This window comes from Niastella soli (assembly GCF_017742245.1).
Lineage (GTDB): Bacteria > Bacteroidota > Bacteroidia > Chitinophagales > Chitinophagaceae > Niastella > Niastella soli.
This window is the reverse complement of the sequence record NZ_JAGHKO010000001.1, coordinates 463,061-578,403: the sequence shown is the minus strand read 5'-3', so window position 1 is coordinate 578,403 and position 115,343 is coordinate 463,061. Positions and strand designations below refer to the sequence as shown.

The following is a 115,343-nucleotide window of genomic DNA, read 5'->3' as shown; positions in this document are numbered from 1 at the left end:
TTGTTACCGGGATTGAATAGACAAATCGGTTACAGAATAAATTATGTGAGACTGAACTAGTGAGCTTGTGTAGAAGAGGCTTGTTTGGTGTCCTTCTCGTTGATGCCGTCTTCGATCTCTTTCTTCACGTTGTTCTTGGCATCGTTAAACTCCCGGATACCACGGCCAATACCGCGCATGAACTCAGGGATTTTACGTCCACCGAACAGCACCAACACTGCCAGTACAATCAACAACCACTCGCTACCACCAGGCATTGAGATGAGCAACAGGTTTACAATACTCAGTAACATGATAAACTTTTTAATAGTTAGAAAACAAAATTACGCCCTTTTGCAAAGTAAAACGCATAAATGTGGTGCAAATTACGTGAAGCTATTTGGAAAAAAGGGCTTTTTGCCACCGCTTAACAAAGTCACATACAGTTAAGTAATAAAAAAGCGGAATCTATTGATCCCGCCTTAAGTAGTTTTATGTACCAGTGGTTATTTAGCCACTACAGCTGTGTTCATGCGTTTCTCTTTAATACGAGCGCTCTTACCACTGCGTTCACGCAGATAGAAAAGCTTAGCACGGCGAACACGACCTGTTTTATTCAACTCAATAGAATCAATATTGGGTGAATAAATAGGGAAGGTTCTTTCAACACCTACACTATCGGAGATTTTACGTACAGTAAATGTAGCAGTACCACCTTGTCCTTGGCGTTTGATAACATCGCCACGAAAGCTCTGGATACGCTCTTTACCACCTTCGATAATTTTATAGTTCACAGTTATATTGTCACCCGCTTTAAACTTCGGGAACTCTTTTTTACCTGTCAACTGCTCATGTACAAATTGAACTGCTGCATTCATGACATTAAAATTTGGGGAGGCAAAGTTAACTAAAAAAACGAATTTATCATTTTAAATTTCCTAAAACCCCCGATTTTCCTATATTTTTTCTTATTTGGCTACGTTTACTGCTCTCTTTTCCCTGATCACGGTTACTTTGATCTGACCAGGATAGGTCATTTCGGTCTGGATCTTCTGGGCGATGTCGAAACTCAGCTTGTCAGAGTCGTTATCGGTCACTTTTTCGGCTTCTACAATAACCCGTAACTCACGACCGGCCTGAATAGCGTAGGCTTTTTCAACCCCCTGGTAGCTCAGCGCCAGATTTTCTAATTCTTTAATACGTTGCAGATATTGTTGCATGATCTCTCTGCGTGCACCTGGGCGGGCGCCGCTGATGGCGTCACAAGCCTGTACAATGGGGGAGATCACATATTGCATTTCCATTTCATCGTGGTGAGCGCCGATGGCGTTCACTACAGCAGGGTTCTCTCCATATTTTTCGGCCAGCTTGGCTCCCAGCAGGGCGTGGCTCAGTTCAGACTCCTCATCAGGCACCTTACCAATATCGTGTAACAGACCGGCACGTTTGGCCAGTTTAGGGTTCAGCCCCAGTTCAGCAGCCATAATACCGCACAGGTTGGCAACTTCGCGGCTGTGCATCAGCAGGTTTTGACCATATGAAGAACGGAAACGCATTTTACCAACTATACGAACCAGCTCTTTGTGTAAACCGTGGATGCCCAATTCGATTACCGTGCGTTCGCCAATTTCAATAACCTGTTCTTCGATCTGGCGGCGGGTCTTTTCTACCACTTCTTCAATACGGGCCGGGTGAATACGGCCATCGGCAACCAGCCTTTGTAAGCTCAGACGGGCAATTTCACGGCGAAGGGGATCGAAAGAAGAAAGGATGATGGCTTCCGGAGTATCGTCAACAATGAGGTCAACACCGGTAGCGGCTTCAATAGCCCTGATATTACGGCCTTCACGACCAATGATCTGGCCTTTTATTTCATCGCTTTCGAGGTTGAATACAGTGATGGAGTTTTCAATAGCCTGCTCAGCGGCGGTACGCTGAATGGTTTGAATAATGATCTTGCGGGCTTCTTTATTGGCTTTTTGACGGGCGTCGTCAACAATTTCCTGCTGCAGGGCCAGGGCTTGCGTGTGGGCTTCCTGTTTTAAACTCTCAACTAATTGTTTTTTAGCTTCTTCTGCGGTTAATCCAGCGATCTTTTCAAGGCGGCGGATGTGTTCTTCCTGGTGTTTTTCCAGCTCGGTGCGTTTCAGGTTCACTACTTCGATCTGCCGGTTCAGGTTTTCTTTTATGGCTTCGTTTTCCTTGATCTGTTTATCGAGCTGGTCGCTTTTGGCATTGATGCTTTGTTCTTTCTGGCGGGCCCTGTTTTCGCTTTCACCCAGTTTACGATTGCGCTCATTTACTTCTTTATCGTATTCGCCCCTTAATGCCAGGAACTTCTCTTTAGCTTCGAGTTGTTTTTGTTGTTTAATGGTTTCAGCATTCGTTTGTGCGTCGGCAACAATTTTGCGGGCCTGACTTTCGGCCTCATCGATTTTTAGTTTAGTGTTTTTGGCAAAAATTATTTTACCCAGCCCAATTCCCGCGGCCAGGGCCAAAATACCTATTATAGCGGTTAACATACCTTGATCAATTGTGTTTTACATGTTTAAAGAATTCGTCATTATCTCTCCCTCTCTACCATTGGCAAGTATACCATAGTGAGGCGTGAATGTGCGAAAATACAAAAAAAGGTGCAGCAGTGCTGCAAGCATTTTGAAGTCAGTTATTTGTAGATGGGGGTTATTTGAATTGTGTATCGAGGACGGATGAATGGCGGTTGATTGCGGGCCTTCTTCAGTCAACCAGCATTCTGTCCAGTAGCTTTTCTATAGCACCAAGTTGTTCTGCTGTTTGATTGTCTACCAGCGGTTGGCTATCCCCGGCTTTTTGCTGGGTTGCGTACCAGAGTACCACCATGGCTACATAATCCTGCATATCCTTGCCGGCGAAGGTGGTCTTAAACTCCAGAATTTTGTCGTTGATGAGCTTAAGTGTTTTGCGAACCACTTCTTCATCGCTGGGGGCGATGCGAATGCGGTAGGTCCGGTCGCCTATTAAAACATTTATGGGAATTAATTCTTCCATGGGCTTGCAATTTTGAAAAGCTTGTTTTACATTTATCCACACACAATTCACAGGAATACCTCTGGCTACAATTGGATCGTTTTGGATGGTTAAATGCAATTTTCGTATTCTATGATTACTCACCAAAACCAAACGATTAACATGTTCGCTAAACTAAGGTCGAACACCTTCATCGACGCGCTTACGCTGGAGTTAATGGCGCCTATTCAATCCAGCCTTAAAGCTATTTTACGCGATGAACGGGGTTATGAATGTAGCCGTCTCGAAACCAACATACCTCAAGGCGATAAAACTGTTACCTGGAAAGGGTTAAACGATCTGCCTTATGGCGTTTATACCCTTGAGCTTTCCCAGGGAGATGATGAAATGAAAATGCGACTGGTAAAAAGGATTTGAACGAGCTTACTCGCTTAATAATGCAATACACCGGTCAATTTCCCGGATGTATCGGTTAATTCTTTTTTCTACTTCTTTCTTCTCACCGTCATTCAACTGGCCGGTAACGGTTTGTAGTGCCGTCATTTTCATCTCCAGCTCGTCAATACGTATTAACCGGGCTTTTTCCTTATCGCGCAACGTAACCACTTCCCTGCTTAATTGATCATGTTCTTTTTGCAGCAGATGATAGCTTTGTACCACCTGCTGCAATTTTGCAGTGATCCGTTTCAGTTGTTCCTGTAATCCCTCCATTGAACAAATTTTTGCCTGGTTATGGTCATACAGGCATTGATCATTTTCTGATCTCTGCCTGCAGATTCGTCTCCAGGGCATTCATAATTTTATTCATCATACCGTCAATATCCTTATCGGTGGGGGTTTTTTCCTCATCGAGGAAAGTAAAGCTGACTGCGAGGGATTTTTTATCGGCCCCGAGCTTTTCACTTTCAAAAATATCGAACAGTTGTATCGACTGTAATTTGTCGAGTTTCACCTTTTTTACGGTGTTTTCAACGTCTGCAAAGGGGAGGGATTTGGGCACTACCATAGCCAGGTCGCGGCGTACGGGCAACTGGCGTGGTAATTCTTTTGCTTTTATAGAGTTGGCGGAAATATACTTCAACATCAGCTCAAAATCCAGATCGGCATACATCACAGGCTGCTTTATATCAAAACGCTTTAGTTCCTGTGGGGTAACCTGGCCAAGCGTTGCAATAACATCTTTGTTTACGGTAACCTGTAAGGAGTTCACCAGGTTGTTTTCAGCTGTTACTGAAGCAAAGGCTGCTTTAGAGATGCCTGTTAGTTGCAATATTCTTGCCACAACGCCTTTCAGATAAAAGATATCTGAAGCGGTTCCTTTTCCCTTCCAGGCATCTTCCTGTACCTGACCGGTTATGTACAAACATACATGTTCGTGTTCGCTGTACTTGCCGGGACCTTGTGTACTGTAGGTTTTACCGAATTCAAAGAAGCGCAGGTCGTTATTTTTCCGGTTTAGGTTATGCGCAATTGCTTCCAGGCCGGTTTGCAGCATGGAAGGGCGCATAATGTTATGGTCGGCGCTCAGGTTGTTCAACAGTTTTACCGCAGTGCTCAGCTCTGTTTCATCAAAATAAGTGGCATTGGTAATGGAGTTGGTGAATATTTCATTAAAGCCCAATCCCACCAGATAGTCGCTCATTTTTTCGCGATAAACATGTTTGCCGCGGTTGGGTTCTACCGAAGGTGAAATGGTAATGGCTTTTGGGATCTCTACATTATCGAGGCCATCAATACGCATGATCTCTTCAACAATATCAGCTGGCAGGTGAATATCTGGTTTGCTGAATGGGGCAGTGGCCACCACATCATCAGCACTTTCTTTTACTATCTCAAAACCCAGGCTCACCAGGATCTTTTTCACCGCATCGGCCGGATAACTTTTACCGCTCAACTTGCGCAGGAAAGAATATTTCAGTTGAACCTGCGGCTGCTGTACGGGGTTGGGGTATACGTCTACAACGTCAGATGCAATTTCACCACCGCCCAGTTCTTTAATAAGCAGGGCCGCCCGTTTCAATACATTTACAGTATTGCTGATGTCTACATTCTTTTCGAACCGGGTAGCTGCATCGGTACGCAAACCATGGCGGAAAGAAGTTTTTCGAATATCAATCGGGTTGAACCAGGCGCTTTCTAAAAAGAGGTTTTTGGTAGAAGCGGTTACGCCGCTGTGCTGGCCGCCGAATACGCCGGCAATACACATGCCTTCACTGTTGCCATTGCAGATCATAAGGTCTTCGGCACTAAGCTTCCTTTCCTTTTCATCGAGGGTAACAAAGGGTGTTCCTTCGGGCAGGTTTTTCACCAGCACCTTTTTACCGGTGATCTTGTCGGCATCAAACGCGTGCAGGGGCTGACCCGTTTCGTGCAACACATAATTGGTAATGTCGACAATATTATTAATAGGCCGTTGGCCAATGGCGCGCAGTTTATCCTGTAACCACTGTGGACTTTCCTTTACCGTAACACCGGAAATGCTTACGCCACTATAGCGTTGGCAGGCATTGGTATTTTCGATGGTAACGGCAATGGGGAGGGAAGTATTCTCCACCTTGAAATTATCGGTGGCCAGTGCTTTTACTGTAAGATTTTGATTATCGTGATATGATAAATAAGCGCATACATCGCGGGCCACACCCCGGTGGCTCATGGCGTCCATACGGTTGGGGGTAAGCCCAATTTCATAGATCCAGTCTGTATATGGCTTAAAATATTCGGCGGCAGGAATGCCCACTTTTACATCGGCGGGTAAAACCATTATACCGGCATGGTCGTCGCTCAATCCTATTTCATCTTCGGCACAGATCATTCCATAGCTTTCCACCCCGCGGATCTTGGCTATTTTCATAGTAAGAGGATCGCCTTTTTTGGGGTAGATGGTTGTACCCACGGTAGCCACCACCACTTTTTGACCAGCTGCAACGTTGGGAGCGCCGCAAACAATTTGCAGGGGTTCGCCCGAACCGATATTTACCTTGGTAACCGTTAATTTGTCGGCATTAGGATGTTTTTCAGCAGCCAGTACTTCACCGATCACCAGTCCCTGTAACCCACCTTTCAGGCTTTCATAACGCTCCAGGCTCTCCACTTCCAGTCCTACTGAGGTCAATAATTTACTAAGCCGCTCGGGATCAATGGTTACTGGTAAGTAATCGTGCAACCAGTTATAGGAAATAGTCATGAATCTGTCTATGATTTTAATTGTTCAACGATGGGAGCAAAGATAGGTTAAGGGGGGCAGGTTACAAGTTTCCCGTTCCAGGTTCCCGGTCCTGAGGGGCCTGCACTGAACGAAGTCGAAATGTCGAAGGACTTGCCACACGACCGGGCGGAGTCGAGGGCGGCATTTCGATTTGGGGGTTCTCTGTGCTCTGTTCACCGACTTCCGGCTGCCCAATGCTACCTTTCATCTTTGGGTCTTCCTCGGTACTTCTTTGGGTTATCTTAGGGTCATCTTAGGCTTTAAACCCTAAGATAACCCCAGGATGACCCTAAGATGACCCCAGGATGACCCCAGGATAATGGTCTTTTTTAGAGTTGGGAGAAAAAAATTAGTTTGAGTTTTTAAAAAAAGTGGAACGCAACAGGCTGCGTTAACCTGAGAAGGTTAAAATATAAAGGGGCAAAAGGAGACTTGTTACTCTGTTGAGTATCAGATTTTTGCAATCGTAAATAGTGGGCAATAGTGTCAGGAAGTCAGGCTCCCGGCAATAGGGGCCGCAAAGGGGAAATGTTCAATTTCTACTAAAAAGCAGGCTAGTTCTTACAAACAATAAAGCAGAAGGGGGGAATTTCGGCGGCGCTTAAAATGCGGTGAATTCGACCAGGGCGTTGCTCTATACGGCCATTTTGCAGCTTCATAACCTCCACAGCATGTGAAAAGCTAATAGCATGGGCTGTAAGCAGGTCATAACATAGTCGTTCATAGTACAGCAGGTGCTGAGCTTCTTTGGTATTTTCTTCAGGCATCATTACTTCATAATGCCGCAACTGGTATACGCGCATGGTCGGTGTTGAAATTAAAGAATCTAATTTACGGTTCTCCGGGTAAAATTTATAATATAGGGCCTATCTTTTTTGTTTTGACGACATCTGAATGCCATTTCTTGTAGTAATTATACGCGAATTTTATGCCATTGGTTGAAAAAAAGTGCTGGAAAGTGGGCGGGTGGCCCGTTGAGCAGTTGATCAAAGGCTGAAATATCCGGTAATAGGCGGTTATAGCTTTGGCAACTCAAGAGAATGCTGTATGGATAAGCATTTTCACTAGGGATGTTTCGGAAAACCCTACTCCGACTGCATCTTATTTTCCCGCGCTCATCTCCAAATATTCAGGCTATAATTCTTACACACAGGGTATGTGCATTACAGATGAACAAAGGTGGCAAACTTTTGTAAATTGTGTATATATATACTTGATGCTGTGGATAAGTGCCCTATTTTTGTGGGTTCACCTGTGGATTGTTGTTATTAAATATAGGACAGCAATTTTTTTTTCCGGGTATTAGAGGGGTATATATTCGCCGTCCTGACCTTGTGGGGGTAACATTGCGTTAACAGTGTAGTAATATTCGCATAACAAACCTTATCCATCAACACTAACCCAGAGCGTCATTGGTTGGCAGTATTAGACCGAAGTGGTATCACGCACCAAGACTCACTTCAGACCTTGAGAGATCCTGATTGTATTTTTTTTCTAACCAATGGTTAAATTTTTGTAGACCGTTACCGATGGATTTAACAAATCTTAACAACAAAGACCGAAAACAACGCCGCCGCAGTTCTGTAGATCTGAGCACTATGGTGTATGGTAAGGTTCCACCCCAGGCAAAAGACCTGGAGGAAGCTGTACTGGGCGCCATTATGCTTGAAAAGAACGCATTTGACGTAGCCGTGGAAATATTGAAACCTGAGTGTTTTTATGTAGATGCGCATCAGCGTATATACCGTGCCATGCAAAGCCTGCAGCAAAAAAGCCAGCCCATCGATATTTTAACGGTGGTGGAAGAATTGCGCAGTAAAACAGAGCTGGAGATGGTAGGCGGGCCTTATTACGTAACCCGTTTAACAAATGCAGTTGTTTCTTCTGCCAATATAGAAGCGCATTCAAAGATCATTTTACAGAAATTCATTCAACGCGAGCTGATCCGTATCAGTGGTGAAATTATTGGTGACGCGTATGAAGACAGCGCCGATGTGTTCGACCTGCTCGATGAAGCCGAGGCGAAGCTGTTCGAGATCACCAATAACCACATGAAGAAGAACTACGACAGTATCGATACCGTACTGGTGCAAACCGTACAGCGTATCGAAGACTTGCGTCACAAAACCGAAGAAATCAGCGGGGTGCCAAGTGGTTTCCCTTCACTCGATAAAGTGACCTATGGATGGCAGGGTTCGGATCTAATCATCCTCGCTGCCCGTCCGGCCGTGGGTAAAACGGCGTTCGCTCTTAACCTGGCACGTAATGCTGCGTTAAATAGTATCCGTCCAACCCCTGTTGTATTCTTCAGCCTTGAGATGAGCTCGCCACAGCTGGTAACCCGTATTCTGAGCGCCGAAAGTGAAGTGTGGCTCGAAAAGATCTCGCGTGGTAAGATGGAGGATTATGAAATGAAACAGCTGTATGCCAAGGGTATTCAAAAACTGGCGCAGGCCCCCATTTTTATCGACGATACTGCCGCACTGAACGTATTTGAGCTGCGTGCGAAATGCCGTCGCTTGAAAACCAAACACAACATTGGCCTTATCGTCATCGACTACTTACAGCTGATGAGTGGCGCTGGCAACGGTAAGAACACCAACCGTGAGCAGGAGATCAGTACCATTTCACGTAACTTAAAAATGCTGGCGAAAGAGTTGCATGTTCCCATTATTGCCCTGTCGCAGTTAAGCCGTGCGGTTGAAACGCGTAAGGATGGTAACAAGATGCCACAATTGAGTGACCTTCGTGAATCGGGTGCCATTGAGCAGGATGCCGACATGGTAATGTTCATTTACCGTCCCGAATACTACGATATTACTTCCAATGAAATGGGAGAAAGCAATAAAGGGGAAACCCACGTGCGTATAGCCAAGCACCGTAACGGTTCGCTTGAAACTATTAAACTAAGAGCCCAACTGCATATTCAGAAATTTGTTGAGTTCGAGGGGGATGATTTCAGTGGATTAGGCATGGGGGGTGGCGGAAGCTGGAAACCTGTACCAGATAATGGTGGGGGTGGTGCAGCCAGTGGTGGCGGCGATGATGGCGCCAAACTGTATATACAGGCCGGTAGTAAAATGAATGATATGCCTTACGGCGAAGACGACGACGCCCCGTTTTAATCACAATATTAAAAGCCCCGATCTCGGCTCAGCCGAGATCGGGGCTTTCTTTTTGCATTACTTTGCAGCAAAGAACCGATAATGAACCTGCCGCTTTTTTATATCCCGGATATTGTTGCCGGGCAGCAAGAAATAGAACTGGATGAAGATACTTCGAAACACATGGTGAATGTGCTGCGGATGAAGAGGGATGAACAACTGCATTTGACCGATGGCAAAGGATTTCTTTTGCTGACCTCCATAACTGACGATCATAAAAAGCGCTGTAGGGTAGCGGTACTGAACGAACAGTTCATTCCGCAAACAGGCCGTAAAACGAGCATTGCCATTTCCCTGCTTAAAAATGCCAGCCGTTTGGAATGGTTCCTTGAAAAAGCCACTGAATTAGGCATTACTGAAATTATTCCCCTCATTTGTGACAGAACAGAAAAGCAACATTTCCGGTTCGACCGTATGCAAAACATACTGGTGAGCGCTATGCTGCAATCTCAACAGGCATGGCTGCCCGTATTGCACCAGCCAGTAGGGTTTGGGCAATTGTTGAAACAGGAAGATATAATAAGCACCACGCAGAAGTTTATTGCGCATTGTATGCCCGGTGATAAACAAAGCCTGGCCGCTATGGTGAACAGTTCGCTGCCTTCCCAGCTTGTTTTGATTGGTCCTGAAGGCGATTTCAGTCCGGAAGAGGTGGCCTTTGCTACCGAACATTATTTTATTCCTGTTACGCTGGGCAATACCCGGCTGCGCACCGAAACTGCGGGCATGGTGGCGGCGGTGTTGTTGAAGACAGAAGGCAATGGGGAATAGGGAATAGGCAATGGGCAATAGGCAATGGGGGAAACCGTGAAACGTGAAACGTGAAACGGCAAACGGCAAACGGCAAACGGCAAACCCATGACGCGGCAATTCAAATACAGCTACGCGCTGCGCGCTTCGCTCTATAGAACTCAATGCTCCGCTCGCTTTGCTCGCTGCGCGCTGTAGGGTTCACTCCGCATGGCTTCGCCAGGCTCCATTCACTTCGCATTACGCGCTTCACACTATCAAGGGAATAAAAACATTTATTAAAAAATAAGGCCCCGACGATACTGTCGGGGCCTCTTACGAATTTTAGTATACTTAATTAAAGGATCTTTCTGCCGTTTGCCTTCTGCCGTCTGCCATCTTCCTATTGCCCACTACCTTTTAGATAGTATTCTGCTCCTCTTTCTTAACAATAGGTTCGTTCAATTCAACCTTTTGTTTTTTGGCTCTTTTAAGCATCCACATATTCAGCATTTCAACACCAAACGAGAAGGCCATAGCAAAGTAGATATAACCTTTATCGATGTGGCTTTTGTGAATGGGTTCCAAACCTTCAAAGAACAGGCTGAAACCAACCATTAATAAAAAGGCCAGGGCAAGCATCTTTAATGTAGGATGCTTGTGAATAAAATCGGCGATCTTATCAGAGAAAAAGAACATGATGATCATGGCAATGATCACAGCGGTAATCATAATAGGCACAATACGCGCCAAACCAACAGCCGTAATGATACTGTCGAATGAGAACACCATATCGATCACAACGATCTGGGTTATGATAGCACCAAATGATGATTTGTTGTTCTTGCTCTCATACATGCCTTCATCACCTTCGAGCTTATGGTGTATTTCTTTTACAGTTTTATATAAAAGGAACAAGCCACCAACCAGCATAATTATATTACGCAGATTAAATGCATAATGGTGATCACGGAAAGAAAAGCCGAATAATTCAGCATTACCATTCTTTACAAGCCAGCCAATTGCCATTAATAAACCAATACGAACGGCAATACCGGCAAACATCCAGATGCGGCGGGCCTCCAGTTGTTGCTTTTTGTCTAAGCGGCCCATTAAAATGGATACGAAGATCACGTTGTCGATGCCTAACACGATCTCCAATACAGTCAGGGTTAATAAACTGATAAGGGCATCTACAGTAAAAAATTGTTCCATGGTGGTCGGTTCTATAAATGAAGCGCAAAAATAAGGCGGCTAAACCAATACGCAATACGCGCTGGTTATACCTTCTTTTTGCGCAAGTACATCATTAGTAGAAAGTGGGGTTATAATGTTTCAGATGATGTTAAAATAATAATATTCGAAGTTGGAGCATGGGTTACGGATAAAAGCAGTTACACGTTTTCCCGCCTTAGCGGGTTACAAGTTTCTGGGCAATCAATGCCAGTTATTTGTAATACGGTTGACTTTGTTATCCTATTTACCTGGCTGTAAGGCCATTGCAGATGTTTTTTACAATGCCCGGTCCTTCATATACAAAGCCTGTCCAAACCTGGACAAGGGAGGCGCCGGCCGCCAGCTTTTCTTTGGCGTCTGCTGCCGTAAAAATGCCACCTGAAGCAATAACCGGTAACTGTCCGCGGGTCTTTTCGTGAATGTAGCTGACAATTTCTGTAGCCCGTTTGCGGACAGGCGCACCGCTTAAGCCACCTGCACCGATGGTTTCCAGCTCCTGACCGGTTGTTTGCAATAGCTCCCGGCTGATGGTGGTATTGGTAGCTACCAGGCCATCCAGTTTTATTTCCATGGCCAGGTCAATAACATCATCTATCTGTTGTGGGGTAAGGTCGGGGGCTATCTTTAATAATATAGGTTTGGGTCTGCGGTTTATTTCTTCTCCGCTTTCCTGCTGGTTGATGGTTTGTAAATGTGATAAGATCTTACGGAGTGAATCTTTCTCCTGCAACTCGCGCAGTCCGGGGGTATTGGGCGAGCTTACATTTACTACAAAGTAGTCAACGCAATCGAACAGGGCGCGGAAGCAGATCTCGTAATCCTTCCAGGCGTCTTCGTTAGGAGTTACTTTATTTTTACCGATGTTTCCGCCTATTATGAGCTCCTCAGAGCCGGGATGGATGGGCAATTTCTTACTGCCGATTGCCGATTGCTTTTCCCGCCATTCCTTTAGCCGTTGGGCTACTACCTGCACGCCATCGTTATTAAAACCCATACGATTGATGAGGGCCTTGTCTTTGGGCAGGCGGAAAAGCCGCGGTTTGTCGTTCCCGGCCTGTGGTTTGGGTGTAACGGTACCAATTTCAACAAAACCAAAACCCAGAGCTTCCAGTTCGGTAAGGTACAGGGCGTTTTTATCAAAACCCGCAGCCAGTCCCACCGGATTTTTAAACCGGAGACCAAATAATTCTTTTGACAGCGCCCCACTGGCAGGGGAGAACTGATTGGAAATGGATTTACGGATGGGTCCTACGGAACAGCCCATTTTCATCATGTTCATGGAAAAATGGTGAACTGTTTCAGTGGGAAAGCAAAATAACAGACGACGAAGTAAGTTGTACATAATTCGGTGCGAAGATAACTCAGTTTGCCGGTTGCTGGGTTGACTATGACCTGATTTTGTTAAGGAATTGTATCAATATAGATGTTTCAGGGACCATAAGAGCAGAATATTGTATATGTGAATAGTTTGTAATTAGTTGCCTGTTACTGCGCCTTGCGCCACCGCTGAAACTATAGCTGCACCCGATCTAGAAGATTCCGTAAAGCAGGGTTGGTTTTCAGTTCGCCCTGCCAGCAGGCCACCGGTAAATAGTAACCTGTAGTCATTTTGTTTTACTGTTGCCAATCCTTAACTTTGGTATAGAAAGTTGCATAAACAACCAGTTGGTGAGAATGGTAAACTTAAGGTTGACCAGGTAAATGCAGGTTGATAAAATTGACCAGGGTAATTGGGCACCCGCTGAGGCGGGGCGCCAGGTAGAAAGTAGCCAGTTGACCAGAAAGCAAGTTGATAGAGATTACAGGGAGGCTTTAGGTATTTAGTTCTTAAGTTATTCGGTTATTGGGTTCTTTGTTACGGTTACCCGTTGCGTTGTCAAAATGCGATCGCTATGGTTTTTGCATGATGGCATTGAGCCACGAGCCGTAGGCGAGAAAATGAATGGTGAGTAGGCTCGCGAAAACAGAGAGAGCTGAAAAATCGGAAACCTACTCACAACAGACAACTCACAACTGACATTTGAAAGCATAAAGACACTAAAATAAATCAAACTATAAACTTTATATATGGAAGCGTATATAGTAGCTGGTTACCGCACAGCAGTAGGTAAAGCCAAACGAGGTGGATTCCGGTTTTACCGGCCCGATGATCTGGCCGTTGATGTGATAAAAGGTCTGATGGCTTCTGTTCCGCAACTGGACCCTAAACGGGTTGATGATGTAATAGTAGGAAATGCAGTACCTGAAGCCGAACAGGGTTTACAGGTAGGGAGGATCATTGCCGCCCGGTCGTTGGGTTTTGAAGTACCCGGGATGACTGTGAACCGGTATTGCGCATCGGGTTTGGAAACTATTGCAATTGCCACAGCCAAGATCCGTATGGGGATGGCTGAATGTATTGTTGCCGGTGGTACCGAAAGCATGAGTCTGGTGCCCACTGCAGGTTGGAAAACCGTACCAGCCTATAGCATTGCTAAAGATGAACCCGATTATTACCTAAGCATGGGTTTAACTGCTGAAGCAGTGGCCAAAGAATATAATGTAAGCCGCGATGACCAGGACCAGTTCTCTTTTCAATCTCATATGAAAGCGATCAATGCGATTGATAATGGTTATTTCAAAAACGGAATTCTACCCATTACAGTAGAGGAAGTTTACCTGGATGAAAAGAAGAAAAAGCAAACCCGTAGTTATGTAGTTGATACAGATGAAGGGCCTCGTAAAGATACCAGCATTGATGTGTTGAATAAACTGAAACCGGCATTTGCGGCCGGCGGATCGGTAACAGCAGGTAACTCCTCACAAACAAGTGATGGCGCCGCCTTTGTTATTGTTATGAGTGAAAGAATGGTAAATGAATTGGGATTGAAACCTATTGCCCGCCTGGTTGCCTGTGCATCGGCCGGCGTACATCCCCGCATTATGGGTATAGGTCCCGTTGAAGCAGTGCCTAAAGTATTAAAACAAGCTAATATGAGTTTGGGTCAGATTGACCTGGTGGAGCTAAACGAGGCTTTTGCATCACAGGCGCTGGCCGTTATAAGAAAATTAGAAATTAATCCTGACATCGTTAACATAAACGGTGGTGCTATAGCGTTAGGGCATCCGCTGGGATGCACTGGCTGTAAATTAACGATACAGATAACACATGACATGAAGCGATTGAACAAGAAGTATGGAATTGTAACGGCATGTGTTGGAGGCGGGCAGGGAATAGCAGGGATTATAGAAAATATTAATTAGTAAAAATCGTTATTGTATACAGAGCTGCTTCTCATTAGAGAGCAGCTTTTTTTATGCACGTACATGTACGAGGTTACTATGAAAATGTACGTCACTTATCCCCAATTCATCAAGTGGCAAAATTTTTGATCAATCACAGCTCTATAAATGGGTTGTCTTCATATTGTCATAAGGCCGACTATCATGAAGCAATCCCCCAAAATCAACCTTATGGATAGAAGAGAATTCTTCACGCTGAAGAGAAAAGCGAAAGCTCCTTCTGCGCAAACCTTTGGCTTACGTCAAATTTATTCCGGATTAGCGCCACAATTAGGCAACCTTAGCGCTCAGCAGGCCGCTCATTTATTGAAGCGGACCATGTTCGGAGCAACAAAAGCAGACATCGATCACTTTACTGGTATGTCAATTGCAACGGCAGTTAGTACATTGTTGAACGTACCTGCCGGATTGCCCGCACCCCCTGTAAAAAATTACGACAATACCGACATTGAAGCTGGTGATCCTGACCTTACCGTAGCACAAGGTGCTACCTGGGTGAATACCGTTTCAAAGGGTGTTGTTCCCAACTTTCAACGCGGCAAATCGATCAAATGCTGGTGGCTGGGTCAAATGATCAATCAGGAAACCAACATTCGCGAAAAGATGACCATGTTCTGGCACAATCACTGGACATCAGAAATAAACGTGATTGAAAGACCTTCCTTCGCCTATGAATACAGTCAGTTGTTGCGCCAGGACGCGCTTGGTAATTTCAAGAAAATGGTGAAGGATGTAACGCTGAATAAATGCATGTTACGTTACCTGAACGGTTACCTGAATTCCAAGAACGCGCCAGATGAGAACTATGCGCGTGAATTGCAGGAGCTGTTCACCCTTGGTAAAGAAAACAATCCGAACTATACAGAAGAAGATGTAAAGGCGGCTGCCCGGGTATTGACCGGCTGGAAGCTTGACATGGATACCGAGCTCATGTCCTTTAAGCCTGAGGACCATGATAAAAACAGTAAGACTTTTTCTTCTTTCTATAATGGTACCGTAATTGCCGGCCGCAGTGATGCCACTGGCGCCGATGCTGAAGTGGATGACCTCATCAATATGATCTTCGCTAAAACAACTGAGGTCTCTGAGTTTATTGTAAAAAAATTGTACAGATGGTTTGTTTATTACACAATTGAAGCTGATACTTACACCAACGTTATTAAGCCACTGGCTCAGACATTTGTCCGCAGTGGTTGGGAGATAAAACCAGTCCTGGAACAATTGTTAAGCAGCGAGCATTTCTTTGATCCGCTTAGCCAGGGTTGTTTGATCAAAAGCCCGCTTGACCTGATCGTAGGTATGGTGCGGGAGTTTAAAGTAGTATTCCCCGATGCTTCCGATTACGTTAATCAGTACGGCATGTGGGATTTCCTGCAAGACCAATCGGCCAAAATGCAACAGGATATCTGTGACCCGCCAAACGTAGCCGGCTGGCCCGCTTATTACCAGATCCCGATGTTTCATGAAACATGGATCAACCACGATACCATGCCCAGACGGAGTAAGTTGAGTGATCAATTGATATTGACCGGGTATATGCGTAATACCCTGAATCTGGTTATTGACCCGGTGGCGTTTACCAGGCAGTTTCCCAATGCAGGTGATCCTAATCTGCTCATCAGCGATGTGATGGATGTGTTGTACCGGGTACCTGTTTCCGATGCAAGAAAGGCTACCATCAAATCACAAATTCTGCTTACGGGCCAAACTACTGATAGTTACTGGACCGATGCCTGGAACAATCCTGCAGAATTAGGTTCGGTAACTACCCGCCTGCAAACGTTATACAAATACTTAATGACCCTGGCCGAGTATCAATTAGCTTAACATTCAAACCGATCTTATGAAGCGTAGATCCTTTTTAAAAAATGCCCTGCCTGCCTCTGTAACAATACCTTCTTTATTAGATGGCTTTTCTGTAAAAGCCTTCACGGGAGCATCCCCATTGGTACAGGCCTTAATGGGTACCACCACCGAAACCGATAAAGTTTTGGTGATGATACAGCTCTTTGGTGGTAACGATGGGTTGAACATGGTAGTTCCCATTGAGAATTATTCAAGCTATTATAACGCCCGTAAAAATATTGCGATCGCCCAGAACAAGGTACTGCCGCTGAATGGTACCGCTAAAACAGGTTTTCACCCCAGCATGACTGGTATGCAAACCCTGTTTAATGAGGGCAAGCTGGCCGTTGTACAGGCGGTTGGTTATCCGAAGCCCGACTTCTCCCACTTCCGTGCAACGGATATCTGGATGAGTGCTTCGGATTCAGACAAGGTAGTATACACTGGTTGGATTGGCCGTTACCTGAATCTGGAGTTTCCTAATTTCCCCAACGGATATCCAACAGCGCAAATGCTTGATCCCCTGGCAATACAGATCGGCTCTGTGGCTTCCCTGGCTATGCAGGGACCAACCTTCCCGATGGCTATGAACATCACCGACCCCACGGCCTTTTATCATTTTCTAGAAAATGAGGGTGTGGATGAGCCCGTTCAGGCTACCCCCTGGGGTAAGGAGCTGGAGTATATCCGCATGATCATGGGGCAAACCGAAGTATATTCAAATGTGATCAGGGCGGCAGCTGGCAGAGTAAATGCACAAGGTTCTTACCCCAGTAACAATTCCCTGGCGCAACAGTTACGCATTGTTGCCCGGTTGGTAAAAGGCGGTTTGAAGACCAGGGTATACATGGTTAGTACCGGTGGTTTCGATACCCACTCCAGCCAGGTAGAAGCTGCCGATACCAGTGTTGGCGGACATGCCAAACTGATCGCTGGTGTTTCAGATGCCATCAAATGTTTTATGGATGACCTGAAAGGGTTAGGGGTTGATGACCGGGTTATTGGTTTTACCTTCTCAGAGTTCGGTCGCCGCATAAAATCAAATTCAAGTTTAGGTACCGACCACGGCGCTGCCGCACCGGTATTTGTGTTTGGAAAGCATGTACGGCCTGGTATTATTGGTACCAACCCAGCTATATCGCCAATAGCCGAACAAAACGATAACGTTCCTTATCAATACGACTTCCGGAGTATCTACGCTTCCATTCTTAAGCAATGGTTCTGTGTAAACGATACAGACCTGCAAACCATTATGCTGAAGAATTTCCAGAACATTCCTTTATGTATAAATGAAGCGTGCGGTCTTACGGGGATCGATGATTTAAGGAATGATGGAGAACAGCTGATCATTAACTATCCCAATCCATTTGTTGAAACGACTAAAATAACGTTTACTACAAAGGGCGGACATACGCTGGTGCAGGTGATGGATACAATGGGCAGGGTTGTAAAAACGCTTACCGATAAAGAATATACATCCGGTACCTATACTGTAACATTCGATGGGTATGGGATGCCTAATGGGGTGTATTATGCCCGTTTCCAAAACGGCGTAACCCAGCAGGTACGACCCATGCTGAAGACACGATGACGTAGAAAATTTAATCCGTATAATAATGAAAGCTTCCCCTCTTCTGTGGGGAAGCTTTTTATGTTAATGAGCTATACAGAAGCTAAAGCCTGCTAAAATTTGCTAAAGGGTGGTGGCTGTAAAGGAATTGCTGTATGAAAATGTTCAGGGGCCTGATCGCCGGGGCGGCGGGCATTCCCCTTTACGCGATCAGGAAAATTCAATAATGGAAAGGCCTCGTTTTTTGTTACCCTGCTGTAAATAGTTTTAATTTGCTATGGATCGGTATATTAACCTTAATTCCTAATAACTTGCCGATCCCTTAAAATTGCTTATGTTGAAGGTATTTATAACAGATGATCATGAATTATACCTTGAAGGCCTGGTGTTGTTGCTGAACAAGCAATCCGGCATTGAGGTTATAGGTTCAGCATTTACCGGTGAAAGTTTGTTGAACCAGTTGCCAAACATGGAAATCGACATTTTATTGCTGGATGTTCATTTACCTGATATTGGTGAAGAAGAACTACTTAAAAAGATCCGCGAAATACAACCCGGGTTAAAGATCCTTTACCTCACCATCATGCGCGGCACCCGCTATATTCATAAGCTGCTCAAATACGATATTCAGGGATATCTTTTAAAAAATACCAACATTGCCGAATTGACCAATGCCCTGGAAACAGTAGCGGGCGGTAATAAATTCTTCAGTAAGGAGATCAATATCCTGGATACCAACCAGGACTTCCGGAATACGGTTACCATTGAAGATAAAAAGGTAGATGAAATATTATCGAAACGGGAAATAGAGGTACTTACCCTTATTTGCAAGGAGTACAGCAATTCAGATATAGCCAAAAAACTTTTTCTGAGTGTAAGTACGGTAGAAACACACCGCAAGAACCTGATTGCAAAACTGGGCGTAAATAATACTGTAGGCCTGGTAAAGTTTGCCTTAAAGAACAAGTTGATAGAGTAATAGTTTCCTGTCTTTTTCACACTTAATAAAGTAGCCAGTCTGCCAATCTTTATATTATTACAGTTATTACTTGAGTTAATAAGTAAAAACCCTTAATTTGGTAGTATAATTCGTCGATACTGGTGAAATACTTCTTTTTACTAGGGGCCTTAATTGTAAGCGTTTGTTCATTTGCTCAGGTTGATACAACACAATTAAAAAGTTTGTATGACCGCTGTCTCGATTTCTCCGAAGACAAGATAGACTCCATTCATTACTACGCCGAATACATTTCAAAAGAAGCCAATCAGCTTAATTTCAATAAGGGCAATGTGCTGTCATTACGGCTCAAGGGTATTTATGAAGACCTAAGCAATAACTACGAAAAAGCCATTGAATATTACCTGCAAAGCTTACAGGCTGCCCGGTTGATAAAAGCGCCGGAATATGAAATGGCTGCCCTAAGTGATCTGGCCATCGCCTATTTTGCCATTCGGGAACCTGGGAAAGCAAAAGAATTTTATTTGCAATGTGCCCGCATGTCGGAGGCAGACGGAAAAATACCTTCTCTTATTAATACATATAATAACCTCGCGGTTATTTATACCCAACTAAAGCAGTACGACAGTTCACGTTTATTATTGAATAAGGCGGTACAACTAGGTAAAAACCTGGATCGGCAGGGAAAGGTCAGTTTATCGAGCACATACAATAACCTGGGTAATTTATATTTCAAAGAGAAGAAATATGATGAAGCCCTTCCTTACTTCTGGCATAACCTGATGAGGCATAGTAACGATGGGGATTATAGTGGGTTATGGGTTGCCCGGTTGAACCTGGCAGACATATATATAGAAAAGCACCATTTTGACTCTGCTACCAAATATGCTCAAAGCGCCCTTGAACTGGCGCAACGGCTTGAATCAAAAAGCAAGGAGGCTGATTCCTATTCCATACTTGCCAAATTATACGAGTACCAGAATAAATACAACAAGGCCTATCAGTATATAAAAAAGTGGTATTCACTCGATACGGCTATTCTGCATAGTGATACCTATAAGTCCATTGCTGCGTTGCAGGAGCGCTTTCATGCCAGTGAACGGGAAGCAGAAAACAAATTGTTACAGGAAAAAATAGAAAAAGAAACTGTTCGAACAAGGGAGCTTTCCCTGGTAGCGGGTGCGCTGGCCATTATAGGGATACTGATAGCTATTGGGTTTGTAATGAAAAGAAATGCCCACCGGCGGTTACAGGAAACCAATAATCTTATTGTTCAGCAAAATGAAAAGTTATCGGAGTTGAACTATGAGAAGAACTCGCTCATCAGCATTGTGTCGCACGACCTGAACACTCCTTTTGCTACCATACAAATATGGGGGCAGGTATTACAGAATGATGCCGATCGCTTAACGGCCGAACAGCAAAAAGCCATGGCCCGCATAGTTCAGGCTGGGTTGTATGGCGAACGCCTCATCAGGCAGATACTCGATGTTGAACGGGAAGATATTGGTAACCATAAGATGAAGCTTGAAAAATTTGACCTGCGGGCTTTTGCTGAAGAAATGGTTGATAACTTTAAACCGATGGCTGACAAGAAGCACATCAGGTTACATGCCGAGGCTACAGGTAAAAAAGTATTTATTTTAAGTGACCGCTACCTTGTTGGCCGTATTTGTGAGAACCTGTTATCGAACGCCATCAAGTATACAACCCAGGGCAAGAAGGTTTGGATGAGCATTCATGATGATCAGGACCACATCAGTATAAAAGTGCGTGACGAAGGTGTGGGTATCGAGAAGGAAGAACTGCCCTATCTGTTCTCGAAATACAGCAAGATCTCATCGCGGCCAACTGATGGGGAAACATCCAATGGATTGGGGCTTTCAATTGTAAAAAGAATTGTGGAGGAGATCAATGGGCGTATTAGTTGTGAAAGTGAAATAGGGGTAGGGTCTGTATTTACTGTGATGTTGAAGAAGTAACTTTTCTTTCCCAGCTATTGTCTGAATAAAATAATTGCCGTAAATTAACGTTTTATAACATTACTTACTAACCCTTGATCATATAATAAGCCCCGATCTCGGCTGAGCCGAGACGGGGCTTTTTGATTTTATTACTTGAAGCTCTTCTTACTTCTTTGGTTTGTTCGTCATATAGAAGGTCAGCGTGCCACCTTTCATAATGTCTTCATGACTAATAACGGCTTGATCCAGTTGTTTTCCATTCAATACAACCTTTTGTACATACACATTTTTATCGCTTTGGTTAATGGCCTCCACAGTAAACGTGTTGTTATTTTCGAGTTGTAAAACCGCTTTGTTGATAGCAGGACTGCCTAGCTGATACAGGGCGGCGCCAGGAGCTACTGGATAAAAGCCCAGCGTAGAGAAAAGATACCAGGCACTCATTTGGCCACAGTCATCATTACCACCCAGGCCATCAGGTGCTGGTTTATATTGATTCTTCAGGATCATTCTTACACGTTCCTGTGTTTTCCAGGGCTGACCTGCAAAATTGTACAAATAGGCAACATGGTGAGCCGGTTCGTTGCCATGTACATAAGTACCAATAATGCCATCGCGGGTAATATCTTCCGTCTCTGCAAAATATTTATCGGGCAGGTACATGGTGAACAGGGTATCGAGGCGGGCACTGAATTGCTTTTTACCACCCATCAGGGTTATCAAACCTTCGGGGTCCTGAGGAACGAAAAAGCTGTAGTTCCAGGTATTGCCTTCAATAAAACCCTGGCCGTGTGTGCTCAATGCATCAAAACCATTTTTAAAGCTGCCATCTTCTTTGCGGGCACGCATAAAACCTACCGATGCATCGAACAGATTCTTGTAATTGCCGGCGCGTTTGCTGAATGCTTCATAAATATCTGTGCGTCCCAGTTTGTTGGCTGCCTGGGCTATGCACCAGTCGTCATAAGCATATTCAAGGGTTGTGGAAGCAGAGGTGCCCAGCTTTTCATCAGGAATGAAACCTTTCTCCACATAGCTGCCAATGCCTTCATAATTGTTATGGGTGGCTGTTGTTACGCAGGCTTCCAGTGCATGTGCTGCATTGAAAGAGGTATTACCTTTTAAGATGGCGTCGGCAATAACCGATACGCTGTGGTAACCGCTCATGCACCAGTTATCGTTGCTGTAATGACTCCAGATGGGCAGCATCTTCAAGACACTTTGGTCGTAATGAGCCAGCATACTGTTCACCATATCACCATTGCGTGTCGGTTGTATAATGTTGAAAAAGGGGTGCAGCGCCCTGTAGGTATCCCACAATGAAAAGGTGGTATAGTTGGTAAAATTGGCAGCGGTATGCACATTCTGATCGAGCCCTTTGTATTTGCGATCAACATCCATATATACGGTAGGGCCCAGAAATGCGTGGTACATAGCTGTATAAAAATTCTGTTTCTCGCTCTCGGCCGCTTCCACCGTAATTTTTGCCAGTTCTGTATTCCAGGCGGCTTGTGCCGCGGCTTTTGTTTGTTCAAAATCCCAGGTAGGGGCTTCTGTTCTCAGGTTTAATATTGCGCCTTCGGTGCTTACTGAAGAAAGCGCCATCTTTACTTTAATTTTCTCACCTTCTTCTGTATTAAAGTTGAAGAACATCCGCAGTTGTCTGCCCGCCAGATCGGGAAAGTTTTTGGATTGATTGAATTTTCCCCAGAACCCGCGATACACCTGTTTTTTGCTGAAGTCCTTACATCCATATTCTTTAAATGGTTTTGAAAAGGTCATGGCAAAATAAACGGTTCGGGTACGGGCCCAGCCAGCCGTTTGGCGGTAACCGGTAACCAACGTGTCGTTTTCTACCCGTACATAAGTCCAGGCATTTTTATCCTCGTAATTGTAAATGCCATGCATCAGGTCGAGGATGATGTGTGCGTCGTTTGTTTTGGGGAATGTGTATTGATGGAACCCGGTCCTGGTAGTTGCGGTGAGTTCCGCAGTGATATTGTCGTCGTCAAGCTTTACTTTATAATAGCCAGCCTCTGCTTTTTCGTTAGCATGAGAAAAAGCTGAGCGAAAACCGGTCTTTGTATCGGTGGCCACGCCGGGGTTCAACTGCAGCGCGCCAACGGTAGGCATTACCAGGAAATCACCCAGGTCGCTGTGGCCAGTGCCGCTGAAATGTGTATGGCTAAAGCCTACAATGGTTTTATCGTCATATTGGTAACCAGCGCAATATTTGTATACGTCGGGATTGTATTTCCCGTTCATTTCATAGGGAATGGTATCGGTATCGGGGCTTAGCTGCACCATGCCAAATGGAACGGTAGCGCCGGGAAAGGTATGTCCCATGCGTTGCGTACCAATAAGCGGGTTTACATACTGCACCACATTTTTTTGTTGAGCGAATAAGGATAAGGGCAACATCCATAACAACGGGAAGCGTTTCTTCATGTGCGTAAATTTCTTTATGTAATAAGTTGAGCGCTTACAAATCTAGGGGCTAATGTTCTGCTAAAACGCACCTAGTGTGTAGTTTCCCCCGCTTTTACATATAATTCCTGGAGTTGACCAGTTGATCAGTTGACGAGGGGGAAGAGGGCTGATAGGGTTGATATAGTTGAAAGGGGTGATAAAGGAATTGAAATAGGTGGTAGGATGTTGAAAGGGTTGATATGGAAGAAGAGTTGATCAGTTGATCAGTTGACGAGGGGGAAGGTTAATATGGATAATATTGATTGAACACCCCCCTGAGGCGGGGCGCCATATGATAGGAAGTTGCGGGACGCCAGGTATTGAGGGACGTTGATCGCGTTAATACGGTTGATAGGGCCGATATGGGCGCCGAGCCGTAGGCGAGTATGCAGTTTTCTTTCTGAATTCAGCCGACTGCCGCGTTGCAGTTTTCACGTTTCACGTTTGCCGGAAGCGAGTTTGGCTATTAGTCGGACATTGCCCATTGCCCATTGCCCATTGCCCATTGCCCATTGCCTATTGCCTACTGCCCTCCTCATCATAGTAAGACCCCGTTTCATAATCGAATGTCTTTGCTTTGGTGCTTTTGTAATTAGGATCGTAGCGAACAAAAAAGTAGAGATAGATAACGCGACTCAGGCGCATTAACCAGGGTTGTAAAAATATAAGTAAAAAGATATTGATACCTAACCACCAAAAGAACCGGTTGTCTTTTGTTGACATACCTATGAGTACCCACCAGGCAACAAATGTGCTGACAGACAGCGCCACCGATAAAGCATAACTTACGTAGGCGGTACCGTACCAAAAGCCTACTTCCATTTCATATTGCTGGCCACATTCGGGGCAATGCGTAGGCATGTCGAACACTTTTTTCAAATTCCAGGGATTGTTGTTCCTGAACATAGGTCCCCGGCGGCAACGGGGGCATTTCATGGTTAACATGCTCCATAGGTAGTTGGGTTTGGACGTAGGCATTATGTGGTCTCAATTGATGAACCGCGAATTTACAAAATTAGTGGCACCTGCTTTAGTTATTAAAAGTAATTGGGTTATTAAGCTCTTAGTTCGGGAGCACTTTTCGCAGTACTTCCCTCAGGAACTTAATAACCCAATACCTAATTGAACTCAGAACCTATGTGCGCTTTAAGAAGCTGTAGCAACCAGTTTTTTCCGTTCTCCGATCTGCTGTCTCCACATGGCATAATATAAACCCTTTTCCTCGAGCAGGCTTTCATGACTGCCTGTTTCCACTATATCGCCTTTTTCGAGCACATAAATGCGGTCGGCATGCATAATGGTCGACAACCGGTGGGCGATCATGATCGTGATCTGATTGCGTTTGGAAGAAACATCTTTTATGGTGTTGGTGATCTCTTCTTCTGTCAGCGAATCGAGCGCTGAAGTGGCTTCATCAAAGATCAACAACCGTGGTTTGCGTAAAAGGGCGCGGGCAATTGACAGTCGTTGCTTTTCACCACCGGATAGTTTCAGCCCGCCTTCGCCGATCATGGTATCGAGGCCTTTTTCGGCACGGGACAGCAAATTCATACAGGAGGCTTTTTTCAGCACATCCATCAGGTCATCGTCGGAAGCCGAGGTATTTACAAACAACAGGTTTTCTTTAATAGTGCCTGCGAACAATTGGGTGTCCTGGGTTACAAAACCGATCTGTTTACGCAGGTCTTCATAATCGATGTCGTTTTCGTCGATGCCATTGTACAGGATCTTTCCCTGCTGCGGGCGGTATAAACCAACCAGCAACTTCATGAGGGTAGTTTTACCTGAACCGGAAGGCCCAACAAACGCAATTGTTTCCCCGGCTTTGGCCGAGAAGCTGATGTCATCGATGGCGCGTGATTGCGCCGTAAGGTGTTTAAAGCCCACCGTATTGAAGTCAAGCGTTTGAACATCGCCGAGGTGTTTGGGATGTTCAGGTTGACGCTCGGGTACTTTTTGCATCAGGTTATGGAAGTTGTTCAAAGAAGCTTCTGCTTCGCGATAGCTGATAATGATGTTGCTGATCTCCTGCAAAGGACCAAATACAAAGAATGAGAAAATCTGCATGGTAACCAATTGCCCAAAATCCATTTTGTCGTGGAAGATCAGCCACATTAAAATAAACAGGATCACCTGACGCAATGTGTTCACAAAAGTCCCCTGTACAAAGCTGATGCTGCGCACGCGTTTTACTTTGGTAAGCTCCAGGCCGAGGATTTTGTAGGTGTTTTTATTCAACCGGGTCACTTCCTGGTTGGTAAGTCCCAAACTTTTAACCAATTCTATGTTACGAAGCGATTCCGTGGTAGAGCCAGCCAGGGCAGTTGTTTGTGACACGATGGTCTTCTGGATGGTTTTTATTTTTTTACTAAGCAGGTTGGTAATGGTGGCCAATAGAAAGATCCCTGCAACATAAGCAACGGCGATGTACCAACTGATCCAGATAGAAGCATACACCATAACAAAGGTTACGCTTACCAATACACCAAACATAATGTTGATGAAATAATTCATGAACTTTTCTGTATCTGCCCGCACCTTGGTAAGCACGCTCAGCGTTTCTCCGCTGCGTTGGTCTTCAAATTCCTGATAGGGGAGGCGCATGGCGTGTTTTAAACCATCGGTAAATACTTTGGCGCCAAACTTTTGAATGATCACGTTCAGGAAATAATCCTGGAAGTTTTTGGCTATCCTGCTCACCATGGCCACACCAATGGAAGCTGATAACAACCAGATCACACCGTAATAGGGCGTAGTGGCAGTGAACCATTCCGAACCAGGTCTTTGACCTTTTGGGGTGTTAAGGTAGGTACCGGCAAGCCGAACCAATTTCCCTAATATAATGGGATCGAATAAGGAAAAAGCGGTGTTTATGGCTGCCAGAAAAAGCGTTAAAACTACCAGCCATCTGTATGGTTTTAAATACGTTAATAAAATCTTCATAATTGCAATTAACAGTTAATCATCGGGAATGTTTGTCCAGAGCAGGGGAATTAATATACAATTTATATAAATCTGCTTTAATGCGCCTGCTATCAGCGAAGAGTGCAGGTAAAACCGGGATTAGTACAATTGAGTTACCAGCATACTGTTTGTGAAACAGCTGTATGAGTTTTTTAACTTATTGTTTTTCATATGATTTACCACCAAAGTAAAAAAACAACGGTAAAAAAAGGAAAACGATCAGTCCGTATTGTGTTTCAAAGACTGATTCACTAAAAGAATAAGCGATCACCAACAGTACGATAGGCCACAAGAGCCGGCTTTTTTCCCGAACAGCCATAGTTACCAGGGAGAAACAAATGACGAAAAAGAGGAGTAGTCCAATAAAGCCAGTTTGTAAAAATGACTCCAGCCACTGGTTATGGGTATTGTAACCCTGGTACCCATGATCGGGGGTACCAGGCCTGCCTGCATACATGTTTGTCTGCAAATATTTCTGGTTCAATAAGGGCTGCGCACCGGCAGGAGTTACGCCCATGATCCAGGCGTTGTGCTCCTGCATAATTTCTTTTACAAACCGCCATTGCAGCAAGCGGAATTGTACGCCGTTGAAATAAAATCCCTTATCGAAGGTTGATTGCTCCATAACGATCATGTTATTGCGCATGATGTCGTTAAAGCGATAGCTGATAGGGTTCTTTGTAAACAAGATAAGACTACTGGTAGTAATGCCCACCAATGCCACTATAGCAATGGTGTAACGGGTATTGAAATTTCTTTTCAGCGAAATAAAAGTATAATATGCCAGGCTGACCAACGTAAAACTGATCACCAGTTTTGACGATAACAAAAACAGTCCCCCAATAAGAAATACCATTAGTATGAAATGGGCTCCCTTGTTCACTATATACCGTTCAACTGTAGTTTCCTGAAGGAGAAAGATAAGCCCTGCAAAAACGAGTATGGAAAACTGAATGGCATGGTGCCCCAGATTGCTTAACAACTGGTGGTAAAAGAAAACGTATACGGGGGCGTGATGGAACTGGTATTTGATAAAACTTATTCCCAAACACCAGGTAAGCAAAATGACCAGAATAAAAACATAGGCCTTCATCAAAGAATGGAACCTTGTTTTATTGATAAACTGACAACAAAAAAAGCATACCGGTATAAACAGCAGGGCGCTTTTTACCTGTATATGGTTTAGGCTATCGGAAATATTATCAGTATAGGCCAGTGGAATTATCTGCAACAAAAAAAAGCCGCTGCAACCTAACACAAACGGATTGCGCAGGGCTTTATTGAACCAGGAGCCCGTGTTGGTTTTATTGTAAAGAAACGAAGTAATTAAGATCAATCCGATGGCTATACTGCTATAAGCCCTGAACGCTGCCACCACGGTTACCAGGAAACCCAGGTAGAACAGGTAGAGCAGGTTATTGATCAGGTTGTTTTTGGGCATCAGCTTAGTTCGCCATTTTTCTTCTGTAATGTAAATAAAAACTTACAAGCATACCCAGGAACAAGCCACCGCAAAGTCCCAAAGTCAATTGTTTTAACAATACCGGAAAGGTTGGATGGACAGGTGTATAAAAATTTTGTAACACATTTACTGCCGATAAAAAAGAAAGTTCTTCTTCATAGTTCAATTTTTTTTCCTGCAGATCAGCTATTTGTGCGCTGATGTTAGACACATTCAACATAACACGACTGCCCGTATTGCCAGGTTGTTGAATACTGGTTTCAACCATCTGTTGCAGATTATTCAGGCGGGTAATTTCATATTGAACAGTTTGTGTCATGGAACCCAGGATCTTTTTCCGGCTTACCAGTTTATCTTTAATGTATTCACTGTTTTCAAGGGCATAGATCATCCCTTTTTGTAAGGGGCGTAAAATGGCGGTGTCGCGTACCACTACACTGACCTTGAAGGCGGTAAAATTCTTGGGATCATACGATTTTTGTAATTCTTCGACAGTAATTGATTCTACTTTTTTTAACAGGGGTATAGCTACGTTAAATTGTTTGGCCAATACGGGCCGTTCCTTTTTTTGTAACAGCGTGCACCAGTTGTTGATGACTGCTATTTGTTCGGGTTCAGACAATATTTTTGGTTGCAGCACCAGGGAAGAGGTGTACAGGTTGGGGGTTTTTAAATAGCGGGCAAACCCGGCCAGCAAACCCAATAAAGCAACTATAAGTAATAATTTTCCGTACTGCCTGAGAAAAGAAATGGCCTGGAGAAGGAGTGCCGAGATGTCTAGATCGTCTGCAGGGGCTGGTATCAATTTAACCTGTTTCATGAAACATCAGTACGGAAAATTATATATAAGGGTTGCGTTAATTGTTATAATTTGACATTTAGTATATTCTGAATTAATTATTATGGAGGAAAGCCACAGCAGACGCAGCCGTATATTTTCGAATTTTTTAGCCCTGGGCATTTTGCAGGGAACCAATTTTTTGCTGCCGGTACTGGTAATGCCGTTCGTTATTAAACGGATTGGGGCCGATGGCTATGGGATTGTTGCGGTGGCCCAGGTAGTACTGCTGATCTTTTGTACTGTTTCTGATTATGGGTTCAATTTAACCGCCACCCGTGCGCTGGCGTTGCACCGGGATGATATTACAAGGAACGCCCGGCTTTTTTTTACCGTGCTGGCTGCCAAAATGGTGATCTGTCTGGGGTTGTTCGCCGTGTTGTTGTTACTCATTTCACTTGTTCCTTTCTTTAAATCACATTTCCAGTTATACCTGTTTGGTTTCACCTGGGTGCTGGGGCAATCGTTGCTGGTGAGTTGGTTTTTTCAGGGGGTTGAGAAAATGAAATACATTACTATTTACACCCTGCTGGCGCGGTTGTTATTTGTGGCGCTGGTGTTTGCATTCATAAGGCAGCGTTCAGATTACCGGTTCTTTATTTTGTTTATGGGTGCAGGCAGTGTAGTGGCTGGCATTTCGAGCATCTTTCAGGCGCTCTGGTTATATAAACTGCCGATGGTTCGACCCATGTGGCGTGATATTGTTAATGAACTGAAAGAAGGATGGCCTGTAATGCTTTCCAATATCTCAATAAATACTTTTTTGAGCATAAACGTTTTCATATTACGGCTGTTCACCAACGATCTGATAACTGGTTATTACAGCGTAGCGGAAAAAGTATTTCTGGCTACCCGTCAGGTGCCGGTCATGTTTTCTCAGGTTATTTATCCGCCTCTTTGCCAGCTGTTGCAAAAAGGAAAAGAGGCTACCCGTCCGTTTTTCAGATCGGTGTATGTTCCTTTTTTATTATTAATGTTGTTGGCTTGTGTGTTGTTGTTCAGCTTTTCAGCTTTTATTATTTCATTCTTTCTAGGAAGCAATAGCGGAAATGCAGTATTGCTGTTGCGATTGTTTTGCCTGGGGCCCATAATCGTTTGTCTGCATATTCCGGCCAGCCAATTATTAATGGCCGCTAACCATAAAAAGAGTTATCTGCGGGTGTTAACCTGGGGGACCCTGTTGAACGTGATCTGTAATTTTTTGCTGGTTCAGGTATGGGGACCGGTGGGTACGGCCATCAGCGTATTACTGACGGAACTGTTTATAACAGTGGGTTTTAACAGGGAACTTTTTATCAATAAACTATCAGGCTATGTTAGTGCCAGAGTCAATAAATCTATACTCCAACGGCATGCGAATTAATAAATTCTTTCCGGTTATATTTATTTACTTTTTTATTAATTCACTGGGCTTGCCATTTGGATTAACCTATACCGCGTTGTTAAGCCCGCTTTTGTATCTCTGGATGCTGATGACCCGTAAGCAGGAAGTGTTGTGGCCCTTTTTAGTAGTACTAATTCCAATAGTTTTGATCCATCTTGCGCTGGGGGTAGATGAGAACAGTTATTTTATTTCCCTGTTGAACATAGTGCTGGTGTATATTTTTTGCCAGGCTGCTTATACTTTCTTTATTAAATGTGAGCATCCCGGCAGGCTCTTTCAACCACTGCTTATCATCAATTTTATTTGTAGCCTGGTTGCAATACCGCTATTTTTTACGCCGCTTGCGCCGGTTTTCTGGATGAAGCAATTTCTGACAACCGGAATAGAAGATTTCTGGCGATTAAGTCTGCTCACTTATGAGCCTTCCTATTATGCGCTGTTGTTCACGCCTTTGTTTTTCTTTTTTCTGTTACAATTACTTTTTTACAGGAATACCATCAACAGCTGGTTGTTGATAGTAATGTTGTTGCTGCCGTTGATCTTATCTTTTTCTTTAGGGGTTCTCAGCGCTATTGTAATGGCTATTCTTATTACAATTATACTGCACTATAAAAAGATCGTTCGTAATAAGCGGTTCCTGAACCTGGTGGGGGTAACGGGGGTAATTGCCATAATGGGGTTAGTGGCCGGGTTTATTTTCTTTCCTGAGAATATTCTTTTTGTGCGTCTCGCCAATGTAATTACTGGTAAAGACCCTTCGGGTAAGGGAAGGACCTTTGAAGCCTTTTGGCTGGCTGATCAATTGCTGGCACAGAAAAGTTACTGGTGGGGAATTGGGCCGGGTCAAATAAAAATACTTGGGTTTGAGCTGATCCGGGATTTTTATGGCTATGGGCTCGAAACTACGCGGGTGGCCATTCCCAATGCAGCTGCTGAAACACTGGCCATTTTTGGCTGGGTAGGTTTTTCCCTTCGCATATTAACAGAATGCATACTGTTTGTATATACCAAAGTTTGGCGAAACTATTTCTGCCTGCTGTTATTCGTGTTTGTGTTTATTTATCAGTTCACGGGTAGTTTTATTACCAATATTGCAGAATATGTTATCTGGATAATGGCGTTCGTGCCGGTGTTTAAGGAGTATGATGTTGTAAAAGGCAATGGGCAATAGGCAATGGATAATGGGCTTAGTATTGCGAACCCTCTACTTTTATAGGTGCATCTCTTTTAAGTTCTCTACTTACTTTCTCCCTGACACATCTTTGTAAAAAGGTTTCGTACTTGCTGATCACGTTATTCCAGTTAAACTGCTCCTTTATTTTTTTAAGGTTGTTATTGATCAAAGCCGATTCGTGGCCATTACGATGGGTGTTTTCTATCACTTCTTTTACTTCGTTAAAGGAAGAGAAATAATAGGCATCCTGTTGTAATATGGCCCGGTTAAACAGGTTGTCATGCGCTGCTATCAACGACCGGCTGGCCATGGCTTCCAGCAGGGAGGGGTTGGTACCTCCCACGCTATGGCCATGAAAATACAGGGTAGAAAATGTTTTAAGTGAGTGGATCTTTTGTGGATCGTTGTATATGCCTCCTGTAAATACGATCCTGTTATCGTGTTTGAATTTCTTTACCAGGTACCGTCCCAGTTTATTTTCAACAGAACCTATTACCAAAAATTTATAGCGGCTGTTGCTGGCGTAAAAGCCATCCAGTATCATTTCAATATTGTTCTCCGCCGCCATGCGGGCCATCAAAATAAAGTACTCATATTTTTTAACACCAAATTCCTGTAACAGGGTTTCTTCTTCATTGTAATGTATTTCGGCGCCATAAGGAATGTGCTCACTTGAAATGGCATATTTATTCTTTAAATACGATTGTATAACAACCGAATCGGCTATATGGTAATGACTAAACCGGACGGCCAGTTTTTCGGCCAATCTTAAAAATTGCTGTACTGGTTTTGAATATTTGGTGCGTTTCCATTCAAGCCCGTCCATATTGAAGATGAGTGTGCTTTGTTGTGGATAGAACCAACCCCAGGCAGAGCTGCTGGTAAAACCCAACATCAGGATCACATCGAAGTTTCGGCGTCTTGCATCCAGGATGCAGTTGAGGTCGTAAATGAATTGCCCGAAACTACCCAGATGAAATTCGGGGTCATAGCAACGAATAAGCTGAACGTTTTTCCAGGTGTTTCCGGTATAGGGGTGATTGTGTGAGTTGTAAACAAACACTTCATGCCCTTTTTGCACCAGGCCTGTTGACAGGTATTCTGCAAATTGCTCAAACCCCCCGTAATTATTGGGAATGCCTCTGGTCCCTAATATGCCTATCCGTAATGTCATTATTGTAATACTTGTTTGTAGGCGACAGCTGTTTTACTGGCTGCCTGCTGCCAGGTATATTGTTCAAATATTTTTTTTTGGAGCACATCGGTGCCAGAGGAACTGGCTACCTGTTCTACCGCTGCCAGCATGCTTTGTGGCGATGCCGGGTCGCAATAAGCAGCTTCGTTCCCAAAATATTCCCGGGTATAACCCTTGTCGGTGATCACTACGCGGCAGCCCATTGCGGCTGCTTCAAGGGTAGAAAGGCCGCAGGTTTCGAACCAACTGGGAAGAACGTGTATGGCGGCTTTCTGATACCAGTTTCTCAGGTCTTCCTGAGGCAAATGGTTTATAAAAGAAATATTGGAGGCGGCCTGTTTACGGCATTCCTCGTAATAATTGACCTGGTTAGGGGCCGGATTTCCAATTACCACAAGCCGGTACCTTGTATTGTTCAATGCTTTGATCAGGTTCAACTGGTTCTTGAGCCCTTCAATTCTAGCCACACACAATACCAGATCGGGATCTTTAGGTATTTGGCTACTCCCGGAAAATATGGCCGGGTCAATGCCATTGGGGATAAGGGAATAATCAGGCAGGGGAGTGGCAAATTCTGCCAGCTGGTCGTACTCCATTTTTGAGTTGGGTAAAATACGGGCAGCCTGTTGCAGAATTTTTTTTATGCTTTGTTTGTGCCCATGCCATAAATACGACCTGGTTGCCAGTACATCATTGCCCTGCATCCATCGGGCTATTGTTTTTATATATTCTATACTGTTTCGGGGTAAAAAGCGGAACATTTTGCCCGCCAGGCCTTTGCGGTATAAACGATCGTACTCGTGGTAATTCACCAGGTTGGGCGATACTACAAAAGGCTTTTTAGACTGATTAATGTGGCATACGATATCGGCTGGCCGCACAATATTGAAAAAATGCAGCAGGTCGTATTGTTGATATTGAACTGGTTGATTGGTTAATTTAATGTCCACATCAATACCCAGGCTTTTTAATTGCCGGGCAGTATTGATGATCTGAAAGGTATCTCCGCCTTTTACCGTGTATAATGTTGACCTGGTGATAACTGCGATTTTCATGACACCCTTTCCTTATTATTCGTACCAAATTGACGTTGAGTTGCCTGTGAATATTATTATTTTACCGGCAACCACGGGCAACATAGGCAAAATGAATTCGTTAAATGGAGGACTAGAATTCTGTAAGTAACCGGGTAACTGTATTTTTGCCCGTAAAGGAGATATACCCCATATGCGTTCCCTCTTTTTGTTGGATGATCAGGCTGGCTTACTGACTATAAAGGATAAATTATTATATGTGTTAGTGGTAATTTTCCTTGTCACCTTTTATCCGTCCCATATGCCCTCTGTAAATGTGGTGGCGTTGGTCCTTCTTTCGTTATACAGCTTTTTTATATATGGTTCATTTCGTGAAAAATTAAGTTTGTTGCGCCAGCGCAAAGAGGTGTGGGCCATGGCTGCTTTTTATTTGCTGCATATTGTAAGTTCCCTTTGTTCTAAAGATGTGGCCGAAGGTTTTTCCTGGACGGTGATCCGCATGCCTTTATTCGTGTTCCCTGTTGCTTTTGGCTTTGTGTATATAAGGCAGGTGCTTAAAGAAAGGATCCTGTTTGCTTACGCAGTTATAACTACCATCACGATCTTATTTTGTTTTATCTGGGCCATTGTAGCAGGTATTGCTACTAATGATATTACCATGTTGTATAACGACAATCTCACCTATTCGATCGATAAGCAATCGATATATGTGGCGTTGCTGGTAAATGTGGCCATTTTTAGTTTTGGGTACCTGCTTTACATTAAATCAGCCTTGGTCGCAAAAAAAGGATTGGTGTTTACCAGCCTGTGCATGCTGGTGGTATCGATATTTTTTATGGCCAGCCGTATTTCTATTATTACCTTATTTGGCAGCATTGTTTGTGTGGCGGTTTGGTGGATTGTTCAGAAAAGAAAACTGAAGCTGTTGGGTTTGGTGGGAGCTGGCATTGTAGCTGCGATGGCATTGTTGGTTATCGTTTTCCCAAAAACCTGGAGCCGCTTTCGCGAATTGACCAATACCAAATATGTATATTCCAGTAAGGGAGAGGAGCGTCATATGAACATGAATATTACCCCTGATCAGTGGAATGGCGCCAATTTGCGGCTGGCAGTTTGGAGTTGTGGCTGGGAACTGGTAAAGCAACACCCGGTTTTTGGTGTGCAGGTAGGTGATAAAGTTGAACAAATGGTGGGTGTGTATAAAGCTAAGCATTTTGAAATAGCTTATAAAAGTCGCCGCAACATACACAACAACTACCTCGATGTACTGGTGTCTTTCGGATTTTTTGGGTTACTATTATTCCTTTGGGGTTTTTTATTTGAACCCTTGCGCCAGTGTATTCGAACAAGGGACTATTTCGGCGTATTCGTGATTGCGGCCTTTATGCTGGCATTTATTCCTGAAACCTATTTCGACCGCAGCATGGGCAACATGATGTTTGCCTTCTTTGTCGCCCTTATTGTTAGCTACAGGAAACCTGTAGCTAACGTTGTTTAAGATGTTATTTCTTTATTTTGGAGAGAATATATAATGCTCTTTTTCTTAACGCCGGTTTCTTCTTGATATAATTAATTGCCTTTTTAATAAGCCTGTTATTGTTAAAGGGAATATGCTCGTCTGTACCAAAAGTTGGATTATCAATTTTATACCCTGGTCCATTGGCATTGAGCAGGCCGGTTAAATCGACGGCGTGGAGCGCATAGAACGCTGCATGTTTTTCGGCTATATAACGGTATGAGAATAACAGTTTTTCACGGGTAAAATTGCGGACCATCGATGTTTGCCGGATCCGGTAATTCCATAGTTTTTCTGGTATAACCACTCCTCTCCACCCGTTCTTTACCAAATTTATTACGCTTTCCCAGTCTTCGACCCCATATTCCAATGCAGCATCATTCCAGCCATTTTTCGTGAAGGCAATCTTTTTATAAATGAGCGCGCTGCTGTTGATCATATTATGATACAACAGGTAAGGTGGCTCGGGTATAAAAGCGGGCCAGCTACCGGTTGATCTTTCAAAGTATTGTGCCCAGCAGCCTACGAAGAATACGTTTTGTTTGCTTTGTAAAATGTTTATGGCTTTACTGAAATAGGTGGGCTGTACCGTGTCATCAGGGTCTAAAAAGGCCAGAAACTCACCACTGGCATGTTGCACACCTTTATTTCTTGCTGCAGATAGCCCTTTATTAGTTTGTTCAACCAGGGTAAATTGGTATTTATTCTGCAGTGTTTTCAATACTTCAATACTTCCCTGGTCATTAGAGCCATCATTGACAACAATTACCTCAATGTTTTTATAGTCTGAGCTATATATAGATTCTAAAGTTTCATTTACATAGGCGCCCATATTATAAAAAGGAACCACTATAGAGAGCAGATCTTTTTTGCCGGTTTCTGTAATTTGGTATTGGGGCGTATTGCTTTGGGTAACAAATGGGAATGGCCGGTTAGCATGGTGTAAGGCTGCTGCACTTTCAATTACTTTCAGTTTTTGTGCATATACGTTTTGGTAATTATGTCTTTCTTCAACCGATTTAATCGCGTTTATCCTGATCTCGCGGATCTGCTCAATGGGCAGATCATTAATAACATGGACCTGTTTTTCCAGGCTGTTTTCTTCGTTGTGGTCGAATAAAAATCCATTCTGTTTATTTACCAGAATTTCGGTTTGGCCGCCTTGTTTCGATGCCAGTACAATATTCCCATTGATCAACGATTCAATAACGGTATATGGATAATTATCCCCGATGCTTGGAATTAATATTACGGCACCGTTCCGGGTTTTTTCTTTCCATTGTGCAGGCGACAGGCTGCCTAGTTGTATAAGTTTACCTGCCTTAATTTCATTACCATATTTTTTATTTACCCATTCCTGCATATCCATGCGTTCGGGATGGTAATAATGGTTTCCGCCTCCGATCAGGAACAATGGTTTCTTCCAACCGGCAAGCCATAACTCTCTGAAGCCTTTTAATAAGGGCACAATTCCTTTCTGGGGTGTAAGCTTTCCAAAAAAGAACCAGTTATCGCGCGGGTTTGTTGTATTATCCAGTTGCGTTTTCTGCGATTGCTCAAATGGCAGGGGAACTACTGTTACTTCCGGTAAGTCAGGAATAAATGGCTTTATTGCATGAACTATAAATGCACTTGGTGCATTTAATTTATCGGCAGCCATAATACACCAGCGTTCCATTTGTCCAATCCAGAAATAGGGTAGCTGCATGGCCGGTACCCTGTTATACTCATAATATAAGAAGGAGGGTGCGTGTAAAGTAAGCACCACTTTAAGTTGATTGAAAAGCGGATAGTTCAGGTGCTTAAACTGCAGAATGTAATAGGCAATGCCTGCATATTCCTGCGATTCAAGTATATCGGGTAAACCCTCCGTCTCCATAAATTCCCTGATTACATTGGCAAATTCAAAAGCCAGGGATGTTTCAGGACCCAGGAATGCTTCCACTTTGGTTTTATACCGCGAAAATTCAACTATTCTGATCCCATTGGTAGTAGTGATCTTATTGGTATCTGAATACTGGCTGGGCACAAATACAGTGACATCCCAATCCTGCTGTTGTAACATTTTTGCAGTATGATAGCAATAGGTGCCAATGCCACCACCATACATGGGGGGATATTCGGTAGTAATTAACCAATACTTTTTTTTCCTCTGGTCCATAAGTACTGTAACGGTCTTTTACGGGTAAATACTTTATAAAATCGCTTTATTATTTTAATGACCCGCCGTTGTTTCCAATCGGGGCCGGAAGGTAGTGATTGTTCCTGCTTCCAGCTACTAATGTTTTGATAATAGTTTTCAATAGATTCTGCTTGCGATAATGTGGTGGTTAGAGGCGCACGCGGGGTAAGAAGCTTTTCAAAAGATAATTGCAGGCTGTTGTGTGTAAGGGAGATGTCAAAGTGTTCCGCTACCCGTTTTCTGGCTGCTTCAGCCATTCTCTTTCTTAATGCAGCGTCATTGGCCAGGGATTCAACGTTGGCGGCAAAAGTTTCAATAAACTGGATATTATTGCCTGTAAACGGTAATATGATCCCGGTACCGGGTTCAATCAATTCCTGCTGGCCGCCTACAGCGGTTGCTACTACGGGTGTGCTTACGGCCATGGCTTCATACAAAACAGTAGCAATGCCTTCCCAGGCTGATGGCAATACTAAAATATCGGCCATTTGTATGGCTTCAATGTTGGCAGTATAAGACAATGAACCCAAAAATCTGAAATGGTGTTGTAGCCTTTTTTGATATATTTTTTCTTCCAGCAGGTCCTTTTCAGGGCCGTCGCCGGCAATAGCCAGTATAAATTGAACGCCCTTTTTGGCGAGGGTCGCGGCAATATCCGGCAACAACAAGGCATTTTTTTGCTCAGTAAGTCTGCCCGAAAAAAGCAATACCAACTGATCAGCTGATTGAAGCTTGAAAAAGGCCTTCTTTCTGGCGGGCCTAACAGTTTCTTCAACAGGGCGGATATTTTTGGTATCTACGTTAATATAAATGGTCTCCAGTTTATCAGTCGGTACGCCGCGGGAAGTCATAAACCGATGGATCTGGTTACTGGCCACTACATGTTTATCGATAGCGGCAGTATAGTCAACTGCAATTTTAGGATAACCGCCTGCCTTCCAGTTTTCCTCTACCAGGTGCATGATGTCGATAATGGCCAATTGGGCATGGGATGCCTTTAGCCAGGGTAAAATGTAGTAAGCTGGCAGAGAATGAGAAATAACCAGTAAGTTGATCTGCCAGGTTTTTATTACATAATTCCAAAGTATAGGATAGGCAGTGCCGTCGGCCAGTGCTGCAAAATGATAGATTTGGCGGGAATATTTTTTAAATTCAGCTTCATGGCTGTGTGTGCCCGCATTGGTGGTAATCAGTATAAAGTCGAACACAGAGGCCAGTGTGGCCATGTAATTCAACGTAAAGCGTTCTACGCCGCCCAGTTCGAGCCAGGGCAGTACAATAAGCACCGTTTTTTTGTTATGCTCCGGAGCTATGCTATTCATGAGCACATCCATCGCAGGTACTTCGGTATATATGCGCTTTTGGGGATTCGGGAATTGTTTTTTTAAGGAGGCGTATTTAGTTTGAAGATCGCTTTTGATCTTTTTCTGCATACGGCCATTATCCCAATTTTCCCATTTATTATGTTGGTTATCGTGTATGCGGTAATGAAATAAATATTCGGGTATGGTGTAACCCCAATATCCGGAATTGGCAGCCTGTAACCAGAATTCCCAATCTTCCAGACCGTTCCTTCGGGCTTCATTAAATTGAAGGTGGGTAAATAATTTTTTACGAAAAAGACCTGCAAAAGCCACCCAGTTCTGCTGTAAAAAAGCTTCTTTTTTATCAAGGCCTGCCTGCCAGTTATAATTTTTAGCGCCAAAACCGGTTGACCATGAATTTACAAAGGTAAATTCGGGGTTAAGTTGAAGCGTTAACCAGGCTTTTTCAAGGTAATCGGGCTCAATAAGATCGTCTGAATCCAGAAAAAAGATAAAATCAAAAAAAGCTTCCTGTACCCCTTTGTTCCTGGCGGCGGGTAAGCCCATATTATTGGGCAGGGAAGCTATTCTGATCTTTTTATTTAAGCTGCTTACTTTTTCCAGTATTTCAAGAGAGGTCGTATTAACACTTCCATCGTTAACAATAACCCATTCCCAATTGCTGTATGTTTGATTGATAACAGCATTATAAGTTTCCCAAAAGACTTCGGATTGATTAAAGAACGGTGTTACAATGCTTATACCTTTTGCTGGGTCCATGAAAATGAAAATATTTATACGTGCAATCGATATGGCTGGTTAGGCATTGTCCTGTACGTACAGCTCAATTGCTTTTTGTGTTTCGCCAAAATACACGAGGCTGCCATTTTTCATAAATGCGGCTCTGTTGCAATACTTCTGTATGGTTTCCATGGTATGGCTCACCAGGATAACCGTTTTTCCAGCTATCCAGCTCGACTCAAATACCCTGATGGCCTTTTCCTGGAATTTCATATCGCCTACGGCAAATATTTCATCCAGGAACATAATATCGGCGCCGGCGTTCACGGCAATTGAAAAGCCCAGTCGTGCCACCATACCCGATGAAAAGTATTTGATCTTAGTGTCTACAAAATCCTGCAGCTCTGCAAACTCTACTATCTTATCAAATATATTGTCAATGTCCTTGATCTTCATGCCCAGCACAGATGCGGAAACATAGATGTTTTCACGAGCTGTAAGCTGGTGGCTCATACCTACGCCCAGGTTCATCAATAAGGTACTGCCGTAGATATTAATGTTACCTGTATCACAGGGGTATACGCCTGCAAGCAACCTAACCAGTGTTGATTTACCACAACCATTCCTTCCTAAAAGGCCTATACATTCACCTTTATATATGTCGAAGTCCATCTGTTTAAGCGCTTCAACCTTTTTCCTGCGGGGAGGATTAAACAGGTTGAATAAACGATGCTTCACCGTATTGTGGCTATCTTCAGAGATATGAAAGGTTTTACTTATGCTTCTGGCCTGTATAGCGAGTTCTTGTTTCACGTGTTTTATAGTTTTTCAGCGGCTTTAGACCCTAATTTGTTTAACAATAATAAACCAATCACCAACAATATAATAGCGTAGGTGAAGTCGAATAGGAAAAGTTTAAAGTCAGGGTTAGTGCTTTCCATAGTAGTACGCCTGGCATTAATAATTATTCCAGCTATAGGGTTAATATAATCAAAGGTTGGCAATGCTTCTTTGAATGTGGAAAGCCTGTAAATTACAGGTGACAGGAAAAAGAGGAAAGAGGTAAAAACCTGCCATACCTGAGTAATATCTTTTGCTATTATATATATGTTAGAAAGAATTAATGATACTGCCAATGATAGGATAAAAAGATTAATAAAAAGGGGAATTATCCAAAGCGTATAGAAGGAGGTATGCATGGCATCTTTTTCAAGAATATTGAGGAAGAGCAGAAACATTATAAAATTGAAAAAGAGGCCTATAGTATTACTTAACAGCGTTGAAACATATATTTCAAGCTTGTTCATATTGCTGTATTCATACAGATATTTCTTTGTGTTCAGGATCTGTACTGTACCAGTAGTAGACTCAAGAAAAAAGTTCCATAATATCAAACCAATAAATAAGAAGGATGCAAAAGCTGGAATAGCCTGTTTCATGATGACTTGAAAAACCACATAATATATAGCTATATCCATTAGAGGTTTGATAAGGGCCCAAAGAAGACCCAGCTTGTTTTCATAATACCTCAATTTAAATTCAATTTTCGCCAGCAGCCACAAACGTTCATTTTTATTGGATCGTTTTACCCAGTCCACAAAGACACTTTTGACCATATTTTATATTTATCTGATTTTTATTGGATTATACATTTTGGCAAACATCATTGCAATTAAAAGAATTTATATAGAATTGATAAAATCAGCTGGATATGATGACGCCAGTTTTTCTGGGTTTAATAATAAGTAACTGATTATCAATTGGTAGTGAATATAATGATTGCAATAGTAAACAATAAATTGCAGCGGCAAAAGTATTATAAATCCGCAATGCTTTTACTATTTAGCCCAATGAATAAATTATTTTGGAACCTGCAACATTTTTTAGAAAAAAAAGATCATTACTGGCCTCGGCGGGAATTTAATCTTGTAGAGGTTGAAGGGGAGGCGTGGATTTTAGAAATATAAGGTATTGTAAATGATATGTTTATAAGTAAATATCAGGCTTGATCATAGAAAACATAAAGCCCAGTTGCAAAGCCATATTGTAGGTCTTTGCAACTGGGCGATTTGTAAAAAAGTTCACATTCAGGCCAGAAAGGCAATGGGCATACCGCTGCGGTGTGTTCCGCGGTTACTTTGAGTTCTTAAAAAATGATTTTAAAGATCGATGACCCTGTAATAACTTAATTAAATGGCCGAATCTTTGGTACCATAAGGGAAGAACATCGTACTCTTTGGCATACCATTGTTTAAGAACATGATATTCCTGTTTCCACCAACCCAATTCGTTGACCTCATCGGGCGAAACGATAGACATCTGTGGATTTAAGTTAGACGATTTTTGGTTTTTACTAATTACAATTTCGTTCCATAAAGAATCGGTGATTGACTGTTGTTGCAAGAACAGGCTTAATGAAAATACATAATGCTCTTCTTTGACAGGGAGTCTTGTTTTTGCTCTGTTTTTGTAAGCAGTTTGTAAATGTGCATGCATTTGATCATGCATCTGTTTAATATCGTACTGCGCTACTATTTTTTTTCTGGCTGCTTTTGCAAGCTGCTCCCTTTTAGGAACGTTGGTTATCAGGTCAATTAATATGTCGGCATATTGTTCTGCTTCGGTGGTGGGGTTGGATTTGGGGATAAGGTATCCGCAATTGTCATCGATCAGCTCCTTTTGTCCGCCCACATTGGCGCTTATATATACTAATTCTTTGGCCATTGACTCGTATAAGGTTATAGGAATGCCTTCGTTTTCAGTTGGTAAAAAGAAAATATCGGCGGCATCCATATAATTTAAGTGCTCCTTATGCGATACGTATCCCTTGCATAATATTTTTTTATCCAGCTTGTTAGCTGAAAGGTATGTCTTAAGTGAAGATAAAAGCGGTCCATCACCTAAAAGCACACAAACAAAATTCTGGGTTTTGGAAAGTACTTTCTGAATGGCTTCTGCTAAAACGAAAGGCTGTTTAGGGGCCACCATCCTTGCAGAAAATAGAATAACGGTTGCATCGTCTTTAATACCTAATGAGTTCCTTATTTGACTTCTCTTTTCGTGATCTTTCTTCACAAGAGATACGTCAATGTTGGTATGGCAAACTTCAATGGGGCTTCCCTTCTTTCTTCCTTCCTCCAGTTGAAACAAATAGTTTTTTAAATGACTGGTTGTTACAATTGTTTTGTCAATCAGATCGGCATATACCGTGTTCATTCTTGCATACCCGCCGTTCAGCCAGTTAGGATCTTCACAGTGGAAGCAATCCACGATCGGAATTTGTGAGAAGTGACTTTTTAAATAGGGTATTAAATGATAACCATAGAGAGAATTTGAAGTAAGTATCAGCTGTGTGTTCCTGGAGGTGATCAGATAAGACACAGTTTTATAATAATCGTATTGATCAGAATAATTAGGCAGAAAAAAGATATCCTGAGTAATTTTCTGGAATTCCTTTAACCAGGGATGTGAACTTTTTAACGAGCATGCAATGGTAATATTCCAGCCTTTTTCTTTCAGGCCTTTAATAAGGTCGAGATTAAATTTATCGGCGCCGCCAATTTCCAACCAGGGAATAATGAACAGTAACCTGTTGGCATTGTCTTCCTGCGCATTTTCAGCTATCTGGTATTGCGAAAGCTGTGGTATTTGGTATTGATAACTTGCGAATGTCTTGTTGGGAAAACCATTCGCATTGAGCGCTGATTGATATTTTTTTCTAATGGTCAGTCCAAAATTCTCAAGGTTGCTCGAAGAGCTTAAAACAGACCATCTTCCTGCAGGGTCACTTCTTCGATAGAAGAAAAGGAATTCGGGAATAGTATAGCCCCATAATTTTTTATAAGCAGCATTAAGCCAGAAATCCCAATCTTCACCTCCTTGCCTTAACGATTCGTCGAAGGTTATTTTCTCAAACGTACTACGCTTTGTTAAAAAACAGATGGTATTTCTGTTTTCATACAAAAACAGTTCTCTTTCATGAAATCCGCCACGCCATTCATAATCATGGCTGCCAAAGCCGATTACATAAGAATTTACAAAGTCAAAGGAAGGGTTATTCTCTAAAGTTATATAGTATTTTTCTATAGCGGTAACATCCAACAGGTCATCTCCATCTATAAACAGCACATATTCTCCCGAACTGGCGCGTACACCGGTATTTCGGGCAGCAGACGATCCTTTGTTGACGTCATGCCTCTCTACTTTTATTTGAGAGTATTTATGTATTACAGCATTAATGACTTCCAGTGATGTTTCCTTTGTACTTCCATCATCAACCAAAATAACTTCAATATTTTTATAAGTTTGGTTTTGAATACAGCTTAGTGTTTCAAATAAAAATTCAGTGGGATTGTACACCGGAATAACGACTGTGATGAGTTTTTGTGACAAAAGGACTTCTTTAAGGTTTGGCACTGGCATTGCTATGGTTTGAGTATGAGAAATTGTTTTTAAGAGAACTGGTATTTGATTTAATTACTTTTTAAATAAATTTTTTGAAGAGGGTTTTAATCTTCATTTTTTTATCCTGTTTGAAAGCAGCAATTTTTTGTTTTATCACTCTCAAGGCCTTTCGCACCAGCTTTTGATCCCTATTAATTGAAATTTCGTTCCATAATGTATCGCTAATTGACTGTTGGTGTAAATACAGGCTTAACGAGAATACATAATGCTCTTCTTTAATAGAAAACTTTGTTTTTGCTCTGTTTTTGTAAGCAGCTTGTAAATGTGCATGCATTTGATCATGCATCTGTTTTAAATCGTACTGCGCTACTATTTTTTTTCTGGCTGCTTTTGCAAGCTGCTCCCTTTTAGGAACGTTGGTTATCAGGTCAATTAATATGTCGGCATATTGTTCTGCTTCGGTGGTGGGGTTGGATTTGGGGATAAGGTATCCGCAATTGTCATCGATCAGCTCCTTTTGTCCGCCCACATTGGCGCTTATATATACTAATTCTTTGGCCATCGACTCGTATAAGGTTATAGGAATGCCTTCGTTCTCAGTTGGTAAAAAGAAAATATCGGCGGCATCCATATAACTTAAGTGCTCCTCATGCGATACGTATCCCTTGCATAATATTTTTTTATCCAGCTTGTTAGCTGAAAGGTATGTTTTAAGTGAAGGTAAAAGTGGTCCATCACCTAAAAGCACACAAACAAAATTCTGGGTTTTGGAAAGTACTTTCTGAATGGCTTCTGCTAAAACGAAAGGCTGTTTAGGGGCCACCATTCTTGCAGAAAATAGAATAACGGTTGCATCGTCTTTAACACCTAATAAGTTTCTTATTTGGCTTCTCTTTTCATGATCTTTCTTTACGAGAGACGCATCAATGTTCGTATAACAAACTTCAATGGGGCTGCCATTCTTTCTATTTTCATTCAGTTGAAGTACATAGTTTTTTAAATGCCCGGTTGTTACAATTGTTTTGTCAATCAGATCGGCAAACACCGTGTTTATTCTTGCATACCCTCCGTTCAACCAGTTAGGATCTTCACAGTGGAAGCAGTCTACTATTGGAATTTGAGAGAAGTGACTTTTTAAATAGGGTATTAAATAATACCCATACAGAGAATTTGAGGTAAGTATCAGCTGTATGTTCCTGGCAGCAATCAGGTAAGACACACATTTATAATAATCGTGTTGATCTGAGTAATTAGGCAGAAAAAAGATATCATTAGTGATCTTTTGGAATTCCTTTAACCAGGAATGTGAACCTTTTACTGTGCATGCAATGGTAATATTCCAGCCTTTTTCTTTCAGGCCTTTTAACAGGTCGAGATTAAATTTATCGGCGCCGCCAATTTCCAACCAGGGAATAATGAACAGTAATCTGTTGGCATTGTCTTCCTGCGCGTTTTCAGCTATCTGGTATTGCGAAAGCTGTGGTATTTGGTATTGATAACCTGCGAACGTCTTGTTGGGAAAACCATTCGCATTGATCGCTGATTGATATTTTTTTCTAATGGTCAGTCCAAAATTCTCAAGGTTGCCCGAAGAGCTTAAAACAGACCATCTTCCTGCAGGGTCACTTCTTCTATAGAGGAAAAGAAATTCAGGAATAGTATATCCCCATAATTTTTTAGAAGCTGCGTTGAGCCAGAAATCCCAATCTTCGCCTCCTTGCCTTAATGATTCGTCGAACGTTATTTTCTCAAACGTACTACGCTTTGTCATAAAACAGCTGGTATTTCTGTTTACATACAAAAACATTTCTCTTTCATGAAATCCGCCACGCCACTCATAATCCTGGCTGCCAAACCCGATTACATAAGAGTTTACAAAATCAAAGGAAGGATTATTCTCTAAGGTTATGTAGTATTTTTCTACAGCTGTTACATCCAGCAGGTCATCACCATCTAAAAACAATACATATTCTCCCGTGCTGGCGCGCACACCAGTATTTCGGGCAGCAGGCAATCCTTTATTGATGTCATGCTTCTGTATCTTTAATTGGGGGTATTTTTGTTTTACAGCATTGATGATTTCGAGGGATGTTTCCTTTGTACTTCCATCATCAACTAAAATAACTTCAATGTTTTTATAAGTTTGGTTTTGAATACAGTTTAGTGTTTCAAATAAAAACTCATTTGGGTTAAATACCGGAACAATGATAGTGACAGGCTGTAAAAGAGTTTGAAGGTTTGGCGATGACATTGCTTCTGAATAAAAAAATGACAATTTTTTGAGCGTAGACTTGTTTTATAACTTTTTTTTCTTGAATATGTTTGTGAAAAGGTTAATGAAACTAATATTTTGTATATCCTTATGAATGGCTTTGAATTCTTGTGATTGACTTTCTGCTTTCTTATCTATTTCAATTGAAACATGTTGGATCTTATCTTCTACATGTTGGACCTTATCTTCTACATGATGGATCTTATCTTCTAATAGTTCAATACGCTTTATAAGTAAATCATTTTGAATTGTAATTGTTTCACTTAATTTTTCCAGGGTATTATTCCATTTTAACAAATCGCTAACTTTCTCCTGGATATTATTTATAATATCAACAATTTCAGTGTAAGTTCTTTGATATTCAATTATTATTTGATCTTTCTCCTGGTGAAGTTTTAGGTTATTAAACTCGTTTTCAAAATGTTGTTTCCAGTAATAGATCTCATTGGCAGTAGATTCCTGCTGCTGTATAGTTTTTTGAAGGGTAGAGATGTATTTTTCCTGCTCGCTTGTTTTATACCTTAAAAAATCAAAGGCCTCGATCAGCGTTTTTTTATTGACCCAGGTTCTGGCCCAAACATGTACTGCTATGGTTTCGGGAAAGATGTATTTTTCAAATTCATTTATTTTGTATGCTTCGGAGTAATGGATTGGGTAAAAGTATTCAATTGGATATAGCTTAATATCGCCTAACAGTTGTTCTTTATAATCAGACAGATTTTTTAAGCGGATAAGTAATTCTGTAGTAAGTCTTGGCGAAGATAAATTTGCTTCTTCACTGCCGTCGAATTTAACAAGTAATTCATTGTGACAACTAGTGATGAAGTCGTGATCTTTCTTTGCACCAAAAATTGCATTATTTACCCAAAACGTATTATCCTGCGCATTGAACTCTTCAAATCCATAAAAGCAATCATTGTCCAGCAATGAAGTCAGGTCTTTTACCAGTTTAATATCTGTGTCTAAATATATTCCTCCATGTTCTTTAATGGCATAAAGACGAACATAATTACTCATGTTGGCCCATTTTCTTAACCCCTCTGCTTTTTTAAGGTACGGGATCTGCAGGGGTGCGTTGTCTTTATTCCAAAAAATAAATTGCCAGTCTGGATGCCTTTTTTTCCAATCTTCAATGTAATCCATTTGCTCAACAGGAATTGAATCCTCTCCAAACCAGCAGTAATGAATAATTTTTGGAATCACAGGTATATAAATAAGGTTGTTTAAAAATATCTTTTTATTTTTTCTTTGATAGTACCCAAAAGACTTCTTCTTTCATATGTTCTTTTATACCAGTCAATGTCATTCTGCAGTTTGGTAATATCACCAAGTAATTTATTGATCAATTGATTGTTTCCTGCATTGGTTTGACTACAACTTTGCAGTTTTTCCTTCAGGTCTGTAATCAAATCCTGGTTGCCTTCCAAGTTTTTTTTCAGATTATCTATCTCTTCTTGCTGACGGTTTATCAGTTCCTGTTTAAATTTAAACTCAGTTTCTATGAATTGTTTTATCCATAGTAACGAATTGTTATTATCAGCCGTAACCCTGTCTTCCATAATCTAAAAATTTATACGTTTCATTTCTAATTGCTTATATGCTTTGCAACCAGGTTTGAAAACTGTTTTTTAAAGGTTTCTGAATAAGCTGAGAAATTCGTGATCCGTCGAAAATTGTATCTCCACTTTCCAGGCTGGCATCCATTTTAGGCCAGTCTTTAAACTCCACAGTCACACTATATTTCGCAGCTATTTGTTCAGCCACTTCTTTTAATGAAAAAGTTTCGCCACTTATATTCAGTGTATTGTTAACGGAACCTTCTTTGCTCAGGGCATGATATATTTGCAGGCATATATCTTCTACATGGGTAAACGTCCGTTTGGGCTCTCCCTCACCGAAAAGGGTAATTGGCTCACCGGCTTTTGCTTTTGTTAAAAAAAAGCCGATAGTGCCATAAGAATAACTGTCTGCAAATAAATTGCCGTAGGGAACACAGATACGAAAAATTGAAAATGGTACATCAAAGTAGTTGCTGAATTGTTGCACTACCTGTTCTCCGAACCATTTATTTAAAGCATATATAGTTTTAAATTCTTTTTCCGCGTCTTCAGACAATAAAGTATTTGCCACCCCTTTATATACAAGCCGGGAGGAAGGAAATACTATTCTCGGTTTTTGACTTGCTGTTCTTACCTTATTTAGTAAATGCAATAGCCCTTTTTCATTGACATCAATATAATTTTCATAGGTATTGTAGGCCGCAGCAGTCCCTGTTATACCAGAAAAATAAAATACATAATCAACTTGTGTATCAAAACGGTCAAAATCTGATTTTAACTGAATATCCAGGGAGGTGTAACCTGAAATATTTAAATCACATGTTGGTTTTTTCCCATAGCCATAAACTTCCCATCCTTGTTGCTGAAGAAACAAAGAAAGGTGTTTGCCAATATATCCGTTACATCCTATAACTGCTGCCTTCATAGATTAACTTTTATAGATGTATTGCGCACACAATCCAGTAATTTACTTTGATTAAGAACATCTTCCAAGTGTTCACTATGCTTGTTGGAAAGCAGGCTTGAATAGAACTCGTCAAGTATATTAACAAAGTGATTGTCGGCAGGCATTTCTAAATTTTCAGTTCCAGTCGCTTTGTCCACTGTTATTCTGGGCATCTCATTTGTTTTTGGGGTAAAAGCCTTATTGGCAATTAACCGTCCGGTACTGCCCCAAAACTCATAGTTGCATTGATAAAAGTTGTCGAAACCAAATGATAGTTGGGCTACAACACCACTTTGATTGCGCAACGTCATATTTCCATAAATATCAGAATCACTTTTTGGATCGATGTATAAAACAGCAGATAATACCTGCAGGTCGCGGCCAAGGAACCATTGGGCTGCTCTTAACGTATAAGCCCCTGCATCCAAAAGCGCTCCGCCACCAACAGCTTTATCATACCTGAAATTAGATTTATCAAGTGGTGGAAAACCAAACTGGCTGCGAAATAGGCGGATTTCTCCTATATGTTTATTCTGTAACATTTCCCATACAGCCTTATGCTGGCTATGGTACCGGAACATAAAATTTTCCATTAATAACAGCCCTTTGGACCTGGCTAAATCAACAAGTTCCCGGGCCGAGTTATAATCCAAGGCTAATGACTTTTCTGCCAGCACATGTTTGCCTGCCAGCAATGCCTTTGCAATCCATTCTTTATGCAGCCCTGTTGGCAAGGGCATGTATACGGCTTCAATATCTTCTCTTTGCAATAGTGAATCATAGCCAGTAAGCGGAGTGGTATTGAATTGCGCGGCCAGAACCTGTGCTTTATCGGCAGTACGACTTGCAATTGCTTTCAATTCAAACTTATCGGATAAATTGATAATAGCTGGGATTACTGATCTTTGCGCGATATTGGCACAACCCATTACACCAATTCCAATCTTTTTCATAAACTTATTTAAAATGTTACCGAGGCTAATAAGCTTCTGGCTTGAATATTCAGATAGTTATTGAACTTAATAAAAGTGTATAATTGGTTTAGGGTCATCCAACAATAATTTTCAGGTACTTCCTGAGAAAACCTTTCATCCATTTCAACTATTAAATTTAAATTTTGTTCCCTGTAAAAACGGCCACCTTCTTCTGATTGAAATGCTTTATAAATTATGTTTTCTTTCGGGGCATTCAACACTTCATTAATAAAGGGCACTTCATAGTCGTTCAGGCCCTTTCGATAATTACCCGTAAGGCACTGGACAGTAGGCGCCAGTTCAAGAATATCAAAATTTCCAGCTTCTATTTTAGCCTGAACTAAAAAGTGAAGCACACCATTTATTTTTCTTACTATAAAGCCAATAATACCTTCCTGGGCCGATTTAACGATGGGTTGCGACCAGTTTACTACCTCGCGGTTACTTATATGAACATCAACAGCTATCACAGAAAAATACTTGTGGTCTTCGTGATATAGTTCATTCTCATTTTTTTCCCACTTCTGTACATCTTTCAGGGGTATTCTTGAAACTTCCAGATCGTAGGTGCTTTTCAGGGAGGTTATCCAAGAAATGATCTCTTCAAATGAATGTAGTGCTGCGCTGGTGTCCAGTGCAGTAATTAACATTTGCCTCTTATGGCTTTCTTCATTTGTTGAGCGATGGACCAGTTTATCCACCAGGTTAATTCCATTCACCGCATACGACCCAAAGCTGATACCCGATAATACGGTCCTTGTATCCATATTTATCAGGTTATCGATCTGTAATAGACTTTTTATTTGCCCAAGCGTAAGCCAGCAAAAGTTGTCGTACATAGGAATGTCGCCGGTTACTTCTATAATGATATTTCTGTTTCTCTTCTTTAAGAACCGGGCTCCCTGTTCAGATTGGAGTTGATCTAATAAGACCTTACCTTTTTTTGAGGCGAAATATTCCAGGTAAAGTGGGGCATTGCCTTCATGAACTCTGGAATAATTACTTTTTGTAGCCTGTAAAGTTGGCGATAACTGTACGTAATTAATATTTCCAGGTTCTATTTTGGCTTGCATAAGAAAATGCAGAATGCCATTTATCTTTTTCGCAATAATACCTAAATAGCCTACTTCTGGTTGATTTATAATAGGTTGAGTCCAGCTAGGTACATTGCCCCAGTTGGTATTTATTTTGATCCCTTCTATAGAAAAGAATTTGCCGGATGCATGCACCAGATTGCCTGTTTCAGGATGAAAACTCCATTTATTTAATTTATTAAATGGAATGGCATTGATGTCAATTTTTAAGGCATTTCTCTGTTCTTCTACCCACTTAACAACATTTTCAGTGCGAATGAACTGTCCCTCTACTTCCAACGCTGACTGTAAAAAAGAAATTTCAGCTTCTTGATTTAAAGACTGAAGTTGAAAATGACCCAGCATATTTTTGTAAATTATTATTATATAGTTGGTTATTTGAGGGCTTTTCTCCTGGAAAGGAAGAGTAAGTTGGCTTTTTTTGGTAAAAACTTATTAATTAAATGACTAATCTCATATGTAAATGGACAAAATTTCCATTTATACAAGTAATGATCTATAAAGTGTTAATGCTCGTTTACTTTATATATTTAATTATTTAATTAAGAAGAGCGGGAACCAGATAATTATCATCTTCCTTAGACCGGCCTTCATATAACTGCCTGTACCGGGTAAAGGTATGATTTACATTAAATGATTCTTTACCATGAAGGGCAGAAAATTCTCCCATAATATTGAGCATGCTGGTATTATTAAAGTATTGCAACAGTTTAACTATTGCTTCAGAATGATGTTTAAACAGGTCGCCGTTTAAACATGACTTTACCAGATCTCTATTGCCTACGCTATCTGTGAGCAGAACAGGTTTCCTTAATGCCAGGGCTTCCAGAACGGCATATGGTAAACCTTCGAAGTTGGCGGTAGATAAATATACATTAGCTGAGGAAATCAAGCGGGCTACTTCCTCGCCAGGCATCCAACCGGTTATTGTTATATTAGAAGATGTAAGAAGCGCTCTTTCGGGTCCGTCGCCTATCCAAATGAATTCAAACTGTTTAAATTCCTGAAAATACTGTGCAATGCTATTGAACAGGACTGGATTTTTTTGATTTATAATACGTCCACTGGTTACAATGCAGAATTTTTTACTTGAAGGCCTCATTTCCAGACCATTGAAGCGATCGAATGTAATGCCATTGTTTATGGTAATGGCTTGAATACCAGCCTTTTCATATTCTTCTTGTTCGGAAGGGGAACAGCAAACTACCTGACCACCAAAGCCATTGCCCAGGCGTTCAAGTTGTTTATAAAGAAAGTTTGTCATTTTATTGGTGCCTACAAGGAACGGGGCACCATTGGGTGTATAAATTACATTATTGATTCCCAATACCTTACATACCATTCTTCCAATAAAACCACTTTTAGAGGAGTGTAAATGAACGGCATCGATCTGATGTTGCTTTTTCAGTCGCTTTAAAACCTTATATAATTCAAAAAAAGCCGCAAAATCTTTGGTCAATCGTATGCTCCGTTGAGCAGAACGCCACCGTACAAAACGGGCATTCGTTCTGGCAAACTGTTTCCTTATGTCAGTAAATCTTGTCACATTGGCTCTTTCGCCATGTACGATAATATGCTCATCATTAGGCATATTTTCAACCAAGGATTTAACAAACATTACAATCCCACCCGCAAAAGCCTCCGCCACATGTACAATTTTCATAATAAATGGATTTAATGGTAATAGCAACTCATTTGTTATCAGGCTCTTATAAAATAACTCCTCTATTTATCATATGGCATTTGATTCGTGATTACTAAACTCCATACAACAACCTTTTCATGGCAAACACCAGGTTGTACGGAATAATTAAGAGTAACCTTAATTTTAAAACCCCCAAATAACGTAAAACCCTATTTCTTCCGTATTCCTTTACCACTTTAATTCGGCTATTCAACTGTTTTTTTCTGGAACTCAGCGAAATACCTTTATGATTTATTTCTGTGGTCACAAGGTATTCCGGAATAATGGCCACTTCGCCGTTTTGCATTAACTGATAAAAGAACCCATAATCCTCTGCATCAGGAAAAGTATCAGGGTATTGCGGGATATCTTTCATTGCATCACTCCGCCACATTACAGTAGGATGGATGAAAATATTCCGAAAATGCATACCCCTTTTTATCTTTTTATGCCGCGTTGGGGTAATATAGCGGAAAGCTATATCGGTGGAATGGTCCTTAAATATGCACCAACTGCCAACCAGGTTTATTGGTGGATGTTCCTTCAAAAAAGTTACCTGGTGGTAAAATCTTTCTGGTGAACAGGTATCCCCACAATCGAGCCGGGCAACAAAAAGGGCGTCGTTTTGCTGCCTGATCCATTGAAGCCCCGTGTTCAATGCAATTGTAATCCCTTTATTACAAGGTAATTGTATAATTTCAATAGAAATATCCCGTGAAATGTGTTTGTACAGGTCATCCAGCGTCACAGGCTGTACACTACCGTCATCAACAATTACCACTGCATATTTATCTGTGTCATATTGTACACTTTGTAATGAGTGAAGCAGCCCCGGTAGGTTATTGTAAAAGGGTATTAACAGGTAAAAATCAATTTTTTGGAGATAAGATTTCTTCATCTAATAAAGGGTTATACGAAATCAAACCTTCACTGACAGTGGTTTTTAATTAATTCTGCAAATGTAATCGCATTTTTAAACATTTGGCTGCTAAAAGAGTGTAAAAATGCCTAAAATCGTTGCTTTAAAGAAAGTGTAAAACACAATAAAAGACTGTTTTAACCAATAAGTGCGCAGATTTGGCAATAAGTGTGCAGATTTTGGGATTATTCGTGAAATGGATTGATATGAAATAAAATAGGAAAATTATTTTAAACCTTTTTTGGTGCAACCTTTCTTAAGTTTGCATTGTCAAGAGTTGGATTTTATAGATTTTTAATATTTTGTTTTAACATTTAATATTTAGGAGTTTAAGTGATTCTGGCGTTTTTGATGTTAAAAAAGTAGTTAAAGCGTTAATTAAGTACTAATACGGCATTAAATTCGTTAACAGAATCCTTGAAGAACCCAAATACCTGTGCTATGATCGAGCAACCCGAAAATTTAGTTTATAAGCGCGTTAAGTTTTTTACTGAACAGTCGCCATCACTCAGGCTGTATTTGGAACGCAAGCATGGATATTTCGTTGCCAAACGTGTGTTTGACATAGTGACATCCATGATGATCATAATCTTGGTTCTATCATGGTTATTGCCTATCCTAATGGTACTGATAAAACTCGATTCAAGAGGTCCGGTGCTTTTTAAACAAAAGCGCGTGGGTTTTCTGGGACGTGTATTTTGGTGCTATAAGTTGCGTACCATGTACACTAATAGGGAGGCTGATATTCGTCAGGCCAGTGAGGATGATCCCCGGATCACCCGGATCGGTAGATTTTTGCGTGTTACTGGTTTAGATGAATTTCCGCAGTTTTTCAACGTATTACTGGGTCAGATGAGTATTGTGGGCCCTCGTCCACACATGAATGCTGACTGCAACAAATTCGCCAATGCTGTTAGTGGTTATAAATTCAGAAACCTGGTAAAACCTGGTATTACCGGTTTGGCCCAGATAAAAGGCTATCGCGGTCCTACCAAGGATTTTGAAAGCATTTTTCATCGTTACCAATTTGATGCATTTTATGTTCGCAATGCAAACTTCTGGTTAGATGTGCGTATTGTACGTAAAACTATTGCTCAGATCCTCGGTGAAGTTTTTGCACGGATCTTTAAAAATAAAAGCGAGAACAGTGTGTCTACCGAAGAGTGGAATGCACCGTCGCTGAAAACGATCCAGAACTAGTTCAACGAACCTAACGTTTGCTTGCCAATTTTTTTCATTTGCCGTAGCTTGTTTCTTGCCGTTTACCCTCCCCAACTTTCTCTATCGAGATTCCTGTAGGTTATAGCTTCCGCCACATGCTCTGTTAAAATGGTTTCACTGGCCGCCAGGTCGGCAATTGTACGGCTTACTTTTAAAATACGATCATAAGCCCGCGCCGATAAATTCAGTTTGTTCATGGCTGTTTTTAACAGGGTTAGTGCCGCCGTGTCTAGCATGCATACTTCAATTAAAAGCTTACTGTTTATTTGGGCATTGCAATATATTCCGTTGTTATTTTTAAATCGCTCCGTTTGAATGGCCCGGGCGTCCATCACCCTGGCCCGTATGGTAGATGAGGTTTCCGCAATTCGATGCCCGGTAAGATCGTTGAACGGTACAGGTGTTACTTCCACATGCAGATCTATTCGATCGAGCAGGGGCCCCGAGATCCTATTCAGGTATTTATGAACGAGGCCTGGCGCGCAGGTACATTCTTTTTCGGGATGGTTATAAAAGCCGCAGGGGCAGGGGTTCATAGCCGATATCAACATAAAACTGGCGGGAAAGTCGATGGCTACTCTTGCTCGGCTGATACTTACCCGCCGTTCTTCCATGGGCTGCCGCATCACTTCCAGTACACTGCGTTTGAATTCGGGTAACTCATCGAGGAACAGCACGCCATTATGCGCCAGCGAAATTTCGCCGGGTTGCGGTATACTGCCGCCGCCCACCAGGGCTACATTGCTGACAGTATGATGGGGCGAACGAAATGGTCTTTTGGCGATCAGTGTTGCATGGGCAGGTAATTTGCCGGCTACTGAATGTATTTTGGTTGTTTCCAGTGCTTCTTTTAAAGACAGCGGAGGTAGAATGGTGGAAAGGCGTTTAGCCAGCATGGTTTTACCGGCGCCGGGTGGACCTATAAGTATGGCATTGTGGCCACCGGCGGCTGCAATTTCGAGTGCCCGCTTAATGTTTTCCTGTCCTTTTACTTCGCTGAAATCAAATTCAAAGTCTTCCTGGGCATCTAAGAATTCTTCCCTGGTATTAATTTCAACGGGTTGTATACTCAACTCATCATTCATGAATTGGATCAACTCCGTCAGGTGCCCGATGCCATATACCGGTAAGGAATTCACCATACCTGCTTCCCGGCAATTTTGCCTGGGGACTATCAATCCTTTAAAGCCTTCCTTTCGGGCTGTTATGGCAATGGGCAAGGCGCCTTTTATGGGGTGAACCGTGCCATCGAGATTGAGTTCGCCCATGATCACATAATCTTTTAACCTGCCCGGATCGTTGAGTTGATTATTAGCGGCGAGTATGCCTATGGCTATCGCCAGATCGAAGGAGGAACCACTTTTCTTTATATCGGCTGGCGCCAGGTTAATGACCAGTTTGGTGCGTGGCATTTGGTAGCCAATGGTCTTGATAGCGCTTTCTACCCGTTGTAGGCTTTCTTTTACTGCATTATCGGGCAGCCCTACTATATAGTAATGAATGTTGCCCGGCATTACATTTACTTCTACTGTAATGGTAATAGCTTCCACGCCATATACGGCGCTTCCATACGTTTTGACAAGCATGAATAAAGTTTATGGTTATCCCGCGCATACACGGTATGGAAAGATAAGAAAAAATCTTTATTTGTTTGATCTAATGTATATGGGTGGCTATTTAACTTCTTTTATACTGCCTTCAAACAACAGATTTACGTTGGGGTCGGCAATAATGGTGGCTGGTTTTGTTTTTACGGGAATAGCGAGACTGGTTTCACGGGAGTTGATAGCTACCTGTTTTGTTTCATTTCCAATTTGCAGTTCTAGCGGAAATTGATACGGATCATTCTGTTGTTGTATAACAGTAATGTTTACCTCATTTTTTGCACCATTGTACTTCCAGGTTATATCAAGTTTGGGATGACCGGCCCTGAATAACCATTGTTGAAAGAATGGTTGCAGGCTTTTACCCGATACCTCCTCCATTACTTTACACAGATCGCCGGTTACAGCATTTTTACCACTATATCGGCTATAGTAGGTTTGAATGCCTTTCCAGAAAAGTGTATCACCCAACTGGCGGCGTAACATATGTAATACCCAGCCGCCTTTTTGATATGAGTTGGCATTTAGCAATTCCATATAATTGGTAACAGAGGAGTCTACCACGGGGCGCATTTTCTTTTTGGTGAATTCAATTACCTTTTCCCGGTCTTTTGTCAGCATTTTTTTTGCAGTGTCGCTGCCATATTTATGTTCGAAGAACAGAACGGTCATGTAAGTGGCAAAACCTTCACTTAACCACAAGTGGCTCCAGTCGGCTTCTGTAGCCATATCGCCAAACCATTGGTGAGCTATTTCATGGGTAAGTAAAGATTCACTTTTCCGGGTACCGGTAATGGATGCATCGTCGGAATAAAAAATGGCGCTGGCGTTTTCCATACCGCCAAAGATGGTAGTAGATTCTACATTGGCCAGCTTTTTAAAGGCATAGGGACCTACATTTTTTATAAAGTAGGGCAGGATCTCTACGGCCAGGGCATAGTCATAAAAGCCTTTGTCTTTTTCTTCAGGATATACCCAGCTCGACACCGGGATATTGTTCACAGTTCCTGATTGCTGTATGGCAAATTCGGCTACGCCAATCACCATAATTTTGGTAGATAGGGGTGTGGTTTCGGTATAGTGGGTACGCCGTAGCTGGTTATAGGTGGTGTCTTCAGTTTTTACTCCATTTGCGATCACCTGGTAATGGGCCGGGGCGGTTACAATAAAATCAAGGGAGGCTTTATCGGATGGATGGTCAACGCAAGGAAACCAGTTGCGAGCACGGTTTGGCCAGTTATCGGCAAAGAAGACCCGGTGACCGTATTTGTTTTTGGTGATCACCAAACCATCGGCTGGAATGCCTTCATAAATGATCTCAATTTTTCTGCGTTCCCCCGTTTTTACCGGAATGGCAAAATGTAAGGTAAGCTGGTTATTGGTATGCGTGAAAGCGACTTGTTTTCCATTTTCTGTAACCTGTAAAACCGTTTGGCCTTTGTGGTTGCTTTGGGAAATGAGGTCCAGGGTGATTGCCTGTGTATCTTTTATGAACAATAGCTCTATGGCCGCATTTCCTTTTATCAGGTCGCTGGTATCGCTTAGTGCAATGGAAAAGGTGTAGTGTTGTATGTCTATAACGGCGCCTGGACGCTGGGCATTAGCTGCCAGGGCAAGCCAGGTGCTGGCTATGAGGAGCAATACTTTATTCATGCAGTGCAGTTTACTGCAATGAAATTATAGTAAATGCCTTATATGCAGCATAAAATTATTTTGCTTTTATTCTAATGGTCGTATGGCTTCTTACAACTTCTCCAGCATATCTACCACCTTTTCCCTTTTTAGAATAAGATAACCCAATCTGTCATTACTGATGCCTTCCCGTAATTGATAACTGAACTCCAGTTGATCATCTTTCACCGATGTTTCAAAAAAGCGGAAAGAGATGTTGGGGTGTTTCTTCAGCTCATCTCCTATTTCATACAGGTGTGTGGATAATATGAAGAGGGAGCTTTTAATTTTTATCAATCCCTCTATTACTACCGATGAGCATTTCATGGCATCTTGTACATTGGTGCCTTTGAACAATTCATCTATCAGTACCAGCCATTTGCGACCATCATTGATCTTTGTGATGGTGTTTTTTATGCGTTGTACTTCATTGAAGAAATAGCTTTCTCCTTTTATGATGTTGTCAACTACGTTGATGTTGCTCAACAACCCATGAAACAGGGTCAATCGCATAGACTGTGCCGGTACACCCATACCCAGGTGAGCCAGAAATACGGTACTGCCCACCGCTTTAATAAAGGTGCTTTTACCCGCCATATTAGCCCCGGTGAGGAACAGGAAATTATTATCAGGACTTAACCGAACATCATACGGAGTGGGGGTAGGCAACAGAATATGGTACAGTTGCGATGCTTCAACATGGGGGATCTCGCTGTCAAAGAACTCAGGGAAGACCAGGTTCATTTTTTGGGTAGCTACTGCCATGGAATACCAGGCGTCAATGCGGCTGTAAATAGCAATAAGTTCATGCGCCTGGGATTTGAAGTGATCCCTTACATAGCGCCCGAAATGCATGGTCTGCTGTATCGTGAATGGTTTGCCACGTTCATGGTCCCGCAGTTCCATCAACTCTTCCCTTCTTAATAGATCGGCTGTACGTCGCAGAAAGGAACGGATCATTAATGGCGCCTCATCTTTATCGAGCAACTGCACCAGCTGGTGCATACCCTTTAAGAAATCGGAGAAATGCGTCAGGGAATAACGTACCAGCGAATAATCGGCGCTGTTTAAGATCTTATAGGTGAACGCCTGTATTAGGTTATCATTGGGAATGGAGTCTATAGCACTCTCATAGAACCTTTCAATCACCATCAGGGTACCATTGCTGATCTCAGTAGGCCATGCGTCCATATGGGTGATAATGGACCGCAGGATCTGCTGGGTTTCCAGAATGGGTTTCAGTTCACTAAAGGGATTACTGAAATATCTTAACAACCAGTCGCGCCCCTGGGAGGTGCGGGTAAAACAAAGCCGGTGAAAAATTGAAAATTCTTCCTCATGCTGAAATACAGACAGGTCGTTGTAGGTGGTATTGTCTAGTTCCATGCTGCTGCTCCTTTGGTTTTCGTAAGTTACCGATTAAATAATAATCGCTCTCCCTTATTAGATTCATTCCACTGTCCATTTCCATAAACCAGGTTCCCATTTACAAATGTGTGGGTAATAGCAGCTGGGAATGTAAATTGTTCCAGCGGGCTCCAGCCGCATTTATACAATATGTTTTCCTTTGTGGCTGTGGTAGTTGCGTTCATATCAACAATAACCAGGTCGGCTTTGTAGCCTTCCCTGATATAGCCGCGGTCTGCAATCTGGTAACAGGTAGCTACTGCATGGCTCATTTTCTCTACTACTTTTTCCAAAGTGATGCGTCCTTCTTTTACGTAGTGCAGCATCAGCAACAGGCTGTGCTGTACCAACGGCAAACCGGCGTGGGATTTTTCATAACTGCCAGGTTCTATAGGTGGCAGTGTCAATAAACCGGCTGCATTTCTTGAAACGCCTTTTTCCTCCATTGTATGGGGGGCATGATCGGTGGCAATTACATCTAATCGGTCATCGAGCAATGCCTGCCATAAGGCGTCCCGGTTACTAGGTGCTTTAATGGCAGGGTTGCATTTTATTAAATTACCCAGGTGATCGTAATCGTTGCTGGTAAAATGCAGGTGATGCACGCACACTTCGGCGGTAATGTTTTTTTGCTCCAGCGGTTTCATGTTGGAGAATAATGCCAGCTCTTTTTCTGTGCTGATGTGCAGGATGTGCAGGCGGGTATTATATTTTTGGGCAAACTGAATGGCTGCCAGTGAGCTTTCAAAACAGCCATATTCATCCCGTATCCGCGGGTGATCGGCCGGGTCAAGTGTGCCTTTTTCTTTTTTTATTCTTTCATAATTGGCCTTGATGATCTTTTCGTCCTCGCAATGGGTTGCTATCAACACCTCGCTTTCCTGGAATATTTTATCGAGCGTAAGATAGTTGTCGACCAGTAACCCACCAGTTGAAGAGCCCATAAAGATCTTGATGCCGCAGATGTCTTTTTTACGGCTATTTGTTTTCAGGGCTTCTTCGGCATTGTCGTTCGAAGTACCCATGTAAAACGAATAATTGGCCAGGGCGCTATTGGCGCCAATGGCATATTTTTCTTCAAGCAGCTCTTGTGTAAATACGGGTGGCATGGTGTTGGGCATTTCCATAAAGGAAGTAACCCCACCTGCTACCGCTGCTTTTGATTCCGTATAAATGGTAGCTTTGTGGGTAAGACCGGGCTCCCTAAAATGAACCTGGTCATCAATGGCGCCGGGTAATAAATGTAATCCCTGGCCGTTAATTTCCGTAACTAATATATCTGGTTGAATGTTACCATCAATCTTTTCAATGCGGCCGTTTTTGATCAGCACATCCTTCACGGCTGATACCCCTTCATTCACGACCATTATATTTTTTATCAGGTAATTTTGCATATCTTGAAAAAATAATATTTTTAAATACTGGCCATGCAATATATTGTAAAAACTTTTGTCCGCTTACTGTTTTTATTATTTCCCTTCGGATTGTTTGCTCAGTCAACTTATTTACCCCAAGGTTCCAAACACCAGCTATTTCTTAACCGCCTTGAAATAATGCTGCAAAGTAATGATGACCTGAACCTTTCTACGCTTAAACCCATGAGCCGGAAATTTGCAGTGCGTGTTGCTGAATATGCCGATTCGCTGAGAAAAGCTGGAGCCTTGTCCCTGTCAAAAGTTGATGAATATAACCTGCGCAGTTTACTCATGAACAATTCCGAATGGGTAACCAGTACAGATACCAGCGATTTTTATAGTAAAAAGAGCTTATGGAACGTGTTTTATAAGACAAAGGCCAACTTACTCGAAATTAATGCAAAGGATTTTTTCTTCGTTGTAAATCCTGTCTTTCAGCAAACCTTTTCAGTAGAAAGCGGCAACGATAAATCTAATGACCAGCTTTTTTTAACTTCAAAAGGGGTTTCGGTGCGTGGTATGATTGCCAAAAGGCTGGGCTTTTCTGCTTATATGACCGATAACCAGGAACGCGGGCCGCTTTTTGTTCAGCAAAGAGTGCAGGCATTCGATGCGGTGCCGGGTAATGGTTTTTATAAAACATATAAGAAAACCGGTAATGATTATCTGGATGCCCGTGGGTCAATCAATTTTACAGCTGCCAAATACCTGGATTTTCAATTTGGCTACGATAAGAACTTTATTGGGAACGGTTATCGCAGTTTATTCCTGAGCGACTTTAGCAATAGTTACCTTTTTTTAAAGATCAATACCCGCATCTGGAAGTTCAACTACATGAACCTGTTCACCGAATTAATACCACAAACTGTTAATATCAGTGCAGGCGACAAATTGCTCGATAAGAAATATGCGGCTATGCATCATTTAAGTATGGACGTTACCAAATGGTTGAATGTCGGCATTTTTGAATCAGTGATCTTTGGCCGTAGAAATCACTTTGAATTCAGTTACCTGAACCCAGTGATCTTTTTACGCCTGGCCGAACAGCAAAATGGCAGTCCTGATAATGCTTTTGTTGGAATTGACCTGAAAGCCAATGTGGCCAAACGAATACAGTTATATGGTCAGTTGCTGCTCGATGAATTGGTAACAAAAGAACTAAGGGCCGGCAATGGCTGGTGGGCCAATAAGTTTGGTATACAGGCAGGAGCTAAATACATCAATGCATTTGGTTTGAAGAACCTTGATCTGCAGGGCGAGTTCAATCTTACACGTCCATTTACATATAGTCATTTCGACAGTCTGGCCAATTATACCCATTACAACCAGCCGCTGGCGCATCCGTTGGGCGCCAATTTTGTAGAGGCGATCGGTATTATCAAATACCAGCCTCATCCCAAGTGGACCACAACAGCCCGCCTGATCGTTTGGAGACAGGGTATGGATTCGGCTAATAGCAATGTGGGAACAAATATATTCATTCCCAACTGGTACCGGCCCGCAGGGGATTATGGTTATAAGTTGCCCAATGGGCCGCTGGCAACGGGGGTAAATGCCCAGGTGCTAGCGTCATATGAAGTGAAGGAGAATCTTTTCCTTGAAGGTTCTGCATTGATCAGAAAGTATAAACCAGGTATTCCTGAACTGAGCAATAAAAATGTAGCGGTATTTACTGCTGGTGTACGATGGAATATGTTCAGAAGAGAATACGATTACTAAGAATAAGACTCGCTGCTAAATAAAAAGGCAGGCGGCAAAAATGCCACCTGCTTTTTTTCATCGGTGATACACCGACCGGGTTTATAGGGTATCACCAGTAGAACACCTTTTTAATAGACCTGTTTACTAATCAGACCTCCCGTTTATGTTGCCTTTTCCTTTTTGACTATGTTGTTTAAAACCGGGTGCTAAACTATCGCCCAGGCCGGTCTCAAATTATCGTTTGTATGTAAATGACAGAATTTTGTATGTGAAAGAGGGAAAACCGGGGTGAGTTCTTATCTGAAGTCAAATTGCTTCATAAACTCTTCTTTATAGTTCCTGCCAATAGGCAGGTGTTGCTGGTTGATCTCTACTTCCTGTTCATTAAATGACTGTATGGTATTAATGTTAACCGCATAAGAACGATGTATGCGTACCAGTGGCTTGTAGTTGATCTTCTCCAGCAACTGGTTCAGCGAGAGCCTCAGGAGGAATTTTTTGTCGGCAGTGATGAGGGAGGTATAATTGTTATCTGCCTCAATATACAACAGCTCATTGAGCTTTAATTTTACAAAGGCATAATTGTGTTTCACAAAAATATGATCGTTCATACGCAGGATCATTTCCCGTTCGGGCGATCCGGTATTTCGATTGCTGTCTTTATCGAGCGGGATGATCTTGCCGGTGGGCTGTTGTTCGCGGGAAACGGCAAAATTATTCACCGCGAGGTCAATTGCTATACGTACATTGGTAAGGTTATAAGGTTTTGATAAAAACGCGGCCGGGTGCGTTTGTTTTATGCGTTCAATGGTAACCGCATCGGTGAAAGCAGTAAGGTAAATGATGGGGACTGCTTTTTGTTTCAGGATCTCGATGGCCGCATCGATGCCGTCTTTTTCACCAATGATGTTCACGTCCATCAAAATAATATCTATCTCGTTGTCATTGAACAATTGTTGCGCCTCTTCGGCATTATCAGCAATGCCTGCAATGTTATAACCGTCGTGCTCGAGGCCACTGGCCAGGTCAAGTGCCACAATACTTTCATCTTCAACAATCAGTATATTAACTTTTTCGGCAGGCATTTTAAGCAACTTGTTTTGGTATGGTGATTATAAACTCGGTACCCGCACTAACAACCAGTGATTGTTGCGCCCTTAATTGTTTGCAAAGGGCGGTTATCAGCTGTTTGCCAAAGGATTTTTTTTGCTGTTTCCATTGCTGTTCATCAATGCCGATCCCATTGTCTTTTATTATGCAAACCAGCTTTGTATCTTCTTCAGTGATGTTAATGTTCAATGACGGGCGGTGAACCTCTTTGTAAGCGTATTTAAGGGCGTTGGTTGCCAGTTCATTAATTATAAGACCAATGGGCAATGCTTTGTCAATATCAAGCATTTCTTTTTCCACTGAAATGTACAGGTCAAAATCGTCGTTGGTATATCCGTACGACGATACCAGTGACTCGGCCAGGTCGGTGAGGTATTCTTTCATATTCACGGCTGTAAGCGATTCTGTTTTGTACAGACGCTGGTGAATAAAGCTCATGGCTTGTACACGTTGTTGGCTTTCTTTCAAAACCAGCACTGCTTCTTCGTCCTGCACTTTATAGGTTTGAAGGCTCAGGAGGCTGCTCACGATCTGGAGATTGTTCTTTACCCGGTGATGCAGCTCTTTCATCATTATTTCCAGTTTCTTTGATTGCCCTGCTATTTGCTGTCGTTGTTTTTTGATGCGATAATACAGCAATACCATACAGGCTGCCAGTAGTATAAATATGGCAAGGGCTAAAGCCAGGAAAGCGATCTGCCTGTTCTTGGCAAGACTGTCAGTATGCAAGCGTTGTATTTCCGACTCTTTTTTGCCAGTTTCAAACTTTGTTTGCAGGGCAATCACTTCATTGGTCTTTGCCACGTTGTTCAGTGAATCGTCGAGCACATCGGCCTGTTTATAATAATACAGGGCAGAGTCGTAATGGTGAGCTGCGGCAAATGACGTATACAAGCTGTTATAGGCGTTGCGCAATCTTTCAGGCATGTTGAGCTGCCGGGCTGCATCAAGCATTTTTCGTGAATACACCAATGCCTGTACTGGTTGATTCAGTTTTGTATAGGCCAGGGAGATATTGCCATAATTAAAGGAAAGTCCGTTGAGGTTGTGAGCATTTCTGTTCAGCTCTTCAGCCTTGAGCAGGTATTCAAGCGCCTTTTTATAATCTTTCCAATATTCATTATATACCTGGCTGATGTTGTTGTATAATTTACTTAAAGCGCCCCTGTTTATTCCTGATCGTTCCACCATTGATACTGCCTTTATATAAGCTGCAAAAGCGGAGTCATAATATTTTTCCTGGCCTTTTATATGAGCCCGGTCGCGGAACAGGATGCCACTTTGGTTCAGGCTCTCCACCATGCCTAAGGTATCGTGTATGCCGTTAAACAGGTTATATGCGTATTGGCTGTAGCCAACGCCTTTATTGATGTATTCAAGGGTACTGGTGGCGCCCACCATGTCTTTATACACCTGCGACAGATCGAGGTATCGATCACCAGCTCCTATTAGATCATGTTGTTCTTCATTGATGGAAATGCTGTGCAGTAGTTTATTAACGGCTGTAGTGTATTCACCCTGCATCCTGTAATAGGCGGCCTGGTGTGCTTCGCCTCTGGATTCGCCCTTTCGGTACGATATTTTTTTTGCCAGCTGAACTGCCTGCTCTGCGTAATAATATATAGAGTCTTTATTGGTTTGGTAATACGTACTGGCAAGACTGTTAAGCAGTTTAACCTTATTGGTATCTTCCCGTTGAAGAGGCAATATTTTTTTGAGGCTATCCTGTTTCTTCAGGCGGTCTTGCGCATGCGCAGATGAAAAACCACAATACACGAGGAAAACGGTTATTGTCCGCAGGTATGTTTGGTTGTAAATCAGGCAGAAAGGGTTTATCCACAAATGTAAAAGAAATGTAGAAGTATAGGCGGTTAAATTATAGCCCCTTGCATTAAATATAATGGATACGTGAAATTGTCTGAAAATCAGGTATGTTATGGGGCGATACCTGGTCCTTTGACCCCAAATCTGAAAGAACAATTGGTCCTTTGTAAAAGAAAAACAGCTGTCCCGATTTTATCAGGACGGCTGTTTTGTTTTATTAATATCGTTGGGGCTCTTGTTAGTAGTCCGATTTCCCAGACAAATCAGCCCCTTCATCTTCCAATGCCACCCTACGGGGTTTATCTGAAAAGCAATCACAATCACAGTTTTTTGGTTTTAACTGTTCCGCTTTTTTCAACTCTTTAACTACTTTTCTCAGCTCGTGCTTAATGCCTGGCCATTGCTCATGGTAGTTAAGCCTGCCTTTAGTATCTCCTGCATGCTGTAGGCTTCTTTTATTTCCAGTTGTACCGGGTTGGTACCGGATGATAGCGCCCCATGCGGAATACGGATCAACGCGCCGTTCTTCGTATGCAGCGTAGTATCCTTTGTAATGTCAATGCTGAAAACCTGGGTGGGTAATTTACCGGTAGAAAGTAAGTGTGGTGCTGTTTGGTCTTGCTGATTACAGGCATACACTATGCCTGCCAGCAAACTAATAATGAGTAGGGATTTTCTCATATTTGGGCCAATTTAAAATAATAATAGGTACAGGCATACGATGCCTGTACAATTCTATCTGATTACTTTATTTATGCCCTTTTGCTTAACCTTCAAAGATAAGCGAGAAAACGATCATCCTGGAGTTTAACTGATCAATGGAACTGGAATACTTAAGATTTACGTCGCGGGAATGGATATTACCAAGCCCGTTACTGATCTTGATCTCAGGCGACAGAATGAATACCGGGAAATAGAAATTGAACCCAACGCCGGCTTCTACTCCATAGTCGTATTTTTTGAGTTTTACCAGGTCTTCCGCCTTGCGGGCAGTTGAATTGGAAGCCAGGTCGTACTCAATTTTGCCTCCTGCAAACATATATACCCTGAAGTTGCCGATGCGATCACTGCGGAATTTAAGGTGTATGGGTAACCCAATCAGGATACTTTCCACCTTTTTGGTCATTATGGGTGTTTCGTTCTTATTGGGGTCGGGGTATTTTATGTGGTAAGTGAGATTCTTATAGGCGAATAGTAACTGGGGGAAAATAGCCCGGATCTCAAACCGGGGCGACAAACGAAGGGTATGCATACCTGCGAGGCCAAAGCCGCCGGTATTTTCCGGTTCCACCACCATTACACTATCATTCGTAAGAAATGAAGGGTGTTGGCTTACCTGGAACCTGGCATTATTATAAATGAGACCGATACCCAGATAATATTTTTTATCATCGTGGTCAGGTAGGTTTAAATAGTCTCTTAATTGAGCATTTACCTGTTGTGAGGCGATCAAAAGCATTAGCCCTGCTGCCCATCTGATTAATTGGTGGCTTTTATGCCGCAATAAATTGTACATATTCCTAAACTCAGCCGTTTTAGTGTCGTATTCTTAAACCCAACTTGTTGTAAAATATGTAAAAATGTTTCGCCTTCGGGAAATGCTTTAACTGATTGATTTAAATACTTATATGCATCCTTATTCTTCGACACCCACTGACCCGCACGCGGGGCAATGATATTCATGTACAGGTTATATAAACTTTTAAAGCCCGTTTTGCGGGGTTTCGAAAATTCAAGTATAACCGCTTTTCCGCCAGGTTTTAATACACGGTACATTTCAGCCAGCCCTTTTTCAAGGTTTTCGAAATTCCGCACACCAAACGCCACGGTAATAGCATCAAACGTTTCATTGGGAAAGTTTATTGCCTCACTATCGCCCTTTAACAATTCTATTTGCTTAGATAGCAATAATTTATCAACCTTCTGCCGTCCCAAATTGAGCATTCCTTCAGAAATATCTATGCCAATTATTTTTTCCGGATGCAGGTATTTCCAGGTCATGATGGCCACATCGGCGGTACCGGTAGCCACATCGAGTACCATCCGGGGATTTATTTCTTTTAATTCGCGGATAGCACGTTTACGCCAACTTACATCAATACCCCCTGATAAAAAACGGTTCAGGAAATCGTATCTAAAGGCTATCTGGTCGAACATAGCCGCCACCTGCTCTTTTTTGGTTTGCTCCGACTCGTTGAAGGGCACTATATTATCGTGTGAATATTTAGACATGGGGGGCAAAGATAATACAGTTTGTAGTTTATGGTTTGTGGTTTGTTGTTGGATTGCCAAGTTTCGAAGAGTTCGACTGAAATCGGGTACCATGAATGGAAAAGGTTGTTCGAAATTTGGGAAGTTTGAATAAAATCGGAGGTAGAAAATTGAAGAACCACAAACCAAAAACTTCAAACCACAAACTAATTCTATCTTGCAGTATGATTATTCAGTCAGCCACCTACCTCATCAGCAGTCCGGAATATACCAAATGCCCGAAGCCCGACAGGCCCGAATACGCTTTTATAGGCCGTAGCAACGTGGGCAAGTCGTCGCTGATAAATATGCTGTGTGATAACCAAAAGCTGGCAAAAACGTCTTCAGCGCCCGGTAAAACACAATTAATAAATCACTTTGATATAAAAAGCTATCCCCAGGCGCATGTAGGGGGCACCCTAAAACCCGATGCCTGGTATTTAGTTGACCTTCCAGGGTATGGCTTTGCCAAGGTGTCGCAATCGCAGCGGAAACAGTGGGAAAAAATGATCGAGAATTACCTGCGTAAACGCGAAAATCTGATCAGTGTGTTTGTGTTGATAGATAGCCGTCATAGTCCGCAAAAGCTGGACCTTGATTTTATAGATCAGCTGGGTGAATGGGAAGTGCCTTTTTGTTTGGCCTTTACCAAAGCCGATAAGGAAACTCAAAAGATTGTAAGTAAGAATGTGAAGGACTTTTTAGATGCCATGCGAAAAACCTGGCAATTCCTGCCGCAATCATTTGTTACCAGTGCCGACAAAAAAATGGGAAGAGATAAAATGCTTCAGTTCATAGAAACCTGCAATAGTGAAGCTGCGAATACAGAAAATGAGTAGGTACTTTTTGAGGCGACAATCCCCCGAGTTGTGTTGTACAGCACAACTAAAAATTAAAAAACCCTCCGTCTTCAGCGTGAGGGTTACTTAGTTTACAACTTTGTTGGCACAGCTGCTACTGGCAAAAGCTTCGGGTTTGGCCTTGAATGCAAACCCCATTCCCAGTATGTAGCCCATGGCTTCCTTCAACGCGTCGTTACTTTTGAAATGCGGATTGGTATTGATGTCCGCATGCACTTCCATGTCTACATTGTACAGATTGAACAAATGGCAGAGGTCGTAAGCAATTTCAATACTCTTGGCAACTTCTACCAGCATTCTTTCTTTGATACTGTACTGTTTCCTGGTTTTTTCATTGTGAATGAACATAAAACCACCATGCCCTTCACGTAGGAAAACAATCACAGTAGCAAATTCTGTTTCTATACCCTTTACCTGTGAATCGGTGCCGATGCAAACTTTAAGGTGATATCCCTTTTCAGTTTCGCGTTTGATAGCATTTTCAACCGCATCGATAATTGGCAGGTCAATCGGGTCGCCATTAAATTTTCTCCATAACATCATAGTGAAACGGGTTTTCGTAATTTACCGAAAAACCCGCTGTTCACCAAATCATATGATTATTATTGTTTTATTAACTTAAGCGTAGTAACCTCCCATTCGCCCTGTATTCGAAGGAGTATCAAGCCCTTTTGTGCATTTGTTATATCGATGTTATTGATTCCGGTAGCCAGTTTGCCACGTTGCAGTAACCGGCCGGTATTATCCAGTAGCTGGTAATTGCAGTCCGTATCGGCATTGGCGATTATCGAGCTGGTAACCATCGTATTCATAACTCTTACGGAGGCTTTATTGTTGTCTTTGTCGCGAATGGTTATGGTGTTGGAGTAGTAAGATCTATCATCTCCTTTGGTAATTACCCGTATGCGATAAAATGGGGCATTATCGGTTAATGGTTTCCACGAGAAGGTTTTAGTACCGGGGCTTACCTGGGCCAGGGCTTCAAAGTGAATGCCATCCCGGGAGTTTTGCACCTCAATGGTTTTAATGGCTTCGTCTGTTTCGTATACCCAGTTCAGGTTATGCGTGCCTTCCAATGATTTGCCCGATAAAGCAAACCTGTGAATAGGCAAAGTAGTAAGGGGGGAAGCACTGAGGGTATAGTAACCCAGGCTTTCATTCTTTACTACGTTGTCATTGGCGGTCCCTTCTACTACAACGTAATATGTGCCAGGGTTCAGGTTACTGTCCAAACTGGCATTTACCACGTCGGCTGGGTTATATTGTCCTATTGTATCAGCTTTATTATCGAGCAGGCTTAATTTGATATCGAGGTTGGCGCCTGAGTTATCGATTCCTACGTTTTCTGGTACTGCATTCAGATGCAGGAAGGTAGGGGTAGTGATCGTAAATTTAAACACGTCTTTATCGGTGCCGGAATTAATTAAACCGCTGGTGGCAAAACCGGTTGACGTAAAGCCAATACTGGTGGCGGCTTTGTGTGTATCGCCAATATCATCTGGACGGTAACCAAAATTATTGGGAGATCCGGAGATCACCGCAAGGTCGTCCTGCATATAGTTACAGCCATACGTATTGGTTCCATAGTGCCAGGTAGTAAGGTTTTTATAATAACCTACACCCATAATAGGCGCCCAGCTGGTCTCACCTGTACCGGTGCCGGGATTGTATTCCGTTTTTACACAACTGGCATCGTAGGCGCTTTGGTGTTGTAAACCCAGTGAATGTCCTGCTTCGTGTGAAATGGCCTCTGCCACATTCTTGGTATTGTTCCCTAGCAGGCTGCTGAATACCCAGGCTGGCGTACCATCACCAAAAGTAAAGGAACCTACCCAGGAAATACCGCCTACCCGTACGGGATACCATTCGTAGGAGGAAGTAACAATTACCCGAACGCGTTGTTTCAGTGGCGCCGCTTCAAATACGGTAGAGTCCGTAGTGATGTTTACATTAAAAATGCGATAATCCTCCGCCACCCGGTTAAACATTTCATTTATAGCGGTGATGGAAAAGCCGGACGGTTGAGCGGCAATGGGTCCGCTATAGTTCCAGGATGTACCGGTTACGTATTGTCCGTCAAAGTCAAGGAAGATGGTGGCTTTGGCCGATGGATAACTGTTTAACAGGGGAACCTGTGCCTTTACCCCTGTTGTAATGCCAAGGGCAAACAATACGGTAAAAATGGTTTTCATTGGATTTTCGATGCGGATTTGGAATTGTCTTAATAGTGTTCAATGGTTTCAAAGGGTACGGACCTGCTGGTTACTCAACCAATAAATATTGTTTTAACTTCTTTACCCAGAAGTATCGGTTGTTTTCTTCCGTTAGCACCAGTACTTCGTCAGACCTGGGGTTAACGATCCTGCCTACCAGTTTTTGCGTATTATCGTCCTGGGTAATTATAGAGACCGTGCATAAGGCGCCGGGTATACTGAATGATCTAATGTTCATATTCATCACGCCACGTGATGCCTGTACCTTTTCAACAAGCTCGCCTGAAAATTCAAAATTGCCTAACTCCAGTACTACTTTGTCTGAAATACGGCGGGCAGAGAGCCCTTTTATGGTTGAGAAATTACATTCGAGTTTGGCCGGAAGCTGACCAAAGCTGGTAGCCTTGCTTAAAACAGGCTGCTGGTTCCACGTGATGGGTTGTTGCTGGGCGGTTATTGATTGGAATGCGAAAATGCACGCCACTAAGAGCCCTACAGCATACAGGTTTTTCATTATGTACGGGTTTTAGTGTTCGGATCTGGATTACGTTAGTATGGGTCTTGGGGATATAATAAATCTACGATGCCTTCGATTCAATACGAGGTTAGAACGAAAATGGAGTGTGGTTATTTTACCGGGGGAAAATAATCAAAGCAGATGAGTGAAAATTATGGGGCGACTAAGGGTTATTACTATGGTTATTAGTATTGTCCCGTGCTTAGCAACACTAAAGTGCAGGCTTCTATGGGCTGAATGCCATTTTTTGTTGCAAGGTCATATAATTCAGGGTTTTCTGTACCCGGATTGAATATAATACGTTTTGGCTGCAAGGATAGTATATATTCGTAGTACTCTTTCTGGTTGGCAGGATTCAGGTATAACGTAATTGTATCAACCGTATCCTGGGGCTTTTTTTCAGTAGTAATATCTACGTCCAGCACCTTTCCCTGCCTACGCCCAATAGCTACTACCGGGTGTTGATGTTTGCGTAAACTGTTAATAGCCAAAAAGCTATACCTGGCCGGATTGGCTGAGGCGCCCAACAACACTGTTTTTTTATTATCTGTTCCCATGCCCTTAATAACAACCTGGTTTCTCAAATGGTTGTATATCAAATTTATAATATTTTGGGGTAATAAGCAGGGATTGGGGTTTAGGGCGCTAGAACAGGTGGTATTGGCGGCGCGGCGTATGGCGAATGATGTCGGTTAACGCATGTTCCAACGCGTTATATTTAAAAGAAAACCCTGATTGCAATAACCTGGCCGGATATACCCACCTGCTTTTCAATAGCAGTTCGGTTTCTGTACCTATCAGGGCCGACCCTGCTTCCAGCATCCAGGTATGCGCTGGTAACCCGATCCTGTGTCCTGTAATGCGGCGAAGTGCATGCATAAAATCGGCATTGGTCACTGCATTGGGCGAACTGCAATTAAAAACGCCTTCCTGCTCTTTGTTCTCGTAACACCATTCAACGATCCGGCACAGTTCCTCTATATGTATCCAGCTGTACATCTGGCTGCCATTGCCCTGGTAACCTCCTAATCCGGCCTTTAACAGGTTGAAATAAGGATTCATTACGCCGCCTTGTCCTAATGTAACGGCAGCCCGCAAGGCCACTTTACGGGTGAAAGGCGTTCGCTGTTCAAAAAAGGAAGTTTCCCAGTGTTTACAAACCTGTACGGAAAAGTCTTTGTTCAATGCCTCGCTTGCAGTACCCATCCATTTTTTATAAGTATAACGCACTCGGTCAAGGAACGAATACGGCATGTTATCATTTTTGGCATCGCTGATAACACCGTTAAATTCATCGTTTGGTCTGTTGGTGGTATGCCGGTAAATAGTAGCGGAGGAGGCATTGATCCATAATTTGGGAGGAACTACTGATTGCCTGATGGCATCGCCAATGGCTTTGGTTGATTGAGTGCGGCTGTTGATGATCTGTTGTTTGTTCTTTTCGGTATAACGGCAGTTTACCGATTTACCGGCGAGGTTGATCACTATATCGGCCCCGTCTATATCCCGAAACCAGTGCTTTTCTACATGTATGCCATCCCATCGCCAGTAGGTAATGTTATAGCCATCTATTGCCTGGACCAGTTTATGGTCGTGGTTGTTATGTTTGCTGTTCACTGCATGGCGACTCAACAGGATAACATGGTTGTCTTTTCCAAAATACCGGGCCATTGCCTGCCCAATAAAGCCGGTGCCACCAGCTATGACGATCTTTTTGTGTTTCATATACATTAGTTGAAAGGAATAAACAGGCAAATACACAAGCCCATTACACTGGCCAGGTTAACAGAAAGAATAAACCAGTAGCGGTCGAACATATTAGCGAAATTCATTCGCCGGAAATATTCATGGAAGATCACAATGCTCACCAGTAACAGATAGCCATAATTGACCCAATTGCCTGGTTGAATATAAGCATCAGTGAATACTAACGGTATCAGTAATAAGTTTGTCACCAGGGTGATCATGTTCACCTGACCCAGATAATCAAGTGCCGTTTGTTTTGGTAAGAACAACGCCAGTAGGCAATTCAGCACAACCATAGTGGCATGCAAACCCAATAACTGAATGACTGATAACGAATAGCCGGGGATCTGTGTTAACAGGTGTTGATGTACCGGAAAGATCAGTAGGGTATTGATCACCAGAAAGGTGATCAGAAACAATACCCGGTAAAACAGATTAAAGGAAGGGCTGCAATCAACTTTTAACGGCGAGGTCTTTATGGCCACTATTACCTTACGGTTATACGAAATAAAGCTGTACAGTTTTTTGAGCAACCAGTTAATGGGTGTAACCCGGCCAATGGTTTTTATAAACGCGCATTTTTGTCCTAATATTTCCAGTAAGGCATCAATGCCGTACCATACCTGGCGGGTGCCGGGATCAAGCAGGGGAATTTCATTTTTACTGCGTTGCCAGTTTATGGAATGTAATAATTCAGGTGAAGCGGCAGTAAATGATTGGCGGCCTTCCCGGGTTAATAATCCTCCTTTTACAAAGGCGCTGGTGTAGGCTGTACAAAGCGGACAATCATCATCATAGATCAGGATCTTGTTTGTATTTTCCATATTTTCAGAAATTAGTGAAAGAATGGAGTCAAATAAAAGCCGGTGAACCGGCTATAGTATTGTTTGTATTTTGGGTTTGTTGTTTGTGGTTGCTGAACTTAATATTGTTCGTGTTGTGTTGGCTATTTATTTAAACAGTTTTAGTAGATTACCTAGGAACCAGTTCTCATCGGCCTTTACCATTGTATCGAGCATTCTGTCGGCCTGCTGGCCAAACTTCCTGATGTTGCCAATGGTTTCTGTAAACTGTTTAATATGCTTATCTTTTTTATCACCCTCAATATTATCCAACTGATCAAGCAGGCGAAGCATGGGATCTAACTCCCTTTTCTTTCGCTCTTTTATAATTTGAGTAGCCACTTTCCACACGTCTTTTTCAGCACTAAAATATTCCTTTCGTTCGCCTGGTATCAATATGCGGCTTACCAATCCCCAGTCTATCAGGTCACGGATGTTCATATTCACATTGCCGCGGCTGATGTTGAGTTGTTCCATAACATCATCCTGGCTCAAGGGGTCAGGACTGATCATCAACAGCGCATGTATTTGCGCCATGGTGCGGTTAATGCCCCAATGGGAACCAAATGCTCCCCAGGAAGCAATGAATTGTTGTTGTGCTTCTGCCAGTTTCATATTTTCTACCACACAAAAATAAGTTCTATTTCTGAATTTTCAAAATATATTGAAATTACTGACCGAGATCAAAAATCAGGGGTTGCAGTTTATAAGCTTTTACCGGTTTGCCTTCCTTCGTGGAAGGTTCCCATTTGGGCGATTCATGAATAAGGCGCATCGCCTCTTCATCCAGGGAAAATTCAACAGAACGGTACATATACATGTCGCCGATGGTACCTGTTGTATCAACTTCAAAATTAACAATAACCTGGCCTGTGATGCGTGATTGTAAGGCACGCTCGGGATAGTGGAGGTTCCGGTTCAGGTATCGTAACCAGGCTGGGGCCCCGCCAACGAAGGCTGATTCTTTCTCTTCTTTTACAGTGGTGTCTTTGGGTTTTTTGCCTTTTATTTTTACTGTTTGTTTTGTATCTGCCAGAACGCCCATGTTATAGGTTTGCTGTATATCGTAAAGCGGATCGGTATAGATATACCAGGTACCATGCGGAATTCCCCTCGAATAAGTGCGGATAGAATCTACATTTCCCTTTTTATTATAAACGATGATGCGGCCATGTGCCACCGTAGCACTATCATTGAAATACTGCCCGGATTTGATCAATGGCCCATACATATTGTATGTATCCCATTGCCAGCAGGAATCGGTTATTTTTTTTCGCCGGGTGAAATATTTTGCTTTTTTCAGGTCGGTGCAGCCCTTCCAGTTCTCATCAAAAGCAAAGTAATCGTCTTTCGTTTTTTTCTTACGCTGGCTGTAACCGAAGATGGTGCTTACCAGCAATAGGGCAGTTAGGATCAGTTTTACCGGGTGCATGCAAATCAGGTTGAGTTAAAGGTATTTGATTATATTGGTGATGTACAATAGACAATTATTACAAAATACTAATAAAAAGACAGTATCCTGTTGTTAAGCTAAAGCATTTTTATTAATTATATATTTTGTGATCATCTCCCCGGTGGGCAATCGAGCCTTTTGTCGGGACGTTCACCAGTATTCCTTCCTGGTCGTAATATGAGTGCCAGGTAACCTCCGCCATTTTGCATTTTGGTTTTACTAAACACATTGGCCCAGTTGTGTAAACCTAATAACAAGGGGCCTAATTTAACGGCGCCGCCTATCCATAACTGTTTTTTGGTGTTGAATTGTATAGGAAGAAAGAAGCCCAGCTTTTTGGTTTCCCAACGAGGCGTCAGGGTTAACATATTCAATTCGGTAAGGCGTCGTTGAACACCGGTAAAAGATGATAGATTCAGCGAGGCATTACCGTTTATATACCAGGCCCCGGTAATAAAATGGTCTACATTTAACACCAGGCGGGTTGGATTTACAATATGAAATGTACCGGTAGGTTGCTTTATGCTCCTCACAATACCCGGTAATTCATTATTAAACTCCTGTAGTTTGTTTATATCATCAAAACGGATATCTATTACAGTGTCCGTAATATTGTCCAGAAAGCCGCTCATCTTACGGCTGTTGGTGCCATATTTGAACTGGTTAAACCCCACATCAAGCAAGGAAGCGCCGAACTTCCAGTCGTAATCGTAATAGGTGTCATCGTCCCATACAGTAGTGATCTGTTGCGATTTAACGAGGTATTCAACCCCCAGGTCGAAGGAGAAGCCGCCTTGAGAATGGCTTAAAAAATCGCGTAGGTTCTGTTTGCTTCCTTTTTCTTTTTGCCAGCCGTCGTAATTGTTTGAATATTCATATTCAGCAAATACATCCTGCAAAGTATAGTCACTGGTATTGTTGTGCACCGTTTGGGTGGCGCTGCCGTTCAGGACATTGACGTAGGCGCCTGAAATACCACGGGATACTTTTGCGGTTATACCTGCATTCAGCCGGGAGTCGGGGTTGTCCCAAATGGTTTGCGCCCAGGTAATAAAGAATTCTATCCAGCCGGCGTGGGTAACATCGCCGTGCAGATTACGGTTGTAGTTGCCCAGATCAAAAAAATCACGGGTGCTTTTAAGCGTATCTACAAAATTGATGGGCCCCGTACTGCCCTGTACGTAACTGCGAAGGTTCAACCCAAAGCCAATTGCCTGCCGGCGGTTGATGCCAATGCGCGTATTGAGCAGGTTTACATTTAAGTCGTCATAAGCAAACCTCTTGAAGTCGCCTTCCCTGAATCTGTAGTGCGCATTTCGAGGATCGCTGAAGAACGACCAGTTATTAAATATAACGCTGTTGGTGGCATTCTTTTTCTGAATGCCCAGAATGGCAACATCCCATTGGTAGGGAGAATTAACAATGGAGGCGGGGTTATTGCCAATGCCCAGGCTGCCTGCATAATTACTGCCCTGAAGCGGATAATAATTTTGCGTGTAACCATTTGTGTAAACCAGTAGTGAACATAGAGCGTGCAATAACCATTTTTTCTTAAAATGGTTTACCATGTGTTTGCTGTATTAGGAACGCTACAAACTTTGGAAAGGGCTTGACCATTTTAATGAGTACGTTGGATAAGATGCTGCTTCCAAAAAAGCTTTGCAACAACCGGCCCGCCTGCAGGCGTCGGCCAAAATATTTTTCCCATTGCTGGGTGTATTGAATTTCCATTTCGTACCGGTTAATTCGTTCCTGTAAGAACGAATTGATCTCTTCGAAGGCGAGTTTGCTGCTGTGCAGCGCCATGCTCATCCCATTGCCACATAATGGAGCAATAAGGCCGGCGGTATCGCCAATCATCAGAACATGGTTTTCAATCTGTGTTTTTTTGTTGAATGAGATCCGGGAAATAGTTAACGGTTCTTCGTATAACATTTCTGCGTTGGAAAAGATCTTCTCCAGGAACGGATTTTTCCTCAGAATATCCTTCTCCATAATGCTAATATCGTTCCGGCATTTACGCAGGTTGGCTGCCGTAGTTAAATAACAAAGACAATATTTGTTTTCCTCAATTTGGGAAATTCCACAATATCCATTCTCAAAATTGTGGAGGGCGATCAGGTCGGCGGGATGGTGGGTGCGGATGTGATATTTTACAGCTATATAGTGGTTAAGCTTATTGGGTTTTACTTTAGTGAACTGGCGTTTCCATTTTACATCAAGGTTTCCACGTTTGCCATAGGCGCCGGCAACCACGGTTGCCTCGGTATCACCTTTATTGGTGAATACAAGGAATGTATTGTTGCGATAGATAACATTTACCACCTTGGTTTCTTCAAGCAGGGTAACGCCCTCCTGGCGGGCTATGTCGGCCAACAGTTTATCAATGGTAAACCGGCTGATGCCAAAGCCGCCCAGTGGCAGGGTACTTTCTATATAATTTCCGTTTGGTGTGGAAATAAGCAGGCGATTAATGATGGGCAACTGCATATCGCTTAACGGCAGACCCAGGTCCTGTAAAAAATTCCAGCTTTCAAGACTTATATATTCACCACAAACTTTATGGAAAGGATATTTCTGACTTTCCAGCAACACCGTCTTATAACCGGCACGCGCACTTTGAATGGCCAGTGCTAGTCCGGCCAGCCCACCGCCAACGACGGCGATATCATATTTGGGTTGAAGGCTCACGTTCCGTTTAAAACTTAATCACACTTGTTTTTTGATACAATCAGCCAGCGAAAGGCCCATTTCCATTTTATACTATAATCACTAATACCGGCTATATTGAAAAATTGTAACCATTCATCTTTTGTAAAACCCCGGGCAACAGATAAGGGCGCATCGTGTTTAACAAGATAACTTTTCGAGAACAAATTGGTCAATACTTTAATGGAATAGTATGCCACTTTGTGCCGGTGCAGATCATTTATAAAGAACCCAAGCCGGGCGTTGGTTTTCATCCATTGTAATTGTTTTACCATTTCCCGGTCGGAGAAATGATGACAGAACAATGAGGAGAAAATTATATCCGGGGGTGTTTCCAGTTCTACTTCTTTATAATCAGCGGTGATCAATTGTATATTACTGAACAATCGCCTGGCTGCTACTTCAATACAGTGGGGGTTGATGTCGATGCCAATAAATGCCACCGGGATATTTCTTTTTTCGCACCACTTCTTAATGGCCATTAGGTTATCGCCGCCGCCACAGCCAATTTCACAAATAGTAACCGCCTGAGGGAAAGCTTCGGTGGCCGAAGTCGGCCCTTTTGCCTTCACCAGTGCCGCCACTCCATTCAGGGTAATGGCATGCCCGCCCAGCCAGGTATTGATAAAGTTTAATTCCTGCATATTCCGTTCAATGTCATCAAAAGGAATATCCGGACGGTCGAGCAATTCGGATTGATATGATCTGTGGCGAAAATTCACGTTTGTAATATATGATTTTCTGCCTGACCCGCGAAACCCCAATATCAACCGAATGAAATATTAGCAATTCGTTGATGCTACAAATGTTTCCATAGTGAGGCCAGGTCCAAAAGCTGCGCCAAAAAGGTGTTCCTTTCCGTGGTGGTTGTGCAGTAGGGTGGGCGCCATTTTTTTCAGTACAAAGAGTATAGAAGGGGACGACATATTCCCATATTGCTGCATTACATCATACGATGCCTGCAGTTCATCCTTTTGAAACGACAGTGTCTTATGAACGGTTTCCAGTATCTTTTTTCCGCCAGGGTGTATGCACCAGTGCGAAATATCCTGCCGGGTTAATCCGCTTTTGGCCAGGGCCCTGTTGGTTAGCTGGGTAAAATCTTCTTCCAGCAGGTCGGGGATATAACTACTCAACGTCATTAAAAAGCCGGTGGAAGATACTTCCCAGGCCATATCCTTTTTGCCCTTGGGGATCACTTCTGAATAAAACCCATCGAGGTGCAGCCCTTTAACGGGATGCTCATCGGCTGTAACAACGGCCGCAGCACTGCCGTCGGCAAATAACAGGCTCGATGCAATGTTGTCCATCGTTGGTTCCCGTTGAAAATGTAAGGTGCACAGCTCTGTACATACGATCAGCACTTTTGCCTGTTTGTCGGCCTGACAAATGGCATCGGCTGTTTTTAAGGCGTGAATGCCGGCATAACAACCCATAAAATTGATGGAAGAGCGAACGGTATGCCGCGGCAGATCGAGCAACTCCATTACCTGAAGGTCTAATCCAGGGGCGCTAAGACCCGTACAGCTAACGGTGATCAAATGGGTGATCTCCGATTTGGACAGTTTGCCATCAAGACAGTCGCGGATAGCATTCACTGATAACTGTGGTGCGTATTTCTGGAACCACACCATACGATGTTCAAGGGAGGGAAATGGTTCCAGATTTTCGGTATGCGGATAAAATTTCCATTCCTGGCAGGGGCGGCTATAATCGGGAATTACCGAATAACGGGTATCAATATGACTTTGATGATACAGAAAACGTAACCGGCGTTTGTCGGTTTCAGTAAAGGAATAAATAAGCTGCATGAACTGCAGTATGTCTTCCTGCTTATGCCGGAATGCGGGCACAGCGGTACCGATGGCAATTATTTTACTCAAATCCCCTCCAGATTAATAAGGTAAGGAAAGCCAGGTTGGTACAGATGGACGCCAGCATATTCATACGCATGGTATTGGTAAAATTTGCATGGCGGGTGTCTTTCCACACCAAACCTGCCCACCTGAAAAAATATACGAGAATGGGTAGCATCATAGTTGCTAAGACAAAAAACTTTTTTTGTTCATGGTGGGCGAAGAAAGACTGGGCCAGCACGCTCATGGCCATGGTGTACACAAGGGCAACAAAAATAAAAGTACCCCGGTAGCCCAGTAAGGCGCTGATGGTAATTACACCGTCTTTTTTGTCGGCTTCGTGCTGGTAGATCTGGGTGAGGGGATAGAAGCCGCCGATCAGTAAACTGGCTGCCACCATATCTGTTGGTGGCACTGTTAATGTTAAGTCGATGCTGCTTCCGTGATATACCATAAAATATGTTACGGCGCCCTGAAATAATATTACCGTCATATAGCCCGCCACCGGATGTTTTTTAAGCCTGATGCCCCGGTAGCTGTACGCTCTGGAGGCGGCTATGTAAGTTATTATGCAAATAGTAAACCAATAGCTTATAAAAAGACTTAATGTAACAGCCACCACATCCATAACAATACTAACATAAAATAGCTGGCGCGTTGGCTGTTGGGGATTCTTAATACCGCCAATAGGTGTTTCGTCGCGGTCCATGTACGAGTTGTACCCGTTGCTGGATGGATATACCAGGAAATGCAGAATGAAAAATATCAAAACCGCATGTGCGGTATGAATAACCGGTACCTGGCTAACGGCAAACAGGTATACCGGTAACAGGAAGAACGAAAAATGAAAACGTAATAATTGAATGGTAGAGGCTCGTAACATTAAAGAGTCCTCCCGATTAAATCGGGAGGACTCTTTAAAGATAGGTATTAATTACCTTGTTCAATTATTCCTTTACAATAAGATCATTTGAAGTGTTGTCGGCTGCTTTCTCTTCTTTTTTTGAATTGCCCAGGTAACCTGGGAGGTCCATGCCCGCCATATCAAAAATATCTTTTAACGGTGGTACTGCTTTGTACATACCGGATATAAAGTTGGCGGTGGAGCTTTTGTCAGATCCGTTTTGCCCGTTTTCCCAAACCGTTACTTTATCGATCTTGATGTTTTTGATAGCGTCTGTTTGCATCCTCACCAGTTCAGGCAGTTTATCGGAGATAAGCAACAGCACGGCGTCTTTCGGATTGTTACCTGCCGCTTTAACGATCCTGTCTAAACCTTCGGCCTGTTTGGTCAGGATCTCATACATACCTCTCGCTTCCGCTTCCAGTTTGGCGAAGATAGCGTCGGCTTCACCCTTTGCTTTTTCCCTGATCTTCTCCGCCTCGGCCTGTGCTTCAATAATGGCTTTTTGTTTTTGTATTTCGGCCGTTACCACAATGTTGGCGTTTTGCGAAGCACGTTCCCTGTCGGCGCGGGCAGCTTCTGCTTTTTGTTCGGCCAGGTAGGCTTCTTCCAACGCTTTAGCTGCCTGTACTTTTTCTGCAGCCATCGCCCGCTTCAGGGCTTCTGCTTCTCTTTCACGACGCGAAGCTTCTGAATCCGCTATCTGTATTTTGGCGAGGTTTTCCCCCTGTACGGCAACAGAGTTGGCTGCCGCCGATTTAATACGGGTATCTCTGTCGGCTTCTACTTTACCAATTTGTTCATCTCTTTTCGCGGCAGCGATCAGGATCTCTTTATCTTTTTCTGCAACGGCGATCAGGGAATCGCGGTCGCGTTGTGTTTCAGCGATCTGAACGTCGCGCTCTTTCTGGGTTTGCTTCATGCTTACATCACGCTCTCTGTCTGCAATGGCTTTACCAATTTCACCCATTCTATCCTGCTCGGCCACGCTTTTCTTTGCTTCGTTCAGGGCTTTTGCAGAAGCTTCTTTACCCAGCGCTTCCAGGTAACCGCTTTCATCCTTTATATCGGTTACGTTTACGTTGATCATCTTTAACCCGATCTTGTTCAACTCTGCTTCTACGTTAGAAGCAATGTTGGCAAGGAATTTATCGCGGTTGCTGTTGATCTCCTCAATATCCATCATGGCTACTACCAGGCGCATTTGCCCCAGGATGATGTCTTTGGCCAGGTCATGGATCTGTGGTTGTAATAATCCAAGTAAACGTTCTGCGGCGTTTTGCATAACACCTTGTTCGGTGGAAATACCTACAGTAAAACGGGAGGGAACATCAACACGGATGTTTTGTTTACTCAGGGCATTGGTTAAATTTACCTCAATGGAAATAGGTGTCAGGTCAAGGAATTTGAAATCCTGTATTACCGGCCAAATAAAGGCTGCACCACCGTGAATACATTTGGCGCTCAGGTTACCATCAGTACCGTCTTTTGAACGGCCTACCTTACCATATACCACCAGCACGCGGTCACTGGGGCATCGTTTGTACCTTCGGAACATGGACATGACCATGATGAACAGAAACAGCACCGCCCCTGCAACTACAATCAGAATGGGTTCCATAATGTCAATTGTTTTGAGAGTTGAAGTTGATTTTTGAAATTATATTTTAAACGACAGATTATTTTCTGCCAGTGTTACCAGTAATATGCGGTCGTTGATGATCTTCTGCACCCTGATGAGGGCGCCGGTAGCAATTTCAGTTTCATCATCGGTCATGGCGGGCAGTTCGCGCAACGAGCCCTGCACTTTTATATGCACTTTGCCAGTACCGCTGCGTTTGGCGGGAATAAACAAATAGGTGCTTCCGGTGAGGTTGATGGCATTCTCAATTTCCAGGGTGCCGCTGTGTCGCAGCCGGCTCATGTTACTTATTATAAGCACCATCAGTAAAACGATAGTGGTTCCACCAGCCAGCGCCAGGATAATAGTGGCTGTTTTACTCATGCCGCCTGCATGGGCGGCAATACCCACCCAGCCGAACATGGTAAAGAACGCGATCATGTTCTTGAGGGTAAAGAACTGGTGTGGCATACCCTCGTCATGTTCTGCAGAACCATCTGCATGGCCATCGGCATGATCGGTATCGCCTCCGGAAAGGGATAACATACTTTGTAACAGGTAGAACGAAGAAAAAGCAAGGGCAATGCCCCAAAGGATCTTTTCAAAGGAATCAAGGTGTTGCCACCAGGTAGTAATGCTGAGCAGCATAGGGGTTCAAGGGTTTATAATTGACAATAATACAAATAAAGGTTCATCATTTACAATACCATTGTAAAACCAGTGCTGGTTATTTTATTGTGTGTTTTCTGTTATACATTATTGGTAGGTGGGGGACTGCAAACATTACAAAACTGCATGACAATTTTATTAAGGTCCGCTATTTTTGAACGGCCGCTTTTGCGGAAACGGATTAAAACGCTTATCGGTTAATTTAATGTAACTGCCGTTTTCTGCTGGTATTTCCTTTTTAATATTACATTAATTTGGCAGCCATGAAAAGGCTATTCTTTACTTCAATGTTGTTGCTTGGAGCTATTTTTGGACAGGCACAGATCAAAGGATTTCGTTTTATACATATTAGTGATACCCACATTGGTTCACCCAATGGTGCGGCCGAAGAGGACCTGCGCCGTACGGTACAGGATATTAACCAGTTGAACGATGTGGCATTTGTGATAATCACCGGCGATATTACCGAACTGGGCACCGATGAACAGCTACAGAAAGCCAAACAGATCCTGGACAGCTTAAAAGTGAAGTATTACATTATTCCCGGCAACCACGATACCGGGTGGAGTGAAAGTGGCGGCGATCATTACACAAGCACGTTCGGTTACGATAAATTCCAGTTCGATTTCAATGGCATCCGGTTTATTGGTTGCGCTTCCGGTCCCTATGTGCGCATGAGTGATGGCCATGTTCCCCGTAATGCCATTGTTTGGTTGGATAGTGTGCTGGCGAAAACGCCCAAAAACCAACCCATCATATTTTGTAATCACTATCCCATTGATAATGCACTCGACAACTGGTACGAGGTTACCAACCGGTTAAAACAACGCAACACCCTGATGATCATTTGCGGCCATGGACATAACAACCATGCCCTGAATTTTGAAGGTATTCCTGGCGTAATGGGTCGTTCGAACCTGCGGGCCAAGGCCCCGCTGGGTGGTTATAACCTGGTTGATGTAACGCCTGATTCTATTGTATATACCGAACGCCGGCCAGGGGGCGAACCCTTGCAGCCCTGGACAAAAATAATGCTGCATAAGGTTGATACGGCTGGTAATTTTGAACGCCCTTCGTATGCCATTAACAAACAATACGCACAGGTAAAACCGAAATGGACCTTTGCTTCCGATGCGAATGTGATCTCAACACCGGCAGTTGCCAGCAACCTTGTATTATTTGGTAATCAAAACGGGGTAGTGACAGCCCTGGTGCAACAAACCGGTAAAAAGAAATGGAGTTATAAAACAAGCGGCGCTATATTTTCATCTCCTGCAGTGAGTTCCGGAAAAGTAGTGTTGGGTTCAGGGGATGGTTATGTATATTGTTTGAATGCATTGACCGGACAACTGATGTGGAAATATAGGACGGAAGCATCGGTACTGGGTTCACCGGTGATTGTGAAGGATACGGTGTTTATTGGCGGCAGCGATCATAATTTCATAGCGTTGAACCTAAAGAATGGTACTGCTTTCTGGAAGTTTAGCGGGTTACAGGGCCCTGTTGTCAGTACGCCGCTTATCTATGGCAATAATGTGATCTTTGGCGCCTGGGATAAACACCTATATGCAGTGAACAGAAGTAATGGACAACTGGCCTGGCAATGGGATCCCGGCTTTTCTGTAATTAATTTTTCGCCGGCGGCCTGCATACCAGTAGCGCACGACAGTGTTGTATATGTAGTTTGTCCTAATCGTACCTTGTATGCCATTGATGCGGTATCGGGTGCTACCTTATGGAAGAACAGTGAAACCCGGGTACGCGAATCTATAGGCATGTCGACAGATGGAAAATATGTGTATGGCAAAACTATGCAGGATACGGTGGCGGCTTATGCTACCAGTCGAACGGAGCAACACCCGGCCTGGGTAATGAATGCCGGTTTTGGTTATGAACATGTGCCTAGTATGTTGATTGAAAAAGACGGACAGGTTTTCTTTGGTACACGTAATGGTGTGGTGTATGCCATTGATCCCGCAACACAAAAAACTATTTGGGCGCATAAGATAGATAATTCGATGGTGAATACCGTTCGGGTGTTGAGTAAGAAACAAGTGATTGTTTCTACTATGGACGGAAAGGTAGCGTTGTTGGGAGTTGAGTAATGCTGAAAAGCCCACATAAAACATAAAAGCCTCACTGCGAAGTGGGGCTTTTAACTTATAGGTCATCCGCCAGCGTTTCCAGGGAAATACTAAATGCAAGCGCCAGTTTTTTTTCTCTATCTGGAAAGTCTTTTAATCTTACAAAGGATTGTTTGAGTATGATATAGGCTTTCTCTGCATCCCGGTTGTCGAAAAAAAGTTTAGTCCACTCCTCACTGATAATAAATGGCCGCAAGCCCAAACCATCACTATAGAACATAAGGGGGCATTGGACCTTCTCCGTGTTAAAGAAAAGTATTTTGTTATGGGAAATATTGGCAAAGTAAGCGGAGTAGTAAGATAATATTTGTTTCAGCCGTAACCGAAGGGCTGCTTCGCTTTCAGGCTGAAGTGGTTTCTGTCGCCATTTATTCAGTACGGGGAGGAAAAGATCGGGAACAGCATAATTGTACTTTAACCTTTTTAGGGTGTAGGTGATGTGCAGGTTTTCTTTTTTATTTTCAAAGATGTTCTCCAGGACAAGACTGTCGTTTCGGTATCCTGTAATCGAAAAGGGTATTGTTCTTGGGGAAGATGTACTATCCTGGTGCTGGATAAGCAATTGTTTGTTGTCCTTGAGCTGCCAGTTGCCGTTTGTGAGGGTTAGGCCGCCCTCATCCAGCAACAAAGTACCTGATGGTTGGAAGCTATAGATGGCCCCTTCTATTTTATTTTTCATTGGATTGACAACAGACTTCATCATGTTTTCGTATTCTTTCTTACTGCTGGTTGTACTAAGTTTAATGATCATCCAGTTGCCTGTGAGTGAGTCTTTGGTGATTGGTATGCCGGCTTCGCCGTTTTTATTTGATTGGCAGGCTGATAAGAACGCAAAGACGAAAACGAACAGGTATACGGGCTTCATGGAGGGTTTTGTTAGTATTGCAGATAAAAGTAGATAAAAAGACAGGAGTAGACAAACCACTTCCCCATTTACCATATGTACGTTCTATAAGCCCCCGGCAATCGACTATTGCCGATTGACCGGATCTACACAGCTATTAAAATAATTAGCCATTAAGCGATTATTCTTTTAAATTAGTACAATCAACCAGACTAACTATGCCAACGATGCGCCCTAATGTCTTGCCAGTTTTATCGACTTTTTGTCTTGTTTTGTTATTACAGCTTACCAGTTGCACAGTTAACAAACCAAAGAGGCATCAACTAAACCGTGATGTTGCAGACATTTCTTATTACGTGAACTTTGATTATGTAAATTTTAAACCACTTGATAAAATAGAGCTGCCTTATTATTTTCCTTATCTCAGAGTGTTTTCCGATAGCGCCGGTATTAAACGGGTTGAAGCATATTGGACAAAGAAAGGACCGGAAAAAGTTTATAACCGCATTCGGTTTAAGGGGTTTGAAGCGTATGAATCAAGCAGCAAATTTTTGGGTTCTACAACTGTTGATACCATAATAGTCGGTAAGGACAAGCTCTTTGAATTCAAATGTTCTTATTATGGAAAAGAAGTGAGTCAGCAATCGGCAATGATCTATAAAAAGAATGGGAGAGATAAGCTTGACGTGGATTATTTCGGTGTTTATAACTTATATAAGGATAGAACAGGGCAGATACCCGCAGACACAGTAGTGCATGTGCCGGTTGAAAAGACATTGTATAGCTTTGAAAAGGATAGCTATGAAATGGTCTGGCAGGATCAAAACATCCGCATTCATTGCAAAACAAGAACTTCCGGAGGATGTTATACAGGAATTTCGGAAAAGCTGGTTTATACCTATTTAGGTTGTTTTTACTGGTCGTTATCCCACGATCTGGGATTCGGAACCGTGCTATAAACAAAAGGCCCCAACGATATCGTCGGGGGCCTTTTGTTTATAGCTAGTTATAATATGCTTAAACCAACATTCTCAGCGGTTCTTCCAGTAACTGTTGCAGCGTTTGCAGGAAGGCGGCGCCGGTAGCTCCGTCAACCACGCGGTGGTCGCAGGTTAAGGTAACTTTCATGGTGTTACCAACAACAATTTGACCATTCTTCACTACAGGAACCTGGTTAATGGCGCCTACAGCGAGGATGCAAGAGTCTGGTGGGTTAATGATGGCAGTGAACTCTTCAATACCAAACATACCCAGGTTGCTGATGGTGAAGGTGCTGCCTTCCCAATCGGCTGGTTGCAGTTTTTTATCTTTTGCTTTCTTCGCGAAATCTTTTACTTCAGCTCCAATTTGTGATAATGATTTCAGATCGGCAAAACGTACAACAGGTACCAGTAAGCCTTCTTCGACAGCTACTGCTACACCGATGTTCACGTGATGGTTAACGCGGATCTTATCACCCATCCAGCTGCTGTTCACTTTGGGGTGTTGTTTCAGTGCAATGGCACAGGCTTTCAATACCATGTCATTGAACGAGATCTTAACAGGAGCTATTTCATTTATTTTGGCTCTGCTTTCTACGGCTTTGTCCATGTTTATTTCCATGGTGAGGTAGAACTCAGGTGCTGAGAATTTGCTTTCAGCAAGGCGTTTGGCAATTACCTTACGCATTTGCGAAACTGGTACATCTTCAAAGCTTACCTGACCAGCTACAGCAGGAGCAGTAGTTTTACCAGGTTGAGCAGTTGTTGCAGCAGCAGCCTGTCCACCACCTGCAGCAGGAGTATAATTATCGATATCTCTTTTTATGATACGGCCACCATCGCCAGAACCGGCTACTTTGGAAATATCAATGCCTTTGTCGGCGGCTAATTTTTTAGCAAGGGGAGAAGCGAGCACTCTGCCATTGCTGGCAGATGCAGCGGCCGGAGCAGCAGTTTCAGTAGTTGCGCTGGCGGTTGTGGTAGGTTGAGCGGCAGCTTGTGGCTGGCCTTGAGCAGCGGCTGCAGGGGCAACACCACCTTTGGCTGCGGCTACGATCTTCTCAACATCTACTTTCTTTTCATCGCCAATGATACACAGCAGGGCGTTAACAGGAACTTTATCGCCTTTTTGTGCACCTATGTATAATAATTTTCCTTCTTTATAACTTTCCAGCTCCATGGTAGCCTTATCGGTTTCCACATCAGCCAGCAGGTCACCTTTTTTCACATTGTCGCCTACTTTTTTATGCCAGGCGGCAATAACGCCTTCTGTCATAGTATCGCTTAAGCGAGGCATCAGGATCACTTCCTGCATGTTGGCCAGATCAAGTGTTGCACCGGCTGCGGCAGGTTGAGCGGCTGGTTGTTCGGCTTTGGCTGGTTCCCCGCCTTGCGGAGCGGCTGCTGCAGCGGCTTTTTGACCACCACCACCGATCAGGGAGCTGATGTCTTCACCGGGGTTACCAATAATGGCCAGCAGATCATTTACCTGTAGTTTTCCCCCTTTTTCAGTACCAATGTGAAGCAGGGTGCCATCTTTATAACTTTCCAGTTCCATGGTGGCCTTGTCGGTTTCCACCTCAGCCAGTAAGTCGCCTTTCTTTACTTTGTCGCCTACCTTTTTATGCCAGGCCGCTATCACGCCTTCTGTCATGGTATCGCTCAGGCGGGGCATTAAGATCACTTCAGCCATAAGTTCTTATTTGATATTCTGATTTTTTCGATTTGAGTGCTCGAAATTACAGCAAAATGCTCAATTGGAAAACTCTAAAGGTTGCCTGTTGCTCCCAGCTGAGCCGGGACCGGGTTACCGGTTGCCTGTATTTGTGCGCCGTATCCTGGCTTCAGTAGGTTGAAATGGCAGAAGGCCATTTTTTCCCAATATGCTGAATCCATTACCACAGCTGGCTTCCAGGTTACCGGGACCCGAAAACCGGGAACTAGTCAAACCCTAATTTCAGCTTACTCCGCAATTCATTTACCAGCGGGTATTGTTCTATAATTTTAATATACTGTTCTTTTGTCGAAAGCGGTTTCTCCGTGGGTTCAAAGGCTACCGGATTGTCGGTAACGACAATAGTGAACAACAACGTACGGTTGTTGAAGCATTGTTGCACGTACTCCGACAACTCGCGTCGCTCGCCCTCTATGAATTTCTGCTCCAGATTGTTGTTGGATACGATCTCGAATGAATTCTCACTCGTGATGACCAACTGCGCCATATCAAATGACTGGGCAGCAGGGTTCTTGTTATCTTTTAATTTTTGGGAGAAATTGGCCCAATGTTGTTTCAATTGATCAAGGGTAAGGGGAATGACCGGGATATTGGAACCTGTCTGTTTGCCGGCAAATTTTTGCCTGATCGATTCCAGTGTCCCCAATTTGGGCATTGCTTTACCCGTATTACCCTGTTGCCTGGTAGGCTGGTTGGGTTGAGGCATGTCTGAGTGACCGGAATGCATGGAATTGAGATAATTCAACTCTTCCTCATCCGGACTAAGATACCCAACCGAAGGTTCTTCTATAATTAGTCTTGCTTCGTCTGTAGGCCGATTAACTGTAGAATCTACCTTTTTTGAGGGAATCTCGGTTTTCGGCGCCTCGCCCGCCGAAGCCTTGGCGGAGGCGGGCTTTTGTTCTACTATTCCCAGCTTACGAAAAGCTACCGACTGGGCTCCTTCAACTACTTTTTTTTTAGAAATGCCATCTCCGTCGGCAGCCAGTTCAAGCGCCTGTTGTAGGTAGGTGAGTTTTATAATGGCCAGTTCGGTATGAAGTCGTTTATTACGCGCACCTTTAAAATTGATCTCGGATTCGTTCAGGATGTTCAGGGCGCTTATTAAATAGGCAATCGGAGTTTTTTGTCCGGTGGCAATGTATTTATCCTTAAAGCTTTCTACCACCTGCAGCAGACCTGCTACTTTTTCATCCTTGCATACCAGCAGGTTGCGAAGAAATTCCGAAAACCCATTCAGTACCATATCGCCTTCAAAACCCTTGCGGTCTATGTCATCATATAATAACATGGCGCCGGCCAGGTCCTGGTTCTGCATACAGTCTATTAGTTTAAAATAGTAGTCTGCATCCAGAATGTTCAGGTGTTCCAGGGTATTTTGATAGGTAACGGTACCGCTGGTAAAACTTACAATTTTATCAAGGATACTAAGGGCATCGCGCATACAGCCTTCGCTTTTGCGGGCAATGATCTGTAAGGCTGGCTTCTCGGCATCTATACTTTCTTTTTTACAAATGCCCTCCAGGTGTTCTACCGTATCGTTGTTGGTGATGCGTTTGAAATCGAAGATCTGGCATCGGCTGAGGATGGTAGGTAGAATTTTATGCTTTTCGGTAGTGGCCAAAATGAAGATGGCGTAGGAAGGTGGTTCTTCCAGCGTTTTCAGAAAGGCGTTAAAAGCCGACGAGCTCAGCATGTGAACCTCGTCAATTACGTATACTTTATGTTTACCGGGCTCGGGAGCAAATCTTACTTTTTCAACCAGCGACCGAATGTCTTCCACCGAGTTGTTACTCGCAGCATCCAGTTCAAATACATTCAGCGAAGTGCCTTCATTAAAGGAATTACACGATGGACACTCATTGCAGGCTTCCCCTTCGGCAGAAGGCTTATCACAATTGATGGTTTTAGCCAGAATACGGGCACAGGTGGTTTTACCAACCCCACGCGGACCGCAAAACAAAAATGCATGCGCCAGGTGATGGTTCTTGATCGCATTTTGCAGGGTGGTGGTAATATGGGCTTGTCCTACAACCGTGTCAAAGGTTTGCGGACGATATTTCCGGGCTGAAACAATGAATTTATCCATGATATGTCGCAAATGTAAGGAAAAGGAGAATGCTCAAATATGCAAATTTGTAAATGAGATAAATAATTGAATATCTGTTTATTATGTGCAGGAATAAGGGTCGTCAAAACTTAACGGAAAGTTCGTTTTGTTCAACGGTCTCTGAAATACATTTCCAGCTTGTGAGCGGTAACCATGCGATCAGTTTTATCAGGTCCAGGCGGCCCCATCTTCGTGCTTTTACATCATGTCTCCTACTATTCATATTAACCCTTCATCCTTGTCTTCCCCAAGTGCGATCCTAGCCGGATTTACTTAGGTATTATGCTATATATACTATATTTCTGCATGTATCTCGTAACCGATCCGTGGTTATTCTCTACATGTCCCGTACCTATAAAGGAACGGGATATAAACGGGACATATACGGGATATGTACGGAATATGTACGGAATATCTGTGAATCTCATATAAGGTAGTAGTGAATCTCATATAGATTAGAACAGAAGGTGGCTAAAAGTCTACCTGTATAATAAGTGAGATTCATGTAAATGGGCAAAGTATATAGAGGTGGCCAAAACGTACCCCAAAGGGGCGATCTGGAGATATTTTAGAAAAAGTAGGGTGATTGTTTGGAAACTTAACAGTGTTAAGTATATTTGTGTCGTTAATTAATCTATTATGGGCATATCGGAGAGAAAGGAGAAACAAAAGCAGGAGATCAGGAAAATGATCCTCGACGCATCCCTGAAATTATTCATGGAGCAGGGGTTCGAGAATGTGTCTATCCGTAAAATTGCCGATCTTATAGAATACAGTCCCACAACGGTTTACCTATACTTTAAAGACAAGAACGAGATCCTGTTCAACCTGCATGAACTGGGTTTTCAAAAAATGGCTGAATATAATACCGACCTGTGGACAATAAAGAACCCGCTCGTTCGTCTGACCAAAATGGGGGAATATTACCTGCAGTTTGGATTGGAAAATCCTGCCTTTTATGAACTGATGTTCATTTTAAAAGCACCCATGGAAGCATTAGAGGCGCTTGATGCCAATTGTGAATGGAAAAGTGGCGACCAGGCCCTGGGCAAGCTGAAAAATACCCTTCAGGAATGCATGGATAAGAACCTGATTGAAAAAGGGGATGTGGATGCAATGGCAATGGCAATCTGGAGTATGGTGCATGGCATGGTGGCCCTGGCTATTCGTGACAGGTTCGATAAACTGGTCCCGCGCGATCAAATGGTTCCGATGATGAATAAAAGTTTGACCTGGCTATTGAATGCATTGGATGTGTCTGGAAAGAAAACCTAACGGTTTTTTTTTACTACTAAGCTTAACACTGTTAATAATATTTACATTATAAAATAAAACAGATTGACTTATGAAACGAAGTCTATCAATCCCGATCATTTTCGGGGTTGCGGGGATGCTTTTTGCCCAACAAGCTGCTGCGCAGACCGCCATTCTGGATGCTTACATTAAAAAAGGGTTGGAGAGTAACCTGGCCCTGCATCAAAAAACCTTTGACCTGCAAAAAGCTGAAGTAGATCTGAAAAGGGCTAAAACCCTGTTTTACCCACAGGCCAGTTTGAATTCGCAATACACCCTGGCCTCGGGTGGCCGTACTCAGGATATTCCCATTGGCGACCTGCTGAACAATGTATATTCCACCCTGAACCAGATAACCGGTCAAAGTAAGTTTCCGCAGGTTGATAACCAGAAGATCGCGTTCCTGCCAAATGATTTTCACGATACCCGCCTCGAAGTATCCATGCCACTGGTGAATACCGATATCTATTATAACAAAGCTATTAAACAGGAGTTGATCCATACCCAGCAGGCAGAGATAGAGATCTACAAACGCGAGTTGGTGAAAAACATAAAAGAGGCCTATTACCAATATGTACAGGCCGGCAAAGCGGTTGACATATATAATAATGCCCTGAAACTGGCTGGTGAAAATTTGCGTGTAAGCGAAAAGTTTATGCAGAACAATGTGGGCACCAAAGAATCAGTAATGCGCGCAAAGGCCCAGGTGAGCCAGGTAAAAGCCTCGCTGATCATCGCTACCAATCAACAGTTGAATGCCGCTGCATACTTTAATTGTTTGTTGAATGAAAACCTGGAGGCGCCTGTTACGGCCGATACAACTTTGTTTGAAAAAATTGAGCAGCCCATGACTGCTGCCCTGGAAGTGCCTCGCAACCGTGAAGAGCTGACCAAATTAGAAAGCGTTCAAAAAGCAGTAGGCTCCAGCATAAAAATGAACCGCAATTACCTGGTACCAAAACTCAATGCCTTCTATAATATCGGTTATCAGGGTTTCGGATTCAAATTTAATGGCGACCAGTTTTACCAGTTAGGTGGTCTGCAAATGAAGTGGGACCTGTTTAAAGCCAATGATAATAAATACAAGATCCAGCAATCGCAGTTAGACCTGGATGCGCTCAGGAACCAGTATAAGGATGTGGAACAACAACTGGCATTACAGGTGCGCACCTCATTAAACAACTATCGTTCTGCCCAACAAACACTGGAAGCATTGAACGATGAAGTGCAAAGCGCTGTGGAAACCTACCGTTTTGCGGAACGAAGGTTTCGCGAAGGGCAGGCCCTGCAAATAGAACTGATAGATGCCCGCACTCAATTAACCAGTGCCCAACTAAATTATTCACTGGCCCAGCTGGCTGTGTTAACCCGGGCAGCTGAGTTGGAACGCGCTACGGCTTCGTATAAATTCTAGAAAGGCAATAGGCAATAGGCAATAGGCAATAGGCAATAGGCAATAGGCAATAGGCAATAGGCAATGAATTTGCGGCGGTGCAAGGTCGGTTATAAGTTTCAAGTTTCGCGAGTTATCCATCATTGCCCATTCACCATTGCCCTCCAACATATTAAACAGATGTTACAATAACAAACAAAATATATACAATGAAACGCATACACCTCCCTATAACCATATTAATGATCACTTCCACTGCGGTGATATTAACAAGTTGCAATGGCAAAACAAAAGCTGCTGAAGTGGTTGACGAAGCCATTGCCGTAAAGGTGCAGCCGGTTACTACCACACAATATGCTCCGGTGTTAAAATACTCCGGCAACATGGCCTCCACGACTGAAGCCCGGCTCTCTTTCAAAATTGGTGGTATTATTTCAAAGATCTATGTAAAGGAAGGCGATCATGTGGTAAAAGGACAACTACTGGCAACACTCGATCTTACTGAGATAAATGCCCAGGTGCAACAGGCGGCACAGGGCGTTGAAAAAGTACAACGCGATGTAAACAGGGTAAAGAACTTATATAACGATACCGTAGCTACGCTGGAGCAGGTTCAAAATGCCAATACACAATTACAGGTTGCAGAAGAAAGTTTGCGCATTGCCCGCTTTAACCAACAATATGCCCAAATACGTGCCACTGAAAACGGTACCATTCTCAAAAAATTAATGAACGAAGGCGAACTGGCCAGTGCAGGTTCACCGGTATTTCAATTCAATGGAACAGCTGGTAACGATTGGGTGATCCGTTTTGGTGTATCGGATAAAGACTGGGCCGTGTTAAAGAAAGGGGAGAAGGCTACTGTAGAGATAGATGCTTATCCCAACAAAACATTTACTGGTATCATCACCGAGATTGCCCAGGGCGCCGATGTGGCCAGTGGTACCTATGAAATTGAAGTAAAGGTATTACCAGGTAATTCCCGTTTTGCAGCAGGCTTATTCTCCACCGTACGATTACAACCAACAGGTGAGCAAACCGTGACCATGGTGCCAGTAGAAGCATTGACCGAAGCTACTGATAAAACAGGTTATGTATACACCGTGAATGCCGATGGTAAAACAATTGTCAAAAACAAAGTGACCATTGCTTTTCTGGAAAACAACAAGGCAGCCATTGTTAGTGGCCTCGATAACGCACATGAAGTAATAACGGAAGGCGTAGGTTACCTGACAGAAAGATCATTCGTGAAAGTGATTAGATAAAGGCAGATCCCGACAAGTAGGGACAGGCTGGCAAACGGCAGACAGCAAATGGCAAAAGCCTAAAGCCTAAAGACGAGAGAGATTCCAAGATTTTTCATTTTCAATTTTTAAAATTTATGAAAGAGAACTCTACAATAAGTGATGAATTGATGACCGTACTTACCCAATGGTACGAACAAACAATTAGAAAATATAAACTCATCTTTTCGATTCCCGCGTATTAAAAACGTTACAAATTCAAATCAGGCTGTTATGAAAATAACTGACTTCTCAGTAAAAAATTATCAGTTCACACTCATTGTGTTTGTGATGCTGATTGCCATAGGGGTTAATTCACTGCTGAATATGCCCAGGGGCGAAGATCCCGACTTTCAGGCGCCCACCTTCAGTTTGGTAGTAGTATATCCCGGTACCAGTCCGAAAGATATGGAAGAGCTGGTGGTAGATCCCGTTGAAAAAAAGATGAACGAGCTGGACGATATCAAACGGGTTATCAGCCGCATTGATGATGGGTTGGCGGTTATTCAGGTGGAATTTAAATATGAAAGCGATCCCGATAAAAAATACCAGGACGTAGTAAGAGAAGTGGATGCGTTGAAAACCCAACTGCCCCAGGATATTGCCGATATCAATATACTGAAGTTCAGTCCGGCCGATGTGAACATTCTGCAAATAGCGCTGATGAGTGAAACTGCGCCGTATAAAGACCTGGAAGAATGGAGCAAGACATTAAAAGAACGCCTTGAGAAAATAAAGACATTAAAGAACGTCGATAATTGGGCCTTCCCCCAACAGCAGGTCCGGGTATCGCTGCAATTGGAAAAATTGGCGCAGTATGGTATTCCGCTGAATAAAGTGCTGGGCGCTATTCAAAGTGAAAATGTAAACATCCCTGGTGGCAGTATTGAAATGGGGGCCAAGAAATTCAATATAAAGACCAGTGGTGATTATAAAAGTATAGAAGAAATAAAGAACACCATTGTCAGCAATGTTAATGGTAAGCTGGTGTATATAAAAGATATAGCCGATGTTAATTTTAATTATGAAGAACAAACTTATATAGGCCGCCTCAATGGCAAACGCGGCGTATTTGTAACCGCCAGCCGTAAAATGGGCACCAACATCTTTGCTGTAGAGAAGGAAATTAAACCTGTGCTGGAGAAATTTCAGAAAGAGCTGCCAAAGAGCATTACCTACGAACAAAGCTTTGATAATGCACATAGTGTTCGCACCCGGTTAGGCGGGTTTACCCGCGACTTTGCCATTGCCATCTTCCTGGTGTTGTTAACCTTGTTGCCCCTGGGCGTACGGGCTTCTCTAGTGGTAATGATCTCCATTCCCTTATCGCTGGCAATTGGGTTGTTTTTGCTCGATATGTTTGGTATAACCATTAACCAGTTGAGCATTGTAGGCATGGTGGTAGCGTTGGGGTTGCTGGTTGATGACAGTATTGTGGTGGTAGAAAACATTGAACGCTACCTGCGGATGGGTTATAGCAGACGCGAAGCAGCCATGACGGCTACCAAACAAATAGGCCTGGCTGTAATTGGTTGTACCATTACCCTCATATTTGCCTTCCTTCCATTGATGTTCTTACCAGAAGGGGCAGGGGATTTTATCCGGAGCTTACCGGCTGCTGTGGTAACCACCGTACTGGCTTCGTTGTTTGTTTCGCTAACAATAGTGCCGTTTCTCTCAAGCCGGATATTAAGCAGCCATGAAAACCCGGAGGGAAATCCGTTCTTACGGGGGTTAAAGAAATTCATTGGCGGGTCTTATCGCCGGTTATTGCACAGCGCTATTGAACGCCCTGTTACTACCTTGCTGGTAGCACTGGCTATTTTTGCAGGCTCGCTGGCATTGGTACCGGTAGTAGGTTTTAGTGTGTTCCCCGCTTCAGAAAAGCCAATGTTCCTCATAAATATTGAAACGCCATTGGGCACCAGTTTGCAGGCAACTGACCAGGTAGCGAAGTATGTTGAAAAGGAGATCAACAGCATTCCTGACCTGAAGAATTACGCTACCAATGTTGGCCGGGGTAATCCACGCATTTATTATAATGTTATTCCGCAAAACGAAGTAAGCAACTACGCACAGTTATTTGTGCAGTTGAAAGAAACGCCACCTGCTGAAAAAAGAAAACTGATAGATCAACTGCGATCAAGGTTCAGGCATTACCCCAATGCAAAAATTGAGGTGAAGGATTTTGAACAGGGGCCACCGGTAGAAGCGCCCATTGCCATCCGCCTGTTTAGCGAAGACCTGGATACCCTCCGTAGCCTGGCCTTTAAAGTGGAAGCCTTACTAAAGAAAACGCCCGGTACCATTTACGTAAACAATGAATTGACGACCCTGAAAACCGACCTGCAGGTAAAAGTGAATAAAGAAAAAGCCGGTTTGTTGGGGGTACCTGTTAATGATATTGACCGCACCATTCGCATGGCTGTGGCCGGATTGAACATTGGCACTTTCAGAAAAGAAAATGGCGATGAATACAACATTACGGTTACTCTGCCGCGTGGCGACCGGCAAACCTTCGATGCATTTAGTAAAGTGTATGTTACCAGTGTGAAAGGGGCTTCCATTCCGCTGAGCCAACTGGCCGATATCCGTTTTGAAACCTCGCCCGTTACCATTAAGCACTATGACAAAGACCGGTACACGGTAACCACTGCCTTTGTACAAAGTGGTTATAATACCGGTAAATTGACCGAAGGCATCCTAAAGCAGTTGGATACCATGCATTTTCCACCCAATTCGCATTATGTTGCTGCTGGTGAAGTAGAAGCCAGTCAGGAAAGTTTTGGTGGCCTGGGTACTATTGTCCTGATCACGATCTTTGGGATCCTGGGGACCCTGATCCTGGAATTTAAAACTTTTCGTGGCACCCTGATCGTGCTTTCTGTAATACCCCTGGGCATTATTGGTGCCGTATTGATGCTATTAGCCACTGGTAATACCTTTTCGTTTGTTGCTGTAATTGGGTTAATAGCCCTGATCGGAATTGAAGTGAAAAACTCTATTTTGCTGGTTGATTATACCGATCAGTTGCGTAAACAGGGAATGAGTCTTGACAAAGCCATACAGGAAGCCGGTGAAACGAGGTTTGTGCCTATTATCCTTACCACCTTAACTGCCATTGGAGGCTTGCTGCCGCTGGTGATGGAAAATAATCCGTTGTATTCGCCATTGGCATTGGTTATTATTGGTGGGTTAATTAGTTCGACTTTATTGACAAGGATAGTGACGCCGGTGTTATATAAGTTGTTAGCTCCTAAAATAGATGGATAGCGTTCGGGAATGGCAGACGGCAGACGGCAAACGGCAGACGGCAAACGGCAGACGGCAAACGGCAGACGGCAAACGGCAAACGGCAGACGGCAAACGGCAGACGGCAAACGGCAATTCCCGACAAGTTGGGACGGGCAAGCAATGGAATACAGAAGGTTGCTCCACGCTGCGCGTGTCGCGGACGGGTAGGCAATTGAAAGTGCCAAGACCTGTAAGGTTCGCCATTTGAGTTTGCACTTTTAGTGGGTTTATGCGATCCTGACAGGTCTGGCTATTAGATATTAGATAATAGGCAATGAATTTCTGGCGGCGCAAAATAATTATTAGTCCCAACAGTCGTGAGTGTATTCCTGAGCGTAGCGAAGCAGCCAATGCATCGAACGCAGTGAGATGCATTGGTCTTATTTCAAGTTTCACCTTTCACGTTTCACGACTACGTGAGTCTCAAATTTCGCGAGGCAAAAATTGCCGATTCATAAAACAAACAAAATCATCAAAATAAACAAAAGCATTTTACTATGAACATGCACACCATATTCGGCGCCGGCGGGGCAGTGGCCGATCAGTTATTACCGATCTTATTACACAGCCAGCAAAAAGTGCGGCTGGTATCACGGACAGCCAAAGCAATACCAGGCGTTGAAAGTGTAGCGGCAGATGCTACCAACTACACGCAAACCCTGCAGGCAATAAAAGGATCATCCGTTGTATATTTATTATTGGGTCTGCCGTATGATATTCGTATCTGGCGGGCACAGTGGCCAGTGATCATGACCAACGTGATCAATGCCTGTAAAGAAACTGGTGCGCGTTTGATCTTCTTCGATAACGTATACATGTATGGGAAAGTAAATGGCTGGATGACGGAAGAAACGGCTTTCAACCCCTGTAGTAAAAAGGGAGAAGTAAGAGCTGCTATTGCCAACCAGTTGTTGCAGGAAATAAAGGCCGGTAACCTGCAGGCAATGATTGCCCGTTGTGCCGATTTCTATGGACCCATAGGGTTTAAGACCAGTGTGCCGAATTTGCTGGTCATTCAGAACCTGATAAAAGGAAAGAAGGCCCAATGGCTGGGCAGTGCAGATCAACCGCATTCCATCACTTATGTGCCCGATGCCGCCAGGGCTTTATACCTGCTGGCCAACAAACCCGAAGCATTTGGCCAAACCTGGCATTTGCCAACAGCCAGTGAGTTAATAACCGGCCGTCAGTTTGCAAAAGAGGCAGCGGCTGTTATGCAAAAGCCTGATGGTGTTTCTGCTATTCCCGGCTGGATGTTGTCATTGATCGGCTTATTTAACCGGCCGTTGAAGGAATTAAAAGAAATGAATTACCAGAGCGATTCACCATACCTGTTCAGCTCCGATAAATTCAATAAAGCGTTTGGGTTTACACCTACGTCTTATTCTGATGGTATTAAAGAAACCTGTTTGTGGGCTATGGAAAGCGGGAAGTAAGCTGTATGAAGCAGGAAGTATGAGGTAAGCTATTGGTCTCACATTATACTTCCTGTTTTTTTATTTAGCTAATGGCGGGGTGTGCTTTAAATGGACGCGTTCTGTCAAATACGTAGCGATAAGTAGTAAGCACGCGGCTGCGGAAGGTATCGCCCAAACTGGCGGCAACATTCAGCATTTTAGGATTAAAATCGCCTATCCATTGCATTTCGTATTCCGTATAAGGTGTTTGCCATTGGATCACCTTGCCCGATTCAACGATCATATAGGCATCGATGCCCTTGCCCTGGAATTCGGGCACAATGCCAAATACCAAACCGGTACATTTCTTACAGGGTTTTGTTTTTTTGATCCATAAGAACTTCAGTTTGTGGTACCAGCTGAATTGCCCATCCAGGTATTTGAACCACTGGTTCAGGTCGGGCAGGTTAATGAACATGGCAATCGGCTGTTCTTTATGATAAGTGAACCAGATGATGCGTTCATCCATCACCGGCTTCATTTTTTTGAACATCAGAATTACCTGTTCCTTTTTCAGTTCTTTTAAGCCGCCATGTCCGGCCCATGCTTTATTATATATATAAGCAAAGTCGGTGGCGAACTTTTCAATCTGCTTTTTATCGATGGGAATGCATTGGTAATCAGCATTCACATAATGATTGTGTCGTTCGTGTAGTTTATCGCTGAGCTTTTTCTTAGGGTTCAGGCCAAAGCAGATCTGATTGAAAAATGGGCGGAACCCATAGGTCTCAAACAGTTCTTTATAATACGGGGGATTATAATTCATGCAGTACAGCGGTTCCTGGAAACCTTCGGTTACCAGTCCCCACCAGCGGTCGCGTTCGCCAAAATTAATGGGGCCATCCATGGCTTCAACTCCACGTTGTATTAGCCAGTGTTTAGCCACATCGAAAAGCATATCGGCAGCCGACTGATCATTTATACAGTCGAAAAAACCGATCCCGCCAACGGAAAATTCATCGCCCTTGTTTTTATATTTCTTATTTACGAAAGCGGCAATCCGGCCTAAATATTTGTTTTCGGGGCCGTATAGTACCCAGCGGGTACATTCGCCATGACGGAAAGCCTTGTTTTTTTCGGGATTGAACACTTCTTCCACATCCTTATCAAGTGGACGGATGTAATTGGGGTTGGACTTATTTAGTTCAACATTGGCCCTAATGAAATCTTTAGCTGCTGTGGTTGTGGTTACTTCAGTTAATTGCATGTTCGGATATAAGGATATGCATAGTCCATATTCAAAGTACAAATAAAGCGAAAAAGCGGTAAATAGTTGTCTGTTTCCAGTTACAGGTTGCCGGTTACCGGTCGCTGGTCGCCGGATTGTCGGTTACCGGGGTAATCCTTTAATAGTTCCGGGATACATGATAATTATAAAACTTATACCAACTAATCACCAGTCCCGGGATCTGGAAATAGGCCCTCCTTCGCCAAGGCTTCGGCGGGTGAGGCAATGGCCAATAGGCAATAGGCAGTGGGCAATGGAAGAGACGCTACGTGCTATTGCTTTGGGCAGCCGCGTCACAGAATCTGAAACTCAGAACTTTGAACCCGAAACCTAAAAAAAGCCGCTCTCGACTCGCCGCCAGGGGCGGATACGCGCCCGGTCGGCCGGCAAGACCTTCGACATTTCGACTCCGCTCAGTGCAGGCCCGCTCAGGACCCCAACCCAGTGCCGGAAACAGCCTTTTGACGGCTCTTTTCCAAAAAATGTCCCTGTTTAAAATACCAAATTATCCCTCGTTCACTTACCTTTGCAGCCGAAATGAAAAATACTGCGGTAAAATGCAGGTAACTCATTGAAAATAAAATAGTTAATTAAAACGCTCACGCAAAATCAAACTATTATATGCCAAATGTTGGTAAGATCAAGCAGATCATCGGTGCTGTAGTGGACGTGCAGTTTGAAGGAAAACTCCCTGAAATTTATAATGCGCTTGAATTGAAGCGCCAAAATGGTGAAGTACTGGTGCTGGAAGCACAGCAACACCTTGGTGAAGACAGCGTACGCTGTATTGCCATGGATGGTACTGAAGGCCTGGTGCGGGGAATGGTTGTAACAGATACCGGCGCTGCTATCGCTATGCCAACCGGTGAAGCTATCAAAGGTCGTTTGTTCAATGTAACCGGCGATCCTATCGATGGTTTACCTGCTGTACCCAAAGCTGGTGGCCGCCCTATCCACAGCAAACCCCCAGCCTTCGAAAACCTGAGTACTTCTACAGAAGTACTGTTTACCGGTATTAAAGTAATTGACCTGATTGAGCCATACGCAAAAGGTGGTAAGATCGGTTTATTCGGTGGTGCTGGTGTGGGTAAAACCGTATTGATCCAGGAGCTTATTAATAATATCGCGAAAGCATACTCTGGTTTATCAGTGTTTGCAGGTGTGGGTGAAAGAACCCGTGAAGGTAATGACCTGATGCGTGAAATGATCGAAGCCGGTATCATGAAATATGGTAAGGAATTCATTCACAGTATGGAACACGGTGGCTGGGACCTGAGCAAAGTGGACATGAAAGAGCTGAGCGATTCAAAAGCTACCTTCGTATTCGGACAAATGAACGAGCCTCCAGGCGCCCGTGCTCGTGTGGCCCTGAGTGGTTTAACTATCGCTGAATACTACCGCGATGGTGATGGACAAGGCAAAGGCCGCGACATCCTGTTCTTCGTAGATAACATCTTCCGTTTCACCCAGGCAGGTTCTGAGGTATCAGCCCTGTTGGGACGTATGCCTTCAGCGGTGGGTTACCAGCCAACCCTGGCAACTGAAATGGGTCTGATGCAAGAGCGTATCACTTCAACTAAAAACGGTTCAATCACTTCAGTACAGGCGGTTTACGTACCTGCGGATGACTTAACTGACCCCGCTCCGGCTACTACCTTCGCCCACCTGGATGCTACTACCGTATTAAGCCGTAAGATCGCTGACTTAGGTATCTATCCTGCGGTTGACCCGCTGGATTCTACCAGCCGTATCCTTTCTCCGGCAATCGTTGGTGATGCACACTACAATACTGCTAACCGCGTAAAACTGATCCTGCAACGTTATAAAGAATTACAGGATATCATCGCCATCCTGGGTATGGATGAGTTGAGTGAAGAAGATAAACAAACCGTATTCCGCGCCCGTAAAGTACAACGCTTCCTGTCACAACCTTTCCACGTGGCTGAGCAATTTACTGGTTTGAAAGGGGTACTGGTTCCCATCGAAGAAACTATCCGTGGCTTTAACATGATCATGGATGGTGAAGTAGATGAATACCCAGAAGCAGCGTTCAACCTGGTAGGTACCATCGATGATGCTATCGAAAAAGGTAAAAAGCTGTTGGCTCAAGCCCAGGGTTAATAAAACAATTATCAACTTAGCACCCGCCTGCGCGGGCAAGCATTATAACACATAATATGAACCTTGAGATTTTAACTCCGGAGAAAAAGCTGTTCAGTGGTGAAGTGTATGGTATTCAACTGCCTGGTATAACCGGTAAGTTTGAAGTGCTTGACAAACACGCTCCGCTGGTAAGCGCACTGGCATCCGGAAGGGTAAAAGTGTTAAAAGATAAAAGCAATCACCTGGCTTTTTATGATATCCAAAGTGGTTTCGTAGAAGTGATAAGTAATAAAGTTACTGTGCTGGTAGAAGGCGCTACCACTGTAGGATAAGCGTAAGAAACTTTCAACTAGAATCAATTATATGTTCCCCCTGGTTTGTCCGGGGGGATTTTTTTTTAAATGGGCAGAGGGCAGAGAACCGCGACGCGGCGAATAAGATACTTGCCGCGTCGAAGTGTATTCTTACTGCCTTCTGTCATCTGCCCACTGCCTGTAAAATAAATCCCCCGCCAGCTGGCAGGGGATTGGGCTGAATAAATCTTGCAATATGTAAATCAGGCGTTCGACTTTTGAATAGCGGCTGAAGACTTGCTGGCTGCTAACCAGATATCATACAACAGATCGCTTTTGTCGGTAAGGGGCGCTAGTGGCGTTTCAACAGGTATAACTACTTTGTCTTTTTTCTGGATCTGCCAGCCTGTAATGCCCGCAGGCGCCAGAAAATGATTGGCGCTGCTGTTGTTTGTCAGCTTTTCCGCTTCGTATAACGGCAATGCCCGATGGCCTGACAGCGACAGGTCGCCCAGCCATACATTCAGTAACAGGGGCAGCTCATCGAGACCGGTTTTGCGGAAGAACATACCCACTCTGCTGATAGCGATACCAGCTTTTTTTTTCGCAGCATCCTGAACGATGGTATTGAACTTATATAAATTAAATATCCGATAACCACGGCCCGTTCTTAAGGTGCTGTACAGGACTGGTCCTCCGGTATCGAGTTTTACTGCCAGCGCGATCAGCAGCATTAATGGGCCCAGTACTGCCAGAAATATGGATGCGATCAGCAGATCGAGTCCCCGCTTCACCACTGCTTTAACCGTAGGATACCTGCTGAAGGAAGTTTCCACCTTACAGGTTTCGGGTTGAAACACCCGTTTCTGCTTCATCCTTTGCAGAAAGTTCACCTTGCGCAACAGGGAGGTGGCGGTGAATTCATTCAGGAATAATATTTCATCCACAAATGCATGCCGTTTAAAGCGCGCCAGCTCTTCAGGAGATAAGCCAGTTGCTTCAACAATAAAAGGTACCCCGGCCATTATTTTATGGCTGTAAATGAATTGGTGCAGTTGCGCCAGGTGTTCCGTTCCCAGCATTCCTTCGGCTATGACCATGGAGGGAATGGTAACGTCATCTGTTTTCCTGAACAGGCGCTTTAAGGTAAAAATGGCGTTGTCGGCACTTATGGTAGTATAACCGAACTCGAAGTATTCCTTCAGCTTTTCGGTATAAGAAGCTTGCGTGCCAATATAAAAGAACTGCAACGTCTTTATATCAGTCGGTTCTTTTTCGGCTACTGGCAAGCTGTAGCGCCTATATGTATTAATGATTTTTTTAGTAGGTAGAATTGTTAAGTCCATACCGTCAGTTTTTTGTTTTTCAATTCCGGGTATTAACCGGCTTTCATTTCGTTCTCATTCAATTTTGAAGCCACCTTGTTCATCAGTTTTTGAACCATTTCATGTAATTCAAGGGGGTTAAAGGGCTTCGTATAATGATGGGCTATTCCGAATTTAAGGCATTGGGCAGCGGTAACATTTTTGTCTAATGATGATAACACGATCAGGGGAATATCACGGTAGATAGCACTTGATGAAAATTCGGCGATCAGTTCCCAGTCCTGCACATCGGGTAACTGCGGGTCTGCGATGATCAGATCGGGCAAATTCCTGTTCGCTAACCAATACATAGCTGAACAGGCATCAGGGGCCGTAACTACCTGGTACTCTTTCCCAAGTACCGTATGCAATAAGAACCTTATTGCTTTGCTATCGTCAATGGCCAGAATACATCTTCTCATTCTCGTACGTTAAATGCTGAAAACAATGGTTGTTTTCCTGAGGACAATGGATACGTACGGTTTGCACAGGCATTGAAATATTGATCCCACGACATATGGCTGCCAGGAATCGTTTTACGTTGTTACAAAACGGCTTTACAGGATTGTTAGATTAACACAATGAGTTAACCAAGTCTGGGGGGAATTTCCAAGGATTTGTGGTGTGATAAGCTACAAACAGTGAATCCTTTATGGTTTTTCTATAGATAGGCACAATAAAAGTAATAACAAAACGCAATAAATCAAATACCCTGTGGCGGGTAACCAGGGCATGGATATAATTGATCAGGTGTAAGGTGTTCGTTAAGTGCTGATTATATATTTTTGGGTAGATCGGCAGTATTTATCCACATAGTCCCTTAAAATTACCTTAATGGCTGATTTTCATGAAGTTTTACGCTATTATCAACATCTTAACATACTTAACTTGTGGGCTAATTTTCGCATTCACTAATTTGCACACTAAATTAATGGCTATGAAGAAAGTTTTAATGACTGCCTGTTTGTTTGCGCTATGCACTGTGGTGGCGGTGGCCCAGAATGGGGGAGACGAAGACCCGCCGCAAGGGGGTGGTTTCGATAAAAGCAAACTTTTCTTTGGCGGTAATTTGGGTTTGGCCTTTGGCAGTTATTCAACCCTGGTAAACGTTTCGCCACAAATAGGCTATCGGTTTAGCCGTTACCTGGCGGCCGGCGCGGGGATCAACTTTATTTATAGCAGCAACAAATATGATTACGCCGGTTATAAAGAAGAATATGGCGTAACAGGTTTGAATGTCTTCGGCCGGGTATACCCGATTGAATATATTTTCTTACAGGTACAACCTGAGGCCAATTATACCTGGCTTAAATATCATTTTTACAATGGTGAGCCTGATCAAAAGCTTCCGAATAAGATCGTTCCTTCTTTATTAGGCGGTATAGGCGCAGCCATTCCTGCCGGCCGGGGCTATTTTATTGTAACGGCTAATTATGATCTGTTGCAGAATGAACGCAGCCCATATGGCAACCGCGCCTTCTTTAATTTCGGTTATAATTTTAGTATGTTTTAGGAAAAGGCAATGAGCAGTGGGCAATAGGTCCTCCTACGCTAAGGCGTGCGCCTCCGCTAAAGCTTCGGCCAGATTCGGATACACCGAACTTCGAACTCAATAACTAACGAACTAAATAACCCAAAGCCCACCTCGGATACCGAAGTGGGCTTTTATTTTGTATTAACTGATCAACCGCTATCAACCGAGCCTTCGGCCCTACGATTCCGTTCAGTACGCTCAGTGTCACGTCAACAGATCAACCTATCTTATTAAAGACCTCAACCGGCGTATCACAGAAGATGATCCTTTCTTCCGGTAATTCATACAGGAAGCCTTCTTTTTTCAAATGTTGGAGGTGAAGCCGAAGGTGATTGTAAAAACCATCGGAGTTCAGTATGTATATTTTTTTATCGTGTATTTTGAGTTGATTCCACGTAAGCATTTCAAATAATTCATCGAGGGTACCAAAACCGCCAGGTAATACTATGGCGGCATCACCCATTTCATACATCATCTTTTTTCGGGTATGCATGTCAGGCACAACAAACAGTTCTGTTAACCCTGTGTGCTGGCTTTCCCATTCAGTAAGGATCTTGGGAATTACGCCCATTACCTTGCCGCCATTGGCCAATACTGAATCGGCAATTACACCCATTAAACCCGCTTTACCGCCCCCATATACCATGCGCAGATTCAGCAAGGCAATGAGCTTGCCGAGTTCTGCCGTATGTTTTACATAAACAGGGTTCTGTCCGTTCTTGGACCCGCAAAAAACTACTACCGATTCTAACTTCATACTGGCTGTTTTTATTACAGACATATTGTTAAAAAAATGCCTGTCAGCCTCTAAGATAAATGGATTATAAGCAATAGTAAAACACATTTTTGTTACCTTCAAACCCTAAGTCTGAACAGTAGAACTCGATGAAACCGCGCAGGGTTTATTAGGGAAAGAGCCCGGCAATACAAGCCAGGCAGCGCAAACCATCTTCTATTCAGGCTTTTAGCGCAATCATCTTATCCGACTTTAATGAACCGTTTAATCATCTTTACATTATGTCTGCATCCCTGTTGTTCTCTTTTGTGATCGGTTATTTTGTTTTGTTGCTGGTTGTTGCGTGGTTTACTTCCCGAAATTCGAACAACGATTCGTTTTTTATTGGTAACCGCAATTCAAACTGGATGCTGGTGGCCTTTGGTATGGTAGGCACGTCACTCAGCGGTGTCACGTTTGTGTCGGTACCCGGTACAGTTGGTGATTTTGCCGGGAATGTGCATAAAGGATTTGCTTATTTCCAGGTGGTGATCGGTTATTTCTTTGGTTACCTGGTAGTGGCCTTTGTACTACTGCCCTTGTATTACAAAATGAACCTTACTTCTATTTATAATTATCTGCAGAAGCGGTTCGGCACCATAGCCTATAAAACGGGCGCCCTGTTCTTTATTATTTCACGAACAGTGGGCGCTACTGCCCGTTTGTTCCTGGTGATCTTTGTATTGCAGGAATTTATTTTGAAAAGCTTTGGAGTGCCATTTGTGGTTACAGCACTTATTATTTTATTGATGATCCTCTTATATACGTTTGAAGGAGGGGTTAAAACCATTGTTTACACCGATACCTTACAAACAACCCTCATGCTGGTAGGACTGGTGGTAACAGTAGTGTATATTTTAAATAATCTGCATTTATCAGTAGGCGATGCCATGCGAACACTTACCGACAGAGGATATACAACCATCTTTAATACCGATCCCAAAAGCGGCGGATTTTTTCTAAAACAGATCATTGGCGGTATGTTTATAACCATTTCCATGTTCGGGCTCGATCAGGAAATGATGCAAAAGAATATCAGCGTTAAGACCCTGAAAGATTCGCAAAAGAACATGATCACTTTTAACCTGGTAAGCGCGGGTGTGAACTTTTTATTCCTGTTGCTCGGTGGCTTGTTATACCTGTATGCCATGGACCATGGCGCACAATTTACCCAGGTAAGTACTGATGCCGGCACCAAAATGCAATTGCTGATTGATAACAAGAATGTCATTGGAGATACCCTTTTCCCCACCATGGCGCTGGGGATGATGCCTCAGGCCATTTCCATCATCTTTATTATTGCGTTGATCAGTGCCCTGTTCCCCAGTGCCGATGGCGCACTTACTGCACTGACCTCGTCATTTTGTATAGATATACTGGGGCTGAAACGCCGTACCGATCTTACTGAAAAGCAACAGAAAAAATTAAGGTTAACAGTTCACCTTACTTTTACCGTGATATTCCTAGCTTGCATTATGATTTTTTACACGATAGGAAGTCGTAGTATTATCGATAAAATACTTGATCTGGCCGGGTATACTTACGGGCCGTTGCTGGGGCTTTTCTCATTTGGCATTTTGAGTAAGCGAACATTGCCACAATCACGCATTATTACTATTATTTGTTTGGCCGCGCCTATAGCGTGTTATTTTATCAAACAGTATTCGGTACAATTGTTCGGCGGATACCAGGTGGGTATTGAACTGCTGATCATAAATGGGCTTCTTACTTATATAGGCTTATTGAGCATTTCAAAAAAAGCAGAAATAGTACAACAATAAAATACAATTGATAAGTTCTACAGGAATGCCACTCATCATTGGGTGGCATTCCAGTTTATTGTTTTGTATTCCATATAAATTTTTATTTTCATGGTTACGCCTATGTATTCAAAAAAATAAACTGCTTGTAAACTAAAATCTAAAATAGCTCGTTTAATACGTACCATTACAATTACCGCTGTACAGTAAACGAAGCGAGGTCTTAAGTGCAGCATACAGACCATCCTTGATTAGCGTAATAACATTACCCATACAATATTTACGATAGCTGGAGTGTTTAGTCTGAGGTCGGGAGGCCATTTTTGAAGGTGAATGGATTTTTACTCCCGACCGAGGGCTAAGCAATAAGAAGAAAGAAGTAAGCCTCATCTGCCAGCTGGCGGACCAAGCAATACAACGCGTCGCGGTTCTCCTACGGCAAGGCTTCGGCGGCGAAGCAACAAAGAACTCAGAACTCAGAACTGTTTTCTCTCTGCCTTCTGCCTTCTGCCCTCTGCCTTTTCTCTACTTCCTACTGCCTTTTCACCATTGCCTATTTCTCATTGCCTATTGCCTTTCATAACCTTATTTTTGCCCAAATTTGCACACATTGGATATTATCGATCCACTTGCAGAGGCCTATGCAAGTCAATACTCCTCACCGGATGAGGCCCTTTTACAGGAAATAGCCGCTACGACACAGGCCCAGCATCCCCATGCTCATATGTTAAGTGGACATGTTCAGGGGAAATTCCTGGAAATGATCAGTTGCCTGATGGCACCCCGGCGTATTCTTGAAATAGGCACTTTTACCGGTTACAGCGCTCTTTGTCTTGCAAAAGGGTTGTTAAAAGATGGGAAAATACATACAATTGAACTCCGGGAACAGGATGCCTCTGTAGCCCAGGCAAATTTCAATAGGTCAATTGACTCGGGAAAGATAATTTTGCATATTGGGAACGCGTTAACCATTATTCCCGATTTACAAGAAACCTGGGATTTGGTATTTATTGACGCAGATAAGGTAAGTTATACCCAATATTATCAGTTGGTGTTACCATTGGTACGGCCTGGCGGCGTTATCATTGCTGATAACGTGCTTTTTCATGGTCAGGTGCTCCAGCCCCACCCAGGCGGGATATCGGGCAAAAACGCAAAGGCCATTCAAGCATTCAATGAATATGTGCTGCAGGATGTTCAGGTTGACAAGGTGTTGCTAACAATCCGGGATGGACTATTAATGATTCGAAAAAAATAAAACAGGATACCGTTGAAACGTTTACTGGTTGTAACAGCTTTTTTCGCAGTAAAAGGACTTCAGGCACAGCGCAACAGCGATGTAGTCGATTATGTAAATACGTATAAGGAAATTGCCATTCGCGAGGAGCAACGCAGTGGCGTGCCTGCCGCTATTACCCTGGCCCAGGGTATACATGAAAGCATGGCCGGCAAAAGCGAACTGGTGTTGAAATCGAACAATCATTTTGGGATAAAATGCCAGGCTACCTGGAAAGGCGAAAAAGTATATCATGATGATGACGCCCGCGGTGAGTGCTTCAGAAGTTATGAGAAACCCGAGCAATCTTATATCGATCATTCGGATTTCTTAAAGAATGGTAGCCGCTATGCCTTCTTATTCCAGCTTGATCCCACTAAATACAACGATTGGGCATATGGGCTCAAAAAGGCAGGTTATGCAACCAATCCAAAATACCCGCAGATCCTCATTAAATACATAGAAGATTACAACCTGCAACAATACACGCTTATAGCCCTGGGCAAATTGTCGCCTAAGGATGAGGTACTGGCAGGTAATGGCAGACCAGTGAACATTGGAACCGGAGTGGTAATACAGCAAATACCCTCAGGCCCCAAACCGGTTGTAGATTACCCCATCGGCGAATTCAAGATCAACCGCACAAAGGTGATTTTTGCCAAAGCCGGAACTTCCTTACTGGGCATTGCCAAACAATTCGACGTTTCATTAAAGCATCTGCTTGATTTTAACGAATTTAGTGAAGATGAAGACGATGTGTTGGCGGAGGACCAGTTGGTTTTTGTACAACGTAAACGCAGGGAGGGACCTCAGGAATTTCACGAAGTAAGACCTGGCGAAACGCTGTATGATATCAGTCAGAGTGAAGGCATTCGTCTCGAGTACCTTATAAATTATAACCGATTGCAAGACCAGGGCGAGCCTGCTGTTGGGGAGAAATTGTATTTACAGGGAAAAGCACCGGAAATGCCTAAACTGGCAAAGGATGTAGTGTTGGTTACACCCGCTCCGCCCGTGGTGATACCTACGCCAACCCAGATCACGCCCACCAATTCATCGGCTGTATCTGGTACTATTCACATAGTGGCGGAAAAAGAAACTTTGTTTAGTATTGCGAAAAAATATAGTATTACAGTAGAACAACTCAAAGAATGGAATAAGCTGACTGGTAATGACCTGAAAATTGGACAGGAACTGGTTATTTACAAAAACTGATTTATGGGTGATATTCGCGTACACGACAAACAATTTGAACCGTACATTAATGCGTCAACGATCGCTGGCCGGATAAAAGAAATTGCCATTGAACTGAATAAGGATTACACTGGTAAAAAGCCATTGTTCATAGCAATTCTGAATGGCTCATTTATGTTTGCGGCCGACCTGTTTAAGGAGCTTGCCATTGATGTAGAGATCTGTTTTATAAAGCTGGCTTCTTATAAAGGAACAAAATCAACCGGTCATGTATTGACAGCTATTGGCCTGGACATGGACCTGTTTGGCCGGGATGTGGTTATTGTAGAGGATATTGTTGATACGGGTAAAACACTCAGCGAATTTTTACCCCAGTTACACCACCAGCAACCTGCCTCATTAAAAATTGTAGCCCTGCTGCACAAGCCCGAAGCAACGGTATTTCCCATTACCATCGATTACCTTGGTTTTTCCATCCCGAACAAATTTGTAGTCGGGTACGGCCTTGATTATGACGGATTGGGTAGAAATATTCCGGAAATTTTCAAGCTGATAGAATAGGAGTTGATATGATATTAAGTTGCATCTGTTAACGGACTAGCGGTGCTAGCTTGTTAACCGGTAAGCTACGTAATCTACATCAACATATTGAAACATGCTTATGCCATATTAACCTCATTCCTGTTTATAATTACCGCGCATGCGCAGTATTATTTACGTGGTGAGATCAGGGACGAAAAGAATAATCTTCTGTCGAATGCACGCATCTTGCTTCATTCAACCGGTTATATATACTCATCCGGAAGCAGCGGCTCATTCGGTATTATGACCACCAGGTACATTGATTCTATTACCGTTTCTCTCGATGGCTATCAATCACTCTCAATAAAACTGGAAGCTGGCAGATTTCATTCCCTGGTATTAAAAACATTATTTACCTCAGCCAATCTGCAAAAGAACAGGCTGCTTTCTTTTACCCGCAATTTAAAACCCAGTGAGCGCCGTAATTGGACGGTAGGTACAGAGACCTACAATTCGTTAGTGGAAAATGATTTTGTACAGGCCGATAAATATCCGGAGACCGGGTTCGCAATCAATACCGATAAAGCATCGTACAGCAATGTGCGCCGCTTTTTAAATATGAACACCACGGTACCGCCCGATGCAGTACGTACTGAAGAGCTGTTGAACTATTTCGATTTTAAATACATTCCTCCACCCGATGACAGTGTATTCGGGTTTAACTCATATGTATCTGAATGTCCCTGGAATAAAACAAACCAGTTGCTTACGCTGCAGATCTCTGCCCGTAAGCTGGACCCTGAAAAGATACCGCCCAGTAACCTTGTTTTTCTGATAGACGTTTCCGGCTCTATGGATATGCCAAACCGCCTGCCCCTGTTGAAATCGGCCTTTACTCTGCTGGTAAATAACCTGCGTGATAAAGACACCATTTCAATAGTAGTGTATGGCAGCACCGTTGGCGTGTGGTTACAACCCACGTCGGGTAAGGAAAAAGAAAAGATCCGCAAATCTATTGAAGAGCTGTACCCGGGCGGGGCTACACCGGGTTCATCTGGGATCAGAACTGCATATGGCCTGGCCAAAAGCCAGTTCATAAAGGGGGGCAATAACCGCGTTATCCTCGCAACGGATGGTGATTTCAATGTAGGCCAAACAAGCGACGATGAGCTGGAAAAACTGATCACCCTTCACCAGCAATCAGGTATTTATTTAACCTGTTTGGGCGTGGGGATGGGCAACTATAAAGATTCGAAACTGGAAGTGCTGGCGAAAAAAGGGAATGGTAATTTCGCTTACCTGGACAATGAACGCGAAGCGGAAAAAGTATTGGTGAAGGAATTGACCCAAACCCTGTACAGCGTTGCCGATAACGCTTTTTTGAATATTGATTTTAATGCTGACCTGGTTAAACAATACCGGTTAATTGGATTTGATAATAAATGGAAGGCGCTGGTTGATTCGGTGAGTGAGCTGGATGGGGGAGAAGTAGGCTCAGGCCACTCTGTGATCGCGCTGTTTGAAATTGACCCGGTTTTTGCCATGGGGCAGCCAGTAACTGTTAGGGCCAACCTGGCTAAAATAAACGTACGATACAGATTACCCAACGATACACTGCAGCGCAATACTTCCTATCGTTGTCCGTATAACCTTACCTCCTTTGCCAGCCTGCCACCTGACTATCGGTTTGCTTCTTCCGTAGCCATGTTTGCCGCCTTGTTAAAAGATTCAAAGTATGCCCAAAAGTACAGCTGGAACGAAGTAATGAAACTGGCTACCGAATCGGAAAATATGCAGGATGCCGTACAACAGGAGTTTATTACCATTATCGAAAAAGCGAAGAAGATCTACGGGAAGATGCGAAAACGGAAGAAGGCGGCATAATAACCTGAAAATAAAAACGCGGAACACCGCGTGTTGCAGTGTTCCGCGTTGAAATAATGCATTATGCGTTAGGAGAACATTTCCCGCACTTTGTCAAAAAAGCTTTTATCAGACTTTTCCGGTTGTGGTTTGAAGTTAGGTGAGCTGTTCATTTTTTCCAGCTGGGCCTTTTCTTCAGCGGAAAGGTTTTGCGGTGTCCATACATTCACATAGATCAGCTGATCACCTTTTTCGTAAGAGTTCACTCCGGGGAAACCTTTGCCTTTCAGGCGGAATATCTTGCCGCTTTGTGTACCGGCAGGTATTTTTATGCGCGCTTTGCCATCGATGGTAGGCACTTCAACAGAGGTGCCAAAACAGGCATCGGGGAATGTGATATGCAGTTCGTACGCTACATTCAATCCATCGCGGTGCAGGTCTTTATGTTGTTCTTCTTCAATTAAAACGATCAGGTCACCGGGAGGGCCGCCACGTTCACCGGCATTACCTCTACCGCCGAGGCTAAGTTGCATGCCTTCGCCAACACCGGCCGGAATATCGAGGGTAACGGTCTCTTCGCCATATACCCTTCCTTCGCCTTTACAGCTGCCACATTTGGCGGTGATCGTAGATCCTTCACCATTACATTGCGGGCAGGTAGTAACGGTTTGCATTTGACCCAGGAAGGTATTGGAAACACGACGAACCTGTCCACTGCCACCACAGGTGCCACAGGTTTGAACGCTGCTTTTATCTTTTGCACCACTGCCCTGACAGGTATTACAGGGTACGTGTTTTTTTACTTTTACCTGTTTGGAAACGCCTTTGGCAATCTCCTCGTATGTTAACTTGATCTTAATACGCAGGTTGCTGCCGCGAACGCCCCGCATCCGCTGGCCGCCTCTTCTTCCACCGCCGCCACCGCCACCAAAGAAGCTTCCGAAAATATCATCGCCAAAGATGTCGCCAAACTGGCTGAAGATATCTTCCATATTGCCCTGGCCACCACCAAAACCGCGGCCATTGCCCTGCACACCGGCATGTCCAAAACGATCGTATTGGGCACGTTTGTCTGCATCGCTCAGTACTTCATAGGCTTCGGCAGCCTCTTTGAATTTCTCTTCGGCTGCTTTGTCACCAGGGTTACGGTCAGGGTGAAATTGCATGGCTACCTTACGGTATGCCTTTTTAATTTCATCCTGTGAAGAACCTTTGGAAACCCCTAATATTTCGTAATAATCTCTTTTCGACATTATATTGATTTGAAAATTTATTTCCCAACTACGACTTTGGCGAAGCGGATAATTTTATCGTTCATATAATAACCTTTCTGCACTTCATCAACCACCTTGCCCTTCATAGCCTCTGTAGGGGCTGGAATTTCCGTAATGGCCTCCTGTTGATCTGGATTGAAATCGGTACCGATGGTTTGCATGGGTTTTACGCCTTTGCTTTGGAGTGTACTTCTTAACTTATTAAATACCAGCTGAATACCTTCCTTCAATGGAGTGTCTCCACTGTTCTGTAATTGCTTTTCGGCACGATCACAATCGTCCAGTACATCCAGCAGAGAGGTGATCACTTCTTTACCAGCTGTGTTGATCATCTCGATCCGCTCTTTGGCGGTACGGCGTCTAAAGTTGTCAAACTCAGCTGCCTGGCGCAGGTATTTGTCTTTCAGTTCAGCGATCTCTGCCTGCAGCTTTCCCACCTCATCTTCACTGGCAACCGGTTCGTTCAAATGCGAAGTGCCGCTGATGCTTTCATCGGTGTTAATGTCCATTCCAGCATTGGTTCCGTTTTCACGGCTGTTTTTTTCATTATCTGCCATAACTAGTGCTTACTTGTTTTATTCACTTTTCAAAATCTGCAATATTGACGGTCAAAACCGCTCCCGAACAGATTCGAGACCGGTGTTTTTTTGCGTCAGCGGTGACGCTGCCTGCTCGGCCGCGCTAAAAATACCAAATTTGACTGGCAATGCTATATTGGCAATTATTTTGCCAGTGCGGCTTTGTAGGTCAAATTGTCTTATTTACAGCCATTTGAAAGCTAAAAAGACATCCACAGCTGACCGCCGGACGGGTGCAAAGGTACCGTGAAAAATGCAGCAGGGCAAAGGTCGGAGGTTAAAGTTCGAGGCAGTAGGTAGTAGCTAGTAGGCAGAAGGCAGAAGGCAGAAGGCAGAAGGCAGAAGGCAGAAGGCAGAAGGCAGAAGGCAGAAGGCAGAAGGCAGAAGGCAGAAGGCAGAA

The 115,343-nt window shown here is 43.2% G+C and carries 91 protein-coding genes; 29 read left to right on the top strand and 62 right to left on the bottom strand.

What is annotated here, in order from left to right; genetic code table 11:
* Positions 1 to 56: 56 nt before the first annotated feature.
* From J7I42_RS02155 to J7I42_RS02140, 4 genes are all read right to left on the bottom strand, one after another.
* Positions 57 to 293 (bottom strand): Sec-independent protein translocase subunit TatA/TatB, encoded by a 237-nt coding sequence (locus J7I42_RS02155; RefSeq protein WP_236065381.1) that lies wholly within the window; start codon positions 291 to 293, stop codon positions 57 to 59.
* A 192-nt stretch (positions 294 to 485) separates the two neighbouring features.
* Positions 486 to 857: a 50S ribosomal protein L19 gene (gene rplS / locus J7I42_RS02150; protein ID WP_014221740.1), complete on the bottom strand. Its 372-nt coding sequence runs from the start codon at positions 855 to 857 to the stop codon at positions 486 to 488.
* Between the two features lie 90 nt (positions 858 to 947).
* A complete protein-coding gene (gene rny / locus J7I42_RS02145) occupies positions 948 to 2,501 on the bottom strand; it encodes a ribonuclease Y (RefSeq protein ID WP_209137126.1) in 1,554 nt (517 codons plus the stop codon).
* Positions 2,502 to 2,715: 214 nt separating this feature from the next.
* Positions 2,716 to 3,006 carry a cell division protein ZapA gene (locus tag J7I42_RS02140; protein WP_209137125.1) on the bottom strand — a complete coding sequence of 97 codons (291 nt, stop codon included), beginning with the start codon at positions 3,004 to 3,006 and terminating at the stop codon, positions 2,716 to 2,718.
* Between the two features lie 141 nt (positions 3,007 to 3,147).
* On the opposite strand from J7I42_RS02140, the gene J7I42_RS02135 reads away from it, so the two are divergent.
* Positions 3,148 to 3,402: a hypothetical protein gene (locus J7I42_RS02135; RefSeq protein ID WP_209137124.1), complete on the top strand. Its 255-nt coding sequence runs from the start codon at positions 3,148 to 3,150 to the stop codon at positions 3,400 to 3,402.
* 6 nt (positions 3,403 to 3,408) lie between these two features.
* Here J7I42_RS02135 and J7I42_RS02130 read toward each other — a convergent pair whose 3' ends face one another.
* From J7I42_RS02130 to J7I42_RS02120, 3 genes are all read right to left on the bottom strand, one after another.
* Positions 3,409 to 3,696, bottom strand: a complete 288-nt coding sequence (locus J7I42_RS02130) for a hypothetical protein (protein WP_209137123.1) — start codon at positions 3,694 to 3,696, stop codon at positions 3,409 to 3,411.
* A gap of 40 nt (positions 3,697 to 3,736) precedes the next feature.
* Positions 3,737 to 6,169 carry a phenylalanine--tRNA ligase subunit beta gene (gene pheT, locus J7I42_RS02125; protein ID WP_209137122.1) on the bottom strand — a complete coding sequence of 811 codons (2,433 nt, stop codon included), beginning with the start codon at positions 6,167 to 6,169 and terminating at the stop codon, positions 3,737 to 3,739.
* A gap of 575 nt (positions 6,170 to 6,744) precedes the next feature.
* Complete coding sequence (locus J7I42_RS02120) at positions 6,745 to 6,993, bottom strand: hypothetical protein (RefSeq protein WP_209137121.1); 249 nt, start codon at positions 6,991 to 6,993, stop codon at positions 6,745 to 6,747.
* 726 nt (positions 6,994 to 7,719) lie between these two features.
* Between J7I42_RS02120 and dnaB the strand changes: the two genes are divergently transcribed.
* The gene (gene dnaB, locus J7I42_RS02115; protein ID WP_209137120.1) at positions 7,720 to 9,315 is read left to right on the top strand and encodes a replicative DNA helicase; all 1,596 of its coding nucleotides are present in this window, start codon (positions 7,720 to 7,722) and stop codon (positions 9,313 to 9,315) included.
* 81 nt (positions 9,316 to 9,396) lie between these two features.
* Entirely contained in the window at positions 9,397 to 10,125 is a 729-nt protein-coding gene (locus tag J7I42_RS02110) for an RsmE family RNA methyltransferase (protein ID WP_209137119.1), read from the top strand.
* A gap of 378 nt (positions 10,126 to 10,503) precedes the next feature.
* Here the strand turns inward: J7I42_RS02110 and J7I42_RS02105 are convergent, their stop codons facing one another.
* Together J7I42_RS02105 and J7I42_RS02100 are read right to left on the bottom strand one after the other, a co-directional pair.
* On the bottom strand, positions 10,504 to 11,298 hold the full coding sequence (locus tag J7I42_RS02105) for a TerC family protein (RefSeq protein ID WP_209137118.1): 795 nt from the start codon (positions 11,296 to 11,298) through the stop codon (positions 10,504 to 10,506).
* 265 nt (positions 11,299 to 11,563) lie between these two features.
* Positions 11,564 to 12,661 (bottom strand): quinone-dependent dihydroorotate dehydrogenase, encoded by a 1,098-nt coding sequence (locus tag J7I42_RS02100; protein WP_209137117.1) that lies wholly within the window; start codon positions 12,659 to 12,661, stop codon positions 11,564 to 11,566.
* A 725-nt stretch (positions 12,662 to 13,386) separates the two neighbouring features.
* Between J7I42_RS02100 and J7I42_RS02095 the strand changes: the two genes are divergently transcribed.
* From J7I42_RS02095 to J7I42_RS02075, 5 genes are all read left to right on the top strand, one after another.
* Positions 13,387 to 14,562: a thiolase family protein gene (locus tag J7I42_RS02095; protein WP_209137116.1), complete on the top strand. Its 1,176-nt coding sequence runs from the start codon at positions 13,387 to 13,389 to the stop codon at positions 14,560 to 14,562.
* 210 nt (positions 14,563 to 14,772) lie between these two features.
* Entirely contained in the window at positions 14,773 to 16,428 is a 1,656-nt protein-coding gene (locus tag J7I42_RS02090; RefSeq protein WP_209137115.1) for a DUF1800 domain-containing protein, read from the top strand.
* Between the two features lie 16 nt (positions 16,429 to 16,444).
* Positions 16,445 to 18,037, top strand: a complete 1,593-nt coding sequence (locus J7I42_RS02085) for a DUF1501 domain-containing protein (RefSeq protein ID WP_209137114.1) — start codon at positions 16,445 to 16,447, stop codon at positions 18,035 to 18,037.
* A gap of 313 nt (positions 18,038 to 18,350) precedes the next feature.
* On the top strand, positions 18,351 to 18,995 hold the full coding sequence (locus J7I42_RS02080; RefSeq protein ID WP_209137113.1) for a response regulator: 645 nt from the start codon (positions 18,351 to 18,353) through the stop codon (positions 18,993 to 18,995).
* A 122-nt stretch (positions 18,996 to 19,117) separates the two neighbouring features.
* Entirely contained in the window at positions 19,118 to 20,956 is a 1,839-nt protein-coding gene (locus J7I42_RS02075) for a tetratricopeptide repeat-containing sensor histidine kinase (protein ID WP_209137112.1), read from the top strand.
* A gap of 147 nt (positions 20,957 to 21,103) precedes the next feature.
* Here the strand turns inward: J7I42_RS02075 and J7I42_RS02070 are convergent, their stop codons facing one another.
* From J7I42_RS02070 to J7I42_RS02050, 5 genes are all read right to left on the bottom strand, one after another.
* Positions 21,104 to 23,386, bottom strand: coding sequence for a GH92 family glycosyl hydrolase (locus J7I42_RS02070; RefSeq protein ID WP_209137111.1), 2,283 nt, complete (start codon positions 23,384 to 23,386; stop codon positions 21,104 to 21,106).
* 537 nt (positions 23,387 to 23,923) lie between these two features.
* A complete protein-coding gene (locus J7I42_RS02065; protein WP_209137110.1) occupies positions 23,924 to 24,385 on the bottom strand; it encodes a DUF983 domain-containing protein in 462 nt (153 codons plus the stop codon).
* A 168-nt stretch (positions 24,386 to 24,553) separates the two neighbouring features.
* Positions 24,554 to 26,350 (bottom strand): ABC transporter ATP-binding protein, encoded by a 1,797-nt coding sequence (locus tag J7I42_RS02060; RefSeq protein WP_209137109.1) that lies wholly within the window; start codon positions 26,348 to 26,350, stop codon positions 24,554 to 24,556.
* A gap of 178 nt (positions 26,351 to 26,528) precedes the next feature.
* A complete protein-coding gene (locus J7I42_RS02055; protein WP_209137108.1) occupies positions 26,529 to 27,812 on the bottom strand; it encodes an O-antigen ligase family protein in 1,284 nt (427 codons plus the stop codon).
* 4 nt (positions 27,813 to 27,816) lie between these two features.
* The gene (locus tag J7I42_RS02050) at positions 27,817 to 28,653 is read right to left on the bottom strand and encodes a hypothetical protein (protein WP_209137107.1); all 837 of its coding nucleotides are present in this window, start codon (positions 28,651 to 28,653) and stop codon (positions 27,817 to 27,819) included.
* Between the two features lie 82 nt (positions 28,654 to 28,735).
* Between J7I42_RS02050 and J7I42_RS02045 the strand changes: the two genes are divergently transcribed.
* Both J7I42_RS02045 and J7I42_RS02040 read left to right on the top strand, forming a co-directional pair.
* Positions 28,736 to 30,034 carry an oligosaccharide flippase family protein gene (locus J7I42_RS02045; protein WP_209137106.1) on the top strand — a complete coding sequence of 433 codons (1,299 nt, stop codon included), beginning with the start codon at positions 28,736 to 28,738 and terminating at the stop codon, positions 30,032 to 30,034.
* Positions 30,024 to 31,226 carry a hypothetical protein gene (locus tag J7I42_RS02040; RefSeq protein ID WP_209137105.1) on the top strand — a complete coding sequence of 401 codons (1,203 nt, stop codon included), beginning with the start codon at positions 30,024 to 30,026 and terminating at the stop codon, positions 31,224 to 31,226. The genes J7I42_RS02045 and J7I42_RS02040 overlap by 11 nt, the downstream gene beginning before the upstream one ends.
* 16 nt (positions 31,227 to 31,242) lie before the next feature.
* On the opposite strand, the gene J7I42_RS02035 is transcribed toward J7I42_RS02040, so the two are convergent.
* Together J7I42_RS02035 and J7I42_RS02030 are read right to left on the bottom strand one after the other, a co-directional pair.
* Positions 31,243 to 32,403 carry a DUF1972 domain-containing protein gene (locus J7I42_RS02035; RefSeq protein WP_209137104.1) on the bottom strand — a complete coding sequence of 387 codons (1,161 nt, stop codon included), beginning with the start codon at positions 32,401 to 32,403 and terminating at the stop codon, positions 31,243 to 31,245.
* Positions 32,403 to 33,479, bottom strand: coding sequence for a glycosyltransferase family 4 protein (locus J7I42_RS02030; RefSeq protein WP_209137103.1), 1,077 nt, complete (start codon positions 33,477 to 33,479; stop codon positions 32,403 to 32,405). Before J7I42_RS02030 ends, J7I42_RS02035 begins: the two co-directional genes overlap by 1 nt.
* Positions 33,480 to 33,651: 172 nt before the next feature.
* On the opposite strand from J7I42_RS02030, the gene J7I42_RS02025 reads away from it, so the two are divergent.
* Positions 33,652 to 34,956 (top strand): O-antigen ligase family protein, encoded by a 1,305-nt coding sequence (locus J7I42_RS02025; RefSeq protein WP_209137102.1) that lies wholly within the window; start codon positions 33,652 to 33,654, stop codon positions 34,954 to 34,956.
* 4 nt (positions 34,957 to 34,960) lie between these two features.
* Here the strand turns inward: J7I42_RS02025 and J7I42_RS02020 are convergent, their stop codons facing one another.
* The 13 genes from J7I42_RS02020 to J7I42_RS01960 form a co-directional block, all read right to left on the bottom strand.
* Positions 34,961 to 37,135 (bottom strand): glycosyltransferase, encoded by a 2,175-nt coding sequence (locus tag J7I42_RS02020; RefSeq protein ID WP_209137101.1) that lies wholly within the window; start codon positions 37,133 to 37,135, stop codon positions 34,961 to 34,963.
* A complete protein-coding gene (locus tag J7I42_RS02015; RefSeq protein WP_209137100.1) occupies positions 37,105 to 39,240 on the bottom strand; it encodes a glycosyltransferase in 2,136 nt (711 codons plus the stop codon). Before J7I42_RS02015 ends, J7I42_RS02020 begins: the two co-directional genes overlap by 31 nt.
* Before the next feature lie 39 nt (positions 39,241 to 39,279).
* Positions 39,280 to 40,014 carry an ABC transporter ATP-binding protein gene (locus tag J7I42_RS02010; protein ID WP_209137099.1) on the bottom strand — a complete coding sequence of 245 codons (735 nt, stop codon included), beginning with the start codon at positions 40,012 to 40,014 and terminating at the stop codon, positions 39,280 to 39,282.
* A gap of 5 nt (positions 40,015 to 40,019) precedes the next feature.
* A complete protein-coding gene (locus J7I42_RS02005; protein ID WP_209137098.1) occupies positions 40,020 to 40,799 on the bottom strand; it encodes an ABC transporter permease in 780 nt (259 codons plus the stop codon).
* A 535-nt stretch (positions 40,800 to 41,334) separates the two neighbouring features.
* Positions 41,335 to 43,593 (bottom strand): glycosyltransferase, encoded by a 2,259-nt coding sequence (locus tag J7I42_RS02000; RefSeq protein WP_209137097.1) that lies wholly within the window; start codon positions 43,591 to 43,593, stop codon positions 41,335 to 41,337.
* A gap of 91 nt (positions 43,594 to 43,684) precedes the next feature.
* The gene (locus tag J7I42_RS01995; protein ID WP_209137096.1) at positions 43,685 to 45,856 is read right to left on the bottom strand and encodes a glycosyltransferase; all 2,172 of its coding nucleotides are present in this window, start codon (positions 45,854 to 45,856) and stop codon (positions 43,685 to 43,687) included.
* 45 nt (positions 45,857 to 45,901) lie between these two features.
* Positions 45,902 to 47,080, bottom strand: a complete 1,179-nt coding sequence (locus J7I42_RS01990; RefSeq protein WP_209137095.1) for a glycosyltransferase — start codon at positions 47,078 to 47,080, stop codon at positions 45,902 to 45,904.
* 20 nt (positions 47,081 to 47,100) lie between these two features.
* Positions 47,101 to 47,436: a hypothetical protein gene (locus J7I42_RS01985; protein WP_209137094.1), complete on the bottom strand. Its 336-nt coding sequence runs from the start codon at positions 47,434 to 47,436 to the stop codon at positions 47,101 to 47,103.
* Positions 47,437 to 47,470: 34 nt separating this feature from the next.
* Complete coding sequence (locus tag J7I42_RS01980) at positions 47,471 to 48,361, bottom strand: NAD-dependent epimerase/dehydratase family protein (protein WP_209137093.1); 891 nt, start codon at positions 48,359 to 48,361, stop codon at positions 47,471 to 47,473.
* Entirely contained in the window at positions 48,358 to 49,335 is a 978-nt protein-coding gene (locus tag J7I42_RS01975) for a Gfo/Idh/MocA family protein (RefSeq protein ID WP_209137092.1), read from the bottom strand. The genes J7I42_RS01980 and J7I42_RS01975 overlap by 4 nt, the downstream gene beginning before the upstream one ends.
* Before the next feature lie 8 nt (positions 49,336 to 49,343).
* A complete protein-coding gene (locus tag J7I42_RS01970) occupies positions 49,344 to 50,795 on the bottom strand; it encodes an NDP-hexose 2,3-dehydratase family protein (RefSeq protein WP_209137091.1) in 1,452 nt (483 codons plus the stop codon).
* Between the two features lie 193 nt (positions 50,796 to 50,988).
* On the bottom strand, positions 50,989 to 52,113 hold the full coding sequence (locus tag J7I42_RS01965) for a glycosyltransferase (protein WP_209137090.1): 1,125 nt from the start codon (positions 52,111 to 52,113) through the stop codon (positions 50,989 to 50,991).
* A gap of 94 nt (positions 52,114 to 52,207) precedes the next feature.
* Entirely contained in the window at positions 52,208 to 53,032 is an 825-nt protein-coding gene (locus J7I42_RS01960; protein ID WP_209137089.1) for a glycosyltransferase, read from the bottom strand.
* Between the two features lie 462 nt (positions 53,033 to 53,494).
* On the opposite strand from J7I42_RS01960, the gene J7I42_RS01955 reads away from it, so the two are divergent.
* Positions 53,495 to 54,253 carry a sugar transferase gene (locus tag J7I42_RS01955; RefSeq protein ID WP_262898090.1) on the top strand — a complete coding sequence of 253 codons (759 nt, stop codon included), beginning with the start codon at positions 53,495 to 53,497 and terminating at the stop codon, positions 54,251 to 54,253.
* Positions 54,254 to 54,315: 62 nt separating this feature from the next.
* Here the strand turns inward: J7I42_RS01955 and J7I42_RS01950 are convergent, their stop codons facing one another.
* From J7I42_RS01950 to J7I42_RS01935, 4 genes are all read right to left on the bottom strand, one after another.
* Positions 54,316 to 55,860 carry a YifB family Mg chelatase-like AAA ATPase gene (locus J7I42_RS01950; RefSeq protein WP_209137087.1) on the bottom strand — a complete coding sequence of 515 codons (1,545 nt, stop codon included), beginning with the start codon at positions 55,858 to 55,860 and terminating at the stop codon, positions 54,316 to 54,318.
* An 87-nt stretch (positions 55,861 to 55,947) separates the two neighbouring features.
* Positions 55,948 to 57,531 (bottom strand): M1 family metallopeptidase, encoded by a 1,584-nt coding sequence (locus tag J7I42_RS01945; RefSeq protein ID WP_209137086.1) that lies wholly within the window; start codon positions 57,529 to 57,531, stop codon positions 55,948 to 55,950.
* 90 nt (positions 57,532 to 57,621) lie between these two features.
* Positions 57,622 to 58,935, bottom strand: a complete 1,314-nt coding sequence (locus tag J7I42_RS01940) for a MutS-related protein (RefSeq protein ID WP_209137085.1) — start codon at positions 58,933 to 58,935, stop codon at positions 57,622 to 57,624.
* Between the two features lie 26 nt (positions 58,936 to 58,961).
* Entirely contained in the window at positions 58,962 to 60,350 is a 1,389-nt protein-coding gene (locus tag J7I42_RS01935) for a dihydroorotase (RefSeq protein WP_209137084.1), read from the bottom strand.
* A 33-nt stretch (positions 60,351 to 60,383) separates the two neighbouring features.
* On the opposite strand from J7I42_RS01935, the gene J7I42_RS01930 reads away from it, so the two are divergent.
* Positions 60,384 to 62,090 (top strand): hypothetical protein, encoded by a 1,707-nt coding sequence (locus tag J7I42_RS01930; RefSeq protein ID WP_209137083.1) that lies wholly within the window; start codon positions 60,384 to 60,386, stop codon positions 62,088 to 62,090.
* A gap of 278 nt (positions 62,091 to 62,368) precedes the next feature.
* Here the strand turns inward: J7I42_RS01930 and J7I42_RS01925 are convergent, their stop codons facing one another.
* From J7I42_RS01925 to ubiE, 5 genes are all read right to left on the bottom strand, one after another.
* Positions 62,369 to 63,157, bottom strand: coding sequence for a LytTR family transcriptional regulator DNA-binding domain-containing protein (locus tag J7I42_RS01925; RefSeq protein WP_209137082.1), 789 nt, complete (start codon positions 63,155 to 63,157; stop codon positions 62,369 to 62,371).
* Between the two features lies 1 nt (position 63,158).
* The gene (locus J7I42_RS35505) at positions 63,159 to 64,958 is read right to left on the bottom strand and encodes a sensor histidine kinase (RefSeq protein ID WP_209137081.1); all 1,800 of its coding nucleotides are present in this window, start codon (positions 64,956 to 64,958) and stop codon (positions 63,159 to 63,161) included.
* Between the two features lie 423 nt (positions 64,959 to 65,381).
* Positions 65,382 to 65,687 (bottom strand): hypothetical protein, encoded by a 306-nt coding sequence (locus tag J7I42_RS01915; RefSeq protein WP_209137080.1) that lies wholly within the window; start codon positions 65,685 to 65,687, stop codon positions 65,382 to 65,384.
* An 85-nt stretch (positions 65,688 to 65,772) separates the two neighbouring features.
* Positions 65,773 to 66,465, bottom strand: coding sequence for a type IX secretion/gliding motility protein PorT/SprT (porT, locus tag J7I42_RS01910; RefSeq protein ID WP_209137079.1), 693 nt, complete (start codon positions 66,463 to 66,465; stop codon positions 65,773 to 65,775).
* Between the two features lie 20 nt (positions 66,466 to 66,485).
* Entirely contained in the window at positions 66,486 to 67,238 is a 753-nt protein-coding gene (gene ubiE / locus J7I42_RS01905) for a bifunctional demethylmenaquinone methyltransferase/2-methoxy-6-polyprenyl-1,4-benzoquinol methylase UbiE (protein ID WP_209137078.1), read from the bottom strand.
* Between the two features lie 203 nt (positions 67,239 to 67,441).
* On the opposite strand from ubiE, the gene yihA reads away from it, so the two are divergent.
* On the top strand, positions 67,442 to 68,095 hold the full coding sequence (gene yihA, locus J7I42_RS01900) for a ribosome biogenesis GTP-binding protein YihA/YsxC (protein ID WP_236065379.1): 654 nt from the start codon (positions 67,442 to 67,444) through the stop codon (positions 68,093 to 68,095).
* An 87-nt stretch (positions 68,096 to 68,182) separates the two neighbouring features.
* Here yihA and J7I42_RS01895 read toward each other — a convergent pair whose 3' ends face one another.
* The 15 genes from J7I42_RS01895 to J7I42_RS01825 form a co-directional block, all read right to left on the bottom strand.
* A complete protein-coding gene (locus J7I42_RS01895) occupies positions 68,183 to 68,656 on the bottom strand; it encodes a ribonuclease H-like YkuK family protein (RefSeq protein ID WP_236065427.1) in 474 nt (157 codons plus the stop codon).
* A gap of 62 nt (positions 68,657 to 68,718) precedes the next feature.
* Positions 68,719 to 70,308, bottom strand: coding sequence for a zinc metalloprotease (locus tag J7I42_RS01890; RefSeq protein ID WP_209137075.1), 1,590 nt, complete (start codon positions 70,306 to 70,308; stop codon positions 68,719 to 68,721).
* A gap of 70 nt (positions 70,309 to 70,378) precedes the next feature.
* Complete coding sequence (locus J7I42_RS01885; RefSeq protein ID WP_209137074.1) at positions 70,379 to 70,843, bottom strand: hypothetical protein; 465 nt, start codon at positions 70,841 to 70,843, stop codon at positions 70,379 to 70,381.
* Between the two features lie 188 nt (positions 70,844 to 71,031).
* Complete coding sequence (locus J7I42_RS01880; protein ID WP_209137073.1) at positions 71,032 to 71,430, bottom strand: CoA-binding protein; 399 nt, start codon at positions 71,428 to 71,430, stop codon at positions 71,032 to 71,034.
* Between the two features lie 61 nt (positions 71,431 to 71,491).
* Positions 71,492 to 72,571, bottom strand: coding sequence for an epimerase (locus J7I42_RS01875; RefSeq protein ID WP_209137072.1), 1,080 nt, complete (start codon positions 72,569 to 72,571; stop codon positions 71,492 to 71,494).
* Between the two features lie 5 nt (positions 72,572 to 72,576).
* Positions 72,577 to 73,416: a DCC1-like thiol-disulfide oxidoreductase family protein gene (locus tag J7I42_RS01870; protein WP_209137071.1), complete on the bottom strand. Its 840-nt coding sequence runs from the start codon at positions 73,414 to 73,416 to the stop codon at positions 72,577 to 72,579.
* Positions 73,417 to 73,542: 126 nt separating this feature from the next.
* Complete coding sequence (locus tag J7I42_RS01865; RefSeq protein ID WP_209137070.1) at positions 73,543 to 74,049, bottom strand: GbsR/MarR family transcriptional regulator; 507 nt, start codon at positions 74,047 to 74,049, stop codon at positions 73,543 to 73,545.
* 55 nt (positions 74,050 to 74,104) lie between these two features.
* On the bottom strand, positions 74,105 to 74,866 hold the full coding sequence (locus J7I42_RS01860; RefSeq protein WP_209137069.1) for an energy transducer TonB: 762 nt from the start codon (positions 74,864 to 74,866) through the stop codon (positions 74,105 to 74,107).
* Between the two features lie 131 nt (positions 74,867 to 74,997).
* Positions 74,998 to 76,455 (bottom strand): hypothetical protein, encoded by a 1,458-nt coding sequence (locus tag J7I42_RS01855; RefSeq protein ID WP_209137068.1) that lies wholly within the window; start codon positions 76,453 to 76,455, stop codon positions 74,998 to 75,000.
* The gene (locus J7I42_RS01850) at positions 76,439 to 77,578 is read right to left on the bottom strand and encodes an NAD(P)/FAD-dependent oxidoreductase (protein ID WP_209137067.1); all 1,140 of its coding nucleotides are present in this window, start codon (positions 77,576 to 77,578) and stop codon (positions 76,439 to 76,441) included. The genes J7I42_RS01855 and J7I42_RS01850 overlap by 17 nt, the downstream gene beginning before the upstream one ends.
* 14 nt (positions 77,579 to 77,592) lie before the next feature.
* On the bottom strand, positions 77,593 to 78,318 hold the full coding sequence (locus J7I42_RS01845) for a methyltransferase domain-containing protein (RefSeq protein WP_209137066.1): 726 nt from the start codon (positions 78,316 to 78,318) through the stop codon (positions 77,593 to 77,595).
* Between the two features lie 60 nt (positions 78,319 to 78,378).
* A complete protein-coding gene (locus J7I42_RS01840; RefSeq protein ID WP_209137065.1) occupies positions 78,379 to 79,479 on the bottom strand; it encodes a type III polyketide synthase in 1,101 nt (366 codons plus the stop codon).
* On the bottom strand, positions 79,472 to 80,335 hold the full coding sequence (locus J7I42_RS01835; RefSeq protein ID WP_209137064.1) for a UbiA family prenyltransferase: 864 nt from the start codon (positions 80,333 to 80,335) through the stop codon (positions 79,472 to 79,474). Before J7I42_RS01835 ends, J7I42_RS01840 begins: the two co-directional genes overlap by 8 nt.
* A gap of 64 nt (positions 80,336 to 80,399) precedes the next feature.
* Positions 80,400 to 81,977 (bottom strand): flotillin family protein, encoded by a 1,578-nt coding sequence (locus J7I42_RS01830; RefSeq protein WP_209137063.1) that lies wholly within the window; start codon positions 81,975 to 81,977, stop codon positions 80,400 to 80,402.
* Between the two features lie 39 nt (positions 81,978 to 82,016).
* On the bottom strand, positions 82,017 to 82,625 hold the full coding sequence (locus J7I42_RS01825) for a hypothetical protein (protein ID WP_209137062.1): 609 nt from the start codon (positions 82,623 to 82,625) through the stop codon (positions 82,017 to 82,019).
* A 284-nt stretch (positions 82,626 to 82,909) separates the two neighbouring features.
* Here J7I42_RS01825 and J7I42_RS01820 point away from each other — a divergent pair, with 284 nt between their 5' ends.
* On the top strand, positions 82,910 to 84,751 hold the full coding sequence (locus J7I42_RS01820; RefSeq protein ID WP_209137061.1) for an outer membrane protein assembly factor BamB family protein: 1,842 nt from the start codon (positions 82,910 to 82,912) through the stop codon (positions 84,749 to 84,751).
* A gap of 55 nt (positions 84,752 to 84,806) precedes the next feature.
* Here the strand turns inward: J7I42_RS01820 and J7I42_RS01815 are convergent, their stop codons facing one another.
* Entirely contained in the window at positions 84,807 to 85,655 is an 849-nt protein-coding gene (locus J7I42_RS01815; RefSeq protein WP_209137060.1) for a hypothetical protein, read from the bottom strand.
* A gap of 335 nt (positions 85,656 to 85,990) precedes the next feature.
* Between J7I42_RS01815 and J7I42_RS01810 the strand changes: the two genes are divergently transcribed.
* Positions 85,991 to 86,593 carry a hypothetical protein gene (locus tag J7I42_RS01810; protein WP_209137059.1) on the top strand — a complete coding sequence of 201 codons (603 nt, stop codon included), beginning with the start codon at positions 85,991 to 85,993 and terminating at the stop codon, positions 86,591 to 86,593.
* A 58-nt stretch (positions 86,594 to 86,651) separates the two neighbouring features.
* Here J7I42_RS01810 and J7I42_RS01805 read toward each other — a convergent pair whose 3' ends face one another.
* Positions 86,652 to 88,307 (bottom strand): pyruvate dehydrogenase complex dihydrolipoamide acetyltransferase, encoded by a 1,656-nt coding sequence (locus tag J7I42_RS01805; RefSeq protein ID WP_209137058.1) that lies wholly within the window; start codon positions 88,305 to 88,307, stop codon positions 86,652 to 86,654.
* Between the two features lie 247 nt (positions 88,308 to 88,554).
* Entirely contained in the window at positions 88,555 to 90,438 is a 1,884-nt protein-coding gene (locus J7I42_RS01800) for a DNA polymerase III subunit gamma/tau (RefSeq protein ID WP_209137057.1), read from the bottom strand.
* Positions 90,439 to 91,098: 660 nt separating this feature from the next.
* Here J7I42_RS01800 and J7I42_RS01795 point away from each other — a divergent pair.
* The 5 genes from J7I42_RS01795 to J7I42_RS01775 all read left to right on the top strand — a co-directional run bounded on the left by J7I42_RS01795 (position 91,099) and on the right by J7I42_RS01775 (position 99,158).
* Positions 91,099 to 91,734 carry a TetR/AcrR family transcriptional regulator gene (locus J7I42_RS01795; RefSeq protein WP_209137056.1) on the top strand — a complete coding sequence of 212 codons (636 nt, stop codon included), beginning with the start codon at positions 91,099 to 91,101 and terminating at the stop codon, positions 91,732 to 91,734.
* A 70-nt stretch (positions 91,735 to 91,804) separates the two neighbouring features.
* Positions 91,805 to 93,166 (top strand): TolC family protein, encoded by a 1,362-nt coding sequence (locus J7I42_RS01790; protein ID WP_209137055.1) that lies wholly within the window; start codon positions 91,805 to 91,807, stop codon positions 93,164 to 93,166.
* A 188-nt stretch (positions 93,167 to 93,354) separates the two neighbouring features.
* Complete coding sequence (locus J7I42_RS01785; RefSeq protein WP_209137054.1) at positions 93,355 to 94,410, top strand: efflux RND transporter periplasmic adaptor subunit; 1,056 nt, start codon at positions 93,355 to 93,357, stop codon at positions 94,408 to 94,410.
* A 252-nt stretch (positions 94,411 to 94,662) separates the two neighbouring features.
* Positions 94,663 to 97,701 carry an efflux RND transporter permease subunit gene (locus J7I42_RS01780; RefSeq protein ID WP_209137053.1) on the top strand — a complete coding sequence of 1,013 codons (3,039 nt, stop codon included), beginning with the start codon at positions 94,663 to 94,665 and terminating at the stop codon, positions 97,699 to 97,701.
* A gap of 524 nt (positions 97,702 to 98,225) precedes the next feature.
* Positions 98,226 to 99,158 (top strand): NAD-dependent epimerase/dehydratase family protein, encoded by a 933-nt coding sequence (locus tag J7I42_RS01775; RefSeq protein ID WP_209137052.1) that lies wholly within the window; start codon positions 98,226 to 98,228, stop codon positions 99,156 to 99,158.
* A gap of 64 nt (positions 99,159 to 99,222) precedes the next feature.
* Here the strand turns inward: J7I42_RS01775 and J7I42_RS01770 are convergent, their stop codons facing one another.
* Positions 99,223 to 100,386 carry a hypothetical protein gene (locus J7I42_RS01770; RefSeq protein WP_209137051.1) on the bottom strand — a complete coding sequence of 388 codons (1,164 nt, stop codon included), beginning with the start codon at positions 100,384 to 100,386 and terminating at the stop codon, positions 99,223 to 99,225.
* 642 nt (positions 100,387 to 101,028) lie between these two features.
* Here J7I42_RS01770 and atpD point away from each other — a divergent pair.
* A complete protein-coding gene (atpD, locus tag J7I42_RS01765) occupies positions 101,029 to 102,528 on the top strand; it encodes a F0F1 ATP synthase subunit beta (RefSeq protein WP_209137050.1) in 1,500 nt (499 codons plus the stop codon).
* A gap of 56 nt (positions 102,529 to 102,584) precedes the next feature.
* A complete protein-coding gene (gene atpC, locus J7I42_RS01760) occupies positions 102,585 to 102,842 on the top strand; it encodes an ATP synthase F1 subunit epsilon (protein ID WP_209137049.1) in 258 nt (85 codons plus the stop codon).
* Positions 102,843 to 103,066: 224 nt separating this feature from the next.
* Here atpC and J7I42_RS01755 read toward each other — a convergent pair whose 3' ends face one another.
* On the bottom strand, positions 103,067 to 104,149 hold the full coding sequence (locus J7I42_RS01755) for a sugar transferase (protein ID WP_209137048.1): 1,083 nt from the start codon (positions 104,147 to 104,149) through the stop codon (positions 103,067 to 103,069).
* 32 nt (positions 104,150 to 104,181) lie between these two features.
* Positions 104,182 to 104,589: a response regulator gene (locus tag J7I42_RS01750; RefSeq protein WP_209137047.1), complete on the bottom strand. Its 408-nt coding sequence runs from the start codon at positions 104,587 to 104,589 to the stop codon at positions 104,182 to 104,184.
* A gap of 515 nt (positions 104,590 to 105,104) precedes the next feature.
* Here J7I42_RS01750 and J7I42_RS01745 point away from each other — a divergent pair.
* Positions 105,105 to 105,680 carry a hypothetical protein gene (locus J7I42_RS01745; protein WP_209137046.1) on the top strand — a complete coding sequence of 192 codons (576 nt, stop codon included), beginning with the start codon at positions 105,105 to 105,107 and terminating at the stop codon, positions 105,678 to 105,680.
* Between the two features lie 238 nt (positions 105,681 to 105,918).
* On the opposite strand, the gene J7I42_RS01740 is transcribed toward J7I42_RS01745, so the two are convergent.
* Positions 105,919 to 106,458: an LOG family protein gene (locus J7I42_RS01740; protein ID WP_209137045.1), complete on the bottom strand. Its 540-nt coding sequence runs from the start codon at positions 106,456 to 106,458 to the stop codon at positions 105,919 to 105,921.
* A gap of 260 nt (positions 106,459 to 106,718) precedes the next feature.
* Between J7I42_RS01740 and J7I42_RS01735 the strand changes: the two genes are divergently transcribed.
* From J7I42_RS01735 to J7I42_RS01715, 5 genes are all read left to right on the top strand, one after another.
* Positions 106,719 to 108,257, top strand: a complete 1,539-nt coding sequence (locus tag J7I42_RS01735; RefSeq protein WP_209137044.1) for a sodium:solute symporter — start codon at positions 106,719 to 106,721, stop codon at positions 108,255 to 108,257.
* A gap of 589 nt (positions 108,258 to 108,846) precedes the next feature.
* A complete protein-coding gene (locus J7I42_RS01730; protein WP_209137043.1) occupies positions 108,847 to 109,494 on the top strand; it encodes an O-methyltransferase in 648 nt (215 codons plus the stop codon).
* Positions 109,495 to 109,506: 12 nt separating this feature from the next.
* Positions 109,507 to 110,727: a glucosaminidase domain-containing protein gene (locus J7I42_RS01725; protein WP_209137042.1), complete on the top strand. Its 1,221-nt coding sequence runs from the start codon at positions 109,507 to 109,509 to the stop codon at positions 110,725 to 110,727.
* Between the two features lie 3 nt (positions 110,728 to 110,730).
* Positions 110,731 to 111,267, top strand: a complete 537-nt coding sequence (gene hpt / locus J7I42_RS01720) for a hypoxanthine phosphoribosyltransferase (protein ID WP_209137041.1) — start codon at positions 110,731 to 110,733, stop codon at positions 111,265 to 111,267.
* An 87-nt stretch (positions 111,268 to 111,354) separates the two neighbouring features.
* Positions 111,355 to 113,112, top strand: a complete 1,758-nt coding sequence (locus tag J7I42_RS01715; protein WP_209137040.1) for a vWA domain-containing protein — start codon at positions 111,355 to 111,357, stop codon at positions 113,110 to 113,112.
* Positions 113,113 to 113,180: 68 nt separating this feature from the next.
* On the opposite strand, the gene dnaJ is transcribed toward J7I42_RS01715, so the two are convergent.
* Both dnaJ and J7I42_RS01705 read right to left on the bottom strand, forming a co-directional pair.
* Positions 113,181 to 114,344, bottom strand: coding sequence for a molecular chaperone DnaJ (dnaJ, locus tag J7I42_RS01710; RefSeq protein ID WP_236065378.1), 1,164 nt, complete (start codon positions 114,342 to 114,344; stop codon positions 113,181 to 113,183).
* A 17-nt stretch (positions 114,345 to 114,361) separates the two neighbouring features.
* Positions 114,362 to 114,922 (bottom strand): nucleotide exchange factor GrpE, encoded by a 561-nt coding sequence (locus J7I42_RS01705; protein WP_209137039.1) that lies wholly within the window; start codon positions 114,920 to 114,922, stop codon positions 114,362 to 114,364.
* Between the last annotated feature and the right edge of the window lie 421 nt (positions 114,923 to 115,343).

Coding starts and splice junctions, on each gene's coding strand:
- J7I42_RS01945 (WP_209137086.1), bottom strand. CDS start 57,531: ATGAATAAAGTATTGCTCCTCATAGCCAGCACCTGGCTTGCCCTGGCA.
- J7I42_RS01705 (WP_209137039.1), bottom strand. CDS start 114,922: ATGGCAGATAATGAAAAAAACAGCCGTGAAAACGGAACCAATGCTGGA.
- J7I42_RS02130 (WP_209137123.1), bottom strand. CDS start 3,696: ATGGAGGGATTACAGGAACAACTGAAACGGATCACTGCAAAATTGCAG.
- J7I42_RS02110 (WP_209137119.1), top strand. CDS start 9,397: ATGAACCTGCCGCTTTTTTATATCCCGGATATTGTTGCCGGGCAGCAA.
- J7I42_RS02020 (WP_209137101.1), bottom strand. CDS start 37,135: ATGGACCAGAGGAAAAAAAAGTATTGGTTAATTACTACCGAATATCCC.
- hpt (WP_209137041.1), top strand. CDS start 110,731: ATGGGTGATATTCGCGTACACGACAAACAATTTGAACCGTACATTAAT.
- J7I42_RS01830 (WP_209137063.1), bottom strand. CDS start 81,977: ATGGAACCCATTCTGATTGTAGTTGCAGGGGCGGTGCTGTTTCTGTTC.
- J7I42_RS02100 (WP_209137117.1), bottom strand. CDS start 12,661: ATGTACAACTTACTTCGTCGTCTGTTATTTTGCTTTCCCACTGAAACA.
- J7I42_RS01805 (WP_209137058.1), bottom strand. CDS start 88,307: ATGGCTGAAGTGATCTTAATGCCCCGCCTGAGCGATACCATGACAGAA.
- J7I42_RS02025 (WP_209137102.1), top strand. CDS start 33,652: ATGCGTTCCCTCTTTTTGTTGGATGATCAGGCTGGCTTACTGACTATA.
- J7I42_RS02040 (WP_209137105.1), top strand. CDS start 30,024: ATGCGAATTAATAAATTCTTTCCGGTTATATTTATTTACTTTTTTATT.
- J7I42_RS01795 (WP_209137056.1), top strand. CDS start 91,099: ATGGGCATATCGGAGAGAAAGGAGAAACAAAAGCAGGAGATCAGGAAA.
- J7I42_RS01775 (WP_209137052.1), top strand. CDS start 98,226: ATGCACACCATATTCGGCGCCGGCGGGGCAGTGGCCGATCAGTTATTA.
- J7I42_RS01875 (WP_209137072.1), bottom strand. CDS start 72,571: ATGAAACACAAAAAGATCGTCATAGCTGGTGGCACCGGCTTTATTGGG.
- J7I42_RS01800 (WP_209137057.1), bottom strand. CDS start 90,438: ATGGATAAATTCATTGTTTCAGCCCGGAAATATCGTCCGCAAACCTTT.
- pheT (WP_209137122.1), bottom strand. CDS start 6,169: ATGACTATTTCCTATAACTGGTTGCACGATTACTTACCAGTAACCATT.
- J7I42_RS01865 (WP_209137070.1), bottom strand. CDS start 74,049: ATGAAACTGGCAGAAGCACAACAACAATTCATTGCTTCCTGGGGAGCA.
- J7I42_RS01950 (WP_209137087.1), bottom strand. CDS start 55,860: ATGCTTGTCAAAACGTATGGAAGCGCCGTATATGGCGTGGAAGCTATT.
- J7I42_RS02070 (WP_209137111.1), bottom strand. CDS start 23,386: ATGAAGAAACGCTTCCCGTTGTTATGGATGTTGCCCTTATCCTTATTC.
- J7I42_RS01825 (WP_209137062.1), bottom strand. CDS start 82,625: ATGCTGCTCAGCATTACTACCTGGTGGCAACACCTTGATTCCTTTGAA.
- J7I42_RS02135 (WP_209137124.1), top strand. CDS start 3,148: ATGTTCGCTAAACTAAGGTCGAACACCTTCATCGACGCGCTTACGCTG.
- J7I42_RS02050 (WP_209137107.1), bottom strand. CDS start 28,653: ATGAAACAGGTTAAATTGATACCAGCCCCTGCAGACGATCTAGACATC.
- J7I42_RS02140 (WP_209137125.1), bottom strand. CDS start 3,006: ATGGAAGAATTAATTCCCATAAATGTTTTAATAGGCGACCGGACCTAC.
- J7I42_RS01755 (WP_209137048.1), bottom strand. CDS start 104,149: ATGGACTTAACAATTCTACCTACTAAAAAAATCATTAATACATATAGG.
- J7I42_RS01935 (WP_209137084.1), bottom strand. CDS start 60,350: ATGCAAAATTACCTGATAAAAAATATAATGGTCGTGAATGAAGGGGTA.
- J7I42_RS02120 (WP_209137121.1), bottom strand. CDS start 6,993: ATGCGCGTATACCAGTTGCGGCATTATGAAGTAATGATGCCTGAAGAA.
- J7I42_RS01740 (WP_209137045.1), bottom strand. CDS start 106,458: ATGAAGTTAGAATCGGTAGTAGTTTTTTGCGGGTCCAAGAACGGACAG.
- rny (WP_209137126.1), bottom strand. CDS start 2,501: ATGTTAACCGCTATAATAGGTATTTTGGCCCTGGCCGCGGGAATTGGG.
- J7I42_RS01860 (WP_209137069.1), bottom strand. CDS start 74,866: ATGCACCCGGTAAAACTGATCCTAACTGCCCTATTGCTGGTAAGCACC.
- J7I42_RS01955 (WP_262898090.1), top strand. CDS start 53,495: ATGATCGAGCAACCCGAAAATTTAGTTTATAAGCGCGTTAAGTTTTTT.
- J7I42_RS01745 (WP_209137046.1), top strand. CDS start 105,105: ATGAAGAAAGTTTTAATGACTGCCTGTTTGTTTGCGCTATGCACTGTG.
- J7I42_RS01885 (WP_209137074.1), bottom strand. CDS start 70,843: ATGAAAAACCTGTATGCTGTAGGGCTCTTAGTGGCGTGCATTTTCGCA.
- rplS (WP_014221740.1), bottom strand. CDS start 857: ATGAATGCAGCAGTTCAATTTGTACATGAGCAGTTGACAGGTAAAAAA.
- porT (WP_209137079.1), bottom strand. CDS start 66,465: ATGCTTTTGATCGCCTCACAACAGGTAAATGCTCAATTAAGAGACTAT.
- J7I42_RS01735 (WP_209137044.1), top strand. CDS start 106,719: ATGTCTGCATCCCTGTTGTTCTCTTTTGTGATCGGTTATTTTGTTTTG.
- J7I42_RS01785 (WP_209137054.1), top strand. CDS start 93,355: ATGAAACGCATACACCTCCCTATAACCATATTAATGATCACTTCCACT.
- J7I42_RS01995 (WP_209137096.1), bottom strand. CDS start 45,856: ATGTCATCGCCAAACCTTCAAACTCTTTTACAGCCTGTCACTATCATT.
- J7I42_RS02080 (WP_209137113.1), top strand. CDS start 18,351: ATGTTGAAGGTATTTATAACAGATGATCATGAATTATACCTTGAAGGC.
- dnaJ (WP_236065378.1), bottom strand. CDS start 114,344: ATGTCGAAAAGAGATTATTACGAAATATTAGGGGTTTCCAAAGGTTCT.
- J7I42_RS01855 (WP_209137068.1), bottom strand. CDS start 76,455: ATGGTAAACCATTTTAAGAAAAAATGGTTATTGCACGCTCTATGTTCA.
- J7I42_RS02060 (WP_209137109.1), bottom strand. CDS start 26,350: ATGAAGATTTTATTAACGTATTTAAAACCATACAGATGGCTGGTAGTT.
- J7I42_RS01815 (WP_209137060.1), bottom strand. CDS start 85,655: ATGAAGCCCGTATACCTGTTCGTTTTCGTCTTTGCGTTCTTATCAGCC.
- J7I42_RS01835 (WP_209137064.1), bottom strand. CDS start 80,335: ATGTTACGAGCCTCTACCATTCAATTATTACGTTTTCATTTTTCGTTC.
- J7I42_RS02090 (WP_209137115.1), top strand. CDS start 14,773: ATGGATAGAAGAGAATTCTTCACGCTGAAGAGAAAAGCGAAAGCTCCT.
- J7I42_RS01890 (WP_209137075.1), bottom strand. CDS start 70,308: ATGAAAACCATTTTTACCGTATTGTTTGCCCTTGGCATTACAACAGGG.
- J7I42_RS01895 (WP_236065427.1), bottom strand. CDS start 68,656: ATGTTATGGAGAAAATTTAATGGCGACCCGATTGACCTGCCAATTATC.
- J7I42_RS01820 (WP_209137061.1), top strand. CDS start 82,910: ATGAAAAGGCTATTCTTTACTTCAATGTTGTTGCTTGGAGCTATTTTT.
- J7I42_RS02015 (WP_209137100.1), bottom strand. CDS start 39,240: ATGGACCCAGCAAAAGGTATAAGCATTGTAACACCGTTCTTTAATCAA.
- J7I42_RS02030 (WP_209137103.1), bottom strand. CDS start 33,479: ATGAAAATCGCAGTTATCACCAGGTCAACATTATACACGGTAAAAGGC.
- J7I42_RS02045 (WP_209137106.1), top strand. CDS start 28,736: ATGGAGGAAAGCCACAGCAGACGCAGCCGTATATTTTCGAATTTTTTA.
- J7I42_RS02035 (WP_209137104.1), bottom strand. CDS start 32,403: ATGACATTACGGATAGGCATATTAGGGACCAGAGGCATTCCCAATAAT.
- J7I42_RS01965 (WP_209137090.1), bottom strand. CDS start 52,113: ATGAAAATTGTACATGTGGCGGAGGCTTTTGCGGGTGGGATTGTAATG.
- ubiE (WP_209137078.1), bottom strand. CDS start 67,238: ATGTCTAAATATTCACACGATAATATAGTGCCCTTCAACGAGTCGGAG.
- J7I42_RS02055 (WP_209137108.1), bottom strand. CDS start 27,812: ATGCCCAAAAACAACCTGATCAATAACCTGCTCTACCTGTTCTACCTG.
- J7I42_RS01915 (WP_209137080.1), bottom strand. CDS start 65,687: ATGAGAAAATCCCTACTCATTATTAGTTTGCTGGCAGGCATAGTGTAT.
- J7I42_RS01985 (WP_209137094.1), bottom strand. CDS start 47,436: ATGGAAGACAGGGTTACGGCTGATAATAACAATTCGTTACTATGGATA.
- yihA (WP_236065379.1), top strand. CDS start 67,442: ATGATTATTCAGTCAGCCACCTACCTCATCAGCAGTCCGGAATATACC.
- J7I42_RS01780 (WP_209137053.1), top strand. CDS start 94,663: ATGAAAATAACTGACTTCTCAGTAAAAAATTATCAGTTCACACTCATT.
- J7I42_RS01975 (WP_209137092.1), bottom strand. CDS start 49,335: ATGAAAAAGATTGGAATTGGTGTAATGGGTTGTGCCAATATCGCGCAA.
- J7I42_RS02095 (WP_209137116.1), top strand. CDS start 13,387: ATGGAAGCGTATATAGTAGCTGGTTACCGCACAGCAGTAGGTAAAGCC.
- J7I42_RS01980 (WP_209137093.1), bottom strand. CDS start 48,361: ATGAAGGCAGCAGTTATAGGATGTAACGGATATATTGGCAAACACCTT.
- J7I42_RS02065 (WP_209137110.1), bottom strand. CDS start 24,385: ATGCCTACGTCCAAACCCAACTACCTATGGAGCATGTTAACCATGAAA.
- atpC (WP_209137049.1), top strand. CDS start 102,585: ATGAACCTTGAGATTTTAACTCCGGAGAAAAAGCTGTTCAGTGGTGAA.
- dnaB (WP_209137120.1), top strand. CDS start 7,720: ATGGATTTAACAAATCTTAACAACAAAGACCGAAAACAACGCCGCCGC.
- J7I42_RS01770 (WP_209137051.1), bottom strand. CDS start 100,386: ATGCAATTAACTGAAGTAACCACAACCACAGCAGCTAAAGATTTCATT.
- J7I42_RS01970 (WP_209137091.1), bottom strand. CDS start 50,795: ATGCTGGGTCATTTTCAACTTCAGTCTTTAAATCAAGAAGCTGAAATT.
- J7I42_RS01930 (WP_209137083.1), top strand. CDS start 60,384: ATGCAATATATTGTAAAAACTTTTGTCCGCTTACTGTTTTTATTATTT.
- J7I42_RS01750 (WP_209137047.1), bottom strand. CDS start 104,589: ATGAGAAGATGTATTCTGGCCATTGACGATAGCAAAGCAATAAGGTTC.
- J7I42_RS01940 (WP_209137085.1), bottom strand. CDS start 58,935: ATGGAACTAGACAATACCACCTACAACGACCTGTCTGTATTTCAGCAT.
- atpD (WP_209137050.1), top strand. CDS start 101,029: ATGCCAAATGTTGGTAAGATCAAGCAGATCATCGGTGCTGTAGTGGAC.
- J7I42_RS02105 (WP_209137118.1), bottom strand. CDS start 11,298: ATGGAACAATTTTTTACTGTAGATGCCCTTATCAGTTTATTAACCCTG.
- J7I42_RS01925 (WP_209137082.1), bottom strand. CDS start 63,157: ATGCCTGCCGAAAAAGTTAATATACTGATTGTTGAAGATGAAAGTATT.
- J7I42_RS01790 (WP_209137055.1), top strand. CDS start 91,805: ATGAAACGAAGTCTATCAATCCCGATCATTTTCGGGGTTGCGGGGATG.
- J7I42_RS01870 (WP_209137071.1), bottom strand. CDS start 73,416: ATGGAAAATACAAACAAGATCCTGATCTATGATGATGATTGTCCGCTT.
- J7I42_RS02085 (WP_209137114.1), top strand. CDS start 16,445: ATGAAGCGTAGATCCTTTTTAAAAAATGCCCTGCCTGCCTCTGTAACA.
- J7I42_RS02155 (WP_236065381.1), bottom strand. CDS start 293: ATGTTACTGAGTATTGTAAACCTGTTGCTCATCTCAATGCCTGGTGGT.
- J7I42_RS01960 (WP_209137089.1), bottom strand. CDS start 53,032: ATGAAGAAATCTTATCTCCAAAAAATTGATTTTTACCTGTTAATACCC.